Origin of the sequence: Pantoea sp. MBLJ3, from assembly GCF_000816655.1 — a bacterium.
GTDB lineage: Bacteria > Pseudomonadota > Gammaproteobacteria > Enterobacterales > Enterobacteriaceae > Pantoea > Pantoea eucalypti.
On record NZ_JSUT01000029.1, the window covers coordinates 287,399 to 402,001 of the forward strand.

Annotated in this window: 118 protein-coding genes, 2 pseudogenes and 1 riboswitch (1 of these 121 running past the window's edge); of the genes and pseudogenes, 40 read left to right on the forward strand and 80 right to left on the reverse strand. The window is 50.8% G+C overall.

Features of this window, described 5'->3' with window-relative positions:
* The 4 genes from NP77_RS20505 to NP77_RS20520 form a co-directional block, all read left to right on the forward strand.
* On the forward strand, positions 1 to 260 hold the end of the coding sequence (locus NP77_RS20505) for a GlxA family transcriptional regulator (RefSeq protein WP_033742853.1). 742 nt of this gene lie to the left of the window's left edge; only the last 260 of its 1,002 coding nucleotides appear in the window; its start codon lies off the left edge, out of view; it ends in the stop codon at positions 258 to 260.
* A 470-nt stretch (positions 261 to 730) separates the two neighbouring features.
* Entirely contained in the window at positions 731 to 2,341 is a 1,611-nt protein-coding gene (locus NP77_RS20510) for an EAL domain-containing protein (RefSeq protein WP_039661458.1), read from the forward strand.
* A gap of 83 nt (positions 2,342 to 2,424) precedes the next feature.
* Positions 2,425 to 4,044, forward strand: coding sequence for a methyl-accepting chemotaxis protein (locus NP77_RS20515; RefSeq protein ID WP_008924621.1), 1,620 nt, complete (start codon positions 2,425 to 2,427; stop codon positions 4,042 to 4,044).
* Positions 4,045 to 4,729: 685 nt separating this feature from the next.
* The gene (locus NP77_RS20520) at positions 4,730 to 5,077 is read left to right on the forward strand and encodes a hypothetical protein (RefSeq protein WP_003855026.1); all 348 of its coding nucleotides are present in this window, start codon (positions 4,730 to 4,732) and stop codon (positions 5,075 to 5,077) included.
* 161 nt (positions 5,078 to 5,238) lie between these two features.
* On the opposite strand, the gene NP77_RS20525 is transcribed toward NP77_RS20520, so the two are convergent.
* The 4 genes from NP77_RS20525 to NP77_RS20540 form a co-directional block, all read right to left on the reverse strand.
* The gene (locus NP77_RS20525) at positions 5,239 to 6,162 is read right to left on the reverse strand and encodes a substrate-binding domain-containing protein (protein ID WP_008924620.1); all 924 of its coding nucleotides are present in this window, start codon (positions 6,160 to 6,162) and stop codon (positions 5,239 to 5,241) included.
* Positions 6,163 to 6,248: 86 nt separating this feature from the next.
* Entirely contained in the window at positions 6,249 to 7,028 is a 780-nt protein-coding gene (locus NP77_RS20530) for a TIM barrel protein (RefSeq protein WP_039661459.1), read from the reverse strand.
* Positions 7,028 to 8,041: a Gfo/Idh/MocA family oxidoreductase gene (locus tag NP77_RS20535; protein WP_039661460.1), complete on the reverse strand. Its 1,014-nt coding sequence runs from the start codon at positions 8,039 to 8,041 to the stop codon at positions 7,028 to 7,030. The genes NP77_RS20530 and NP77_RS20535 overlap by 1 nt, the downstream gene beginning before the upstream one ends.
* 12 nt (positions 8,042 to 8,053) lie before the next feature.
* Positions 8,054 to 9,502 carry a sugar porter family MFS transporter gene (locus tag NP77_RS20540; RefSeq protein WP_039661461.1) on the reverse strand — a complete coding sequence of 483 codons (1,449 nt, stop codon included), beginning with the start codon at positions 9,500 to 9,502 and terminating at the stop codon, positions 8,054 to 8,056.
* Between the two features lie 186 nt (positions 9,503 to 9,688).
* On the opposite strand from NP77_RS20540, the gene NP77_RS20545 reads away from it, so the two are divergent.
* Entirely contained in the window at positions 9,689 to 11,650 is a 1,962-nt protein-coding gene (locus tag NP77_RS20545; protein WP_039661462.1) for a sigma-54-dependent Fis family transcriptional regulator, read from the forward strand.
* Here the strand turns inward: NP77_RS20545 and NP77_RS20550 are convergent.
* The gene (locus tag NP77_RS20550; protein WP_039661463.1) at positions 11,631 to 12,017 is read right to left on the reverse strand and encodes a YkvA family protein; all 387 of its coding nucleotides are present in this window, start codon (positions 12,015 to 12,017) and stop codon (positions 11,631 to 11,633) included. The genes NP77_RS20545 and NP77_RS20550 overlap by 20 nt on opposite strands.
* A gap of 115 nt (positions 12,018 to 12,132) precedes the next feature.
* Positions 12,133 to 12,750 carry a TetR/AcrR family transcriptional regulator gene (locus NP77_RS20555; RefSeq protein ID WP_039661464.1) on the reverse strand — a complete coding sequence of 206 codons (618 nt, stop codon included), beginning with the start codon at positions 12,748 to 12,750 and terminating at the stop codon, positions 12,133 to 12,135.
* Positions 12,751 to 12,927: 177 nt separating this feature from the next.
* Here NP77_RS20555 and NP77_RS20560 point away from each other — a divergent pair, with 177 nt between their 5' ends.
* Positions 12,928 to 14,136 carry an MFS transporter gene (locus NP77_RS20560; RefSeq protein WP_039661465.1) on the forward strand — a complete coding sequence of 403 codons (1,209 nt, stop codon included), beginning with the start codon at positions 12,928 to 12,930 and terminating at the stop codon, positions 14,134 to 14,136.
* Between the two features lie 110 nt (positions 14,137 to 14,246).
* On the opposite strand, the gene NP77_RS20565 is transcribed toward NP77_RS20560, so the two are convergent.
* Positions 14,247 to 15,224, reverse strand: a complete 978-nt coding sequence (locus NP77_RS20565) for an MBL fold metallo-hydrolase (RefSeq protein ID WP_039661466.1) — start codon at positions 15,222 to 15,224, stop codon at positions 14,247 to 14,249.
* An 81-nt stretch (positions 15,225 to 15,305) separates the two neighbouring features.
* Between NP77_RS20565 and NP77_RS20570 the strand changes: the two genes are divergently transcribed.
* A complete protein-coding gene (locus NP77_RS20570; protein ID WP_033763314.1) occupies positions 15,306 to 16,232 on the forward strand; it encodes a LysR family transcriptional regulator in 927 nt (308 codons plus the stop codon).
* Between the two features lie 107 nt (positions 16,233 to 16,339).
* A pseudogene (locus NP77_RS20575) lies at positions 16,340 to 16,757 on the forward strand (GNAT family N-acetyltransferase).
* Between the two features lie 171 nt (positions 16,758 to 16,928).
* On the opposite strand, the gene NP77_RS20580 reads toward NP77_RS20575, so the two are convergent.
* From NP77_RS20580 to NP77_RS20625, 10 genes and pseudogenes are all read right to left on the reverse strand, one after another.
* Complete coding sequence (locus tag NP77_RS20580) at positions 16,929 to 18,353, reverse strand: trehalose-6-phosphate synthase (protein WP_039661467.1); 1,425 nt, start codon at positions 18,351 to 18,353, stop codon at positions 16,929 to 16,931.
* 115 nt (positions 18,354 to 18,468) lie between these two features.
* Positions 18,469 to 19,017: a GNAT family N-acetyltransferase gene (locus NP77_RS20585; protein ID WP_008924609.1), complete on the reverse strand. Its 549-nt coding sequence runs from the start codon at positions 19,015 to 19,017 to the stop codon at positions 18,469 to 18,471.
* Positions 19,018 to 19,311: 294 nt separating this feature from the next.
* Positions 19,312 to 19,824: a GNAT family N-acetyltransferase gene (locus NP77_RS20590; RefSeq protein WP_231572350.1), complete on the reverse strand. Its 513-nt coding sequence runs from the start codon at positions 19,822 to 19,824 to the stop codon at positions 19,312 to 19,314.
* A gap of 40 nt (positions 19,825 to 19,864) precedes the next feature.
* Positions 19,865 to 20,542, reverse strand: coding sequence for an anti-sigma factor domain-containing protein (locus NP77_RS20595; RefSeq protein ID WP_003854997.1), 678 nt, complete (start codon positions 20,540 to 20,542; stop codon positions 19,865 to 19,867).
* Entirely contained in the window at positions 20,539 to 21,087 is a 549-nt protein-coding gene (locus NP77_RS20600) for a sigma-70 family RNA polymerase sigma factor (RefSeq protein ID WP_039661468.1), read from the reverse strand. The genes NP77_RS20595 and NP77_RS20600 overlap by 4 nt, the downstream gene beginning before the upstream one ends.
* Before the next feature lie 61 nt (positions 21,088 to 21,148).
* Positions 21,149 to 21,709, reverse strand: coding sequence for a fasciclin domain-containing protein (locus NP77_RS20605; protein WP_003854991.1), 561 nt, complete (start codon positions 21,707 to 21,709; stop codon positions 21,149 to 21,151).
* 193 nt (positions 21,710 to 21,902) lie between these two features.
* A pseudogene (locus NP77_RS20610) lies at positions 21,903 to 22,271 on the reverse strand (methyl-accepting chemotaxis protein); the annotation flags it as partial.
* Between the two features lie 350 nt (positions 22,272 to 22,621).
* Positions 22,622 to 23,149 (reverse strand): rhodanese family protein, encoded by a 528-nt coding sequence (locus NP77_RS20615; RefSeq protein ID WP_008924603.1) that lies wholly within the window; start codon positions 23,147 to 23,149, stop codon positions 22,622 to 22,624.
* Positions 23,146 to 23,463 (reverse strand): helix-turn-helix transcriptional regulator, encoded by a 318-nt coding sequence (locus NP77_RS20620; RefSeq protein WP_003854984.1) that lies wholly within the window; start codon positions 23,461 to 23,463, stop codon positions 23,146 to 23,148. The genes NP77_RS20615 and NP77_RS20620 overlap by 4 nt, the downstream gene beginning before the upstream one ends.
* A 185-nt stretch (positions 23,464 to 23,648) precedes the next feature.
* Positions 23,649 to 24,620, reverse strand: coding sequence for a D-2-hydroxyacid dehydrogenase family protein (locus tag NP77_RS20625; RefSeq protein ID WP_039661469.1), 972 nt, complete (start codon positions 24,618 to 24,620; stop codon positions 23,649 to 23,651).
* Between the two features lie 609 nt (positions 24,621 to 25,229).
* Here NP77_RS20625 and NP77_RS20630 point away from each other — a divergent pair.
* Both NP77_RS20630 and NP77_RS20635 read left to right on the forward strand, forming a co-directional pair.
* Entirely contained in the window at positions 25,230 to 26,402 is a 1,173-nt protein-coding gene (locus tag NP77_RS20630; RefSeq protein WP_039661470.1) for an EAL domain-containing protein, read from the forward strand.
* 261 nt (positions 26,403 to 26,663) lie between these two features.
* Positions 26,664 to 27,179 (forward strand): GrpB family protein, encoded by a 516-nt coding sequence (locus NP77_RS20635; RefSeq protein ID WP_039661471.1) that lies wholly within the window; start codon positions 26,664 to 26,666, stop codon positions 27,177 to 27,179.
* Between the two features lie 39 nt (positions 27,180 to 27,218).
* Here NP77_RS20635 and NP77_RS20640 read toward each other — a convergent pair whose 3' ends face one another.
* The gene (locus NP77_RS20640; RefSeq protein WP_039661832.1) at positions 27,219 to 27,740 is read right to left on the reverse strand and encodes a GNAT family N-acetyltransferase; all 522 of its coding nucleotides are present in this window, start codon (positions 27,738 to 27,740) and stop codon (positions 27,219 to 27,221) included.
* Between the two features lie 576 nt (positions 27,741 to 28,316).
* Between NP77_RS20640 and NP77_RS20645 the strand changes: the two genes are divergently transcribed.
* Both NP77_RS20645 and NP77_RS20650 read left to right on the forward strand, forming a co-directional pair.
* Positions 28,317 to 28,565, forward strand: coding sequence for a hypothetical protein (locus NP77_RS20645; protein ID WP_003854978.1), 249 nt, complete (start codon positions 28,317 to 28,319; stop codon positions 28,563 to 28,565).
* A 362-nt stretch (positions 28,566 to 28,927) separates the two neighbouring features.
* Complete coding sequence (locus tag NP77_RS20650) at positions 28,928 to 29,419, forward strand: hypothetical protein (protein ID WP_231572351.1); 492 nt, start codon at positions 28,928 to 28,930, stop codon at positions 29,417 to 29,419.
* 109 nt (positions 29,420 to 29,528) lie between these two features.
* Here the strand turns inward: NP77_RS20650 and NP77_RS20655 are convergent, their stop codons facing one another.
* Positions 29,529 to 29,948 (reverse strand): cell envelope integrity TolA C-terminal domain-containing protein, encoded by a 420-nt coding sequence (locus NP77_RS20655; RefSeq protein WP_231572352.1) that lies wholly within the window; start codon positions 29,946 to 29,948, stop codon positions 29,529 to 29,531.
* Positions 29,949 to 30,170: 222 nt separating this feature from the next.
* Here NP77_RS20655 and NP77_RS20660 point away from each other — a divergent pair, with 222 nt between their 5' ends.
* Together NP77_RS20660 and map are read left to right on the forward strand one after the other, a co-directional pair.
* Positions 30,171 to 30,416 carry a ParD-like family protein gene (locus tag NP77_RS20660; protein ID WP_003854973.1) on the forward strand — a complete coding sequence of 82 codons (246 nt, stop codon included), beginning with the start codon at positions 30,171 to 30,173 and terminating at the stop codon, positions 30,414 to 30,416.
* Complete coding sequence (map, locus tag NP77_RS20665; RefSeq protein WP_039661473.1) at positions 30,413 to 31,198, forward strand: type I methionyl aminopeptidase; 786 nt, start codon at positions 30,413 to 30,415, stop codon at positions 31,196 to 31,198. Before NP77_RS20660 ends, map begins: the two co-directional genes overlap by 4 nt.
* A 36-nt stretch (positions 31,199 to 31,234) precedes the next feature.
* Here map and NP77_RS20670 read toward each other — a convergent pair whose 3' ends face one another.
* Positions 31,235 to 32,329 carry a diguanylate cyclase gene (locus NP77_RS20670; RefSeq protein ID WP_008924597.1) on the reverse strand — a complete coding sequence of 365 codons (1,095 nt, stop codon included), beginning with the start codon at positions 32,327 to 32,329 and terminating at the stop codon, positions 31,235 to 31,237.
* 188 nt (positions 32,330 to 32,517) lie between these two features.
* Positions 32,518 to 32,826, reverse strand: coding sequence for a hypothetical protein (locus NP77_RS20675; RefSeq protein ID WP_003854970.1), 309 nt, complete (start codon positions 32,824 to 32,826; stop codon positions 32,518 to 32,520).
* 229 nt (positions 32,827 to 33,055) lie between these two features.
* Between NP77_RS20675 and NP77_RS20680 the strand changes: the two genes are divergently transcribed.
* On the forward strand, positions 33,056 to 33,280 hold the full coding sequence (locus tag NP77_RS20680) for a hypothetical protein (RefSeq protein ID WP_039661474.1): 225 nt from the start codon (positions 33,056 to 33,058) through the stop codon (positions 33,278 to 33,280).
* 337 nt (positions 33,281 to 33,617) lie between these two features.
* The gene (locus NP77_RS20685; RefSeq protein ID WP_039661475.1) at positions 33,618 to 34,304 is read left to right on the forward strand and encodes a hypothetical protein; all 687 of its coding nucleotides are present in this window, start codon (positions 33,618 to 33,620) and stop codon (positions 34,302 to 34,304) included.
* A 225-nt stretch (positions 34,305 to 34,529) separates the two neighbouring features.
* Here the strand turns inward: NP77_RS20685 and NP77_RS20690 are convergent, their stop codons facing one another.
* A complete protein-coding gene (locus NP77_RS20690; RefSeq protein WP_039661476.1) occupies positions 34,530 to 35,579 on the reverse strand; it encodes an NAD(P)-dependent alcohol dehydrogenase in 1,050 nt (349 codons plus the stop codon).
* 110 nt (positions 35,580 to 35,689) lie between these two features.
* Between NP77_RS20690 and NP77_RS20695 the strand changes: the two genes are divergently transcribed.
* On the forward strand, positions 35,690 to 36,094 hold the full coding sequence (locus tag NP77_RS20695) for a helix-turn-helix domain-containing protein (protein WP_003854965.1): 405 nt from the start codon (positions 35,690 to 35,692) through the stop codon (positions 36,092 to 36,094).
* A 13-nt stretch (positions 36,095 to 36,107) separates the two neighbouring features.
* Here NP77_RS20695 and NP77_RS20700 read toward each other — a convergent pair whose 3' ends face one another.
* Positions 36,108 to 36,929 (reverse strand): Cof-type HAD-IIB family hydrolase, encoded by an 822-nt coding sequence (locus NP77_RS20700; protein WP_140034045.1) that lies wholly within the window; start codon positions 36,927 to 36,929, stop codon positions 36,108 to 36,110.
* A gap of 254 nt (positions 36,930 to 37,183) precedes the next feature.
* Between NP77_RS20700 and NP77_RS20705 the strand changes: the two genes are divergently transcribed.
* Complete coding sequence (locus tag NP77_RS20705; protein WP_039661478.1) at positions 37,184 to 38,449, forward strand: DUF1479 domain-containing protein; 1,266 nt, start codon at positions 37,184 to 37,186, stop codon at positions 38,447 to 38,449.
* 76 nt (positions 38,450 to 38,525) lie between these two features.
* Positions 38,526 to 39,275 carry a DNA-binding transcriptional regulator YciT gene (locus tag NP77_RS20710; RefSeq protein WP_039661479.1) on the forward strand — a complete coding sequence of 250 codons (750 nt, stop codon included), beginning with the start codon at positions 38,526 to 38,528 and terminating at the stop codon, positions 39,273 to 39,275.
* On the opposite strand, the gene NP77_RS20715 is transcribed toward NP77_RS20710, so the two are convergent.
* Positions 39,272 to 40,288, reverse strand: coding sequence for a LacI family DNA-binding transcriptional regulator (locus NP77_RS20715; protein WP_003854958.1), 1,017 nt, complete (start codon positions 40,286 to 40,288; stop codon positions 39,272 to 39,274). The two genes, NP77_RS20710 and NP77_RS20715, sit on opposite strands and share 4 nt — an antisense overlap.
* A gap of 257 nt (positions 40,289 to 40,545) precedes the next feature.
* On the opposite strand from NP77_RS20715, the gene ascF reads away from it, so the two are divergent.
* The 6 genes from ascF (at position 40,546) to NP77_RS20745 (ending at position 46,886) form a co-directional block, all read left to right on the forward strand.
* Positions 40,546 to 41,994 (forward strand): PTS cellobiose/arbutin/salicin transporter subunit IIBC, encoded by a 1,449-nt coding sequence (gene ascF / locus NP77_RS20720; RefSeq protein WP_003854956.1) that lies wholly within the window; start codon positions 40,546 to 40,548, stop codon positions 41,992 to 41,994.
* 35 nt (positions 41,995 to 42,029) lie between these two features.
* Positions 42,030 to 43,460 (forward strand): 6-phospho-beta-glucosidase, encoded by a 1,431-nt coding sequence (locus tag NP77_RS20725; protein ID WP_039661482.1) that lies wholly within the window; start codon positions 42,030 to 42,032, stop codon positions 43,458 to 43,460.
* A 105-nt stretch (positions 43,461 to 43,565) separates the two neighbouring features.
* Positions 43,566 to 43,668, forward strand: a riboswitch (TPP riboswitch).
* 68 nt (positions 43,669 to 43,736) lie between these two features.
* A complete protein-coding gene (gene tenA, locus NP77_RS20730) occupies positions 43,737 to 44,438 on the forward strand; it encodes a thiaminase II (protein ID WP_003854952.1) in 702 nt (233 codons plus the stop codon).
* Positions 44,435 to 45,175: an ABC transporter ATP-binding protein gene (locus NP77_RS20735; protein ID WP_003854950.1), complete on the forward strand. Its 741-nt coding sequence runs from the start codon at positions 44,435 to 44,437 to the stop codon at positions 45,173 to 45,175. Before tenA ends, NP77_RS20735 begins: the two co-directional genes overlap by 4 nt.
* Positions 45,172 to 45,927 carry an ABC transporter permease gene (locus tag NP77_RS20740; RefSeq protein WP_039661484.1) on the forward strand — a complete coding sequence of 252 codons (756 nt, stop codon included), beginning with the start codon at positions 45,172 to 45,174 and terminating at the stop codon, positions 45,925 to 45,927. The genes NP77_RS20735 and NP77_RS20740 overlap by 4 nt, the downstream gene beginning before the upstream one ends.
* 23 nt (positions 45,928 to 45,950) lie before the next feature.
* A complete protein-coding gene (locus tag NP77_RS20745) occupies positions 45,951 to 46,886 on the forward strand; it encodes an ABC transporter substrate-binding protein (RefSeq protein ID WP_003854946.1) in 936 nt (311 codons plus the stop codon).
* A gap of 33 nt (positions 46,887 to 46,919) precedes the next feature.
* Here NP77_RS20745 and NP77_RS20750 read toward each other — a convergent pair whose 3' ends face one another.
* Together NP77_RS20750 and NP77_RS20755 are read right to left on the reverse strand one after the other, a co-directional pair.
* Positions 46,920 to 48,692, reverse strand: a complete 1,773-nt coding sequence (locus NP77_RS20750) for an EAL domain-containing protein (RefSeq protein ID WP_003854944.1) — start codon at positions 48,690 to 48,692, stop codon at positions 46,920 to 46,922.
* 151 nt (positions 48,693 to 48,843) lie between these two features.
* Entirely contained in the window at positions 48,844 to 50,070 is a 1,227-nt protein-coding gene (locus NP77_RS20755; protein WP_039661486.1) for an FAD-dependent oxidoreductase, read from the reverse strand.
* A gap of 163 nt (positions 50,071 to 50,233) precedes the next feature.
* Between NP77_RS20755 and NP77_RS20760 the strand changes: the two genes are divergently transcribed.
* A complete protein-coding gene (locus NP77_RS20760) occupies positions 50,234 to 50,542 on the forward strand; it encodes a YicS family protein (RefSeq protein ID WP_003854940.1) in 309 nt (102 codons plus the stop codon).
* Positions 50,543 to 50,635: 93 nt separating this feature from the next.
* Positions 50,636 to 52,027 (forward strand): H(+)/Cl(-) exchange transporter ClcA, encoded by a 1,392-nt coding sequence (gene clcA / locus NP77_RS20765; protein ID WP_039661488.1) that lies wholly within the window; start codon positions 50,636 to 50,638, stop codon positions 52,025 to 52,027.
* A gap of 17 nt (positions 52,028 to 52,044) precedes the next feature.
* On the opposite strand, the gene NP77_RS20770 is transcribed toward clcA, so the two are convergent.
* Positions 52,045 to 52,569 (reverse strand): phenolic acid decarboxylase, encoded by a 525-nt coding sequence (locus NP77_RS20770; RefSeq protein ID WP_003854933.1) that lies wholly within the window; start codon positions 52,567 to 52,569, stop codon positions 52,045 to 52,047.
* A gap of 1,129 nt (positions 52,570 to 53,698) precedes the next feature.
* The gene (locus NP77_RS20775; protein WP_008924585.1) at positions 53,699 to 54,379 is read right to left on the reverse strand and encodes a type 1 glutamine amidotransferase domain-containing protein; all 681 of its coding nucleotides are present in this window, start codon (positions 54,377 to 54,379) and stop codon (positions 53,699 to 53,701) included.
* A gap of 160 nt (positions 54,380 to 54,539) precedes the next feature.
* Between NP77_RS20775 and NP77_RS20780 the strand changes: the two genes are divergently transcribed.
* Both NP77_RS20780 and NP77_RS23560 read left to right on the forward strand, forming a co-directional pair.
* Entirely contained in the window at positions 54,540 to 55,457 is a 918-nt protein-coding gene (locus NP77_RS20780; RefSeq protein WP_039661489.1) for a LysR substrate-binding domain-containing protein, read from the forward strand.
* 519 nt (positions 55,458 to 55,976) lie between these two features.
* Positions 55,977 to 56,255, forward strand: coding sequence for a hypothetical protein (locus NP77_RS23560; RefSeq protein WP_156137314.1), 279 nt, complete (start codon positions 55,977 to 55,979; stop codon positions 56,253 to 56,255).
* On the opposite strand, the gene NP77_RS20785 is transcribed toward NP77_RS23560, so the two are convergent.
* From NP77_RS20785 to NP77_RS20800, 4 genes are all read right to left on the reverse strand, one after another.
* On the reverse strand, positions 56,236 to 57,258 hold the full coding sequence (locus tag NP77_RS20785; RefSeq protein ID WP_039661490.1) for an NADP-dependent oxidoreductase: 1,023 nt from the start codon (positions 57,256 to 57,258) through the stop codon (positions 56,236 to 56,238). The genes NP77_RS23560 and NP77_RS20785 overlap by 20 nt on opposite strands.
* Entirely contained in the window at positions 57,259 to 58,077 is an 819-nt protein-coding gene (locus NP77_RS20790) for an oxidoreductase (RefSeq protein ID WP_039661836.1), read from the reverse strand.
* Positions 58,078 to 58,209: 132 nt separating this feature from the next.
* Positions 58,210 to 58,992, reverse strand: coding sequence for an SDR family oxidoreductase (locus NP77_RS20795; RefSeq protein WP_039661492.1), 783 nt, complete (start codon positions 58,990 to 58,992; stop codon positions 58,210 to 58,212).
* A gap of 74 nt (positions 58,993 to 59,066) precedes the next feature.
* Complete coding sequence (locus NP77_RS20800) at positions 59,067 to 60,158, reverse strand: alkene reductase (RefSeq protein ID WP_039661494.1); 1,092 nt, start codon at positions 60,156 to 60,158, stop codon at positions 59,067 to 59,069.
* Between the two features lie 133 nt (positions 60,159 to 60,291).
* Between NP77_RS20800 and NP77_RS20805 the strand changes: the two genes are divergently transcribed.
* Complete coding sequence (locus NP77_RS20805; RefSeq protein ID WP_039661496.1) at positions 60,292 to 60,840, forward strand: TetR/AcrR family transcriptional regulator; 549 nt, start codon at positions 60,292 to 60,294, stop codon at positions 60,838 to 60,840.
* Positions 60,841 to 61,298: 458 nt separating this feature from the next.
* On the opposite strand, the gene NP77_RS20810 is transcribed toward NP77_RS20805, so the two are convergent.
* From NP77_RS20810 to NP77_RS20820, 3 genes are read right to left on the reverse strand one after another with little or no spacing between them, the layout of a single operon-like run.
* A complete protein-coding gene (locus tag NP77_RS20810; RefSeq protein ID WP_072040377.1) occupies positions 61,299 to 62,828 on the reverse strand; it encodes an FAD-binding domain-containing protein in 1,530 nt (509 codons plus the stop codon).
* A 27-nt stretch (positions 62,829 to 62,855) separates the two neighbouring features.
* Positions 62,856 to 63,521, reverse strand: a complete 666-nt coding sequence (gene nth, locus NP77_RS20815) for an endonuclease III (protein ID WP_039661498.1) — start codon at positions 63,519 to 63,521, stop codon at positions 62,856 to 62,858.
* Between the two features lie 53 nt (positions 63,522 to 63,574).
* Positions 63,575 to 64,690: an alcohol dehydrogenase catalytic domain-containing protein gene (locus tag NP77_RS20820; RefSeq protein ID WP_082040867.1), complete on the reverse strand. Its 1,116-nt coding sequence runs from the start codon at positions 64,688 to 64,690 to the stop codon at positions 63,575 to 63,577.
* Positions 64,691 to 64,997: 307 nt separating this feature from the next.
* Here NP77_RS20820 and NP77_RS22650 point away from each other — a divergent pair, with 307 nt between their 5' ends.
* Both NP77_RS22650 and NP77_RS20830 read left to right on the forward strand, forming a co-directional pair.
* Positions 64,998 to 65,849 (forward strand): helix-turn-helix domain-containing protein, encoded by an 852-nt coding sequence (locus NP77_RS22650; protein WP_052250680.1) that lies wholly within the window; start codon positions 64,998 to 65,000, stop codon positions 65,847 to 65,849.
* Between the two features lie 76 nt (positions 65,850 to 65,925).
* A complete protein-coding gene (locus NP77_RS20830; protein WP_197066377.1) occupies positions 65,926 to 66,561 on the forward strand; it encodes a TetR/AcrR family transcriptional regulator in 636 nt (211 codons plus the stop codon).
* A gap of 20 nt (positions 66,562 to 66,581) precedes the next feature.
* Here the strand turns inward: NP77_RS20830 and NP77_RS20835 are convergent, their stop codons facing one another.
* Positions 66,582 to 67,655 (reverse strand): alkene reductase, encoded by a 1,074-nt coding sequence (locus NP77_RS20835; RefSeq protein ID WP_039661501.1) that lies wholly within the window; start codon positions 67,653 to 67,655, stop codon positions 66,582 to 66,584.
* A gap of 566 nt (positions 67,656 to 68,221) precedes the next feature.
* The gene (locus NP77_RS20840) at positions 68,222 to 69,097 is read right to left on the reverse strand and encodes a LysR family transcriptional regulator (protein ID WP_039661503.1); all 876 of its coding nucleotides are present in this window, start codon (positions 69,095 to 69,097) and stop codon (positions 68,222 to 68,224) included.
* A 254-nt stretch (positions 69,098 to 69,351) separates the two neighbouring features.
* Here NP77_RS20840 and NP77_RS20845 point away from each other — a divergent pair, with 254 nt between their 5' ends.
* Entirely contained in the window at positions 69,352 to 70,860 is a 1,509-nt protein-coding gene (locus NP77_RS20845) for a UbiD family decarboxylase (protein ID WP_039661504.1), read from the forward strand.
* A gap of 272 nt (positions 70,861 to 71,132) precedes the next feature.
* Entirely contained in the window at positions 71,133 to 71,738 is a 606-nt protein-coding gene (locus NP77_RS23125) for an Ail/Lom family outer membrane beta-barrel protein (RefSeq protein ID WP_197066378.1), read from the forward strand.
* 36 nt (positions 71,739 to 71,774) lie between these two features.
* Here the strand turns inward: NP77_RS23125 and NP77_RS22655 are convergent, their stop codons facing one another.
* From NP77_RS22655 to NP77_RS23130, 11 genes are all read right to left on the reverse strand, one after another.
* Positions 71,775 to 72,200, reverse strand: a complete 426-nt coding sequence (locus NP77_RS22655; protein WP_052250681.1) for a tail assembly chaperone — start codon at positions 72,198 to 72,200, stop codon at positions 71,775 to 71,777.
* Between the two features lie 2 nt (positions 72,201 to 72,202).
* Positions 72,203 to 73,618 carry a hypothetical protein gene (locus NP77_RS22660; RefSeq protein WP_052250682.1) on the reverse strand — a complete coding sequence of 472 codons (1,416 nt, stop codon included), beginning with the start codon at positions 73,616 to 73,618 and terminating at the stop codon, positions 72,203 to 72,205.
* 67 nt (positions 73,619 to 73,685) lie between these two features.
* Positions 73,686 to 74,348 carry a hypothetical protein gene (locus NP77_RS20865; RefSeq protein WP_039661508.1) on the reverse strand — a complete coding sequence of 221 codons (663 nt, stop codon included), beginning with the start codon at positions 74,346 to 74,348 and terminating at the stop codon, positions 73,686 to 73,688.
* Complete coding sequence (locus tag NP77_RS20870) at positions 74,349 to 75,476, reverse strand: baseplate J/gp47 family protein (protein ID WP_039661509.1); 1,128 nt, start codon at positions 75,474 to 75,476, stop codon at positions 74,349 to 74,351.
* Positions 75,477 to 75,479: 3 nt separating this feature from the next.
* Positions 75,480 to 75,845, reverse strand: a complete 366-nt coding sequence (locus tag NP77_RS20875) for a phage tail protein (protein ID WP_039661511.1) — start codon at positions 75,843 to 75,845, stop codon at positions 75,480 to 75,482.
* Between the two features lie 3 nt (positions 75,846 to 75,848).
* Positions 75,849 to 76,460 (reverse strand): phage baseplate assembly protein V, encoded by a 612-nt coding sequence (locus tag NP77_RS20880; RefSeq protein WP_039661513.1) that lies wholly within the window; start codon positions 76,458 to 76,460, stop codon positions 75,849 to 75,851.
* Positions 76,457 to 77,572 (reverse strand): phage late control D family protein, encoded by a 1,116-nt coding sequence (locus NP77_RS20885; RefSeq protein ID WP_039661516.1) that lies wholly within the window; start codon positions 77,570 to 77,572, stop codon positions 76,457 to 76,459. The genes NP77_RS20880 and NP77_RS20885 overlap by 4 nt, the downstream gene beginning before the upstream one ends.
* Positions 77,573 to 77,574: 2 nt before the next feature.
* A complete protein-coding gene (locus NP77_RS20890; RefSeq protein WP_039661517.1) occupies positions 77,575 to 78,564 on the reverse strand; it encodes a hypothetical protein in 990 nt (329 codons plus the stop codon).
* A gap of 146 nt (positions 78,565 to 78,710) precedes the next feature.
* On the reverse strand, positions 78,711 to 79,394 hold the full coding sequence (locus tag NP77_RS20895; protein WP_197066379.1) for a thioredoxin domain-containing protein: 684 nt from the start codon (positions 79,392 to 79,394) through the stop codon (positions 78,711 to 78,713).
* 184 nt (positions 79,395 to 79,578) lie between these two features.
* Entirely contained in the window at positions 79,579 to 81,855 is a 2,277-nt protein-coding gene (locus NP77_RS20900; protein ID WP_039661522.1) for a hypothetical protein, read from the reverse strand.
* Between the two features lie 142 nt (positions 81,856 to 81,997).
* Positions 81,998 to 82,270, reverse strand: coding sequence for a zinc ribbon domain-containing protein (locus NP77_RS23130; RefSeq protein WP_072040379.1), 273 nt, complete (start codon positions 82,268 to 82,270; stop codon positions 81,998 to 82,000).
* Positions 82,271 to 82,859: 589 nt separating this feature from the next.
* Between NP77_RS23130 and NP77_RS20910 the strand changes: the two genes are divergently transcribed.
* Entirely contained in the window at positions 82,860 to 83,120 is a 261-nt protein-coding gene (locus NP77_RS20910) for a hypothetical protein (RefSeq protein WP_156137315.1), read from the forward strand.
* 74 nt (positions 83,121 to 83,194) lie between these two features.
* Positions 83,195 to 83,386, forward strand: a complete 192-nt coding sequence (locus NP77_RS20915) for a hypothetical protein (protein WP_039661529.1) — start codon at positions 83,195 to 83,197, stop codon at positions 83,384 to 83,386.
* 163 nt (positions 83,387 to 83,549) lie between these two features.
* Here NP77_RS20915 and NP77_RS23135 read toward each other — a convergent pair whose 3' ends face one another.
* The 14 genes from NP77_RS23135 to NP77_RS20980 all read right to left on the reverse strand — a co-directional run bounded on the left by NP77_RS23135 (position 83,550) and on the right by NP77_RS20980 (position 95,522).
* Positions 83,550 to 83,987 carry a type II toxin-antitoxin system YafO family toxin gene (locus NP77_RS23135; protein WP_072040380.1) on the reverse strand — a complete coding sequence of 146 codons (438 nt, stop codon included), beginning with the start codon at positions 83,985 to 83,987 and terminating at the stop codon, positions 83,550 to 83,552.
* Between the two features lie 12 nt (positions 83,988 to 83,999).
* Entirely contained in the window at positions 84,000 to 84,542 is a 543-nt protein-coding gene (locus NP77_RS20920) for a hypothetical protein (protein WP_039661853.1), read from the reverse strand.
* A gap of 558 nt (positions 84,543 to 85,100) precedes the next feature.
* Complete coding sequence (locus tag NP77_RS20925) at positions 85,101 to 85,538, reverse strand: hypothetical protein (protein ID WP_039661532.1); 438 nt, start codon at positions 85,536 to 85,538, stop codon at positions 85,101 to 85,103.
* 181 nt (positions 85,539 to 85,719) lie between these two features.
* Entirely contained in the window at positions 85,720 to 86,091 is a 372-nt protein-coding gene (locus tag NP77_RS20930) for a hypothetical protein (RefSeq protein ID WP_039661534.1), read from the reverse strand.
* A 10-nt stretch (positions 86,092 to 86,101) separates the two neighbouring features.
* Complete coding sequence (locus NP77_RS20935; protein WP_033780351.1) at positions 86,102 to 86,533, reverse strand: hypothetical protein; 432 nt, start codon at positions 86,531 to 86,533, stop codon at positions 86,102 to 86,104.
* 33 nt (positions 86,534 to 86,566) lie between these two features.
* Entirely contained in the window at positions 86,567 to 88,120 is a 1,554-nt protein-coding gene (locus NP77_RS20940; RefSeq protein WP_039661537.1) for a tail protein, read from the reverse strand.
* A gap of 69 nt (positions 88,121 to 88,189) precedes the next feature.
* Positions 88,190 to 88,999, reverse strand: a complete 810-nt coding sequence (locus NP77_RS20945; RefSeq protein WP_039661538.1) for a hypothetical protein — start codon at positions 88,997 to 88,999, stop codon at positions 88,190 to 88,192.
* A 1-nt stretch (position 89,000) separates the two neighbouring features.
* Complete coding sequence (locus NP77_RS20950) at positions 89,001 to 89,642, reverse strand: hypothetical protein (protein WP_039661539.1); 642 nt, start codon at positions 89,640 to 89,642, stop codon at positions 89,001 to 89,003.
* Between the two features lies 1 nt (position 89,643).
* Complete coding sequence (locus tag NP77_RS20955) at positions 89,644 to 90,036, reverse strand: hypothetical protein (RefSeq protein WP_039661540.1); 393 nt, start codon at positions 90,034 to 90,036, stop codon at positions 89,644 to 89,646.
* A 31-nt stretch (positions 90,037 to 90,067) separates the two neighbouring features.
* Positions 90,068 to 91,204 (reverse strand): P22 phage major capsid protein family protein, encoded by a 1,137-nt coding sequence (locus tag NP77_RS20960; RefSeq protein WP_039661541.1) that lies wholly within the window; start codon positions 91,202 to 91,204, stop codon positions 90,068 to 90,070.
* Positions 91,205 to 91,217: 13 nt separating this feature from the next.
* Positions 91,218 to 91,970 carry a DUF6651 domain-containing protein gene (locus NP77_RS20965; RefSeq protein WP_039661854.1) on the reverse strand — a complete coding sequence of 251 codons (753 nt, stop codon included), beginning with the start codon at positions 91,968 to 91,970 and terminating at the stop codon, positions 91,218 to 91,220.
* A gap of 104 nt (positions 91,971 to 92,074) precedes the next feature.
* Positions 92,075 to 93,478: a DUF4055 domain-containing protein gene (locus NP77_RS20970; RefSeq protein WP_231572355.1), complete on the reverse strand. Its 1,404-nt coding sequence runs from the start codon at positions 93,476 to 93,478 to the stop codon at positions 92,075 to 92,077.
* Positions 93,479 to 93,490: 12 nt separating this feature from the next.
* The gene (locus tag NP77_RS20975; protein WP_039661542.1) at positions 93,491 to 94,963 is read right to left on the reverse strand and encodes a phage DNA Packaging protein; all 1,473 of its coding nucleotides are present in this window, start codon (positions 94,961 to 94,963) and stop codon (positions 93,491 to 93,493) included.
* A complete protein-coding gene (locus NP77_RS20980; protein WP_039661545.1) occupies positions 94,950 to 95,522 on the reverse strand; it encodes a terminase small subunit in 573 nt (190 codons plus the stop codon). The genes NP77_RS20975 and NP77_RS20980 overlap by 14 nt, the downstream gene beginning before the upstream one ends.
* A 20-nt stretch (positions 95,523 to 95,542) precedes the next feature.
* On the opposite strand from NP77_RS20980, the gene NP77_RS23140 reads away from it, so the two are divergent.
* Positions 95,543 to 95,989, forward strand: coding sequence for a hypothetical protein (locus tag NP77_RS23140; protein ID WP_072040381.1), 447 nt, complete (start codon positions 95,543 to 95,545; stop codon positions 95,987 to 95,989).
* Here NP77_RS23140 and NP77_RS20985 read toward each other — a convergent pair.
* The 4 genes from NP77_RS20985 to NP77_RS20995 all read right to left on the reverse strand — a co-directional run bounded on the left by NP77_RS20985 (position 95,955) and on the right by NP77_RS20995 (position 97,201).
* Entirely contained in the window at positions 95,955 to 96,140 is a 186-nt protein-coding gene (locus NP77_RS20985; RefSeq protein WP_039661547.1) for a hypothetical protein, read from the reverse strand. The genes NP77_RS23140 and NP77_RS20985 overlap by 35 nt on opposite strands.
* Before the next feature lie 33 nt (positions 96,141 to 96,173).
* Positions 96,174 to 96,536, reverse strand: coding sequence for a hypothetical protein (locus NP77_RS20990; protein WP_039661549.1), 363 nt, complete (start codon positions 96,534 to 96,536; stop codon positions 96,174 to 96,176).
* 76 nt (positions 96,537 to 96,612) lie between these two features.
* Positions 96,613 to 96,726 (reverse strand): lysis system i-spanin subunit Rz, encoded by a 114-nt coding sequence (locus tag NP77_RS23565; protein ID WP_072040391.1) that lies wholly within the window; start codon positions 96,724 to 96,726, stop codon positions 96,613 to 96,615.
* A gap of 91 nt (positions 96,727 to 96,817) precedes the next feature.
* A complete protein-coding gene (locus NP77_RS20995; protein WP_156137316.1) occupies positions 96,818 to 97,201 on the reverse strand; it encodes a hypothetical protein in 384 nt (127 codons plus the stop codon).
* Positions 97,202 to 97,242: 41 nt separating this feature from the next.
* Here NP77_RS20995 and NP77_RS23570 point away from each other — a divergent pair, with 41 nt between their 5' ends.
* The gene (locus NP77_RS23570) at positions 97,243 to 97,380 is read left to right on the forward strand and encodes a hypothetical protein (protein ID WP_156137317.1); all 138 of its coding nucleotides are present in this window, start codon (positions 97,243 to 97,245) and stop codon (positions 97,378 to 97,380) included.
* 52 nt (positions 97,381 to 97,432) lie between these two features.
* Here the strand turns inward: NP77_RS23570 and NP77_RS23575 are convergent, their stop codons facing one another.
* The 8 genes from NP77_RS23575 to NP77_RS21040 all read right to left on the reverse strand — a co-directional run bounded on the left by NP77_RS23575 (position 97,433) and on the right by NP77_RS21040 (position 105,397).
* Positions 97,433 to 97,834: a hypothetical protein gene (locus NP77_RS23575; RefSeq protein WP_052250683.1), complete on the reverse strand. Its 402-nt coding sequence runs from the start codon at positions 97,832 to 97,834 to the stop codon at positions 97,433 to 97,435.
* Entirely contained in the window at positions 97,815 to 98,327 is a 513-nt protein-coding gene (locus NP77_RS21005; RefSeq protein ID WP_039661553.1) for a lysozyme, read from the reverse strand. The genes NP77_RS23575 and NP77_RS21005 overlap by 20 nt, the downstream gene beginning before the upstream one ends.
* Before the next feature lie 3 nt (positions 98,328 to 98,330).
* The gene (locus NP77_RS21010) at positions 98,331 to 98,552 is read right to left on the reverse strand and encodes a phage holin (RefSeq protein WP_039661556.1); all 222 of its coding nucleotides are present in this window, start codon (positions 98,550 to 98,552) and stop codon (positions 98,331 to 98,333) included.
* 218 nt (positions 98,553 to 98,770) lie between these two features.
* Positions 98,771 to 99,472: an antitermination protein gene (locus NP77_RS21015; RefSeq protein WP_039661557.1), complete on the reverse strand. Its 702-nt coding sequence runs from the start codon at positions 99,470 to 99,472 to the stop codon at positions 98,771 to 98,773.
* A 356-nt stretch (positions 99,473 to 99,828) separates the two neighbouring features.
* Positions 99,829 to 100,425, reverse strand: a complete 597-nt coding sequence (locus NP77_RS21025; protein WP_039661560.1) for a LuxR C-terminal-related transcriptional regulator — start codon at positions 100,423 to 100,425, stop codon at positions 99,829 to 99,831.
* A 494-nt stretch (positions 100,426 to 100,919) separates the two neighbouring features.
* Entirely contained in the window at positions 100,920 to 102,263 is a 1,344-nt protein-coding gene (locus tag NP77_RS21030) for a TolC family protein (RefSeq protein WP_039661562.1), read from the reverse strand.
* A gap of 3 nt (positions 102,264 to 102,266) precedes the next feature.
* On the reverse strand, positions 102,267 to 104,213 hold the full coding sequence (locus tag NP77_RS21035) for a MacB family efflux pump subunit (RefSeq protein ID WP_039661565.1): 1,947 nt from the start codon (positions 104,211 to 104,213) through the stop codon (positions 102,267 to 102,269).
* Positions 104,210 to 105,397 (reverse strand): efflux RND transporter periplasmic adaptor subunit, encoded by a 1,188-nt coding sequence (locus NP77_RS21040; protein ID WP_052250684.1) that lies wholly within the window; start codon positions 105,395 to 105,397, stop codon positions 104,210 to 104,212. Before NP77_RS21040 ends, NP77_RS21035 begins: the two co-directional genes overlap by 4 nt.
* A gap of 913 nt (positions 105,398 to 106,310) precedes the next feature.
* Between NP77_RS21040 and NP77_RS21045 the strand changes: the two genes are divergently transcribed.
* A complete protein-coding gene (locus tag NP77_RS21045; RefSeq protein ID WP_072040383.1) occupies positions 106,311 to 106,733 on the forward strand; it encodes a hypothetical protein in 423 nt (140 codons plus the stop codon).
* Between the two features lie 167 nt (positions 106,734 to 106,900).
* On the opposite strand, the gene NP77_RS21050 is transcribed toward NP77_RS21045, so the two are convergent.
* Positions 106,901 to 107,929: a P63C domain-containing protein gene (locus NP77_RS21050; protein ID WP_039661567.1), complete on the reverse strand. Its 1,029-nt coding sequence runs from the start codon at positions 107,927 to 107,929 to the stop codon at positions 106,901 to 106,903.
* A gap of 592 nt (positions 107,930 to 108,521) precedes the next feature.
* Here NP77_RS21050 and NP77_RS21055 point away from each other — a divergent pair.
* Complete coding sequence (locus tag NP77_RS21055) at positions 108,522 to 109,085, forward strand: mobilome CxxCx(11)CxxC protein (RefSeq protein WP_039661569.1); 564 nt, start codon at positions 108,522 to 108,524, stop codon at positions 109,083 to 109,085.
* A 412-nt stretch (positions 109,086 to 109,497) separates the two neighbouring features.
* Here NP77_RS21055 and NP77_RS21060 read toward each other — a convergent pair whose 3' ends face one another.
* The 5 genes from NP77_RS21060 to NP77_RS21080 form a co-directional block, all read right to left on the reverse strand.
* A complete protein-coding gene (locus tag NP77_RS21060) occupies positions 109,498 to 110,148 on the reverse strand; it encodes a hypothetical protein (RefSeq protein WP_039661571.1) in 651 nt (216 codons plus the stop codon).
* 806 nt (positions 110,149 to 110,954) lie between these two features.
* Entirely contained in the window at positions 110,955 to 111,512 is a 558-nt protein-coding gene (locus NP77_RS21065) for a hypothetical protein (protein WP_039661573.1), read from the reverse strand.
* A gap of 63 nt (positions 111,513 to 111,575) precedes the next feature.
* Positions 111,576 to 111,860, reverse strand: coding sequence for a YkgJ family cysteine cluster protein (locus NP77_RS21070; RefSeq protein WP_039661575.1), 285 nt, complete (start codon positions 111,858 to 111,860; stop codon positions 111,576 to 111,578).
* A complete protein-coding gene (locus tag NP77_RS21075) occupies positions 111,857 to 113,434 on the reverse strand; it encodes an ATP--cob(I)alamin adenosyltransferase (protein WP_039661577.1) in 1,578 nt (525 codons plus the stop codon). The genes NP77_RS21070 and NP77_RS21075 overlap by 4 nt, the downstream gene beginning before the upstream one ends.
* A 13-nt stretch (positions 113,435 to 113,447) precedes the next feature.
* Positions 113,448 to 114,533 carry a hypothetical protein gene (locus NP77_RS21080; RefSeq protein WP_039661580.1) on the reverse strand — a complete coding sequence of 362 codons (1,086 nt, stop codon included), beginning with the start codon at positions 114,531 to 114,533 and terminating at the stop codon, positions 113,448 to 113,450.
* Positions 114,534 to 114,603 lie beyond the last annotated feature (70 nt).

Below are 114,603 nucleotides of genomic sequence, written 5' to 3' on the forward strand. Positions count from 1 at the left end.
CACTTAATACCACTGAACGCACGCTGCAACGAAAACTTAAAGCGCTCACGCAGGAAAAGCCTAAAGAATTCATCACCCGCATAAGAATAGAATCTGCCTGTGTCATGCTCGCGAATCCTACGATTAGCATACGACAGGTGGTGACAGAGTGTGGCTATTCAGAAGAGACAGCCTTCAGAAAAGCATTCACACAGATAATGGGAATGGCGCCAGCACGTTACCGCCAATGGCTTGCCGACAAAGCCTCACCGCAGGGCTAAAACATACCGGCATTTACAGATGGGATGCTGGATGAACTCGCAGCAGGTTATTATGAAGTGATGATCACTCAGCGTTATCAATATTAATATTGGGTAACCCCCTTTCTGCAGGCCGTAATCAGTTAAACTGATTACGGCTCCTGCACTCGTTCACTTTATTTGAACTATATTTTCCTGTTACATTGCCGATATAACGACATGTTTATTTTTCCGAGCATTAACGTTTACCGTTATTACCTGGCGTCACACTGATAATTTACGCTAACCCGATCATCTTGACATAAAATTGATGATTAGATTACAGTGTATTAGCTGTTGCGCTACACAATCTATTTTAGAAAAAAAGGTGATATTACGTCATTCATTATTTATATGATTGACCGAAATCCTTCAGACAAAAATTTAGCCATTGACCCAGTGTTTTTTGGGAAAAATTAATTTCTTTTAAACCACATAACACCAGGGGAGAAATGATGAAGGCAAGGCACGCAACTATAATTTCAGAAGCCTTTCAACACCCTGAGCGTGCGGATAAAAAGAAATTATGGGCGTCATTGATCATTTCATCAATTCTGGTCGCTTTGTCAGCGATCTTTTTTTACTGCATTAATTCATCCTCTGACGACAAACAAAGAACCCGGACACTGGAGAACCTGGTAATAAAAATCGACGGAATTCTGGCGGACGCGATCGAAAGTGCCACCGCACTAATAAAAACGGGGACAGACTGCACAAGCCAGCAACTGCAGTCAATAAAAAAAACCGTTCAGACAAACGGCTATATTCGATCGCTGACTCTGTTTGATGCCTCCGGGAATATTTACTGCTCCTCATCGACAGGTCAGACCTTCATTCCAAACGAAAGGGTTAACCTGAACATCAGGCACGATATCAGAAAACGCATCGAAAAAAATGAAAAAGGAATTTCAATAAAACTCATATCCGGCTCCAATCGCGTGCCAGATAAAAATGCAATGGTGATTTTAATACCTTTCAATAATGGCATAATGACACTTGCAATAGATGCCGGATATTTTACGACACCACTCAGCACAATCCATCTGGTAAGCAACAAAATTTATACACTTGAAGCAGATGGAATGCGACTCTCCTGGCATGGTTTAACAGCATCTTCTTCGGTGGAAGAAAATGGTTATTTAAAAAAATCCACCCTGTTTCCGTACAAAATAATAGAGACCTCATCAGAAAATACCGATGGCATTGACCATACTATAATCTCTGCTGGTTTTTTTTCTTCCCTGTTTCTGGCATTTTTCCTTACCTCACGCTGGACACTCAACCGATTCTACTCCAGAAAGCGTTACATCATTAACGCCCTTAGAGACAAGGCTTTCTCTTTTGACATACAACCGGTATTCAGCCTGAACGAAAAACGCCTTATGGGAGGCGAGGTTTTGATACGCTGGAGAGTGAGCCCGTCCATAATGATATCGCCCCACCTTTTTATTCCTGTTGCTGAAAAACATAATATCGTGAACAAACTGGCAGAGTTTCTTTTAACCGATATTGCTGACAGAATCTTAGCAGGAAGTCTGATACTTCCGCCTTCGTTCAGGCTTAACTTTAATGTTCATTCCTCTCACTTTGAACAGGAATCTCTTATCATTGCCTGTCAGTACTTTCTGAATGCCACGGCAGCCTGCAAAATAAAACTGGTGCTGGAATTAACTGAACGCCAGGAACTGGCGCAGCAGATGAGCGTAAAGACAACTCTCAGCGTTTTAATCGCAGCGGGTGTTGAGATGGCCGTGGATGATTTCGGAACCGGCAGTTCAGGGCTTCGCTATCTTTACAACAGCAACTTCAGGTGCATAAAAATTGATAAAAGCCTGACTGAAGAAGCCATTTCTAACCCACTTGCCTGCACAGTAATGGAGTCCAGTATTCAACTGGCCCAGAAACTGGGTAAAGTCATTGTCGTAGAGGGAATTGAAACACAACAGCAGTTAGAACTTATCAGCCGAATGGATCTGAAAAATGAAGTTCTGATACAGGGATATCTGTGGTCGCGCCCACTCTGCCCACAACAATTTGGTTATTTCATAAATCATAATGCATGAATGAACACATTAATGCTTAGGGTAACCATTGCGGCATTACCCCCATTTTCATTTTCACCACACACTCACCAGGAACGTTAATAATGAACAGAGTTAAGCAGGTTTTTGAAAATCTAAAGATCAGATCAAAGCTTGGAATTTCTTATTTCGCACTGATTTCTTTTCTGCTTGTCAGCGTCCTTATCGGACTCAACGCGCTGGGAATGGCCAGAACAAGTATCACCGGTATGATTAACGACGACTATCCAACGATATCTTTAGGCAATGACCTTATTCAGAATATAAATCAGGGTGTCCAGCTACAGCTGATGCTGATAAATGCCGAAGATCCCGTTTCCAAAGTGACCATTGAGCGTGAGATGCTGGAAAAAACAAAGAATATCAGCACCACGTTTGGCGAACTGCGGCGTCTTGCAGACGACAGTGACTCACAGAGGATCCTTGATGATATTGAGGTCAAACGCCGCGAATTCCTGAGTTCGCGCCAGGATTTCCTGTCGCGCCTGGCCGTAAATAAAGCGGAGGCAAACTCGTTTTATCTCAACTCAACAGTGAAACTACAGGATGCGTATGTTAAGCAAGTATCGAATTTCATCGGGTTACAGGAAGCCCAGATGAAAAGCTCCTATGAAAGTTTCACTACGCGATATAACAGCGTACGCAAGGAGATTATTTTCATCTCTCTGTTCAGCATCCTGACAGCCATTACGCTGGCACTGTTTATTACCCGATCGATTACTGCCCCGCTTTATGACGTTATCGCCCGGGTACAGCGAGTCGCTGAAGGGCACCTCACTAACAGTATCAGCACGCAACGTCGGGATGAGACAGGACTTCTCATGAACGCCATTGGCGCCATGCAAACTAATCTCAGTGTGATGGTCCGTCAGATACGCGAAGGTGCAGAAAATATCGCTACCGGGGCCCATCAGATACTCGCCGGCACCCGTAATTTATCGGAACGAACGGAAGAGCAGGCCAGCTCGGTAGAGGAAACGGCTGCCTCTGTTGAGCAGTTTACCGCCACCATTGCCCACACCCGCAGCAATACGCGCTTTGCCTCCACGCTCTCAGCGCAGGCTGAGAATGCCGTCAGTCAAAACGGTGAAATGATGCAGGCCGTGACGGTTAAGATGAATGAAATCGAAGCCTCCTCACGTCAGATGGCGGAAATACTGACCTTGATTGACTCGATTGCGTTCCAGACCAATATTCTGGCGCTCAATGCGGCGGTTGAAGCAGCGCGTGCCGGTGAGCATGGCCGGGGATTTGCGGTAGTGGCGCAGGAGGTTCGTTCCCTGTCACAGAAGACGGCCACTTCATCCAGCGAGATAAAAGCGTTGATTGAAAAGTCTTCATCCCAGACACGAGACGGACAAAGAATGGCAACGGACGCAAACCAGTTGATGGGCGGCATGATCAGCAACGTTTCTGAGATGAAAACAATCCTGAGCCAAATCGATCAGGCTGCCGTCGAACAGGCGGACGGTATTGCTCAGATTAATATTGCCATTACGCAGATCGACACCACCACCCAGCAGAACGCCGCTCTTGTAGAGGAATCGCTTGCTGCTTCCGCCATGCTGAATGATCAGGCCGTTATCATGATGCGTACGGTAAGCGCATTCAGGACTGAGGACGCCCCGTCAGAGAATGTTCAGGGATTGAGCAATCACAAAGAAATAACTTACGCCACGGCGTGATGAACCTGATTAACTCAGGTTTCAGGTAGCCATTCTCTCACGCCACACGCAGATTATCGTGCAGGCAAAGCCATCCTCTGTGGTGGCTTTTCTCGCTTTCGTATTTTGAAATTTGGTTGATCAGGCAGTAACCGCCAGCGTGTCGCCCGCATATGTGAACAAACCTGCATAATTCCGGGACGTCTTATCCGCCGCCAAATCCGCTTCACGCCGTACTACTCACCTGAGTTGCGAAACCCCATCAGGATGTTGACCCACCAGAATATCCCGCTGAACCGCAGAAACAAATCAGACTGAGTGTTGAGCCAGGTTAAGTCATTACTCCAGTCAGCCTGGGGAATTTGAGATTTAAGAGAGCGATAAATCTTAAACTTAACCTGAGGTTCATTGTGTAAAATAGCGAAAACCTGTAGCTGAATGCGCTACTTACATCTGTAAATACACTGCTCACTGGAACGATTAGCATGCCCGATGTGAGTCCTTCTTTAAGTCAAATCCGCCTCCCATCGCCAGAATCTGTTAACGTCTCGCTTATTATTAGTGCCAGTCTAAATAAGAGTTAAAATGACACACGTTATCGTCACCTTTTGACTCTATATTTTTCATTCAAAAACAGTAACTTCTACTCTGATTGTAGTTCGCCTATGCTGGCTGCTTACTACGTTTTACGTCAGAGGGATTTGCTATGTTTAATGTGTCCGCAACCTACAGTGCAGAGGCTGTTGAATGCCTTTATGAAGTCATCGACATTCTTAACCTCAAGGGGGCACGCTGCCACGTGATCTTTGATAGTCAGGCATCCCGTGCCGCGGTCATTGAAGCCGATACAATAGAAGAACTCGGCGAAATGCGTCACCCTGTACTGGCCGTTCTGGAACTGGAGCGCGTGACCAGCATCAACACCATTTTGCGGATTAAATCGTTCTGGACTGATCCGGAGGGCGTCAGGCCTGACGTTGAGCCTGGCAGCCTGGCTAAAGCACTCTATAAAGCGCTGACTATCAAGAAACAGATTACGCTGGTCGGTTTGTAAGAGACGGTTGAAAATCATTCACTGGCAATATGCGCGCGTGTTCAATTCCCCCTTTCACCGTTCACGGTCCAGAATACGCGCGCATGTTCATCATTGTTCAGGCACCCCGATTGATCATTTTCACCTGAAAGAGATGTTCGTAAATAACCCTGAACGTGGGACTACTTTGAATTCTCAGCAACAAAGTTCAGATAATTTTCAGGTGTAATCAGCTTGTAAGGCACCCAGTTAAGCGTCTCAACCTTTTGTTTGTTCAGCAGGGCTTTGGTCACCTGAACTGCGCCGGTAGCCTGTCCTTTTGCATCCTGAAAAATAGTGAGCACCATCCTGCCGTTTTTAATGAACTGCTGACCATCGGGTGTTCCATCAATTCCCGCCACAAGGATTTTATCGTTCTTCGCCTGGTTTAAAGCCATAATCGCGCCAATCGCCATCTCATCGTTGTTTGCAGCAATGGCGTCAATGGGACGCTGATTTAGCAGCCAGCCAGAAACCACATCAACCGCTTCATTGCGTTGCCATTTCGCTGTCTGCTTCTCAATAACTTTCATGTCTTTATATTTACTGATAACCGCTTCCACAGCACGGGTACGCTCACGGGCCTCTTCATTCGACAGCGCGCCCATCAGTATCGCTACATTACCTTTGTAGTTCATTTTCTTTGCCAGCGCCTCCATCTGCATTTCGCCACCCAGCGCCGAATCAGAACCAACATATGCCATATCTGCTGGCAGTTTCACTTCCGGTTTACGATTTACGAAAACCAGCGGAATACCGGCATTTTTGGCGGCCGTGATCATCGGTAAAACACCCTGGGTATCAACCGGATTGAGAATAATGGCGTCAACGCCCTGGTTGATAAAGTCATCAACCTGCTGCACCTGCAGCGCGACATCGCCTTTGGCATCAACAAACTGGCTCTTGAGTTCACTGGCGTTAAGCTCTTTCTGCATCTGAGTGCGAAGGATGGAGACAAAGTTAAGGTCGAAGTTAGCCAGCGCGACGCCAACGGTAAACGTTTTGGCGCTGATTCCCACACTAAACAGCAAGGAGCAAAGACAAAGCAGAAGGTTTCTGATGTTCATAGTCAATTCCTGTAGGTTGAGGTTGTTATTGTTTTCATTAACATTATTGTGCGTCGGGTAACAGGCAAATACCCGACGCATGCTGCTTACAACGTAAAGTGATCGCGGAACTGCTGGACAGCCGCTGTGCTATCACCGCTGGCCCAGCCCTCCATGGCGACGGTGCCGCTGTAACCTATCTCCTGCAGCGTCCGTGCAATAGCCCGGTAATTGATCTCGCCGGTGCCCGGCTGCTGGCGGCCTGGTACATCGGCAACCTGGATTTCCCCTATCGCAGAACCGCAGCGCCGTACCAGTTCAATCAGATTGCCCTCGCCAATTTGTGCATGGTAGAGATCCAGATTCATCTTCAGCGCCGGGCTGTTGACCGCTTCGACCAGCGCCAGCGTTTCAGAGGCCAGGGCGAAGGGTGTGCCCGGATGATCGATCGGCAGATTAAGGTTTTCGAGGGTGAAAACGCGTCCGGCTCGTTCACCAAGTTGTGCAACCTGGCGCAGCGTATCGGCGGCCTTGAGCCACATAGCGCCCGTTACCGTTGTCACGGGTTTTACCGGCAGTCCGCGGTCGTCAAGTCCGGTGCCATGCAGATTCAGTACAGGACAACTGAGACGTTCGGCCACAGCCAGTGAGGCTTCAGCACTCTGCAGTAACTGCGCTATCTCTGTTTCATCGGTAAGATTACCGCTCAGATAACCGGTCATAGAGGTAAAGCGCGCACCGGTCGCCACCAGCGCATCAATATCCTTGTTGGCCCATCCCCAGATTTCGACGCCGAAACCCAGCTCATGAATGCGTTTTACGCGCTCTGTAAATGGCAGCTCCAGAAATACCATTTCAGCGCAGACGGAAAGTTGATAATCAGCCATCAGCCCGCCCCCAGCTTAACCGGCAAGTTGCTCTGTACAGATTCGATACAGGCCAGCGCAATTTCCAGCGCGTTGCGCGCATCTTCGCCCGTGGCGCGAGGCGTTTCACCACTTCGGATACAGCGGGCAAACTCGGTCATTTCTGCCACATAGGCCTCTCGCAGCAGATCTGAATCCAGTCGCGACGTATCGACGGCTATTCCGCTGGCGGTGTAACGCACGCAGTGGTTGGCATTGATGTGGCCCGCCTGCAGCATGCCTTTACTGCCAAAAACCTCACCGCGCACGTCATAGCCATAGACCGCCTGAAAGTTTGCCTCAGCTATAGCAATAGCGCCGTTGTCGAAGCGAATAGTCACAACCGAGGTATCCAACAGCCCTTTATCCTTAAAATCTGGCCGCACCAGCGCATCGGCCAGCGCATAGACTTCTACCGGCTTTGCGCCATGATTGAAGTGCAGTAGCGTGTCAAAATCGTGAATCAGCGTTTCAAGGAAGATGGTCCATTGCGGAATCGGCGCTGGATCGTTCAGGCCTGGGTCACGGGTCACAGAGCGACTAAGCTGGGTCGTGCCATTCTCACCGTTTTTTACCGCTGCAATTGCTGCCGCAAAACCGGAATCAAAGCGGCGATTAAAGCCCACCTGTAACACGACGCCTGCCTTTTTTGCCGCCGCGATGGCGCGATCGGCCTCATCCAGCGTGACAGCCATAGGCTTTTCGCAAAACACATGTTTGCCGGCTCTGGCCGCGGCAATCACCCACTCCGCATGCGTCCGTGCTGGCGCGGCAATCGCAACGGCGTCGATTTCATCATCCTGAAGCAGCGCATGCAGATCGCTATACGATTTGCTCACCCCAAGCCGGCTGGCGAGCTTCTCTGCTGCGCCAGGGAACGGATCCGCCACTGCCGCAAGGGTGGCACCAGGCACACGCCAGGCCAGATTTTCCGCATGGAAGCTGCCCATGCGGCCTGCGCCGATTAAACCCACGCGCATTGTTTGATGGTTCATAAAAACTCCTTATTATTTTGCTTTTGCCCAGGCGGGCGATGAAGGGTGTTGTTCAGATCGCTTCACCTCAGCAGCGAAACGACGGGATTTGGAGAGCATCAGCGGTTCAATGTGCTCCAGCGACACGCCCCGGGTTTCCGGTAAAAAACGACGGACAAACCAGAACGCGATGAGCGATCCCACCGCGCATAACATCAGCGGGAAGGCACCATGAAAGTGTTCCATCAGCACCTGGCTGCGGTTCATCATCGGGAAGCTTTGGGTAACGATAAAATTAGCGACGTACATCGAGGCGAACGCAAAGCCCATCGCCACGGCGCGAATCCGATTAGGAAAGATTTCTGAGATCAGCAGCCAGGCACCCAGGCTCCATGAGAGGCCAAATATCAGCACGAAGGCCAGCAGTCCAATCACTGGCAGCAGGCCACCTGCATCGGCGATAAATGCCAGGGCGGTGAAGATCATAGAGAGCGCGCATCCCAGTGCCCCCCAGCGCAGCAGCACTGTCCTGCCCAGACGATCAATGGTACTCAGACAAACGGCCACGCCAGTCAGCAGCGCAAGACCAATGAAAATGCTGTGAAACAGGGAAGACTGGGTACTGCCGGTGATGTTTTGTAAGAGTGACGGCGCGTAATAGAGCAGGATGTTGATACCGGAGATCTGCTGCAAAATAGCAATGGCACAACCCACCAGCAGGATATAGCGTGCCCGCGCATCCCGCAGGATGCCGCGCTGACGGGTCAGGATGTTGTCATCCCGATTTGACGTCAGGATTTCCTGTAACAGTCGCTGGGCGTGTCGGGCATTTGAAAGACGCGTCAGCACCTCAAGGGCCCGCTCTTTTTTGCCGTTCAGCGCCAGCCAGCGCGGTGACTCTGGCATAAACGGCACCAGCAGCAAAAATAGCACGCAAGGCACCACGCCCGAAGCGAGCATCCAGCGCCAGCCTTCACTGACAATCCACTGATGCGGCATGCCGCGTGCAATCAGGTAATTCACGATATAGACGGTAACCTGTCCGCCCACCATCAGCATCTGCTGCAGGCCGAGCATCCGTCCGCGCCAGTCTTTGGGTGAAACTTCAGCGATGTAAAGCGGCGTAATCGCAGAGGCCATCCCGACCGCCAGCCCGCCAGTCAGTCGCCAGATAACGAAATCGGTCAGCGATCCCGCCAGCGCAGCGCCCACTGCGGAGAGCAAAAAGAGTAGAGCGGTAACGATTAGGGTCGTTTTGCGACCGATACGATCAGAAATGAAGCCAACACTCCATGCGCCGACGATGCAGCCGAGAATGACGTTGGACACCGCCCAGCCACTTTCCCATGGCGTTAAATTCAGATGTTCTGTCAGCGGGTCGATAACGCCAGAGATTACAGAAGCGTCATAACCGAGAATCACGCCACTTAGTGAAGCAATGGCACAGATAAACAGAATCAGCCGTAAATTGTGTTTGCGCATAACAACTTATTTCCCTTCGCATGATTGATCCAGGTGATTGCATCAACCTTTGCAAAGGTGGTGCCAACCAAAATCCGGGAAATTTTGTGAGCGCTGACACAACGTCACACCTCAAACTGGCAACAAAGTTTACATGTCAACTTAACATGTCCATAAAATGGACATTTAATCCCACTGGAGTGGCGTGTGAATCAGCAATTGTTATTACGAGATGAGAGCGAGGCGATCTTCAGCCTGCCCGACAGGGAGGCCGCCGACAGTTGGGACGCGCTGTTATGGCGAAGCTGGGAGAGCTTTACCCAGGGCGAACCGCCGCCAGCGCTTCGTGAAACTATTCTGCACTCCTGGCAACGCTCGCAGCAGTACGCTATCGATCCAGATCGATTTATCTATACCGCGCCCCCAGCCAGCGAACTGACTGCGATTCTTGAAAACAATGCAGAACTCATTCTTGTTGCACGCAGCATTATGGAAAATTTGCTCGCCTATAATCCGGACGGGCACATTAACCTCACCGATGCGCAGGGTGTAACGCTCCATTTTTGCGGTGCCGACCTGACACCGATCGGCAGTATTCTGCGTGAAGAGGTATTGGGTACTAACTGTACCGCGCGCTGCCTGATTGAACAGCGACTGGTCTATGTGTTGAGCGGTGAAAACTGGAAGTTTGATTTGCGAAAACGCCGCCGGCAGTGCGCTGCGGCCCCCGTCCGTAATGAAAACGGACAATTGATAGGTGTGCTCACACTGACCGCCACGCCTGATAATTTCAACGTCCACACACTTGGCACGGTCCAGGCGGCGGCAGAAGCAGTCGGACAGCAACTGATGCTACGACGCCTGCTGGCTGAACAGCAGTCCATTCTTGAGACGCTGAATGAAGGTGTGATTGTCTGTGATAAACAGGGACGCATTAAAACCCTTAACCGCTATGCGCGCCAGATTTTCAGCGGGCTGAATCCAGGCAATATCCCGATTGATGAACTGCTACAGCCACAAGGCGGATCGCTGCTGACCATGCCTTTTTGTAATGACATCGAGTTGCAGTTCAGGCCAGCCGGCCTGGCCCCCCTCTCCTGCCTGATATCATTGATGCCCGCGCCGGATGGCGGACGCGTGCTGTCGCTGCGTGAAAATCAGCGTATCCGTGCCATTACACGACGTGTCATGGGCGTGAATGCCAGTTACACCTTTGACATGATTCGCGGCCGCTCGTCGCGTCTGCAGCAGGCAATTCATAAGGCCCGGGTCAGCAGCCGAACCGACAGCACAGTGCTGCTCAGCGGTGAAAGTGGCACCGGCAAAGAGTTGTTTGCGCAGGCCATTCATAATGCCAGCCCACGTCAGCAGGAAGCGTTTATCGCTCTTAACTGCGGCGCACTGCCACGCGATCTGGTGCAAAGCGAGCTGTTTGGCTATGCGGATGGCGCCTTCACCGGTTCACGGCGTGGCGGTTCGGCGGGCAAGTTTGAACTGGCTGACGGCGGAACCCTTTTCCTGGATGAGATTGGTGAGATGCCGCTCGAAGCGCAAACCAGCTTGCTACGCGTACTGCAGGAGAGTGAAGTGCTGCGTATCGGCGCGGCTCAGCCCGTGAAAGTGAATGTCCGCATTATCGTGGCAACGCACTGCAACCTGCTGGATGCCGTGGAGAAAAATGCCTTTCGGCGCGATCTCTATTACCGTCTGAATGTAATTTCATTAGAAATTCCTCCGCTGCGTGACCGTCGTGAAGACATACCGGAGTTGGTGAATATTTTCATTCAGGCGCTCTGCACACGTCTGAAGCGTATTCCGCCTGTGGTCGCGCCGGACGCAATGACCTGTCTGCAAGCCTGGGATTGGCCGGGAAACGTACGTGAACTGGAAAATGTGATTGAGCGTGTCGTCAACCTGAGTGAAGGGTTAGAAATAACCCGCGCCGATTTGCCCGAATCCCTGCAGCAAGTCTCAGCCAGTGATGCGCCCGGAGAGATTCAACCCTCACTGCAAAATCTGGAGCGGATGCATATTTTACAAATTGTCAGTGAACAACAGGGGAATCTGCGTCAGTCGGCGCAACTGCTGGGGATCTCACGAACGGCGTTATATAACAAGCTCAATGCATGGAAAATCGACTACCGTGCTTTCAGGAAAAATGATGCCTGAACGCTGCGACGATTTGGCTGAACAGCACAGTGGCACCAACAATCCATATCGCGATAAAGATCCCTGCCGTTACGCGACTGACAGGACGTTTACTGGCTTGCGCTGCAGTTTCACGATGTTCGCGCATCACCTCGGGGGGAATAAGACGTACCACCAGCATGATCCCCAGCGGTACAATGATCAGGTCGTCGAGATAGCCGATAACGGGAATGAAGTCGGGGATCAGATCGATGGGTGAAACCGCATAGGCCGCGACAATCATCGCCAGCACTTTAGCCACTAACGGTGTACGGGGATCGCGGGCGGCGAGCCATACCGCATGCACATCCCGTTTGATGTTTCGTGCCCACGTTTTGATGTCAGTCATAAGCTTACTTTTCACGAAACGTCTTTTCCTTATTGAGGACAACGGTTATTACGCTTTCGTACAACGCTCCTCACAAAGACTCACGCGCCGTGTTGAGTCCGGGCGCCATTTTCTGTCAATCAACACTACGGCAATCGGCATCCCAGGTCTTCATGGCAGTTGATACCGCCGCATCAAGTTCTTTACCGGTTGCGCCATCGCGGGCTTCGGTCGACAGGCCGATTTCAAAACTGTGAAAAAACCTGGCCAGTGCCTGCACATCTGTACCGGAAACCAGAAGCCCCGCCTCTCTCGCTCTGGTGACACATCGCAAAAACCCCGCTCTGGTTCGATCGCGTTGCGCTGCCAGAAGCTCACGAATGTGCGCGTTTGCAGGTGAACAGGTATTAACGGATAGCGCGATCAGGCAACCACTGGGATGTCCCTGATCTGTCTGCATCTTTGCGGAGCGACGCAAGGCGAGTTCGATAGCCTGTCGGGGTTCAAGCGAATCGTCCCATAGACAATCGTTCACCTGACCATAAGTCGTCATATAGCATTCGACAACCTCTTCGAACAGCGCCTCTTTAGAACCAAATGCGGCGTAAAAACTGGGGGCAGTGATACCGTTACCGAGATTCGACTTGAGCATGGCAAGCGAAGTGGACTCGTAACCGTGTTGCCAGAAAAGTGTCATCGCCTGACGAATTGCTTCGTCACGGTCAAATGTTCGTGGACGTCCCATCTGAGCCATATCCGTTCCTTTTTGACTTGCCAGACATAAATACTAATCGATACATATATTCTTGACAAGTTGCGCGGGGGCTTATAGTTTCGAATATATATACCGATCGATATTTATATCAGCCAGCCTGTTATCACGCGGGTTTTCGCAATATTTAAGCGTTACAAACTTAAAAAAGGACTCAACGTGCACGTCAATACCGCATTCAGTGAAACCACAACACAACGAGGCCTGCCTCTGGCTTCCCTGCTGGCATTTGCCATGACTGGCTTTATCGCCATTCTGACCGAGACCCTTCCGGCGGGTCTGCTTCCGGAGATCGGAAAAGGTCTGGGTGTTTCTCAGGTAATGGCAGGCCAGCTGGTCAGTATCTATGCGCTGGGATCGCTGCTGGCGGCGATTCCTTTAACGGTTCTGACCAGTGGATGGCGACGTAAAAAAGTGCTGCTGCTTGCCGTCGGGACTTTCCTGATTTTCAACACCGTTACCACCCTTTCATCCAGCTACTGGCTGACGATGGGGGCTCGCTTCATGTCCGGTGTGGCTGCCGGACTTGCATGGGGAATCCTGGCGGGCTATGCGCGCCGCCTCGTTCCTGCTGAATTACAGGGCCGCGCGCTGGCTATTGCGATGGTTGGAATACCGGTTGCCCTGTCGCTGGGAACCCCGGCAGGCGCATGGCTGGGCAGTATGATGGGATGGAGAGTCCCCTTTGGGATCATGGCAGCACTGGCCATTATTCTCTTTATCTGGACATGGGTGGCGGTTCCTGACCTGCCGGGCCAGCAGGCTGACCGTCGACTGCCGGTATGGCAGGTTTTCCGTATGCCCGGCGTCAGGCCCGTTCTGGCGGTTATCTTTCTGTGGATGACGGCTCACAACATTCTTTATACGTTCATCGGACCATTCCTGCAGTTGTCGGGACTGACCGGAAACGTCGGACTTATCCTGCTGATTTTTGGCATCGCGGCATTGGTCGGCATCTGGATCACCGGAATGTTGGTAGATCGTCATTTGCGACATCTGGTTCTGCTCAGCCTTGCAGCACTGGCGGCGGTTTCTGTGGTGCTGGTCGCAGGCATGCGGGAACAGATTGTGGTCTATGTGGCTGTCATCGTATGGGGTTGGTCGTTTGGTGGTGCATCAACCCAGATGCAAACGGCCGCCGCTGATTCGGCTGGCAATCATGTCGACGTTGTTCAGGCGATGGTGACAACCGCATGGAATCTGGCTATCGCCAGCGGCGGCGTTACTGGAGGACTGCTTCTCAATAATGCCGGTGCGGTCTCTTTTCCCTGGGCGCTACTCACCTTTATGGCGGTTGCGTTGATCATCGCCTGGCGGGCGAAAAAGCATGCTTTCAGGCCGGGTGCCAGAGGAGGCCCAGTGAAATAGTGATGTTGAAAGGCGTCCGCAATGGACGCCCGATAAATATCCAATCTGCTTTGCTTTGAGCTTGTGACCGGTAAATCTGTCTGAACGCGTTTTGCCAAACCCATTATGTGTTAATTGTTGGCCTCGTCAGAAACTGACTGCCCGAGCTGGGTGGTGTAATTAGCGGGCACCCAGCGATAAGCATTACCCTCGTGCTGAACATGACCCAGACCCGGGAAAGCGATATGCGCCGCAGCCACCCAGTAGCCCTGATCGGCAGCCTGTTTCAGTACCCTTTCACGTGTATTAATAGCCTGTTTCTGATCGACATCAAAATGGATGGCCACTTCGGGGTCTGGCATTTGCACCGCTTTGGCATGGATGATGTCTCCCCATAACACCAGCGTCTGCCCCTGGCTTTCCACGCGATAAAGTACGCTGCCCGGCGTATGGCCAGCGGTCGACTCAGCACGGATTCCTCCCGGTAATGTAGCGGGTGCCATAAATGTTTTAAGCAGGCCAGCATTCATGACCGGGCGAAGCGTTCGTTCAGAATCCGCAAAGGTGTGAGCCTGACTGGCTTCCACTTTGCTGGCGTTGGCCGGATTAAGCCAGAAATCGACATCCTGTTTATCCACATACACTTCAGCTTCAGGAAAAGCCGGCTTGCCTGCACGCGAGACACCGCCTGAATGATCGGCATGAACATGAGTCAGAAGCACAGCATCGATCGATTCAGCCGGATAGCCAGCAGCGGCCAGGTTGGTCAGCAGATGTCCGCCATCGTGGCCAAAAAGCTCACCGGCGCCAGTATCGACTAAGATGCGCTTTTTGCCATCATCGATAACAAAGGCGTTAATCGACGTTTCAGCCTGCGGCGTCATCGCCTCTCTGGCCATTCCCTTGCTGAGTTTATCCGGTGAAATGTTTGTCAGTAATGTATTAAGGGGAATGGTCACCGTGCCGTCGGAAACGGCGGTAATGCGCAATTTACCTAACATCATCCGGTAATAACCCGGAGCCTGTTGATCCCGTGCAGACGGCTGTTCGGCTGCATAGGCCGGACTGAATGCCATAAGTGACGCCACCAGCATCAGTAAAATTTTCATCAATTATTCTCCAGAATGTTTCATCACAACGTGGTGGGCAGTATCCTCAGACAATCCATATCACTCAAATTGATTAAACTGATGCTCACTATCAGAGAAAATGATTTTCATCGTATCGACCTGAATTTACTGACGGTGCTGTTAGTTCTGAAACGGGAAGGCAGCGTCTCTCGTGCAGCAGAAAAGCTGCATCTGGGCCAGCCTGCGGTCAGTAATGCACTGGCCCGGTTGCGGGTGATGTTCAGCGATCCGCTCTTTGTGCGTACAGCAAGAGGAATGGAGCCTACCCCGCGAGCCGAGGCGCTGATAGCTGAGCTGGGGCCTCTGATGGCGCAGATGCAGAATGTCCTTTTTCAGCCAGCATCCTTCACGCCTTCTGAGGTGACGCATGTTTTTCGGCTGGGGATGAGCGACTGGGTTGAGCGCTCAATCATGCCGGCACTGTATGCGCGCATCACGCGCACCGCGCCGGGCGTGACGCTTCAGGTCACGGCCAGCGATCCCTTCAGGGATGTGGAACTGGTCGCACGTGGCGAGATCGATCTTGCCATATCGGTGGGCGATAACACGCCCGCCACGCTGCAGCGCGAGAAAATCGTTTCACATAGCTTTTGTACGTTGTGGCATCCGGAGCAGCTTTCGTTATCTGCGCCGCTGACGCTGGAGGATTACGTGGCGCATGATCATCTGCTGGTTTCCTATCGTGGATCAACCTGGAGCGCCATTGATGACCAGCTTGCGACCCTTGGAAAGGCACGTTCGATTCGCTACGTGACGCCGCATTTTTCCTCTCTGCCGCCGCTACTGGTGCGCACGCCCGCGTTAGCTACCGTCCCCGCCGGGCTGGCGGATGACTGGATAACCCATTACGGTTTATGCTCCAGCCCTGTACCGGTGGCGACTCCCGAAATCGCTCTTTCGCTGCTCTGGCATAAACGCTGTGATAACGATATGCCGCTGAGCTGGCTCAGGGAGGAACTGCGTGGGGTAATGACAGAGCGAATCTGAGTAGCTGCTCTTGTGGGATGCTAAAACCTGCTTTGCAGATTACCCGCCCTGAACAACGTCGAAAACCAGACTTTGCAGAAAATGGATGCTGAGAAGAGGATAAAAATTTGTCTGACTACCAGCTTGCTGGAACTGTTCAATCTGTAGAGAATTTTTGCCGCTTACGTATTATCTCAGGACTGACGCCACGTCCCGCCGAAGCTGCCCGCCTGGGACGTCCTGACAGCTGTTATGGTGTTCATATCCTTTATAGGGAAATCGTCATCGGAATGGGGCGTATCGTCGGCGACGGCGCGCTGAATATGGATATTGTCGATGTCGCTGTAGATCCCACGCATCAGGGAAAAGGTCTGGGCCGCATGATAATGAAAACGCTGACAAAGTGGCTCGATAAAAATGCCTGTGATGTGCTTATGTCACATTGATGCTAGATGTTCGGGGCTGTACGAAAAATTTGGTTTTACGCGCGTCAGCCCTGTGAGTGAAGGTATGGCAAGGATCTGGAAAAATACCAAAACGTCATGAAATAGTGATGCTCCCGTTTAATGCAGACCGTAACATCACATCATTAAGTACTGATCCAAATAACACATTAATGAGCAGGTAGATAGAACGTTACCTGCTCTGCTCTCTATCAGCGTGAACCTGTTAACTTCCACACCTTCACTTTATAAAGCACCGTTTACGTTCTGAAGCTCAGTATCTCGCCCGGCTACTGCTTAATCGCGGAAAAAATGCCGGTGGCGGCAGAGCCTGAGGCGCCGCCGGCTCAGCGTTCAGCATGCTTAAGAACGCCCCGGCCCAGTGATGATTGTTGTGCATATGCAGGCCTTTCATCAGACGTGCATGCAGACTTCGCCGTTCGTGTAACGGCATCTGCAGGGCGCGATGCACCGCACTGGCCATGGCGTCAGGATCATAAGGATTGACGATGATGGCTCCCTCCATCTGCTCGGCTGCACCGGCAAACTGAGAGAGGATAAGCACACCGGGATTTTTCGGGTCCTGCAGGGCGACATACATTTTTGCCATCAGACTCATACCCGCCATTAATGGCGTTACCAGCGCAACGCGTGAGGCACGATAGATACCAGCCTGCTCTTCCCGGCTATAAGCATGGGTGAGATAGTTCACCGGATACCAGTTCATTGTGCCATGTACGCCATTCAGCTCGCCGCACAGTGCTTCCAGCGCATGACCGAGTTCAGACGCATCATGCGCGTGTCCGGCTGCCGGAGGTGCCAGCTGCAATAGCGTGATATTTTTCTGATAGCAATCATGTCTTCTTAACAGTACCTCCAGGGTACTGATGCGGTAAGGCAGCCCCGAACTCTCATCAAGATGGCCGCCGCTAAGCACGGTATTTTCTGGCAGACTTTCGCGGCACTGCATTTCCATGTAAGCACAGCTGTTGCTCTCGCGCAGACATTGCACATCATCAAGATCAATCCCGACCGGAAATACACCCACTCTTATTATCCGGCCATTAATCCGAAAACGTTGTGCCTCCAGTCGATCCAGTCTGAATTCGCTCTCCAGCCAGACCAGGAAGTTATTCATATCCTGTACCGTCTGGAAGCCAATCAGGTCACAACACAGTAATGAGTCAGTGAACCAGCGCCATTCGGGAATCGTTTCAAACATCCTGCCAGCCGGGAAAGGCTGATGCAGAAAAATACCCACTGAGTTGGTCAGCCCTTCTTCACGAATATAGGAAGCACAGCCAAGCAGATGATAATCCTGAATCCAGATAACATCGTCGGGTGTGGCATTTTCGCAAATGGCGCGCGCATAGGCTTTATTAATATTTTTATATTCCTGATAGCCACTGGTGGAAAATCGGGCCATGTCAGGGCGCTGGTGAAAAACAGGCCAGAGTCCTTTGTGAATATAGTTGTGGTAACCCTCATTAAGCTCGCCCGGCGTATAGGAGAAGGTCACGGTTTCATACTGGCCAGTCTGCTGCACTAAGTAGGATCTTGACGCGTCGCTGGGTATCACTTTGCTCTCACCATCCCAGCTAATCCACAGCCCTCCCTGACGGGAAAGTATGCCTTCATAAACGGCAGTAAGCGTCGAACGTTGACATTGATTATGAGAAACAAGGATAAGGCCTGACATGGTGTGTTCCTTAAGAACCCGCTGCGAGAAAGCAACATTGCCTGGCAGTGAGCCGCTATTAATCGGAGGTCGGATAATAAACTGGAGAAAACCGCTCATTTGCGTGCGCCCGGGCTTAGTGCCCGCTGGCGCTTTTGGCGCAAATCGGGTCGTATCCCCCTTCGTGCAGCGTCGTCACGTAGACACCGGGCAGCGAGGGAAAAGAGATAAATCCGTTACGCTCGAAGAAATCCGGTACAGGCTCACCCATTGCAATGATGCTCCGGCAGCCCCTGGCGCCAGGATGAGACAGACAGCAGTGCAGCAGCCATGAGCCGAGCCCGATAAAACGATATTCCGGCGAGATGAACAGGTTCCGGATTACCCAGGTCTCCGCCATATCGGTCACGACGCGGGCAAAACCGATTTGTCGGCCATTGCGGTAAAGTCCAAAACAGAGGCTATTGTTCAGCGCCAGAGTCAGAGAGCGGGTGTCCGGTATCGATTCACCCAGCCACTGAGAGATCAGGCGATAGTTCAGCAGTGCCGGATCGGTACTGGCCTCGATGGCATCTCTGAACCATTTGCGGGGCGAAACAAGGCGAAGGCGCTGTTGCTCAGCAAGTTCAGCGACAGCAGCATCGCTGCACCCCGGTATGGACCAGGGTTTGTTAATGCATTTCATCCACGGCTTCCTTGAACATAGGCGCATCAGCGCCCGGTGCCGTTAATTAAACCGATCGGCCTGTAAAAAAGGCGTAAAAAGAGGCAGATGAAACGTAAAAACGCTGCAAAACATCCGCCGCCCTGGCATCGCCGGACGGGGAAGGTGCAATAAGTCAGCGAGTTGAATACAGAGAATGTACGCAGTGATAAGTCAAGAAGAGTGGCCTGCCCGGGTCCACTCGCTCCCAAAGCGGGTTTACTAAACGCGTGGCAGGGCCATATTTACTGCAGAAATGAAGAAATCTCTTTTAAATCAGAACCGAGCCATCATTGTCTGGAATGATACGCCGTTGAAAAACTTAACCTCTCCCACTCTCTTAAATCCCAGTTTTTCATAGAAGGGAACGGCGAAGAGTGAGGACCGTACACTGATTTCTGATCGCAGCATGGGCGCTACCTGCTGCCAGAGTGCCCTTGCCACCCCTTGACGGTGAAACTTTGGATGCACAAAAAAGTATTTCACTAGATTGCCTTCGAAAAGGGTGAGTACGCCTGTTACCTCACCTCTTTCCACGGCAATCAGCCAGAGATAGTCATCTGCAACGATCAACGGTTTAAGCACATCGGGTTTTATGCTCTCGATAAACCAGTGCGGACAGGGCTCTACCTCTGAAAAGTTACACTTTATCGACACACTGTGTATCAGCTCACTGATGCCTGTCGCATCAGACTCAATGGCCGCTCTGATTTCCATTCTTTTGTCCTCCCCCTGATGTTGTGAATGTAAAGAAATGGCGGTTTGCCATTCGGATTGCCACCCACTCACCCTATCTCCTGAATTCCGGCTGAACCTGCACCATTGACTATCAGAGCAACGTCACTTTGCCCTGGAAAATCACCGGCCCGGACGGCCCGCTGAGTTTAGAACCCCCAACAGGCTCCAGACTCACCGCCAGCACTGTCTGATTGTTTAACTCGCCTGGTGCTAATCGGAAAGCGTTACTGTCGGTGTGATTGATCAGTCCCAACGATTGTGGCGCAGCACTGCCTCTGATCAGCCAGAGTTGCAGGGCTTTATTCTCTGGCAGCGTGATGTTTAGCGCCGAGACCTGAATGCGTGACGCTGACTTATCCAGACTCACTACAAACTGTGCGTTGGGCTGCGCGCCACTGAGTACCGCAATGGGCTGCAGGGAATGCGGGGTATCCGGCTTAATCACCTGGGTGTAAATGAGGAGGCCCGCCATTGCCGCCGCCAGACTCCAGCCGAGCCAGAAGCCAGGTTGCCTGCGGACTGATATCGTGCCAGAGGCGCCAGCGTTCCGGTTAAGGTCCTGCCTGATCAGCGGCCAGACCGTAGCGGGAGGAATAACGTCGTGGGTGAGCAAATCGATGCCGTTAAACGCTTTCTGCCAGCGCAGCACCTCTGCAGCAAAGTGTGAATCGTCATTGAGGCGTTTATCAAGCCGATGGCGTGTCACATCGTCGGTAAGACCCAGCACATATTCCGCCGCAGTGAGATCATTGTGTTCCTGAGCAGTCATAGGCCTATACACTCCCGAAGATGGATTAACGCGCGACGGATCCAGCTTTTAACCGTACCCTCAGGCTGACTCATGGAGAGCGCAATCTCACTCTGCGACAGGCCACGATAATAAGCGAGCGAAATACTTTGTCGCTGTTCTGAAGGTAAGTGCGCCATACAATGTTGAAGACGACGCGCCTCTGCAGGACTGTCATCCGCGGGAAGTAACGCCTGAAAACCCGCTTCCGCTTCGCTGATTTCTTCCAGTGAACAGCATCGGTTCTCATGTTTTCGCAGGAAATCAATCGCCCGATTTCTGGCTATGTGGCTAAGCCAGATGTGCGGCTCACTGCGCGCATCATCGTAATAGTTTGCCGACTGCCAGATGTGGATAAACGTGTCGTGCAGGATCTCTTCTGCCCAGTCCCGGCGCCTGACCATCCGCAGGATGATCCCATAAAGTCGGGGCGACAGGACGCGGTAAAGCTGCTCAAGAGCAGCTTTATCACCGCCGGCTATCTGGTTCATTAAGTCGGCCTGAATGTGGGGCACATTTTTTGTCATCGGCTTCCCTGTAAAAGGTGTGGCCACGCAATCAGTGGCCACACACAGTATAGGTAACGCTTTATGGCATCAGTACAGTATCGATAACGTCGATGACACCGTTACTCTGGTTCACATCATAGGTGGTGATATTAGCAATATTGCCCTGAGCATCTTTAAGCTGAATGTTATGTGGGCCGTTGGACATCACCCAGAGTGATTCGCCATTGACTGTTTTCAGCTCGGCTTTACCGCCACCGGCTTTGATTTTTTTCTCCAGCGCTTTCATGTCCATTTTTCCTGCGACCACGTGATAGGTCAGCACGCTGGTCAGTTTTTGTTTATTTTCGGGCTTCAGCAGGGAGTCGACGGTACCCTTCGGCAATTTTTCAAACGCCGCATTAGTCGGTGCAAATACGGTAAAAGGCCCCTTGCCTTCAAGCGTCGGAACCAGCCCGGCGGCTTTGACGGCGGCCACCAGCGTGGTGTGATCTTTGGAGTTAATTGCGTTCTCAACAATATTTTTTGACGGGTACATGGCCGCTCCACCGACCATCACCGTGTCGCTGTCCATACTCGCCGCGAAAGTGGCGCCGCTGAAGACTAATGCAGATAAAAGCAGAGTTGGCAGGAATGGCTTCATTTTCACTTCCCTCATTCAGTTTGCGGACAGGGCCGAAGTGCCCTTATCTGTTAATACGAATGAGGGAGAGAAACGGATGCAAAAAATTTTACTTTTTTTGAGCTGCCTGTTCAGGCCCTGCTGCCGGGGCCTGAACAGATGTCACTCACTGTTTGTCATAAGTCCATTCGGACCTGAGTAGTTACCTGTCTGCTCAGATGCGGAAGGCGTTAACGGCTTCACGTAAAGAGTGCGCCTGAACTGAGAGAGACTGCGATGCAGAAGAGGATTCTTCCACCAGCGCCGCATTATTCTGCGTCACACCATCCATCTGGTTTACCGCAATGCTGACCTGAGAAATACCCTGCATCTGTTCAGCCGAGGCGAGCGAGATGTTATCCATTGCCACAGCCAGTTTTCCGACCATAGCGTTGATATCCAGAATACTCTTGCCGGTTCCGGTTGCAACGACAACACCACTTTCGACCTGCGCCACAGCCTCTTCAATCAGATGTTTAATATCCCGGGCAGCCGTCGCGCTGCGCTGCGCCAGCGTCCTGACTTCACCGGCGACCACAGCGAACCAACAAAGCATTTATATATGGTGAAAAAGGCTACATTGAAATACCCGACTATTGGAAAGCCAGACGGGCGACCGTGCATTATTCCAGCGGCGAAACAGAAGAGCTGCATTTTCCCTGCGATTTTGAGCTTGTTTATGAAGTTCAGCATATACATGCGTGCCTGGACAGTAACAGGCTGACCAGTCCGGTCATGCGTGCTGACATTACAATAGATACAGTCTCTATGCTGGAATCGATACATAAAGAGTGGTCTTAATGACATAAAATATCGCTGTGGTTTTATACGATGAAAACAGTACGCATCTGCCTCACATTGATGAAAGCTGAGAATTAAGATGCGTCCTGGAATCTATTTCGCCGTTCTGTTCCAGGGCATTTTTTGCAACAACGTTGCCATCCCGCAAAAACCCGTCACGCCAGAGAAAATTAAACCGGCACCTATCACTCCTGAGAGCAAAAATAATCGGCTATCGAGGGTATATCCAGACACCACACCCAGCAGAACCAGTGAACCCGCCGTAATATGAACCTGTCTTATGACAGGCAACGGTTGTTTTTTATCTTCGACTGTCGGGAACGTGGCACTTTTCCACGCATTAATGCCTCCGGACATCAGGAAGACGTTTTCAGAGGTTGCCGCTTTTATAAGTGCATCAGCGTTACTGGTGGTTCTCATCCCTGCCTGACAGTGAAAAATCACAGGACGGGAGCCTGCGTTATCGACGCATTTACCCGCGGTGATGTCGGAAAGTGGCAGTGAGACCGCCTCCGGAATGTGTTCTCTGAGATAATCTGCACGTTCACGGATATCAATCAGCACGGCTCCTTGCGCAATCATCTCACTGGCTTGCAACGGCGATATCGATTCAGACTTCATTTTAAATCCTCCGGGCAATAGATATCTTTTAGTGTGGAGACAACTTTTTTAACCGCATCGTCTTTTATGAAATAGTTCACCCGCTGAGCCACCTTTGAAGACTCAATCAGACCATCTTCTTTCATTTTCGCCAGGTGCTGAGAGGTGGCAGAAGGTGTCAGCCCACTTTGCTGGGCCAACTCCCCTGACGAGGTGCCGGGTTTTTCAATAAGGATGCAGAGGATTAAAAGGCGATTGCTGTTACTCATCGACTTCAGCAACGTTGTCGCCAGCGAAGCGCTTTCCTGCAACCGAACAAGCTGACTGTTTTTCATGTTTACTATTTTAGGGTTCTCTAAATTAAGTAAATACTAAAATACAAGCAGGCGGGATGCAATGACTAATTTTTGCCGATGACTGTTGAAGAGGCCTGACGGTAAGCACACAGCCTGCAACTGAATCGTCCGGCATCAGAAATGCACGGTCAGAAAAAGCCTTTACCGCCAGATCACGGGTAAATTTATCGTTCTGATACCCCAGCATTAATCACATGTGATCTATCACCACTAAAGTAACGTACGACATTATCAAAGGCCGTTTTGAAGTAGAGCGCATAGCTGACCTTCTCGACATAGCCCAGATGTGGCGTGCACAGCACATTTGGCATCTGCAGGTAAGGATGTTGCGCGTCGTACAACGGTTCATCGTCGTAAACATCCAGTGCCGCAAATCCGGGGCGCCCCAGTTTCAGGGCGTTTAACAATGCGCCTTTCGAAACGAGTTCAGCACGGCTGGTATTCACAAATAACGCATCCGTTTTCATCAGTGCAAGATCGGCCGCCGTGATATTACCTTCCGTCGACGCGACCAACCTTTGATGTACGGTTACCACATCGCTGGTGGCGAAAAACTGCGCCCGACTCTCCGGCACTATCCATCCGTCAGTACGGGCTTCTTCCTGTGCGCGAAGACTTCCCCATACCTGCACTCTCATCCCAAAAACGGCTGCAAAGGAAGCGAGACGTTTTCCTATTTTCCCATAGCCAAGAATGCCGATGAGCTGATTATTGACTGCAGAGCCTATTTCTGTTTGCCATCGTCCTTCGGCCATTGCATTCACCGAAGAGACTAATTTTCTGCGTGATGCCATGATCAGCAGCCAGGTTAATTCTGCAGGCGCGACCGGGGAACCGGTCCCTTCTACAATTGCCACACCCGCCATTGTACAGGCCTCAACATCGACATTCCTCGCCAGCTTACCCGTCTGGCTGATTAATTTAAGACGCGGTGTGCGTCGCAGAAAGGCTGCATCAACCACTGTTCTTTCCCTGATGAGTATCAATGCCTCTGCTGCAGAGAGATGGTGATCAGCCATTGAATCTTTAGTGAGGTCTCGCAGAGCCGAGCAGAGGTATTTGTCGTTGTGCTGAAGAAAGTCACACTGCTGAGTAGCGAGCTGATAATCGTCTGGAATCACTATATGAATGGCCATCAATCATCCTCTTTGTGGAGTATTTTCGAAGAGCATTAACTTTAATCAAATAACGTTATGTCATACTAACGGCTTCCAGACTTTGTGCCATAGCGGATATTTAATTACATGATATGTGAGTTATTTCTGCAGGCAAGCAGATCCGTTTACCCTCATCGCGGGGCTTCCCGCATACCCTCTCAGGAACATTTCAGAACACTCGCTTTTCGAATCCGCGAGGGTTCAATGTTGTGTCCAGAGCTTATTGCATGTGGAGACGAGATTCCGTCAATGGAAGCGAAGTCATTACAGGATGTAAAGGAGGGATTGCGTCAACATCTTACAATCAGAAGGTAATGAAAATTGAGGCCTAGCCGATAATGACAGGCATCTGGAACGTGAACTTACGTCGTCAGTTATAATTTGAAAATGATAACATCAGAATATCAACCCGTTAATAATGTTAAGCAGGATTGAACATACAACTCTTATTAAACATACATTGTTTGATGTGATCAGGCTGATAATTTAAAAGTTGAAATGGGATGCTCTCATTTTTGTTCAATTTTCATTGTTTAGAATGTATATAGTTTTTTAACCGGCTGAAAATTATGGATTTACAGGAATAAAATGAAACCTGTTGTGAAAAATGACGAGCCGCGTGAAGTTTTGCTACGGCGTATTAACAGCGGTGAGTTTCACCCGTTTTTTCAGCCTATCGTCTCACTGGAAGACCTGCGCGTGATGGGTTTTGAAATGCTCGCACGCCACATTTCCCCGCAAGGAACCGTTACGCCACCAGCAGACTTCATTCCTGCCATGGAACAAAACGGTCTGCTGGACGAGCTGATGCTCAGCCTGATAGCGCAAGGTTTCAAAACGGCAGCTGCATGGCCGGAACATCAATTTCTGTCGATGAATGTGTCACCCTCTCAGCTCAATGGCAGAGACCTGGCTGAAATGATCAGTCAAACTGCTAATCGATTTCAGTTTGATCTGACAAGATTAAAGATTGAGATAACCGAAACTGCCCTGTTAGATGACATCATAACAGCCCGTGCAGAAGTTGAAGCATTGTCTGATATGGGCTGTACGATTGCGATGGATGACTTTGGGACAGGCTATTCCAGTCTTTCCTGGTTAATTCAATTACCCGTCAATACTCTTAAAATTGATAGCAGCTTTATTCGCTCCATGCTGGAAAAAAAGGATAGCCGAAAAATTATCTCCAGCGTAGTTGGGCTAGGCCAAAGCCTTGATATGGATGTGATCGCCGAAGGGGTTGAAACGGATGAACAGGCTGAAATGTTACGTGGAATTGGATGCCTGTATGCGCAGGGCTATCTGTTCGGCAAGCCGGTGACCGCGGCAGAAAGCCACCTGATGCTCGCCAGGGCGCCCGAAAAAGGTTTTCTTCGCCGGGTTGTGCGTCTTTCTCTTGACCAGCGGGCGCATCAGATATCATCAATGTACGCAGTTCCTGGTACCTCCATCTGCTTTCTTAACCCGGAGTTGATGATTGTTGATGCAAGCGACACCTTTGCTGAAAGGCTTGGCTGGGCCCCACAGGATGTTATTCACAAATACATTTATGAGGTGATACCCTCTCAGGCGGACAAGTTGCTCTGGCTGCAGGAATTCCGAATAAAAGGGCTACCCTACCCGCCATATGAAGTCGTACTGCCCGACGGTTCATCCGATCTTGTCATGGTTACGCGTGTTGAAGATGAAGCAAAGGACCTGTTAGGCTTCTGCGTTTTCGGTGTCAAACTAACGGGTCGTCACGGCAATGAAGCAAAATAGATTGCTGTCAGGATTACGAATCAGACAGCACTCATCACCTTATTTCACCCTACTGCACTGCAATACAGCATATATGGATGTCCCTGGCTGTATCCGCCTCTAATCTTGCCGTTGAACATTTTTTCCACCAGACACTGACTTCACGTTCAACAAAACTGTAGCCTGACTGTTCGTTCCTGGAACTGACGTTGTTCCTTCCCGCCAGTTTCAGGTAAGTACTTTAACCGCCAGAAAGAAATTTCAGGTCAAAGGAGGCCGGGATTGACGCGGACCATTTCAGTGGTGCCTTATGATGAAAAATGGCCTGAAGCATTCGAGGCTGAGCGTCTGGTGATACAGGCCTTATTAGGGGAAGTTGCAGTGAATATTCATCACATTGGCAGCACTTCTGTTTCGGGTCTGGCAGCAAAGCCAGTGATCGACATACTGCTGGAAGTCTCTGATATTAACCAGCTGGATGAGTGTACCTCTGCCATGAGCAGCATCGGGTACAGTGCCAGAGGTGAAAACGGCATTCCGGGACGCCGATATTTCACTAAAGGTGTCCATCTGCGTAGCCATCAGGTGCATGCATTTTCAACCGGGGATGAGCAAATACGTCGTCACCTGGCTTTTCGGGATTATCTCAGAAAAAACAGTGACATTGCTAAAGCCTATGCGGAGATTAAGTCTACTGCCGTATTGCTCTGCAATAATAATGCGCAACGATATAGCGCGCTCAAAGCCGGGTTTATTGAGCATCATCTGCAACTCGCGCTGATTGACCACACTCGTTAAGTTCAGGATTCAGTGGAGTGTCATCATGGCTGAATCTTTTCAGGGGCGTGTAAAATTCCAGTCATCCCGGCTCAGGGTAAAAAGCATGCTTGCCGCCGCATCTGGCACATCATAGACATCGCGAATATGCCGAAGTCCGGCGTTAATCAAAACCTTTTGTGACGCCAGATGGTTTGCTCTCACCACTGCAGAGATTTCCGTGAGTTTTAACTCACTAAACCCATATCTGACTGCATATCGGGCAAACTCTGTCGCCAGCCCTTTTCCCCAGGATTCCGGCGAGAACCGATACCCCAGATTATTGATCGTGATATCGGCGAAGTTTCGGATGCTCAGCCCTCCGAAGCCGATGATTCTGTCAGGATCATCCCGAAGCGAAATAGCCCAATTGCCGAAACCCTGTGTTTCCCAGTGGCTTATTGATCGAGACAAGACATCCCGTGCATGTTCAATATTCGGGTAAGGACCGGCTGGATTAAACACGTTCGTCGCAGGGTCACCATAAATCCTGAAAAGGTCGCCTGCATCTGCTTCGCTGACTGGACGAAGGGCTAACCGCATGACGTCTGGCTGCAAAAGAACCTCCTGTGTTCGTTAAAGAAACGGGCACAACTGATAATAAACACAGTAAAAGGTGCCGGTCATCCAGTCAATACGTCACCTGAACAACGTTGTGATAACGTGATAGCCGTTATTTCATCGTGCTTACGTCCCGGTAAGTCAAATTAACAGACGCCGCTACTGTTCACTATTAATCCTCTTTTTACCATCCGGACTTGTTTTAAGATCGCCGGCGATTAATGACTTAACTCAATCTAAAAAATATGACTAATCGGGCTGAAGATATCGTGATTTTTGTCGAAAACATAATGAGAAAATAAAAACATAAAGGGAGGAGTAATAGAAGATATTACTCCTGCATGTTCATCACGCTCTCTGGCAAGCCAGCCGGGCTTAACGCTCCTGCCTGTTTCCCAGAGCAATGCACTTTAAGTAGTCTGGCAGCACTGGAACAACGATGAACCGATATATTTCAGGAAGCAGAGACGTCCGGAACGTGACCTATAGCATGATGAAGAGCCCACAAAGACGTGACGTCCCGACGGCGTCTGTTTTCACTACTGCGGGAAATGAAAAATGAGCATCGTTTATATACCTGCCCTCATTCCCTTACTGATGAAAAAAGAGAATGAGAAAGGAAGCCCACTGACAGAGGATGAAGTCCGCCACGTCCGGGATAACGCCACGTTTATTGAAGTGCCGCGTGATGTTGCTTTCACGATGGCCGAATGCCGGGGCTATTTTGATATCAATCCTGAGCATTGCTGGTCACAATGGTGCTCCTATCGGCGTGAGAATCTGTTGCCTGCTGCTGGCAACGTGTAACTGCATCGCAGTTCGACATCTGCTTACCGCTTTTAGCAGTCGGTCTCTGGCCGCATAGCGTAATCGTTCAACAGAATGACGCATCCGTCCGAGGCGGACCTGGGCCTCGACCGCCAGGCTTTCAGGTTGCTCTCGGTTTCACCCCCCTCGCAAAGGCTTTCCCGTGCAGCGGTCTGGCTGATCAGTCGTAAACTGAGTGTTGAACACAAGGCGACTTTCGCGTCTGATTCATCAGATGGGCTGCAAGCTGAGAGGGTATAACGTTGTAGTCGTCCTTAAAAGATCAGGCTCATCCGACATACCCTTGTGATATTCTCTGCACTCTGGCGAAACCTGTCCTGTATATTATTCGCTGCGGAGGCATGATGACAGACTCAGATTCCATCAAATTAGCTATGCTGTTTCTTATTGCCTTCTGGATATATTACCTGAAAATTACACGCAGCTTTTCAGGACGATTTATCTATTTTGATAAAAGAAAAAAAGATGTCTCATTACGCCTGTCAGTTTTTGGCACACCAGGAGACACGTCCGATCTTAGCGACGTTATTATTTCACTTAAAAAGTGTTTACAGGATCTTGAAAATAAAAATTATCACAGCGTGATATTTGAATCGCATCTCATTACTGCAGAGATGATAGAATCTATTCAGCGCTTTACACAGGAACAGGGTTATTCATTTCAGAACGTCATGTTCTGCTACACCTCAAAATGGCAACGCGTTGTCATTCCACTTAAAACGGCCCTCTGCCGTTTCAACCTGAAATTTGCTAATCCGACAACCACAACATTCACTGTCGTACTTGATCGAAGCCCAGCTTCCGGCTTTGATAATATTTATATCGGTAAGTGACATTATTCCTGATACAGCATGTGAGAGCGTAGTCTGGGTTTCAGAAGCGTAACACGTAAACAGATCAGCATTGAATCCAGTGCGTTACACTCCGGATAGCTCTCATCCTTTACTGCGGAGCAAAATGGATTGTCATACTGTCCTTCTGGAATGGGCGGCCCACGGGGAAAGTATTGTTATCTACTGCCTGATTAATGGCTTCAGTAGCCGCAACGCACAGATCCGGATCGCCGCCCACAACATTTATCTTTACCGAATGATCACGTTGCGCCAGCTTAATTCTTACGTCACATGTTTTACCGCGATAAGTATCTGCATCGAAGAAGCGATGCTGTATTGATGTTGAGGCCTGGCATATCCAAAGCATCGCCTCGCGTTGTTGCGTTTGCTGAGGTGTCTGAGCTTCACACTGTGATTTAATCTCTGATGCGTCTGGAGACTTAATTCCCTTATGATTGATAGGGTTTGTTCGTGTATGGCATCCGGAAAGGACCAGTGCGAATGTTAAAACAACAATTTTTTTCATCATGGCTTCCCTGTCGATTTTCCTGATTTGTAGCATGAATAGTGCAATTGAGTAGCCACCGCCAATAGACTCTCTTCAAAGCAAATACCACGATCTCCACACCGGCAACCCGACAAAGTCTATAAAACTTGTACGGAAATTCATACAGCCATTCACGCCCTCTTTGCAAATCACATCCGCTACCGTTACTCTATACGAAACGTATACACTTCATATAAGGCTTGTATGGGTATCGTAAAAATTTCCGACCTGATGCATGAGAATCTCCGCATCGCCAGCCAGGCGATGAGCCGCTCGATCAATGCCCAGGCAGAACACTGGCTTAAGCTTGGCATGCTGGCTGAACTCTATCCGCAGCAGACTCAACACCAACTGGCGCAAATGCTGATCCGGCTTGAACTGGAAGGCAGCGCTGATATTCGCAGTATGCTCCCAAAAGAGAGCCTCATCCCACAAGGAGACGTGTCATGAACACCGTTAAAATACATACCGCAGCGGAAATTGAAATGGCGCGCGCAGCCGGACAGGCTGCTGCTCAGGTACTGGCGATGATCACGCCTCATGTGCGTCCCGGCATCACCACGGAAGAACTGGATGATATCTGCCACGACTTCATTGTGAATGAACTTAAGGTGACACCCGCGAACATTGGCTATCACGGCTATACCCGCACCACCTGCACATCGGTTAATCATGTGGTATGCCACGGTATTCCGGCCAGTAAAAAGCTTAAGGATGGCGATATTGTGAATATCGATGTGGCGATCATCAAAGATGGCTGGTACGGCGATACCAGCCGCATGTACTTTGTCGGCACCCCATCAGTCCGGGCCAAACGTCTGGTTGAGATCACCTATCAGTCGATGGTTGCGGGTATTAAAACAGTTCGTCCTGGCGCGACGCTAGGTGATGTGGGTGCAGCAATTCAGCGTGTTGCGGAAGCCGCAGGTTTCTCGGTGGTGCGTGAATATTGCGGTCACGGCGTCGGGGAGATTTACCACACCGATCCGCAGGTGCTGCACTACGGCACACCCGGTGAAGGGATGCCATTGAAAGCTGGCATGATTTTCACCATTGAACCGATGATCAACGCCGGTAAAGCAGGCACCAGCGTGCTGTCAGATGGATGGACGGTGGTCACGAAAGATCGCTCGCTTTCCGCGCAATGGGAACACACCGTCGCAGTGACTGAAGAAGGTTTTGATCTGCTGACGCCGTGGCCTGAAGGCACCGGCGACTATCCCGCAATTTAATCCCCCTGCCTGAGACACTGTCTCAGGCAGTGTTCTCTATCTGCTTCTGACTTCATCCAGCGTTTCCAGCGTGCCCGAATGCCAGACCTGTATGTTATTGCGACCGGCGCGCTTAACCTGATAAAGCGCTTCATCAGCGCATCTCAGCCATTGATGGATTGATTCCGCATCACTTGCCGGTGCAATTCCAATACTCACCGAGCACTGAAAAGTGGGAGACGCTGGCAGCCGCAGCAGCGCAATGCCCTGTTTAATCTGCTCTGCCAGCAGCGTAATGCTGGCTTCGTCTGCATCCCGCACAATGACGCATAACTCATCACCCCCGAAACGGGCAGGAATATCTTTCAGTCCGACGCTATTACGAAGCAGTGCCGAGATTTCTGCCAGTAGAAAGTCACCAGCCTCATGCCCAAAGGTGTCATTCACCTGCTTGAAATGATCAACGTCCAGCAGCATTAGCCAGGCTTTACCCTCACCTCGCTGGGTGCGCAAAAACTCACTTTCCAGACGCTGCTCAAACAGACGTCGATTTGGGATTTTCAGCCCGGGATCCATCAGTGCAATACGTTCCAGCTCGCGGTTCTTTTTGCGCAGACTCAGGGTCAGATTATGTGACACCACGCTGAGTGCCAGCAGATATCCGCTGGCCAGCGGCAAGGTCAGCCAGACGGTACGGGTACTGAAATTAAGCAGAATGGGCGCCTTTTCCACCAGCCAGGCCAGCATGAAGGTAAACAGAAAAGCCTTTATTGCGGATTTCAGCTGAACCCAGCCCCCAGCCGAATAGCGATCGGAGATCAGCACCGCCATGATAATAATTGAGGGCAACGGGCTGAGCGCCATGTTTGCAACCCAGAATCCGCCAAAGGCGGCATCCAGCGTTAAACTTTTGCGTTCAAATCCAGTGGGGTCGCGGGATCGCAACGCCAGTCGGTACGCTGCATAAGGCCAGACAAACGCATTAGTAAACAATAAGGCGCAGAGCTGCGGGCACATTCCCATCTCCATCAGGACAGAAAGAATGGGCAGAAAACAGAGAAAGGTACCAAGCTGGCGCATCATAAACATTCGCCGGACAAATCGCGTCGAACGTCGCTTCAGTTGTACATCATCGGGGGTGTAATAATTCATACGCGCACTGAAGCAGTTACAGGTCAGGTAAGTTTATCGGTAAATGAAGAAAAATTGTGAATTATTTGCAGATTATTCTTATTGCCTGTACGCGAGTTAATTAAAAGGTGTAATTAACTTACGGGACTGGAAACAGCGGTGAGAGATTGCCACGCGTCGTGAATAACGCGCGGCATTTCTGATGCAGATTATCTGCGGCCTTTAACGATTGAGGCAGACCAGTTGAAATCGCTGACTTCACTGGCGGTCAATGAAGAGGGCTTCTTTTTACGAAGCGGCTTTTTCTGCGCTTTTAGCGCCAGCGCTTTTTCCTTCTCCAGTTTACTGGTCATGACGATCTGACGTGCTTCACTATTAAATTCTTTTTCTTTCTTACTATCAGGCTCTTTACCGGTTCGTTGACGGTACTTCTCTGCCAGTCCGTTGTAGGTTTGCTCGACGGCCAGACGTTCATCAGCGTTGAACTGATCAATGGAAATCATCTTCTTATCGTTCATAGCGGCATGTCCTGTGGCGAGTTATTCAGGCAAGTGTACCGCATTTGCCGTTCGTTAATGCAGGGAATGGCATTAATCCGTCGACGTGATAGTTTCATGAGCCTTCCGGCAGGACAAATACGCCTGATCCTATTCGTAAGCCTGACTCAATCAGGTTTCTTTCTTAATATTAAACTAATGTTCATCAGGTTTAATGGTAGTGACCACGCACCGCCAGAGAGCAGAACCAATGATAAGAGAGACCGATCGCCTGTCACAGGCATTATTACGGCGGCATGGGATTGGCATTAAACAGAAACGCATACACTTCAGAGGCAGAGATCTGCTGTTTCAGTTGCACAACGCCCGCTATGATGTTTTCAATGGTGACCGCTGTATTGCGACTGTAGAAACTAACAATATCAACGAAGCCATTAAGCAGTTTAAAGCGCTGGATAACCCTGATGAGAAATAACCCTGCCTGATCATGACCTGTTTCAGAGGGATCACGCCGTCAGAACCGTCTGCGTTGTGGTGCAGGATAATCAGGATGCTCGAAGTTTCGAGGGTCTGTAAGAAGGTATATGGCGTGCAGCACCCGATAACGCCATTGCAGCCCTGCTGCACGATCAGCCGATGCGGCTTGAAAATGAATGCCGCACAATCGTTTGCAACGAAATCAATGGAAAGCAGCCTGTTGCGTCTGTCTAACCGGTAAGCCGGAGAGTGTTCATCCGGTTCAACGCCAAATTTAGTGTTAATTCAACCGGTGCTGATTAGAATAAAGCAAACTCCCCGAATACAGGTTTCTGATGAAAATCACCATTCACAAAGAAGATGAGCTGTTTATGCAAAACTTCTTTGATGCACCCTGCCACACTCTCGAAACAGAATCGCCGCAGGCTCAAAAAATTCAGCAATCTCTTCAGCTGGCTATTCAGCAAAAAGGTGCAGAGGCCGATGGCGACTGGAAACGTAGCCTGACATTTCTGCTGCTGTTTCTCTTTCTGTATGCTGCGCTGGGTGCTTCACTGACGCTTGATCTCAGCGCCCCGGGCACGGGCCATAAAAGTATTGCCTATGCGCTGGAAGCGATTCCGGTACTCATCGCCTTCTCCGGTTTCTTCATCTCTATTCTTTATCTTTTCATGACTCGCGCCAGTGCGCGTAAACAGCGTAATTGGGAAAAGACGATTCTGGTGCTGGAGAAATACGCCATCGGAAACCTGTTCAAGGTGACACACACCCAGGGTGGCGGAACCAGCAATTACTCCGTGCCTAACCTCTCCATTTCGCTGGCGATGTTTATCTGTGTAACCTGGCTGGTGATTTATAACTATCTTACATTCACCACCAGCGGTGTATTCGGTAGTGTGATTTCGCTGTTCATCAGCACCATGGTGTATGTGATTCTGGATATTCAGTTGCTTAAGCCTTTCATCCATGTGATGGATAAAGAGGAATCAGAAAAGCGTGACGCGGATAAAGAACAGGATTAACGAAGATCATCGGCGGTATCAGGATACCCGGCCACTGTGAGCCGGGTATTTTTTTGTCACAATCTGGCCATTGTTACTGACAGGCCCATTTTTGCAGTGAATTCAATGAAAGGCGAAACGAACACAACCTTGGTATGTTGTAACTATATGACGGCCTTATTATACCCCACTTAGCGCTGACGAATCTCCGCCAGAAAGCCCGCTTTGATAGCGGGCCTGCCGTCATTACCAGTGAGTTTTCTGCATATCGATAACGAAACGGTATTTCACGTCACCAATCAGCATACGTTCAAAGGCTTTTTCAACGTCGTCACCGGTGATCATCTCAACGTCAGCCGTGATGTTGTGCTGACCGCAGAAGTCGAGCATCTGCTGCGTCTCCTTAATGCTGCCAATTGAGGTGCCGCTAATACTCAGGCGGCGAAACACCATTGGGGTGACATTCGGTGACTTATGCGGTTGATCGGGGATGCCGACCAGCACCAGCTGACCATTAGTTTTCAGCGCATTGAGGTAAGGATCGAGATCATGAGCCGCAGCCACACAGTCCAGAATGATATCCAGGGAGGCCTGACACGCTGCCATTTGTGCCGCGTCTCGCGAGATGACCACGTTTTTAGCACCCAGACGGCGCGCATCCGCCCCTTTTGCAGGAGAAGTGGTAAACAGAGTGACTTCTGCACCCAATGCGCTGGCGAGCTTAACCGCCATGTGTCCCAGTCCGCCAAGGCCGATAACACCTACGCGGTCGCCTGCTTTAACATTAAAATGCTGCAACGGTGACCAGACAGTCACACCTGCACACAACAGCGGTGCCACAGCGCTCAGCGCCAGATTGTTGGGTACCGTCACCACAAAATGCTGGTTGACAATGACATGCTGCGCATACCCGCCAAAGGTGGTATTGCCAGTGTATTTGTCGGTGCCGTTATAGGTTGGTGTGAAGCCCGCTTCACAATATTGCTCTTCCTGCTGCTGGCAAAAATGGCATTCACGGCATGAATCGACCATAACACCCACGCCTACGGTATCTCCGACAGAAAAGCGTGTGACATTGTCACCTTTATCCACCACGCGTCCTACAATCTCATGACCGGGAACCAGTGGATAGCGGCTCACGCCCCATTCATTCCGTGCCATATGAAGGTCAGAATGACAGACGCCACAATACAGGATTTCGATTTTGACATCGTCAGCCTGCACGTCACGTAACTCAATCTGACCCGCCTTTAACGGTTGATCTGACTGGGTGGCTACCAGCGCGTTAATTTTCATCTGTTGCCTCTTCTCATCTGATGGTCGTAAAGAAAGCGGCCCACTATAGACATGCAGGAACCTGTTTGGTAGTAGTTACCTTTTGGTTACCATGAATGTGAGGAGAGACTGTGCCGGTCTGGGTTGAAGGAAAACTTTATTTTTATGCGGACTCACCACCACGTCGCCTGCTTGAGCTCTTTTCCGTGAAATGGAGCACGATGGTGCTGCATGCGCTTTATCACTGGCCGGAAAATCGGGCGCGCACAGGGGAACTGGAGCGCAGCCTGCAGGGAATTTCAAAGAAGATGCTGATTCAGACGCTGCGCGAGCTTGAGCAGCGCGGGCTGGTGTCGCGTCATGTCTGGCAGGTTGTCCCGCCGAAAGTGGAGTACAGCCTTACACCACTCGGCCATACCTTTGCAGAACCGATTGAGCAGATGTATGAATGGGGTCTGGAGAATCAGGCTGCGCTGGATGAAATGGAAAATCATGCGCGCAGCCATCAGGAGAGTGGCGGAGATGACCGCCAGTGATGCACGTTACGGATTAATCGAACGGGAATTCGCGCGCCAGCACGCGCGCAATCACATTTAGCGCGCCTTCGTCGTTGTTGCTCTGTGTCTGATAGTGCGCCACGGCGGCGACAGCCTCAGCAGCATTTGCCATCGAGAAGCTATAGCAGGCCTGACGCAGCATCTCAATGTCATTGGCGCTGTCACCAATCGCCAGCACTTCACAGTCACTGATGCCCCACTTTTCCTGTAGTAGCGCAATGCCGTGTGCTTTATGGCAACCCGGAATGATGAGATCGATAAAGCCAAAGCCGCTGGAGACCGGATGCATGATGTTTTCCAGCTCGCCAAGTGTGGCGTGCAGTCTTTGCAGCAGTGCATTTACGCCTTCGTGCTCCAGCTTCAGCGAGAACTTGAAAATGGTGTCGTCGATGGCATAAAGGTCATCACGTTTTTCGAGTCGGTGATAATGGTTTGCCAGTTGCGCCATCATCTCGTCTGAAGCGGATGCATGCACATACGCACCATTACGTCCGCAGACCACAACCGCGATGTCGGGTTCATGCGCCAGGATATCGAGGATCTTATGCACTTTCTCCTGCGCTAACTCGCCGCAGAAAATCTCTTCATTGCAGTCCGAAACCCACGCACCATTTTCTGCCACAAACGCGATTTCATCTTTAATGTCGGGAAAATAGCGCTGGAGCTGGTAGTACTGATTCCCGCTCGCCACCACAAAACGAATGCCCTTCTGCTTCAGCAGCGCATACTGACGTGAAAACCGCTGGACGTTGTACTGCTTATTATCGTCCAGAAAGGTGCCGTCCATATCCACCGCAATCATCTTAACCGCCATTTCGCCTGCCCCTTTACGTTCGCCGTTCTGTCCTTTCGGCTGATTGATTTGATTCATAAAGCTTACTCGCTGTGTGGATTAATGAGAATGCAAATAGTGACATTGCTAACGGATTTCAGAGCGTTCCGGTTCATCAGTTGTGTTAGCGCGCACGGTTTATGTCGTTAAAAGAATGTTAAGCTCAACGACAAATTACGAATGAAGATTATTTAAATTACATTCGAAACTCAACCATGACGATAAAGGAGCAGAATATGATCCGTGATGAAACCCTGGCTACCCCATTACCTGACGACGTCAAAACCGCTATCCGCAAAATGAAACAGCAGTTACGTCAACAAATCGGCGATGTTGATGCTCTGTTCAAACAGGTCTGCGACAACATCACCACTGCCATTGCGCAGGCAAAAACAGAGGAAGCGCAAACCGGCACGGCCTGGCCGGTCGTGCCAATGCAGGACATTACTGAAGGAAAGGTTTCAGATGAAACCCGGTTGCTGATTAAACGTCGCGGTTGTGTGGTGATTAAGCAGCATTTTGCACGAAATCAGGCTCTGGCCTGGGATAAGTCGATGCTCGACTATCTGGATCACAATCATTTTGATGAACAGTATCGTGGGCCCGGTGATGACTTTTTTGGCACCCTGGCTGCCTCCCGTCCTGAAATCTATCCCATCTACTGGTCGCAGGCGCAAATGCAGGCGCGGCAGAGCCCGGCAATGGCAGAGGCACAATCTTTTCTTAACCGGCTATGGACGTTTAATTCCCAGGGCAAGCAGTGGTTTGATCCGGATGTCAGCGTTATCTATCCCGACCGCATCCGTCGTCGCTTGCCGGGTACAACCTCTAAAGGCCTGGGTGCCCACACCGATTCAGGAGCACTTGAACGCTGGTTGCTGCCCGCTTATCAGCAGGTTTTCAGTAAGCTGTTCCACGGTGAATTTGCCGCATACGATCCCTGGGACGCGGCTCACCGTACCGACGTAAACGAATATGATCTGCCAGGCACCACCAAATGTTCTGTGTTTCGCACCTTTCAGGGCTGGACCGCGCTCTCCGATATGATCCCCGGCCAGGGCCTGTTGCATGTGGTGCCGGTGCCGCAGGCGATGGCTTACGTTTTGCTGCGTCCGCTGCTTTCGGATGTGCCTGAAGATGAGTTGTGCGGTGTGGCGCCGGGTCGGGTATTGCCCGTGAATGAACAGTGGCATCCTCACCTGATTGCCGGGCTCTGTTCAATACCGGCTCTTGAGGCGGGTGATTCCGTGTGGTGGCACTGTGATGTGATTCACGCTGTTGCACCGGTTGAGAACCAACAAGGCTGGGGCAACGTGATGTATATCCCCGCAGCACCGATGTGTGAGAAAAACCGCGCTTATGCCCGTCGTGTTGCAGAGGCGCTGGAGCAGGGACGTTCACCGGCCGATTTCCCGCCTGAAGACTATGAAGCAGAATGGGAGCAACGTTTCATGCCGGAAGATCTCAACCTCAATGGCCGACGGTCTCTGAATTTAGCCTGACGCAACCCCGCGTCGCGCACCGGCGCGGGATAATCCCTGTTACACTGCCTCTTTTATTTAACGGCGAAGCGCGATTATGAACCCGCGACATCATCAGATCATTCAATTAGTTAATGACAGGGGCAGCGTAACTGTCAGTGAACTGGCGCAGCATACCGGAGTTTCGGAAGTGACGGTGCGCCAGGATCTGACACTGCTGGAACGTGATCGGCTACTTCGCCGGGTTCATGGCTCTGCGCTGGCACTGGATAGCGATAACGTCGGCACCCGCATGAATACCCGTTATTCTACCAAGCAGGCGCTGGCACGACATGCGGCCAGCCTGGTGCAGGCGGGTGAGTCGGTTTTCATCGAAGGGGGCAGTACCAATGCGCTGCTGGCGCGGGCGCTGGCCGACCGTGCGGACCTTACGCTGATTACCGTCAGCCACTACATTGCCCAGCTTCTGCGTGAGGCTGCCTGTGAAGTGATTGTGCTTGGCGGATTATTGCAGAAAAGCAGTGAATCCGTTGTGGGTCCGCTGACGCGTTATTCCATTCAGCAGGTCCATTTTCACAAAGCGTTTGTTGGTGTGGATGGCTGGCATCCGGAGACGGGTTTCACCGGCCGCAATATGCTGCGCTGTGATGTGGTAGATGCAGTGCTGGCGAAAGGCGCTGAAAGCTATGCACTGACTGACGCGTCTAAATTTGGTCAGATTCACCCCTATCCGCTCTCATCCGGCTTTCAGGTCGGGCAGGTAATTACTGATGAGACACTGGATTCCGCGACGGTCGTGCAACTCAGCAAACAGGGGATCGAGGTGATACAGATCGCGACAGGTTAAGCCGACCAGGGGCCTTTAGTCACGGAGTCCCGCATCATCAGGCTGGCCGTGAAAGGCGCCTGAGTCTGCCAGTCACCCCCGTCCAGCATGGTTACCAGGCGGTTGATCGTCTCGTCGATCATTTCTGTGACCGGTAGCTTCATACTCGATAATGACGGCGTGATATAGGGTGCCAGCGGGATATCATCAAAGCCTATTACCGAGACCTGATCGGGCACTGCAATGTTGCACTCGGTCAGGCGTTTGATTGCACCAATCGCCATCTCATCATTACTCGCCACCAGCGCAGTAAATGACACGTTGCGCTCAAGGAGCGTGTCGACGGCAGCCATACCGCTCTGCGCCGTCCATTTACCCGCCACAATATGGCGGTCGTCAGCGTTAAGGCCCTTTGCCGCCAGCGCAGCACGATAACCGTTAAGGCGCTCAACACCGGTAGGGGAATCCTGCGAACCGGTAATAAATGCGATATCGCGGTGTCCCTGGTTCAGCAGATAGCCCACGGCCGTGGCACTGCTGGCGTGCTGATCGCTGTAAATGCAGTAGCTGTGGTTGACGCGCAGCCGCCGGTTAATAACCAGAATGGGCTGTTTGTGGCTGGAGATAATCGCATCCAGCGCGTCAATGCTGAGGAAGCGCGGATAGATGATGATGCCGTCACAGCGTAGATCGAGCAGAAACTGAATGGCCGCCTCTTCCTGCCTGGCGGTGTGCTTGCCGTCCGCCAGAATCAGCTGACGGCCCTGCTGCTCCATCATGCGTGCGGAGTGGGCCATTAACTCAGTAAAGTAGCTGCCGCTGTAAAGCGTGTTGGTGATGACCAGTCCGATTGTCTGAGACGTTTTTGTCGCCAGATTGCGGGCCAGCAAATTAGGCCGATACCCGGTTTCTGCAATCGCCTTCAACACCCTTTCACGTTTTTCCTGTCCGACGTAGCCATTACCGGAGAGCACACGTGACACTGTCGCTTTTGAAACGCCCGCCTTAATTGCTACTTCCTGAATCGTTGTCATGGTGATGCTCCTTTGCTACGTCGTCCTGCAGTCTACCTAAGCCTCTCAATATTGGAAATATTTACCCGGTATGTATACGCACATCATCACATTTAGCAGGTGATGCACTTCACAAAATAGAAATCTGCCCGATTTATACTCTTGTCGCCGAACGTAAAGACCTTCATGATTTTGTGAAACCGGTTTCCTATTTGTTTGCTTGCAGGCATTAAAAACATAAAAATTTTGACCGATTTACCCTACAGAGAAGAGCGATCATGCCCATGAACTATGCCGAGGTGTCACGCGCCATTGTCGATGCGCTTGGCGGCCTCACCAATATCGAAGCCGTCACTCACTGCATGACCCGCCTGCGTTTTGTCCTGAAGGATCAAACACAGGTCGACTATCCACGTCTTAAAGCCATCACAGGTGTCATGGGCGTGGTACACAACGATACCCAGTACCAGGTGATCATCGGGAATAACGTATCGCAGGCTTACCAGGCGGTGCTGGAACTGGGATCGCCCGGCGCAGCTTCGACTGTGCCGGTGAAACGCAAAATTACCCTGAGAAGTATTGGCGCAGGCATTCTGGATGCGCTGGTGGGCACCATGTCGCCATTGATCCCAGCCATTATTGGTGGGTCCATGGTGAAACTGCTGGCGATGATTCTTGATATGGCGGGCGTGTTTGAAAAAGGTTCATCAACGCTGGTGATCCTCAACGTCATTGGCGACGGGGCATTCTTCTTCCTGCCGATCATGGTTGCCGCCTCAGCGGCGCTGAAGTTCAAAACTAATATGTCGCTGGCGATTGCCATTGCCGGCGTTCTGGTCCATCCCAATTTTGTTGAGCTGATGGCAAAAGCGGCGCAGGGTCAGCCGGTCGAGTTCGCTTTCATACCTGTCACCGCGGTGAAATACACCTATACGGTGATCCCGGCGCTGGTGATGACGTGGATCCTGTCACACATTGAACGAGGCGTGGATCGCATCACCCCTGCGGTCACTAAAAACTTCCTGAAACCGATGCTGATTGTGCTGATTGCGGCACCCATTGCGATTGTGCTGATTGGCCCGATTGGTATCTGGATCGGCAGCGGCATCTCCGCGCTGGTCTACACCGTCCATGGCTACCTTGGCTGGCTTTCGGTTGCGATTATGGGCGCTCTCTGGCCGCTGCTGGTGATGACCGGTATGCACCGGGTTTTCACACCAACCATTATCCAGACCATTGCCGAAACCGGCAAAGAAGGCATGGTGATGCCGTCAGAGATCGGCGCCAACCTGTCGCTGGGCGGATCGTCGCTGGCGGTGGCGTTCCGCACTAAAAACCGTGAACTGCGCCAGACCGCACTGGCAGCTGCGGCATCAGCCATTATCGCAGGGATTTCAGAACCGGCGCTGTATGGCGTTGCAGTGCGCCTGAAACGCCCACTGATCGCCTGTCTGATCAGTGGTTTTATCTGTGGCGCGGTTGCGGGCATTGGCGGGCTGGCCAGCCACTCGATGGCCTCACCCGGCCTCTTTACCAGCGTACAGTTCTTCGATCCCACCAATCCCATGAGTATTGTCTGGGTCGGTGCGGTCATGGTGCTCTCGGTGGTGTTGTCATTCGTGCTGACGCTACTGTTAGGCTTCGAGGATATTCCTGAGACAGAACCCGAAAGCGCTGCGCAACCTGCGCCTGCTACCGAACGCGCTAACGCGATCAATAGCCATTAGGAAAAGGGTCAGGCTGACCCAAAAAAGAGGATTGCATGTCTGATTCAAGGTTCCCGCAAGGGTTTTTATGGGGCGGCGCGCTGGCCGCTAACCAGAGTGAAGGTGGTTTTCGTGAGGGCGGAAAGGGCTTAACCACCGTCGATATGATCCCGCATGGCCCAAACCGGATGCCGGTTAAACTGGGTCTGGAAAAACGTTTTGCCCTGCGTGACGACGAGTTCTACCCCAGTCATGACGCTATCGATTTCTATCACCGCTATCCGGAAGATATTGCGCTGATGGCCGAAATGGGGTTCAGCGTGTTCCGCACCTCAATTGCCTGGAGCCGGCTCTATCCTAACGGTGACGAACTGACGCCTAATCCGGAAGGCATTGCGTTTTATCGTGCGGTCTTCGAAGAGTGCCGGAAATACAATATCGAACCGCTGGTCACGCTTTGCCATTTTGATGTCCCGATGCATCTGGTCACGGAATATGGCTCATGGCGCAATCGCAAAATGGTCGATTTTTTTGCCCGTTACGCACGAAGCTGTTTCGAGGCGTTTGATGGACTGGTGAAATACTGGCTGACCTTCAACGAGATCAATATCCTGCTGCACAGTCCGTTTTCCGGGGCTGGCTTGGTCTTTGAACCCGGCGAGAATAGAGACCAGGTAAAATATCAGGCGGCACATCATGAACTGGTTGCCAGCGCGCTGGTTACGCGAATCGCGCATGAAGTGAATCCGGTCAATCAGGTCGGCTGCATGCTGGCCGGCGGCAATTTCTATCCCTGGTCGAGCAAACCGGAAGATGTCTGGGCTGCACTGGAGAAAGACCGCGAAAACCTCTTTTTTATAGATGTGCAGGCGCGCGGTGCCTATCCGGCTTACGCTGCCCGCGTGTTCCGTGAAAAAGGGGTGACGCTGGAGATCGCTGACGGTGATGCCTACATTCTGAAAAACAGCGTCGATTTTGTCTCATTCAGTTACTACGCTTCGCGCTGCGCGTCGGCAGAAATGAACGAGCAGAACAGTAGCGCCGCCAACGTGGTGAAATCCCTGACTAATCCCCATGTGCCACGCAGTGACTGGGGCTGGGGCATCGATCCGCTGGGGTTACGTATCACGATGAACATGATGTATGACCGCTATCAGAAGCCTCTCTTCCTGGTGGAGAATGGCCTGGGCGCACGCGATGAAGTCGACGCGAATGGCGAGATTAATGACGATTACCGCATCAGCTATCTGCGTGAACATATCCGCGCGATGGGCGACGCCATTGAAGATGGCGTGCCGGTGATGGGTTATACCAGCTGGGGCTGTATCGATCTGGTTGCCGCCTCGACCGGCGAAATGAGCAAGCGCTACGGTTTCGTCTACGTAGACCGCGACGATTTGGGTAACGGCACGCTGGCGCGTACGCGAAAAAAATCATTCTGGTGGTATAAGAAAGTGATTGCCAGTAATGGCGCAGATCTTGAGTGACACTGTCACTTAAAAAGCACATCTGAATGCACTGTCGCGTAGCAAACGTGCCTGAGCATAACACTGACGCATCCGTTGTGCTCAGGCACTAATTATCGTATAACGAATGTCTCCGAGGGGTGTCCTGTCATGGGCTGAGATGGCGAAAGCCGAACCCTTTGAACCTGATCTGGGTCATGCCAGCGAAGGGACGGGTCGGCAGATTTTCTGTCTCATTTCCTGCACTATCCCCTGTTCCAGACCGTATGCCCGGATCTCCCTTTTAATGGAGATCCCATGTCACATCCGCTTTTCGAGACCGGTTTCTATGGTCGTCTGCGCCAGCAGGCGGGCACGCAATGGCACGCCTATGTAAGGCACGATTTTGTGCAGCAACTCGGTCAGGGTACGCTGCCTCCTGCCGCCTTCCGTCACTATCTCACCCAGGATTATCTGTTCCTGCTCCACTTCGCCCGTGCCTGGGGTCTGCTGATCAGCAAACTCTCTGAGCCTGACGCTCTACGACGCGCTACGGCATCACTTAACGCGATTATCGGTGAACTGCCGCTGCACCTCGCTTACTGCCAGCAATGGGGCATCAGCGAGGCAACAATGGCACGCGAACCCGAAGCAGCGGAAACGCTCAATTACACCCGTTATGTGCTGGATGCCGGTCACACCGGCGATGCACTGGAGCTCATAACGGCGCTGATGCCCTGTGTTGCCGGTTACGCTGAAATCGGCCTGACTTTGCTGGATGATCCTGCGACGCGCATTGAGGGCAACCCTTACGCCGAATGGATTGAAAATTACGGCGATGAAGCCTATCTGGCCGGGGTAGGCTCGTCACTGATACTTTTTGAAACGCTGGCTCAGCAGCGCGCCGGAGAACAACGTTTTGATCGGCTGGCGGAGATTTTCACCACTGCGACCCGGCTGGAAGCGGCATTCTGGCAAATGGGGATAGATCACGCTGCCGATCTTCGGGTCAGACCATGAGCCAGCTGTGCAATGCCACACCGCCAGGTATTTCAGTTCGCCAGCTCAGCCTTACGCTGGGTCAGCAACAACTTTTCAGTCAGCTTGATCTGGAGATCGCCGGGGGTAAATTTACGGCGTTACTGGGTGCCAGCGGTGCAGGCAAAAGCAGCCTGATGCGTGTCATTGCCGGTCTTACGCCACCCAGTTCGGGACAGATTAGCGGCAGCGATGGCCTTCCGCTGACCGGACGCATCGCCTGGATGGGGCAACAGGATTTGCTCTATCCGTGGCTGACGATTGAGCAAAATGTCTGCCTGGCCAGTCGGCTGAAAGGCGAGAAAGCCGATCGCGACTGGGCGCAGTATCTGCTGGCAAGGGTTGGGCTGAGCCAGAGCGCCCGCGCGCGCCCCGCTACACTCTCCGGCGGGATGCGTCAGCGCGCTGCGCTGGCCCGCACTCTCTACACGCGTCAGCCTGTTGTGTTAATGGATGAGCCATTCTCCGCGCTGGATGCATTGACCCGTCATGAGATTCAGATGCTGGCGGCGGAGGTGCTGGTCGGTCACACGGTGCTGCTGATCACCCACGATGCCGCCGAAGCCTGTCGTCTCAGTCATCACCTGCTGGTGATCGGTGCGGCGGGAATCGAAGCCTCTCCACCACTACAGGGCCTGCCGCCAAGGGCAGCCGATGACGCCGGCTTAATACGAAGTCAGGCCGCACTGTTGAAACAGCTAAGCGGAATAGCCAGATGAGCACACGTTTCGTCCGTTTGCGTCGTGGAATTACGCTGTTTGCCGGTCTGATTGCAGCATGGTGGCTGGCCACGCTGACCTGCATTCCCGCCTTTCTGCTGCCCTCGCCCGCTGCAGTCGCTATTGCGCTGTGGCAGAACGCTGACTATCTCAGCTATCACACTCTGATTACCCTGACCGAGATCCTCAGCGGCATGGCGCTCGGCGTGCTGCTGGGTGGTGTGCTGGCGCTGGGCATGACCTATTCACCGTGGTTACAGCGCTGGATGATGCCGCTGGTGATCACCAGCCAGGCGATTCCGGTATTTGCGCTGGCTCCGCTGCTGGTTCTCTGGTTTGGCTTTGGCATGAGCGCCAAAGTCGCGATGGCCGTGCTGGTGATCTTCTTCCCGGTAACCTCCAGCTTTTTTGATGGCCTGCGCCGCGTTACGCCCGGCTACCTTGACCTGGCTCGCACTATGGGCGCTTTTCCTTCAGCACAACTGCGCCATGTCAGGCTGCCAGCGGCGCTGCCTGCGCTGGGTTCAGGGTTACGGATGGCGGCGGCCGTCGCGCCGATAGGGGCAATTATCGGCGAATGGGTCGGCTCAGCGGAAGGGCTGGGTTTCGTGATGCTGAATGCCAATGCCCGGATGCAGAGCGACCTCTGTTTCGCTGCCCTGTTCATTCTGGTGCTGATGACCCTCGCCCTGTGGCTGACTATCGATCGCCTGCTGCGCCGCCTGATTAGCTGGGCTCCTGAGACAATTTGATGACCCTTAAAATGAGAAATCCCATGACTAAACTGCCCCTGTTAACCCTGCTCTTCAGCGCCACCTTAACCACTCAGGTTCAGGCGATGGAAAAACTGACGCTGGTACTCGACTGGTATATCAATCCCGATCACGCGCCCATTATGGTGGCGCAGCAGACCGGCGCGTTTGCCGCTGAAGGACTGGAGGTAAATATCGTGCCGCCTTCCGATCCGGCCCTGCCGCCACGTCTGGTCGCGGCAAAGCAGGCGGACTTAGCCATTACCTATCAGCCTCAGCTGCATTTCTTCGCCGATCAGGGATTGCCACTGATGCGGGTGGGCACGTTGATTGACACGCCATTGAACACACTGATGACGTTAGACAAAACGGTGAAAAAACCGGCGGATTTAAAAGGTAAACGCATCGGCTATTCAGTGAGTGGCATTGAGCAGGCGACGCTGGCGACCATGCTGGCCCATGACGGCGTCAAAGCCGATCAGGTCAAATTGATTAACGTTAATTTTCAGCTCACCAGCGCCCTGATGACCGGCCAGGTAGATGCGGTTATCGGCGGCTATCGCAATATTGAAGCGCTGGAGTTGAAACTTGCCGGCAAAGAACCCGTGGTGCTTAACGTCGAGGATTATGGTGTTCCCGCTTATGACGAGCTGATTATCGTCGCCAACCGTGACGAGGCGCACTCGGAGAAGATTCAGAAGTTTCTGCGGGCATTGAAGAAGGGAAATGCGGAGCTGCAGGCGCATCCTGAGGAGAACTGGCTGATCTTTGCCCGCGAGCATCCTGAGCTGAATACACCGCTAAACCATCAGGCATGGCGTGCCACGCTGCCGCTGTTCGCCGCCGATCCGGCAAAACTGGATCGTGCACGCTATCAGGCTTATGAGCAATTTCTGTTTGATAACAAGCTGATTAAAGGCATCACGCCGGTTCAGCGCTACGCTATCGGCAGTGAGTGATAAGCGCCCGCAGCGAGCGCTGCGGGCAGGTTATTAATGAGACTTCTGAAACAACCAGTGTTCAATGTCACTGGCGGGCAGCGGTTTTGAGAAGAAGTAACCCTGAATTTGATCGCAACCGTAGGTTTTCAGTAATCCCAGCGTCGCTTCCGTTTCGACGCCTTCAGCCAGCACGGTATAATTCAGCTCTTTCAGCATCTGGATAATGCATCTGACGATGATTTTCGATGCGTCATCCTCACCCATACGCGAGATCAGTGACCGGTCAATTTTAATCACATCCAGCGGGATATCCTGCAAATAGCTAATGTTGCTGTAACCGGTGCCGAAATCATCCAGTGAGATCACAAAACCGTGAGATTTCAGCGCTTCCAGCCCTTTTATCGCCACATCACTTTTGGTGATCAGTTCATTCTCCAGACACTCAATGCCCAGGATAGCGTTAGGCAACTGAGCGGCCGCGAGTTTAGCCACCAGCTCATCGGCAAAATCGGGCCTGGCGAAATCGCGCTCACTGACGTTGATTGAGACCGGAATCAGATCATATTCGCGATTCCAGCGCGCCAGTTGTTCAACGGTGTGATCGATAACCCAGTTGGTCAGATCGGAAATCAGGTTGGTTTTACCCGCTAACGGAATAAATTCGGATGGAAAGAGCTCACCTCGCTCAGGATGATTCCAGCGAATCAGCGCCTCCAGCCCGACCGTCTTACCAGTTCTGAGGCACACTTTAGGCTGCCAGGCCAGATAGAGCTCTTCATCTTTATTCAGCGCCTGAGCCAGATCGTTCATGATCATAAAATCATCGGTGCGCCGCGAGTCGTAACTCTCGTCAAACGACATTGCATTGATGTTTTCATCAATGGCCTCATGCAGCGCGCTCACGGCCTGACGTATGGTTTCATTCGCATTCATCTGGCCCGGAACAAACTCTGTTTCGCCAGTAAAGACATTCAGATCGAGCGTAATGTTTTCCGCCAGGTCGGCCTTCATGCCTTTAAACAGGTCGGGCATATTGTGTGCTGTAAACCGATCCGAATAGGGCTGAACGATGGCGAAACGGCCAGGTGCAAACGAATAGAGTGTTTCATTCTCCGGCAGTTTGAGCCGGTTTGCGACATCCTGCGCCATCTGCTTCAGGAGTTTTTCCATCGGCGCAACGCCTACCGCGCGCGTAAGTTCATAAGCGCGAATGATATCGAGACAGTCGATAAGAATCAGGCGAAAACGGCTATGAGGCGCGGTCAGGGTCAGCTGATGAATATCACGAATCAGGCGGGGACGATTCGGCAGATGCGTAATAACGTCGGCAAAACCCGCGTTATTCCAGGCATCCAGAAAAGAGGAAACCAGCGTAGCCAGTGAGCGCAGCGTGACGAGTTTGTCATCCGCAAAGGGATGTGGCTGCGTATCAGTTACACAGAGTGTGCCCAGCACGGCACCGTCGAGGTTCTGCAGCGAAACGCCGGCATAAAAGCGAATATGCGGGTCGCCTTTAACAAACGGGTGAGTAACAAAGCGCTCATCCAGTAAGGTGTCATACACGACCAGGTGCCCTTCACCATCAATAACATGGCGGCAGAGAGACTCATCACGGGTCGATTGCTTAAGATCAAAGTTACGAGACGCTTTAATATACTGATTGTGGTCGTCAACAATCGAAATAAAACTGCCTGAAATACCCAGCACCTGGCTGGCGAGATTAACAAATCTCTCCAGCACTTTGTCCCGTGCTTCATCTGGTGACAAAAGTGCCTTAATTGCACTAAGACGTTTTACGTCGCTGCCGTTTTGCTCGTTATGCACTGAAACCTCTCTTATGCAGGCGCAAAAATCGAAATAATTTAGCTTACAAATGCTCAATTAACGCCCAATTATCAGATAAATAACGGCTCAATCTGACAGTACTTTCACAGCGAAACAGTGTCGCACGATATATGATCGCTGTCGAAACCATTTAACGCTCTTCTTTCACGCGCGCAACCTGTGGCGACTCCGGCCTGAAGCCAAGACCAATAAGGCGTCCCAGCACGAAACGCAAGAATGGCAGGCGACGGATAATCGCAGGAATCTTGCTACTGCCCGAGGGTTTTCTTTTTGCTTTGTTGCGACTCATTTTAATCTGAAGAAACTGCGTGGCGACGGTAGGGAACTGACGTCGTTTCTGCACATTTTCCAGATCGCGCAGTTGCAGTTCACCCCGCTTCAGGGATTCCGTCAGGAGGTTGGCCGTCGCAACTGCATCCTGAATCGCCAGATTTACACCCACCCCGCCAATTGGCGACATGGCATGAGCCGCATCACCAATACAGAGCACGCCGGGTCTGGCCCACTTATCCAGCCGGTCAATACGTATCGACAGCAGCTTAAACGCCTCCCAGCTCTCGATTTCTGCCATGCGCGTCGCTTCAAAAGGTGATAGTGCCACAACCTCTGCTTTAAACGCGTCGAGTCCGGCAGCCTGTTTCGCTTCAAACTCTCCTTTCGGAATAGTCAGCCCGCACTGCCAGTAATCACCGCGATCGATAACGATAAAGTTCTGACGGGGTCCTTTATGTCCCATCCCAATGTCGGGATCCTGTGGCTGCTTACTTAAGCGGAACCATATAACATCGCGCGCTGCGCCAAATTCCTGTCCCGTCAGCCCGGCCGCTTCGCGCACACGGGAATGGCGGCCATCGGCACCGACCACCAGTTTACATGTGATATGCAGCTGCTGATTCCCACGAGAAGCCGTCACGCCACTGACCGTGCCATTCTCATATTTCAGCGACTCAAACGACGTTGATTGCAGCAGACTGAAGCCGGGATAGCGGATGCTCTGTTCTGCCATGTAGTTCAGGAAATCCCACTGAGGCATAAAGGCAATAAAGCGACACTGAACCGGCAAACGTGAGAAATCAGCCATTGTAATGCTCTGTCCTGCTATCTCCGCCTCCAGCTTTTCAGCACGCTGATGCGGTAGCCTCAGGAAAGCGTCCAGGAGTTCGAGCTGATGCATAATTTCCAGCGTCGAGGGGTGGATGGTATCACCACGAAAATCGTGCAGAAAATCGGCGTGCTTTTCGATCACTATGACACGCAGTCCCGCGCGGGCAAAAAGATAGCCCAGCATTAATCCCGCAGGACCACCACCCACAATACAGCAGTCAGTGGTGAGAATTTCAGTGGAATGTGGCTGCATATCAGCTCCCTGTTGCGCCAGTATTGCTATGATTATTGCGTCAGCCGTGGCGATATGACCGCCACCGGTTGATGGTGCTGTGCTCAGACTAATCACTCAATGCGATTTATTCCAATCGAAGCTGCTGAACGGCCATTATTGATTCAGCAGTGAGGAGATCATCATGAACGTGATCCGCAATACGCTTTTTATTCTGCCGCTGTTAAGCCCACTGGTTGTGGTCGCCGCGCCGTATGACACCCTGAAGTTTGCTCTGCGGCAGCAGCAAATAACGGATGATCTGCGCCAGAAGTGTCAGATATTGCCCGCCGTATCTGATGAAAAATTGCGGCAGACGTTTATCAACGATAAACAGAACATGGAACAGAATCAGGCAACATTAAAAGCAGCGGTGCAGGCCCTGAAAAATCATGACAATCCAGCCTATCGCGAACGCGTGGCACAAGTGGTTTGTCCACCACAAACCGAGTAACACTTTTCCTCAGGCGAAATTGATCCTGGCGTTTGTTTTCACTTTACCACTCAGTAAACTGGCACGCTGGTTTGTTTAAACAAGAATGTCTTAATGAACGAAGAATCACCGCAGCCGGTTTATGTTCCTCGCTCCATTGCAGCGCGTAGCCGGATGTTCCGCGCCCTTCTCTATCGTGATAAAACGCCGCTGGCGATGCTGTTTTGTGCTGCGCTGGTCGGTTCGCTGGTTGGCCTGGCAGGCGTGGCATTTGCACGCGCCGTTGAAACCATCCAGCAGTGGCGTGCCGACACGCTGACTTCAGGGCAGTTACAAGGCTGGATACTCTACGCTACTGCCTTTGCCATCTCGGCTCTGCTGGCGATGGTCGGCTATTTTCTCGTCAGACGTTATGCTCCCGAAGCGGGTGGCTCGGGCATTCCTGAAATTGAAGGGGCGCTTGAAGAGCTAAGACCTGTGCGGTGGTGGCGGGTCATTCCCGTGAAATTCTTTGGCGGCATGGGCACGCTGGGTGCCGGAATGGTGCTGGGCCGGGAAGGCCCAACGGTACAGCTGGGCGGGAACATAGGACGCATGGTCATTGATATTCTGGGAATGCGCAGTAATGAAGCCCGACATACGCTGCTGGCTACCGGTGCGGCCGCCGGTCTGGCTGCTGCTTTCAATGCACCGCTGGCGGGCATCCTGTTTATCATCGAGGAGATGCGCCCGCAGTTTCGTTATAACCTGATTTCGATTAAAGCTGTGTTTACCGGCGTCATTATGGCGAGCATCGTGTTTCGCTATTTCAACGGCGAACAGGCAGTCATCTCCGTTGGCAAGCTGGCTGATGCGCCAGTGCAGACGCTGTGGCTCTATCTGATACTGGGTATGGTTATCGGTATGGTCGGCGTCTTATTTAACCGTCTGATATTCATCACGCAGGATCTTTTTGCCCGCTTTTACGCGGGTAAAACGGCACGTGTGGTACTGGCAGGCGCATTGCTGGGCGGGGGTTGCGGCATTCTGGCTCTTATGTTCGCTCCAGGCGCAGGCGGCGGTTCTGAACTGATTCCCCAGGCGGTTCATGGTCTCTTCCCGTTCACCCTGCTGTTGGTTATCTTCCTGGTCAGGCTGATAACGACTCTGCTCTGTTTTGGGTCAGGTGCACCCGGCGGTATCTTTGCCCCGATGCTGGCATTAGGGACACTACTCGGTACAGCATTTGGGGTGGCAATGACGGATCTGTTTCCGTTTTACCATCTTGATGCGGGTACTTTTGCTATCGCAGGGATGGGCGCACTGTTCGCGGCTTCGGTAAGAGCACCACTCACCGGCATTGTGCTGGTACTGGAAATGACAGATAACTATCAGCTGATATTGCCGATGATCATTACCTGTCTGGGCGCTACGCTACTGGCACAGTTCCTGGGAGGAAAACCACTCTACTCATCTATTCTGGCCCGCACGCTGGCGCGTCAGGCAGACGCTACCCGCTCGCAGTGAGCGGGTAGACGGCTTAGTTACTTATTATCAAAATAATCAGACGGCATCTGTCCAGGTGCCTGATTGATTACGCTATCGTTATCAGGCCCTTCGTTTTTCATGTAAGTCACTTTCGCAAACTCAGGAATAATTACGTACGGATAGGCCGGACCTTCATCGCGGAAGCGGTGCATATCATCGATAAAGTCATTCTGATAGCAGATGGTTTTCTCCGGATGCTGGCCTTCCCCCGCAATCCATTGTGGGAAGAAGATCGTTCCATGAAGCAGAGTGCGATTCAAATCAAACAACAGACTGACGCAGGTGCCGGTAGGTTCATGCCAGTCAACTTTGTAGATGCCTGGCGCAAATTGCACCGCGTGCATTTTCTGGTTGGTTACCCACCGACCACCTACCAATCCCTGATGGATACGGTAGTCACAGGTAGTTTCATTGCGAGCATACCACTCATATTTCCAGCCATTATCATAGGTATAAACAAAATGCGTGCCAATGAACTCAGACAGATCGCTGGCGATATTCTCTGGAGATTCTCCTGACATGTTAACCTCTGTTAAAAAAGCGCATTTGAAATGCACGGATGAATGTCAAAAACAGGCTTTAGCACAATAGGTCAGTGAATTTAGACTATGGCGCAGATTCTTTTTTTTGCCATATGCTGCCAGAAATATTTCTGATAAATAAAAAATCGGGGACCGTTTTTTATTTATTTGATAAAACCGCAAGTGAATTGAATTCATCCAGACATAAAGCAGAGCCTCTCAAACCGGTCATACATTGTTGAAGATAAATGAATTGACGGGTCGTCGTCATTAGTCTGAAAGACTGTATACATCTGAGTCTTAAAATCGGGGGCTGATATCAGAGGCACTAAATGATAAAAGCCCTGACTGAAATAGCCAGGGCTTTTAAGGTACGACAGATTTAACGTTTACCATTAACTAACTTAATTGAAAGGTACTGCTTCGATACTACTATTTATGAACAGATCCTGCGGATAATAATGATCACGAAAGAAAAATGTCATTACCATTAGCGGTTTTCACCACCTGATAGTCTTTCAGGAGACAAAGACAGGTCAGGCCCGTATAAATCTGTACACCCCCATCGCGATATATACTCTTTGATGCGTTGCCTTACTTTCATTACGACGTTTAAACCGCAATCGTATCCTGTCGTAACGTAACGTTCAGAACTACGAGGCCTTACATCATCGCGACGCGATACTGCAAACTACATATTACAACACCTTAAAACTTACTTCGACTCCATTTAACAGGGTTATCATTAACTAATGTTTAGTTTCAAAGAACAATGTTTAACAGAACCGCCGACGATGCTAAACCAATATTCGTCGACACCTTTTACGCTTAACACCGCAGGTTTCTGGTGTATCAGGGCTGCTTCATGCCGCTGATGAGTTCTACTTTACGCATATAAAAAACGATGTCAACACTGTTATTAAAGACATGTTTATATCTGCAGTAGAAGGGTTTACTAATTATTTAATCTCTGCACAAGCCCGCAGATTTCCTCTAAAGGTTAAGAATAATTGAAGCCTAATCTATTCGATATAAATAATTCAGCAGGTCACTATTTATTTTCCACGCACGGCGGTAATAAAAAAGGCGCCCGCAGGCGCCCCTCAACCAGTGTATGCCAAAACCTGCTTTATTTTTTCAGGTTTGCCAGCAACACTTTTGCGGTCTCAGCCGATGAACCCGGATTCTGACCAGTAATCAGAAGGCCATCCTGAACCGTGTAGGACTGCCAGTCATCGCCACGTGAGTAGATACCGCCATTCTGTTTTAATGCATCTTCTACCAGGAACGGTACTACGTCCGTCAGGCCAACGCCCTCTTCTTCACTGTTTGTGAAGCCAGTAACTTTTTTGCCTTTAACCAGAGGCGTGCCATCCGCATTTTTCACATCACGCAGGACACCGGGAGCATGACAAACCAGTGCAACCGGTTTGCCAGCCTGCAGCGTTTGTTCGATCAATGAAATGGAGTGTTTGTCATTTGCCAGATCCCACAACGGTCCATGACCGCCAGGATAGAAGACGGCATCAAATGCATCCTGGTTCACCGTATCAAGTCTGACAGTCGAAGCCAGCGCAGCCTGAGCAGCAGAATCAGCATGGAAGCGACGGGTCTCATCGGTCTGAGAATCGGGCTCATCACTTTTTGGATCAAGTGGCGGCTGTCCGCCTTTTGGCGACGCCAGCGTAATGTCAGCACCCGCATCAAGAAAGGCATAGTAAGGCGCGGCAAGTTCTTCCAGCCAGAAACCGGTCTTCTTGCCAGTGGTACCCAACTCATCATGCGAGGTCAAAACCATTAAAATTTTCATTTACGCTCCATATAACAGTCAGTCGGTTTCAGGTGTAAGAATATTCAAAATCTGCGTGTAAGCCGCCAGTCACGGCGTGACCCATTAATCATGGCGGGCTTAAGAATATTTATGAAATTTATCTCTTCAATTTCAGCTATTCACATAGCATTATAGCTCAATGAAATACGATTTGAATTTACTGCCAGTTTTGCTGGTCATGATGGAAGAGCGTAACGTTACTCGCGCAGCAGAACGACTGGGTATCACCCAGCCGGCGCTATCTAATGCACTGAACCGGCTTCGTGAGACACTCAACGACCCGCTATTTATTCGTGAACGTTATGGGATGCGCCCGACACCAAAAGCCGAACAGCTGGCTCAGGTGGTTGGATCGGCGTTGTCATCCATCGATAAAATGATTCTGGGCCAGCAGGATTTTGATCCCCTGCATGCCACACGGCTATTTACTCTCGCACCGAATAGCTACGTTGAATTCATCATGATGCCTGCCATTGTGGCTCGCCTGCGGACTTCAGCACCTAATGTCAGGCTTCGCCTCACCCCTTTTGGCAATGACGTCACCGAAACCGGCGTCATTTCCGGCAACACCGATATGGTGCTGGGTCGAATCGTTGATCCTCCCGATAATCTGGTGGTGCAGCACCTGATGAATGAGAGTCTGGCCTGTGTATTACGCGCAGATCATCCGTTTGCAGGCGATAGCTTCAGTGCCGAACAGTATGAGCAGCTTAAACACGTCAATGTTCTGCCACCTGGCCGTATGCGTGCAGGATTGTATCAGGCGCTTGAACAGCGCGGTCTGCGTCGTCAGGTTGCCGTATCCGTGACACATTTTCTCGCCGTGCCAGAAATGATTGCAGTCACAGACTATTGCGCCACCCTGCCACGTCTGATCTGTCAGCACCTTTCCCGGGATCCGCGACTCAAAATTGTTCCCGCACCTGTCGATCTCGGCACGTTTCCTGTGGAAATGGGCTGGCATACACGTTATCGCAGCGATCCAGCCCATCGCTGGTTCAGGACGTTAATCATGGAAACGGCACGGGAGCTTTCTGACTCACAGACAAACAATTAGCATGATCACCATTGCCGCACTAATAGTTAATAACTATATGATAACCTGAGTTAGTATTATTCCCATCGGAGGCAGACAACCTCCCCATTCATCACTCAGGAATATGACAGCAAGATTAAATAACTACTTTTGTTTCATTATGTTATGAAATTATTTTCGAGGTCGCAATTTAATTCTGTACACGTATATGTACGCATTTAAAATATTTGGCCACTTATCCAAATCATGGAAGAAGCCCATCAAATTCATATATAGCTACTATGGTGGCTTAGATCTGCCCCGCCCAATAGTGGCGTCTAAACCTTACTTGATGAGCGTCTGAACATCTTGGTTAAGAATCTTTGCGATGAAAAATTCGTCAATTTCTGGCTAGCCACCGTGCTGAAACAATATCGTCTGACATAGGTGTCGATGAGCTGTCAACTAGTAAGAATCAGTTCATCTTTAAAGTGCTTATTTATTTGCTGGAATAGGCATCAAAACGCCGTTAAGGCAAACCGGGACCTTTTTAATGTCCTTATGGCCAAACGTTCTCTCGCTTCGCTATTTCATCATTCGACACTATCTATCGCACTGGAACGCTATACGGAGTGCAAACCAGCCTTAACTGGTGTTGGTGTTGGTGTTGGTGCAGAGCGAATCAGACCTGCTGATGTCCGCTTTGAGCAAGAAGCAGACGTTCACTGGTATGAGTATCGCTATCGGAATGGCCTTGAAATTACTGTCACATTTGTAGAGTTTTTTTCTAAAGATTTAATTAAAGAATTTAACTCAATCATTATGACTCGTGAATCTTAACGACGACTTTGCCCTTCGCATGGCCATTCCGCAGATAGGTCAGAGCTTCCTTTGTTTCTGCAAAAGTAAATACCTTGTCGATCACGGGCTTGATTTGTTCATTTTCCATGAGCATACAGATCTGATTAAGCTGATTGCCATCAGGGCGGACAAAAAGAAATGAATAGGTCAGGCCTCGCTTTTTAGTCAGGCGCATAATCTTGTGGCTCATCAGGCTGAACACTAAACGCATGAGGATATTTAGTTCCCGGGTCCGTGCGAAAGCAGTATCTAACGGGCCGATAAGAGAAACAATTTTTCCACCCGACTTAAGAATCTGGGTAGACTTTTCAATTAATGCGCCTCTGATAGTACCGAGAACAATATCGTAGCCACTCAGCTCGTTTTCAAATTCTTGTTTTTTATAATCGATCACTTCATCTGCGCCAAGATGACTCACCCATTCGAGGTTTCCTGTACTGGTCGTCGTGGCCACCTGTGCGCCAAGGTACTTCGCCAGCTGGATGGCAAAACTGCCAATCCCCCCTGAACCTGCCGGGATGAAAACCTTTTGGCCAGGCTGCAACCCGGCTCGCTCGGTCAGCGCCTGCCAGGATGTGAGGCTCACCATCGGGAGCGAAGCCGCCTGCACGAAATCCAGGTTTGCGGGTTTCATGGCCGCAGCGGCTTCAGGCACTACAGCAAATTCGGCCAGAGAACCCGTTCCCCTGTCGAAAATGCTGGCGAAAATTTCGTCGCCTGGCTTGAAGCGAGACACGCGACTCCCCGCAGCCATGACAACCCCGGCTAAGTCGCTGCCCAATGTGGCGGGGAGTTTATAATGCAAAACCGGCTTGAATATTCCGGTCGGGATCATGTTATCAATCGGGTTCAGACCCACAGCGTAAACTTTAACCAGGATTTCATCAGCTGCGGGGGCTGGAAAATCGATGTTATCGAACCCCAGCTCAGGAGATTTACCGTAACGCTTAAACGTAAATGCTTTCATCGTCTTATTCATCATTTATTCTTTCGCATCAAGCTGAAGACTTTTGCGCACCACCCTGTCCAGGAATGATGCAGGGGTGAATCTGAGAATAAAATTCAACTGACCTGCCAGCTTTCCCGCCGTATAGCGAATCTTTGGACGTGAAGTCTGAGCCGCGTTAACCACCACGTCAGCCACCACCTCCGGACTTTCCGCCTCAGCCATTGCCTTGCTCACCACTTTCGTCAGCTTAGCCCGGATCTGGTCATACTCTTCGAGTCTGGCATCCGGCTCGATATTATTGGCTTCAAACTGTGTTTTCATGTAAGCGGGTTCGATGACAGAAACTCTGATGCCCTGAGTGCGCAGTTCATGATCAAGTGCACCCGAATACCCTTCCACCGCATGCTTACTGGCCGCATAAAGTGCCACATACGGCAAAGGAACGATGCCGAGTATCGAACCAATATTGATGATGCGCCCGCTGCCTTGGCGGCGCATATGAGGGATCACTGCCCGGCTCAACCTGACGATACCCAGAAAGTTGGTGTCGAAAATATGTTTGGCCTGTTCGACAGAACTTTCTTCCGCCGCCGCCGGAGCGACCCCAAACCCCGCATTGTTCACCAGAACATCGATCCGCCCCTCCAGACGCAGCAACTCCTCAATGGCAGCTACGACAGAAGCGTCGTCCGTCACATCCAGCGCCAGTATTGGAAACGGATGCTTTCCCGCCTGAGCGCCACGCCGGCTCGTACCATATACAGTAAATCCAGCGGCTAATAGTTTCCGGGCAGATGCTTCGCCGATACCCGAGGACGCACCGGTAACCAGTGCTACACGTTTTTTTGTCATGCTGAATAAGGCCTTCATGATGTGTCTGAGGTTTCTCATCGCTGATGAAACGACAGGCCGTAAAGCATTTATGTTGATTTTACCGCTGTGCAGAACAGCCGGAAGACCGCTCTGTATAGTGCACATCATTGATTAAATTGCTTTATATCGTCCGGCAGCTTCATCCTGTCTGATATCTGAAAGCAGATCCTGACGCGAAGCATCGAGGGTGTCCCAGCGGTCAGCATTATGTAAAGGCGGGATGGTGACCAGTTCACGGCGGTCAAACCCCACCAGTGCGGCATCCACTAACTCGCCCACTTCCATAAATTTTGCCGAGTTACTGATGTCGATACCCGCACGGTCCCAGATTTCCGTGTAAGTGCCGGCAGGGAGTACTGCCTGGATATAAATGCCTTTAGATGACAGCTCGACATTCATTCCCTGAGACAGGAAAAGCACAAAAGCTTTGGTTGCACCGTAAACCGTCATGGCAAATTCCGGGGCGAGTCCGACGATGGAACTGATATTGACGATCGACCCCTCACCCGCTTGCACAAGTCGTGGTGCCACGGCACTGGCAAGTCTGGTCAGGGCGGTGACGTTAAGCGCGATAAGGCTTTCTATCGAACCAGATGTCTGATCTGTAAAACTGCCGGACTGCGCGATACCCGCATTATTGATAAGAATGCCAATCCGAGTGTCCTCACGCAGACGGGCTTCGACCAGAGCTAAATCACTTGTTTGGGTGAGATCTGCGGACAAAACGTCAACAGAAATGTCATTTTCCTGTCGCAGACGATTGGCAAGTGCCTCTAACTTTGCTTTATCGCGGGCGACCAGAACCAGGTCGTGACCCCGGCGGGCGAACCGTTCAGCGTAAACAGCACCAATACCCGTGGATGCGCCTGTAATGAGAACTGAAGCTTTAGTCATAAGTTGATCTTCTTTATTAAAATGTAAACAGGATTCGCCATGTGCGATGCAGGCAGAACCGTAAATCGGCTGCTTTACTTGCGGCCCTCATTAAGCGACGGGTAGTCGATGTATCCCGCTGCGCCACCGCCATACAGTGTTTCAGGATTGAGTGAGGCGAGAGGCGCGCCCGTCTTCAGCCTTTCGACCAGATCCGGGTTCGAGATGAACGGACGACCGAACGCGAAAAGATCGGCTTTGCCTTCCGCAAGCTGAGCAGATGCCAGTTCCAGGTCATAGCCATTGTTACCAATGTAGGTGTTTTTAAAATGCCGGCGCAGGGAGTCGTAATCAAACGGTGATACATCTCGCGGGCCGCCCGTCGCACCTTCAACCACGTGGAGATACACGATGCCCAATGCATCGAGTTGTTCAGCGACGTAGTCATATTGTGGCTGCGGATCACTGCATGAAATCGCATTGGCCGGTGAAACCGGTGAAATGCGAACGCCGGTGCGTTCTGCGCCGATCTCATCTCTTACAGCTGCCGTGACTTCCAGCAGCAGGCGCGCACGATTCCTGACAGAGCCACCGTATTCATCAGTTCGCTGATTTGCGCCATCTTTGAGGAACTGCTCCAGCAGATAACCATTCGCACCGTGGATCTCTACGCCGTCAAATCCGGCGGTAATGGCATTGGCCGATGCCTTTCTGAAATCGTCGATAATCCCCGGTATTTCCTTCAGCTCCAGCGCACGTGGCTCAGAAACATCAGCAAAACCATTGTTCACAAAGGTTTTCGTCCCGGCGCGAATGGCAGACGGCGCGACCGGTGCAGCGCCATCCGGCTGTAAATCGACATGTGAAATCCGTCCTGTGTGCCATAGCTGAACAAATATGCGCCCGCCTTTGGCATGCACCGCGTCAGTCACTTTGCGCCAGCCATCGATCTGAGCCTGCGTATAGATACCCGGCGTATCCTGATAGCCCTGCGCCTGTGCTGAGATCTGCGTGGCTTCGGTAATCAGCAATCCTGCGGAGGCACGCTGGGCGTAGTAAGTCGCCGCCAGTTCGCCCGGCACCAGCCCTGATCCGGCCCGGTTACGTGTCAGCGGTGCCATCACAACGTGGTTGGCCAGTGTTAATGAACCCAGTTCATAGGGTTGAAATAATGTCTGTTTCGTCATGTTTTTTCGCCTGCTAATGGTGGGTCAAGGTGTCAACATAATGATGATGATCATCATCTATAAAGTCAACTGGTTTGATTATGGTCATCATCAATGTATACTTGAACCCTATTTTTAAGAGGGGCAGCAAAGCATGAAAGTGTCGAAAGAGCAGGTTCGGGAAAACCGGACACGCATTGTTGAAACGGCCTCAGAACTCTTTCGTGAACGCGGTTACGATGGCGTGGGCGTGGCAGAACTGATGTCAGCGGCAGGCTTAACCCATGGCGGGTTTTACAAGCACTTTGGTTCAAAGGCAGACCTGATGGCAGAAGCGATGAGCTGCGGTTTTACGCGTTCTGCAGAAAGCACGGCAGGTGTGGACCGGGAGAAATTTATTGAATACTACCTCTCCCGACAACATCGCGATGATATGGGAAAAGGGTGTGTGATGTCGGCACTGGGCACAGATACAGCCCGTCAGTCTGAGGCAATTAAGGCGACATTTGCCGCCGGCCTTGAACACCAACTGGCAGTTTTAGGAACTGAAAGTGGAACGCGTGCTGATTTGATAGATACCCTGGCGCATCTTGTTGGTGCCCTGGTGCTCTCTCGTGCCTGTCCTGATGATTCAGCGCTGGCTGATGAGATTCTGATGATATGCCGCAAACGGCTTCTCAATCAGAATGGTTATATCGACTGATATGTTCTTAGCTGCGAATATTATTTTCTGAGCTGTGCAAACAAATGTAGCACCAGCGTACCTGATGGTCTGCGTCCAAATCTTTTGGCGGCAATGAGCATAAAGATGACGTTTCCAGTCCACTGTGAATGACTGACGTTGTTTGGTGCATACTAAAAGATGGCGTGTGGGCAATGATTCGATCCGCTTCAGATTGTCTGGCATGCGGGCCGCTACACCCCTAAAACTTAGTTATTGCTCTCCGGCCCATCGTGACGACTTCGCCAGCGCCGTCGCTGGCCCCAGACTTTTCCCATTACCAGGGTTGACCTTCAGCTTACAGTACACCTGAGCAGGCTTAACTGAGGCCTGAGCAGGCGTCTGTTATCAGTGCTACCTGATTTCTGAGTAATAAAAGTTCAGGTTGTCCTGCCTGTACTCTGACTGATCGTTTTTATCCCGAATAAACGATTAGAGCATCAGAACAGGTCCAGCTGTTGCGCATTCTTCTTCTTTTTGACGCCGGTTTCTTTCCGTTTTGCCGGGCGCCTGATGTGCTGTCCGTCTTGTTTCTCACGAAACCCCGGCGCGGCAGTCAGCCCGTGTCGCAACCTGAGTGATGTGACCGCCGCCTTTGCTTCGCGATGTGCGATGGAGAAATCAACCAGCGGCAGAGATACGGGAATGCCGCTCAGCTGTTCTGCCTTCTTTTGCAGGCGGGACGGCATTTTCCAGGGTTCAAATATCCAGGCATCACTGACGCCGCGAAGTTCAGGTACCCAGGTCCTGACAAAACGGCCATCCGGATCGAGCGAATGAGCCTGCACTACCGGATTGTAGATGCGCAATACACCGTTAGCCGCCATTCCGCTTTGCATCTGAATTTGCGGATAGTGAATACCGGGATCGTAATCGACAAACAATTGTGCAAGCCAGGCCGCCACCGGACCTGAGGGAAGAGAGAGCGACCAGCAAGCCACTGATACCAGCATGGCCCGCATGCGAAAGTTGATCCAGCCATGGTGATGCAGATACCTCATACATGCATCCACCATCGGCCAGCCGGTACGTCCGTCCTTCCACGCGTTGAATCTTTCCTGGCTGAACGGCCTCTCTAAAAGCCCCATCTGGGGAACCAGAGGCACTTCCTCCATTTCCGGCCGGTTTTCAAGCGTTTGTATAAAGTAACAGTGCCACCACAGTCGCGTATGAAAGGCACTGAGGCTCTTCTTCCACTGTGCTGAAAGCGTCTGTTCACGTGAGTGTGAGATGCGCTGGGCTATTTCGCGGAGGCTCAGCGTACCGTTGGCGATGTGAGGACTGAGCCGTGAACAGCCGGACTCAGCTGTAACAGGAGAGCTGATAGCGCCGCTGTACATTTTTCCGCGATGGTGCAGGAAGTCATTCAGGACCGTAAGGCCCGCGTCGCGCCCTCCGGCCTGCCGGCCCGGACATGCCAATGGGTCCTGACACGCGCTTTGAGGCAAAGTTGCCGTTACCAGTCCGTCTGGTACGTTAAGAAAGTTCGCCTGCTCCGGCACGCAGAAAAGGGGGCGGGCCGACCAGGCGTCCCAGTGAGCCTTGAAACGGTCGTGGCGTCGAGAAACGGGGCGGCATACGCCATTCTGAGCATACTCAATCCACTCAAAACCCTGTTCCCGGCACCACGCCGAAACATTTTTATCCCGACTATAGGTCCACAGATTTCCGGTTTCTTCGTGACTATGCAGAACAAATCTTCCGGCATACCGGTGCAAATCTGACAACGCACCCGTTACTGTTCCTTCCAGTATCGTCAGGTCGCCTCCGATGCTGCGCAGCTGCGTGGACAGGTCATCCAGGGATTCCCGGATGAACTGCCATTGTCGATCACTGGTATCTTTCAGCGCCCAGTACTCCGGTTCGAATACATAGATACACAGTACCGGGCCGGCAGCACTGGCGCGAAAAAAGGCTTCGTTATCGTATGTGCGCAGATCGCGCTTGAACCAGACTACCTGAAGCATCATCTACCCCTCTTTTTACGTTATGAGTGCTCAGGCAGCCCTCTCCTGATAATAGTCACAGTAAGGCGATACGGGACACTCTTTGCAGCGTGGATTCCTAGGTTTGCAAATGTTCATGCCAACGGCAATCAGCCACTCGTGGGCATGCTTTTTGAACTCTTCTGGCGTTATTACATTAAGCTGTTCCGCTGACTTTTCGTGCGTTTTTGCCTTCACAATGCCGAGCCGGTTTATGACGCGGTGGATATGCGTGTCTACTGCGACTACCGGCTTATCGTGTTTGTAATTCAGCATCAGATTTGCACACTTCTGGCCGATACCAGGCAGCCTGAGCAAATCTTCCTTTGTATCCGGGATCGTGTTGCCGAACTCTTCAATGATCATGTTGCACATTCGCTGAAGGCTTTTCGCCTTGCGGTTGTAGTGCGCAACCGGCTTTATCAGTTCAATGAGCCTCTCTTCAGGCATCCGGCGGATGTCGTCAAAATTTTCAACTTCTGCATAGAGTGCATCGCAGGCTCTGACAGTTCGCCGGGTCGTGGTTACAGTGGAGAGTGCTGAGGATACCAAGTGCTTGAATGGGGTTTCCGAGAGGCCGTGCGTCATCCACTCGTCATCCGTTTCTTCAAAAGTGGGCTGCGTGTCCCTGAGGATGCAGTAAATTTTATTTATCCGGCTGATTGTCGCTGCGCGCATAAAGTTCTGCCTGAAAGTGCGTCTCTTCCATCACATGAAAGAGACGGATTGCATTAAGGATTTACGATGATGTTGGTGAATCCGCCATGACGGTCCTCAGTATCGCTGACAGCCTCGTTAATGTTGTCCAGCGAATAAGGCTGATCGTCATAAAACGTCAGGTCAAGGACTCCGGCCTCAGCCAGGTCTGCCATCTCCTGTCCCTGCTCAGCAGAAAACCAGGAGGAACCGATAAAGCTGATGTTGTTGGACATCATCCAGAACACGTCCAGCGGCACTTCCTCATTCACGGAACCGACATCAACAATACATCCCCCGCGATTCAGGCTTTGTATTGCATCCTGCATAGGCTTACCTGGCGCGCCGGGACTCAAGGCATCAATCACTACATCCACACCCCTGCCGCCGGTGATGCGCTGGCTCCACTCCTTAACAGATTCAGTTCCTGATTTAAGAATTTCGATTCTGCCCGGTTCTCCCAGCGCCGTAACCCGCTCAAAAAGCGATTCGTCCCGGGCGGTTCCGAGTATCTGACGAGCCCCAAGCGCGAGCGCGAGCGCCACCGCGCCAAGCCCCAGCGTGCCGGTTACACCATTGATGAGTACGGTTTTACCAGGGCCAACATTTCCACGCTTCAGCGCGCGATAAGCGGTGCCAAGATAGCCAAAACGCGCAGCTGTATTAAAGTTCAGGTTGTCAGGTATTCGCACAAGGCTGTTCTGCGGTGCAGGCATATATTCAGCGTAGCCGCCGTACCGGTAGTCTTCGAACAGCGCCTTACTCTCTGGCCGTATCCCAAAATAACCGTTCAGAATCATCCTGTCACAGTCAAGGCTGTGACCATTCCTGCAGGCACTGCAGGAGCCACAAAAGCGAAGCGGGTTAACGTATACACGATCGCCGGGACTGAAGTCCTGCACGCGCTCGCCCACGGTTTCTACCACGCCTGAAACGTCCAGACCAAAAATCGCAGGCATTTCCGGCAGAGGCAGATCCGGAGCAATTTCATCCCATTTTTGCAATACGTTTTGCAGGTTGGGTACGATTCCGCAGGCCTTAACACGGATCAATACTTCTGTGGGCCTCACATCAGGAATGTCGATTTGATCAATGATCAGCGACTTTCCTTTCTCATGCATTCTTGCAGCTCGCATCTTTTTTTTATTCATCAGTAGCTTCTCTTTATTAATCAGCGCAGCGCGCCAGGTTGTTTTCATTAGTGCGAAAATTATAGCAATTTAATTCTTTTTTTTATTAATTTCGCTTTCTACTTGAATATTTATAAAGTCATGCGCAAACAAATAATAATCAATACTATCAATTACTTTAAGCCATTAATTGGACTAAACTGTATTATTATTGAAACAATAATTTTCATTTTATTTTCCAGTTTAAAGAGATTCATGATTTGCATAAAAAAATGCAGTAAAATAATGATGCATCCCGGATAAGGGCTGTCTTACCAGGAACATAACTATGAAAAGTTTTACCCGGGATCTGATTGTCTGGATTGAGAAAAATCTCGATAAAAAAGTTATGCTGGATGACGTGGCAGGGAAGTCCGGTTACAGCAAATGGCACCTTCAGAGGCTTTTCAGACATGAGACGGGGATGAGGCTGGCGACATATATTCGGGAACGGAGGCTGACTGAATCGGCTTTATTGCTCAAAATGTCAGGCTTACCGGTTATCAGTGCGGCCGAACAATTTGGATTTACCAATCAACAGGCATTCACCCGGACCTTTACACGACACTTTCGCCTGCCACCGGCGCGCTACCGGCAGACAGAGGACTGGCATTTTCACGGGCTGCAGCCCAGCCTGGTGTCAGTCGTGCATGCAGTATCGGAGCCGGAGCCGGTATGGTTCAGCCCCCCCGCGCTTTCTGACGTGACCTTCAGCTATCTGTGCGATCGGGAAAACCTGAGCTGCACAAATTTTCACACAGTGCAGCGCGAGCAGGGCCTGAAAAAGGCTGCACGTCTCCTACACGGAGTAACACCGGATCGATTTGCGGAACGTTTTGAAGCGGCAGGCACCTGCGGCACCATCCGCTTTATATTAACTTTTGGCTATTCCGGAAACGAATGTGTCGCTTCCAGGCATTGCGGCTCAACCCCTGGCAGGTTTCTGCGCTTTTCATTTGAAGGCAGTCCGGCCGATCTGACCGAACTGCAGGTAGCGGCATATCGTCACATCCTGCCATACAGAGCTGAAGCCAGGCGAAACGAAAACGACCTGTTCATTATCAGATCTGTAAACGATGAAAACCTTCTGTCATCCTTGTTCCGTGGCGATTATTATCTGCCAGTAACCGACAACTTTTAACGACCGGTGATGCCGGGCTAAATGACACTGCTGTCCCCTCTTTTCATAAGTGACTACATGGAGTTTTCCTGAGAAGGTGAAGATAAAAACTCAGAAACCGGCACCGCGCGCCCGTGGCCGCCCGCGGGCAGAAGATGCCGGCCAGGTTGATTTACTCATTCTTAATGCCGCCACCTCGCTTTTTCTGAAGCAGGGCTTTGCCCGCACGACGATGGATCAGGTGGCGGCTGCATCTGGCACCGGCAAATCCTCACTTTATGCCCGCTACACAACCAAGCAGGCTCTGTTTGGAGCGGTAGTACAGCGTTCAATTGAAATGATGTTTGGTGACCTTACTGTCCTGCCCAACGGAGCTGATCCTGCCGCACGATTGCACCATACCGGGCTGGAGCTTCTCTGCAACCTGCTCCATCCGCGCTGTATCGCCCTGATGAGAATGACGGCCGCTGAGGCGGAAAACTTCCCCGAACTGGCAGCAATGGCCTATCAGGTCAGCCTGGAAGGATCGGTACGCTGCCTCAGTGATGCTCTTTCATCCTGCGAAATTTTGTTGTCAGATATTCAGGCAAAGCGATTTGTAGAGCTGGTCCTTCAGCCCGCTGCCTTTAAGGCGCTCTACGGAGCGGATGCGCAGACGTTGATTAAGCGGTGTCAAAACGATATCAGCGACGCCATCAAATTGCTGTTTCCTGACGGTCTCCCGGGCACCTGAAGTATAGGGAGACTGGTCTGTCAGATAGCGGGATAATCTGTGTACCCTTTTTCGCCAGCGGAATACCATGTCGAGGCATTGCTCTCCGCAGGTGTTTTCCCCTGGCGGAATACGTCTGGCAGATCAGGATTGCTGATGAAGTCTCTGCCAAACGAAACTGCATCCGCTTCTCCTTCAGCCAGTGCTCGCATGGCACGGGCATAGCTGAATTCATTGTTCATAATGAACGTACCGGAAAATGATTTGCGGATTTCCGGGTAAACTGGCAGCTGATCGGAACCCAGCATCCCGGTACCGTCTGGTGACTCGCGTACCTCAAGATAAGCAATGCCGATTTCATCCAGCCTTCGGGCTGCCGCAGTAAACAGCGCAACCGGATCAGTGTCGTTAACGCCCAAAATTTCCCCATTCGGTGAGATGCGAACGCTCGTCTGTTCAGCTCCGACCGCAGACACCACTTCGCTGACTACCTCAGAAAGAAACCTGATGCGATTTTCAACAGTACCACCGTACTGATCTCGCCGAAAATTTGAATACTCGCGCAGAAACTGGTCAATCAGATATCCATTCGCCGCATGAACCTGTACGCCGTCAAAGCCTGCTTCCATTGCATTTCGTGCGGCCACACCGTACTGGTGAACAGTTTCGGCGATTTCCTCAACCGTCAGGGCACGGGCAGTCTCATATTCCTGATTGCCGAAGTACGTATGAGCATGTCCGGGCGAAGTGGTGGCCGAAGCAGAGACCGGTTTTTCACCGTTCAGGAACGATGGGTGTACAACCCTTCCCATGTGCCATAGCTGCAGGACTATCTTTCCGCCTTCGGCATGCACAGCGCGGGTCACTTTCTTCCAGCCTGCGATCTGCTCTGGATTCCATATACCAGGCGCAAAGGGCACGCCCAGCCCCTGCTGACAGATACCGGTAGCCTCACTGATGATGAGGCCTGCGGTTGCGCGCTGACGGTAGTACTCAGCCATGAGATCATTTGGAATGTGGCTATGTGATGCTCTGCCGCGCGTCAGCGGTGCCATCAAAATACGATTACGGCATTGAATGCTGCCGAGGCGTATTGGGTCAAAAAGTGTGGGCATAAATTTTCCTCTGGTTTGGAATGAATCAGTATTGTCAGATTAAACAGCGCAGGTTCGTTCTTTAAAGAAAATGAATTCACCTGCAAGCTTAAAACAATACAACATCGTCCATTTTTTGCCAGTAAGTGGCTCAACAAGAAGCTGAACACCAGTTTTAAACCCATATTTCGGATCAATGCAGCCCGTTTACATCTGCATAATCAGTCGGGTCAGGGGAGCATCCCATTTCTTATGGCTTGCTGTATCACGTAAGCGACTTAGAAATCAGGGGGTATTAGACCGATAGAAGAGTATTTCTCGCAGAGTAATGACAAATTGCAATCCGTAGTGCTGGCGCCTCTCATCCAGAAGATCTTGCTGGATACGCGAAACAAAATTTGCGATGTCGCTTCTGGCACAGAGCGGACATTCGAACAGCATATAAAAATGAATGCTCCTAATGAGAACCATGCAGAATTTTTTAGGCACCATTAGCCCTGATAGCCTCATGACATCAGCCAGATCAGGTTGGCGTTTTGAAAGCGGCAGAATCATGCTGGCTAAAACCTAATTACACGTAACCCATTTTACGATATCAGCCCCGTGAAGCGCCTTAGGTCGCAGCTCTTATGCCCTTTCTTCCAGCATAAAAACAGAGACGTTTCAGGTTGAGCGTCACAAATATCCAGGGCTCTAACATCCCTACGTAAAGCATTTAGCTGTGTTGCCGGAATGAAAGTTATCCCCGCGCCTAAAGCAACCAGATCCACTGCGGTACTCACATCCCTTACACGTTTAATATGGGGCGGGATGATACCGAACTCTGCATAGAGCTTTAGTACGCTTCCCCCTAACCCAACTCCCTCAGGATCATCCAGGATAATCAACGTTTCGTGCGCGAGATGTTCCATTCTTACCGCTGGCTGAATGTGGAACGCGTGATTGTCTGCTGCCACCAGCTTAAGAGGTTGCTGCTGTATGATGCGATGAGTTATGAGCCGATTAGCGGGCATCGGCCCGCGAATAACGCCAATATCCAGCTCACCGCATTGCAATAAACTGAATTGCTCACGTACGCTTAGTTCTTGTGCCTCAAGGAGTACGTCCGGAAAGGTAAACCTGAACGTTCTTATGGCGCTCACGATCATAGATTCGAGCACAGAAGTTCCGACGTATCCCAGTCTCAATACCGTACTTCCCCCACCTGCAATATGTCTTACCGTGACAGATAACCGATTCAGTTGCTCAACGGTACGTTCCACTTCGGCGATGACCATCTTTCCCGCAGCAGTCAGGCTGACGTGGCGTTTATCTCTTTCAAACAACCTGACTCCCCAGCTTTGCTCAAGTGACTGAATATGCTGGCTCAGAGCAGGCTGAGTGATGTTGACCTGAGACGCTGCTTTCACGAAATGCAGCGTACGCGCAAGTGCTAAAAATGACTCAAGTTTTCTCTTATCCATATCCGTCTGATAACAAAACCTTATTAATAATTAAAGTTTATCGATTAGAGACTTATTAACGATGAGTTTACATTCTGGTTTTCGGAATGGATAGCAGGATGGTCTTTTACGATTGACTGGACAACGTAAGAGCGTAAGGCATCACATCATAGTGTGAATTTCAGGGAGCAAAGGTACGACGCGCCAGAAATATTCCAGCCAGTTAGCGGAACGATATCTCACGAATTTTTAAATTACCCTTAGCAGGAGAAATTATGTCAGACACTAAGCAGAACCAACAGGGCAGTCAGGTTTTCGATCTACGAACTGCCCTGGACCTTCTCAGGCATTATGAGAATGAATACATTGAGACCAGCGAGCCGGTTGACCCGGCTGCTGAGCTATGTGGCGTTTATCGCTATGTGGGTGCAGGTGGCACAGTCATGCGACCCACCCAAACCGGGCCAGCGATGGTTTTTAACAAAGTTAAAGGCTATGAAAATTTTCGTGTTTTAATCGGTCTGCTGGCCTCACGTCAGCGTGTTGCACGTCTTTTTGGGGTGCCGAAAGAAAACCTTGCACAGTTACTTCGTGAGTCAGTGCACTCAGCGATAGCGCCTGTCGTTATTCCGGCAGAACAGGCGGTGTGTCAGGAAATTGTCCATCTTGCTTCGGATGAAAACTTTGATATTCGCACGCTGCTTCCCGCACCGACCAATACACCAGAAGATGCCGGTCCTTATTTTACAATGGGAATGTGTTATGCAGCAGATCCGGAAACAGGCGAACATGACGTAACGATTCATAGGCTATGCATGCAGGGTAAAGACGAAATCTCAATGTATTTTGTGCCAGGCCGTCATCTCGATCAGTTTCGTATCAAAGCAGAGCAGGCTGGACAGCCACTTCCCATAACCATAAGCATTGGTGTAGATCCGGCAATTGAAATCGGTGCCTGTTTCGAACCACCCACCACACCACTGGGCTTTGATGAATTAGCCATCGCCGGAGGTCTGCGGGGACGCGCGGTCGAACTGGTCCAGGGTGTTGCTGTAAATGCCAGGGCAATTGCCAATGCAGAAATTGTGATAGAAGGCGAGCTGATACCTGATTACCGGGTTCAGGAAGATCAACATACTCACAGCGGAAAAGCGATGCCTGAGTTCCCTGGTTACACCGGGGAAGCGCAGGCTGCAGTTCCGGTCATTAAGGTTAAGGCAGTAACGTACCGTAAAAACCCTATACTCCAGACCTGTATTGGACCAAGCGACGAACATACTAATCTCGCCGGAATACCAACCGAAGCAAGTATTCTGGATATGGTGGAGAGAGCACTTCCCGGCCTGGTTACGAATGTGCATTGCCCGTCGCCGGGAACCGGTAAATACATGGCAGTTCTGCAGATTAAGAAGCGTGGGCCACAGGATGAAGGACGCCAGCGACAGGCTGCCTTACTTGCATTTTCAGCTTTTTCAGAGCTTAAACATGTTTTCATTGTCGATGAGGACATTGATATTTTTGATCTGAGCGATGTTATCTGGGCGATGACGACCCGATATCAGGGAGATGTGGATACAATTTTCATACCTGGCGTACGATGTCACCCACTTGACCCTTCTCAGGATCCCGCGTTCAGTCATTCAATCCGGGCACCGGGTATTACCTGTAAAACCATTTATGACTGTACAGTTCCCTATGAACTTAAATCAAAATTTAAGCGCTCAGCTTTTATGGAAGTGGATGTGAATCGTTTCGTATCAGGTTTTCTTCCTGGCTGTGGATGAATGTTAACAGCCGGAGCATTTATTGAGACTCATTATGAGTAAAACTGGCCCTGAGCGCTCATCCAAATAAACTTTCATGCTGACACAGAAATTAATGAACACTCCCGAACTTACTGCCTTAACAATATAAAAAAACAATCTTTCAAGCACACTGAATTAACATCATGAAAAAAACTTAATTTTCACTTTTATGAACTGCTAATGGATAAGAATGAGTATTCCGAGCGGATATGCACGTTGAATATACGCATCCCATTGAAACAGGAGTTCAGATGTTATTCAGAAAAACGTTATCAGTATTATTAACCGCTACTGCTATGTGTTCTGCCGCGATGGCAGATGAGCCCCATGAAACACCAACCATGTCTATGGGCTACCAGCGTGGACATATCAGTGATTTTGGTGATATTCAGGGTGGGAACTTCAAATTCCAGTATGATACATCCTCACCATGGGGCTTCATGGGCTCCCTTTCAGCTATGAAGAAGGAGTGGCGGGATGCAGATACCTTGTGCAAAAGGATGGATAAAAAATGCCATGATAACTACAATGCAAAACATCGGTTAGACAGAAACGCAGAATATTACTCTGCTCTGATCGGTCCGACCTATCGCATCTCAGATAAACTCAGTGTTTTTGCCCTGGGCGGGATTTCGCATACGAAAGTGGATAATCCATTAATATTTAAAACTGTTAATAATCTTCGTTTCAAAAACGGGTCGGAATCATCTAACCAGTTTGCATACAGCACAGGTCTGACATTTGTTGTGACCAGAAATCTGGCCTTAACCGCGGGTTTTGAAGGCTCCAAAGCCGCTTTTGCATCAAAAAGACATAATATGATGAGCGTGTTTGCCAATATCGGGTATCACTTTTAAGTGTTAACATAATGGCTCGTTTCGGCCGGGCCATTTTTACCCTTTGTCGGGCGCATCAGGCCAGTTCACCTTCTCTTCTACTCCCGTGCTCACCCTGTAAACTTCAGCTAAGTGTTTTTTCCAGTCATTGAGTTTTTGCTTTTCTTCTTCATTTAGACCGTAAACATCCTGCACTACAGTCAGCATGCGTATTTCTGTATCAGCCCTTTCTAACAGCGCATTCTTTATCGACTGGTTTTCCTCAATGGTTCTGCCTTCCTGTTCAGGGATATCAACCCAGGCTGGCAAGCCATCTTTTCCTGGCCCGCGTTGTTTACCTTCCGGAGGTTGACTGATAAATTTGAGCCACATTTCATCTGAAACTGGTATAATATCTTCCCGCCACGTGCCAGACTTCTTGTAGGCCGTCTCCTCATCCAGTAAATAAAAGGCATCAACTTGAGCACTGTAACCAAATCGCATGATTAACACCCCATAGCCAGCCAGTAGAATGAAGATTCACCTTTCCCTGCGTTTAATGTAAATTGAAATCTATCAACGTTATCAACATACGTATTATCTTTACTCATTCCGTGCTTGCCGGCTTGCGTTATTAAAACAATCAAACACCGGGAAGGGAAAGTAATATAATATTTTACAATACCGTCTTTTGGGCGACTGGTATGCCCACCTTGAATCATAAATTTGCTTTCCGGGTCTTTCCAGACTAAACGCGAACGATGTTCACCAACAAATCCAGCTGAACGTTTAATTATCCATTCTTGTAAACTTCCTTCCCAGGTCTTGCCATAAATGCCGCCTTCAGTCGTAATTTCTGCATCTCCAATCTTGAATACACTGTCCGTACTCAGCGAGCCTTCAATTTTAAGTGGCCCTTTTACTTTGCCACCGCTGACAGGGATGTAGCGACGATCCAGCTCATCCCAGTCATTTTTCTGCTGGCTATTACACAGGATCCACGCATTCAGGGCCGCGTTCCACTCGATTTCATTTTGCTGGCAGACGCTGAGGCTGCCCTTATCGAGTTCTTTGGGTGTATGGTCATAGATTGGGTATGAAGGAAGATCGCCGACACGAAGTTCGCAGGTCCCGGTGTTCGTTGAGGGTGTGCGGAAAAAAAGACGCATACCATCTGTCAGTTTTGTGACCGGTGGCTGACAGACCAGATGATAGTTATCGCCCTGACTTTCAGCTTTGCCCCTGTTAAGATGCCCCTGCTGTACAGCTGCGATAAAGCCATCCTCAGGCAGAAAAGGCGCACCCGGCATCATGAAAATACTGGCCTTCGTAATGGTTTTCATGCCCGCCGTCACCGTTATTACCCAGGCTGCAACATAGCCTGCATCCGGCGTAGGCGTGATCTGTGAACCTGTCAGTGAAGCCTCCCCGGCTTTCAATTCCAGGCGACAGACGCCTGATCGTTTACCCGGCTGAGCCATGCCTGAGTTACCTAGCCCGCTGAACGCCTCCGCGGGGTTTGCCGCGTTGTAGTAAGGCATGATGATTTCTTCAGCGTCTACATCCTCATACTTTACCTGTACCAGATAATTTATGCTTTGCCCTGCTGTTGCAGGGGCACTCAGTCTGAAAGACGTTGATGTGCAGATCAGCCCTTGTTTAAGGATAAGCTGTGACGTGTCAGCCGGAAGTGATGAATAAGGTGTGTTATCCGGATGCTCTAAACTGTAAATCTGACCTGGCCCGACAATAACGCTCAGGGATGCCGGGCTGTCGGGTGTGCAGCTCAGACCATACAGGCAGGTCTCTGAACCCAGTACCGCCATGGCAAGCCTGGCCAGGCCTGTCATGGCGAATTTATTGGTGTTGAGAAGGTCGGTTTCGAGTGGAATGGCACCCGGATAAACAATCTGACGATCCATATATTTCTCCATAAAAAAGGCCACCCGCAGGGTAGCCAGAGTGTGACCGAAATCAGGGGTTCGGCAGTCAGTGAATGCGGACCCAGACAATCGTACCTTCCATTTTCACGGCCGCGACTGCTGCATAAATCTGTTTATCCGTCACGCGGCGTGCAGACATGTTTGCAGAAACATACTCTTCGTCCGGAGCAGTGCTGTATACGGATGTGGGGACATCGCTGTCAGTCATCCGTGCATTATCCTTGCCTTTAGGACGACGGACCTCCACAAAGGCCTGATAAGGCAGATTAAAAGATCCATATCTCCCGGCAGCGCCATAGCCGATTGCCGGTCCGCCATAAGCCCCCGTATCTGCAGGGCGCAGGGTCTCAAAAACAACCGGTCTATTCCCGGTCAGAGCTTCAAGAATGTCGATGATCCCCTGTCGGGTGCCCCGTTCCCGAAGCAGACAGGTTCTGATCTGAATCCTCAACTGCTCGTCCGACATCCCAGCTGGCCTGATAAGGTTGTTACCAAAGAAGTCATACGCGGCAATGTCCAGCCAGCCACGGGTGGCTGTTGCGAGACGTGTCTGAGAACGTGCATAGAGATAGAGTGTGTAGCACCAGGCCAGTGATTTCGCGCATGCTGTCAGCGCGCCGTGCAGAACCGGACTTTCGTCAGCAAACCAGCCAGCAGGAAGGAGGGTATGAAGCCGGGTGTAAAAATCATGTTGATCGCCTATGGCCATTCAGCTCACCACGACGTTTTGGGGACGAATTACCTCTTTATGAGATGCAGCCATATCGGCGGTGCCGCCATTCAGTGTCAGGGATGAAACATTGGTCACCAGCTGACTGACGCCGTATGCCACTTTAATCAACTGGGTATAAGACAGCAGTTGTCCCAGAACAAGGCTGTCGATGTACTGCTTAATAGCCGTTCTGACCTGCATGACGATTTGGTCATGATCAGCCATATCATCAGTGGTGATCACCATAATGACATCAGCCTGGATCACCACTGGGCGAAAGACACCAAAAGAAATGGTAAATCCCCTTACTTCATCAATAGCCGCATAGGCTCGCTGGAGAAACTCTGAGCTTGGGGTGCTGCTGCCGTCATCCACCACGGCATAAAAGTAGCCCGGCTGTTTCGGGCCATTCCATGAGAAATTTTCTGTCAGGGTGTAACTCACGCCATTCTGAAGATTGCTGATGGCAAAGCCGATGGCCGCTCGTGTGGCTTTAGACAGGGAGGCGATCCACAACACAAATCTCGCCCGGTAGCCGTCATCCCCCTCTGCATTCTTGCCGTTAACAAACGCGGTATTGTTGGTTACAGTGTCCACGTAAAGGATTGCGCCTGAAATGATCGTAACCGTGCCCGGCTGTGCGTTACCTGCTGCGCCTGCCCTTTTCGCCTGCACCGGAACCACCAGGGAAATTGCGCCCGCCGCGATGACATACCCTGACTGAACAGGGTCCCAGGCACTCATGGTCTTATCTTCAATAACGGCGTAATGCTGGGTACCGTCAGTTGTGGTGACCTGCGCCCCAAGCGGGATGAGCGCCTGACTCGTTGCAGTAAATCGACTGAAAGTGACCTGCCCGACCGCCTGGACTGCTGAGAGACGCGGAAAGCTGAAGTCGGCCATCCAGCTGTCAAGATCTTCGCCGGAGCATGTTGCAGCACGGGTCGTCACCAGCAGCTTCACAATCAGCTGCTGAATCCACATGGCCACTCCCGCATTCGACTCCGCCAGCGATCGGAGAATACTGCCGATAGAAAAATCCACCAGCTTCAGTGCCCTGGCCTGAATAGCGGTGACCTGCTCGCTCACAAGTTCACTAAATGATTTGATATTGAGGGATGCCATTGCTTACCTCGTGACATCGAAATGGAGGGTTTCCGGGGAGCGGGTCATTGCATCCGTGTAGGACACTGAAACACTGATGCCCCCCTCAATACGCGTCAGTTTCACAACGGGCGGCGGATGGCTGGAGACAGCCTCTTCCAGCAGCATCTGGCCGCTGATGAGGGATTTCCATTCACCCGGCCTGACGGCTTCACCAATTTTCTTTCCCAGCCCGGCACCGTATTCCGGATGAAAAACGTAGTCGCCAGGATTGGTCAATAGCCGCCGCAGAATACGTTGTTTCACGCGATCGCTTGCGGATGCTGTGCGTAAGTCGCCAGTGGAAGAGGCGTCGAGGTCTCCGCCGGTGAAGTGATAGAGGTCGTGCATGATTTAATCCTGCAGCGTGGCTGTGAATTGCTGTTGCGGTGGGTTGGTAAAGTTGCCCTGACCTTTTTCGAGATGCGTGTGACCGCTATAAACAGTACGGATACGATGAACCGGACCGTAGCGGCCATTGTGGTCGCTGATATCTTTCGCGACAGTGAGATTCTCATCGATGCACACGTCACCACCGGTAAAATGGTGTGCAGGCGCGTTGTAAGTGAGTTTTTCCTTCGCCGACAGGAGGACTTCCCCGTTGTTGAGAAACTTCAGCAGCGTACCGCTCTGATGCACCAGCCAGAATTCGCCGGAGGGTGGCCCCGGACAGCGGTCAGCGTCGTTGTAAAACTGCCCTTCAGACATCCCTGCGCCAGGCAGGCCGGAATCAAATCCTACCTCCGCCACAGCGCCGATCATCGGTCCTGCAGCCAGTCCCCAGCCGTTACCCGCCCAGGGCGTACTGAGGGGGATCCACCCCGTTTCCTCTCCGGTTGGCTGGAGCTGAACTTTTACCGCATAGCTAACCGGATCGTAGGCTGTAATAATGCCCTGACGGATGCTGTTTTTGCCGGCCAGGCTCTGACGGGCCGTCGCCGCCATACTGTTAATAAGTACCTTCACCGTGTAACTTCCAGAGCGGAACTGTGGTTTTTGCCGGATATCATCATTCTGTAACCTGAATCCGTACTTAGCGTGCGACGCACCCGATCGCAGAAATAGTGCTGATCAAAGAGGCTCTGAGTGCCCTCGATGCGCACTGACGTTTCAGGCATAAGCAGGTTGTCACCTGCCAATGAGCAGCTGAACGTCATCTCATGCTGAATGATCTGCCGGTAAAGTGACTGAGCCAGGGCGCGTGCAGCATCGGGTGTCAGTCCGTTACGGATCACCCGATAGACCTGCCTGTCCGGTGTGGATTTACCGGGTCCGGTCCCCCCGGCCCGGGCCGGGTAGGTGGCAGTAAACTGTCTGTTTTTAAGCTTTGCATTCCAGCTCAGCACTTCCACCGTAACGCCTTTTGAAATCGTCAGCGCCCGTGCAAAAGTCAGGTCGCTGGAGACATTGCACCGGGGAAAGGCCTGCTCACCGGGCGGCTCCCAGCGGATTACATAGTCATTCCCACAGGCAGAGGCGCGTCCGTGGCCGAAATGAAGGCTGCCACCCTCCACATAAACCGAAAAGTTTTCGATGGCCGCCAGGCTTGTGATCAGATCCCATTCCGTCTGTTCACCGGTCAGATGCGCGGTGTCAATCTGGTAGTATTCGCCGACGCGCTGTGTCGTTGCAGTGACAACCGGTGTCAGGCCGTGACGCTGCGCCAGCATGGTGGCGATCTGTGAACTGGTGAGATTTTTAAAGCTTTCACCCGTCGTCTTCGCGTCAATCAGCTTTGCGGTGAAATCACGTCCCTCTGCTGAAATCTCAAAACGCCCCGGTTCGTATTGCCAGGTATCGATATTGCCTGTGATGTGCTTCTTTTCGTGAACCCCTGCCTGAGTCATAACTGCAATGAACAGCTCGACCGTGATGGTGGTCTGTACCGCCCACCAGTTAAGCAACTGCATGCCAGGAGGAAGCGCTGAAATCGCCAGCGTAAGCTCAAATGTTCCGGCACCGCGAAAGGCATTATTCTCAACGCTGAACGAGACAAAAGGCACTTCTGAACCGTTTAAAAGACAACGCCCGCTGACGTGGCGGGCGCTGGATTCTGTGAGGGGGTTGATGACGTCCATCGTTAACTCGCCGGGCTGGTGGGTATTTTCAGGGTATGAATGCCCCGAAGCTGCGGATCGGTCAGATCATTTGCATCGGCAATGCTTGTCCATAAGGAGGCATCGCCATACTGTTCTGACGCCACCTGATACAGATTGCCTCCGGACAACGTTACCGCCTTCACGCCACTGGCAGCCTGCCCTGCATTAACATTTTTGTTCAGCCTGCCCAGCACTTCCTGAAGGCGATACAGGGCCGGAATGCGGGTCGCATGGTCTGACTGAGTGAGCAGATTACTGACAGTTTTTGAAATGGGGTTATCGGGAACCAATCCGCCCAGAGTAGTGATCTCAACGGCTGCGGCTTCCAGCAGTGCGAGCTCATGCTGAATGATGTTGCGGGCAGCAATAATGGGCCTGACAACAGCCTGAATCTGAACGACGGTAGCATGCGCAAAGTCCGTTACCTGTCTGACCGCCTGATGCAGATTTCTGACGGCCTGCGTGACGGCATCAACGTTGATGATATTGGCTAAGCCCAGCGCACGGCCCAGGTCACTGTCTATCAATCTCCGCAGGGCACCGGTCAGGACATCCACCTTCTCCGGCGAGCCCTCATTACAGATAACTGCCACTTCAATGGAATAGGGACGACGCCAGATGAATTCATACACCGGACTAAAAGCCGTAATCACCACAGTGAAACGGTAATTATCCAGCGTAAGCACAACCGGATGCCCGGCATCCCGCATACGCTCCAGCGCACTGACGCGGTCGCCAGCCTGTGGACCCGTGATAATGCCCGACCAGTTCAGAGGCTCGTATTCCGTGCCCAGCACGTCGATAATACGCCGACCACCAATCATCTGGTGCTGTACTGTTTTTTGCCTGCCGCGGATGGATACCTGTTCAGGGACTTCAAACTCCATGAATTCGAAGTCGCCTAACATCAGGCGCGTAACAGTCGGTTCGATACCCTGCGCGAACTGCGCCAGTGAATTGAGAAATGACATACAGGATGAGCCTGTTTCAGAGGGGGACTTACGGTAATGAGGAAGCTACTGACGGGTATTTGCGAAAATCGATGCCATAGACAGGCGGGTCAGCAGACTGATAAAAAAAGATACCCGGGCCTCCAATTCATTGCAAAGTGATGGGCCTACTCCTGAGCCTGCTCAGCCTGAGATTTCTTCTTTTTCAGAACAGCCAGCTGTTTCTCGTCCTTTGCCGCGGCCTGGGCCTTGTTGACGGCATCTTCAAGCGCTTCATAACTTACTTCACCCGGCAATACCCTGTTCCCGATGATGGTCGTCGGCGTACCTGTATAATGAAGCCTTCTCATCAATTCTTTATTCACCTCGATAATATTCTGTGTATTGAGCGGATACGTGCTGGCTGAAATTCCGGCAGCATGCAGGGCTGAATAGATACGCAATCCATCATCCAGACCGCTGTATGACATCAGTGCGTGATGAAAAGCATGGAATTTTTCAGGATGCTCTATCCAGACGGCAAGCGCCATGCGTGTGACAGCGGTTGACGCTTCCGGGCCGTATGAAATCAGTTTGTAGGTGATGGCTGTCTGAGGATAGGCCTTTAAAAGCCTCTCCAGGTTGGTGTCCAGACGTCTGCAGTGAATACAGTCGTAATTCACAAAAGTGACAATTTTCAGTACTGGCTGCTCTGAACCGACGACAGGAGAAAGCGGATCGTTAAGCAATTTTATGCGGGTAATCGCATCGATCTGCGACAATGGCTGAGTCTGTTCTGACGTAATGTAAGTGCTGACCTGATGATGCGTGACCGCTGCTGGTGCAGGCCATGCGCCGATGAGCATCAGCATGAACAGGTATTCATTGAGCATATCGGGACTCCACGGGCAATTTCACAGAAACCGCGGATAGCGGCAGTGAATGAGGTCTTCAGTGAACTCAGCATGCCGGGAATGGCTTTCAGAATTCTGAAAACTGGAACTTCTGAAAATATTTATTGAGACAGAGTCAAACAGTCACTGCTGGTAGCCAGACTTATGAGAGGTTGCCTGCCTGACCGGGATAAACCATCAGCATCGACGGGTCAAAAGCGCTGGTTGAGGCTGGCGCTCTGGCTACCTGCTTACTGATGCCACTCATGACGGTGGCCACCAGCACCTGCCGGCCTTCATGTGTCATCATAAGATTGACGGGCTGACCGGCATGGCTCTGGGGCACTGGCGGTATCGGTGGATAGCGACCGGTTTTACGGTAAGCCTGTTCCCGCACATGCTGCCTGTCGAAATCTGACTGTGACGGCATCCAGGGCTTATAGGCAACACCGTTGTCACGCGCATTCTGACGGGCAAGTCTGTCACGCTCTGCCATTTCCCGGCTGTGCGATACTGTGCTTCCCGGATACAGGGCCGCCAGCGTTACGGCAGAGATAATACCCGGCAGACCGGTAAGCGCGGCAGTGAGCCCGGTCAGACCCGTGGTGGCACTTCTTCCAATCAGCAGGTCAATGCCCCACCCCGCCAGTTTAAGCGGTGTCAGCAATGCGCCCGCTGCATGTTTAATCAACCAGAATCCCCCGCTGATACCAGCAAGGCTGGTGACAGCCAGTGCAGCCTTTCCGGCAAACTTCGCCATCTCCGGATGCCGGTGCGCAATGTCTGCCATCTGCTGGAGAGAATGCGTCAGACTGTCCAGTCCCTGCGTGAAGGTGTCCAGCAGGCCGCCATCCCTGCCCATCACCAGCTGTAGGTTCTGCCATTTCTTATGGAAGTCGATTTTCTTGCCGTTATAGGTGCTGCCAACCGCGCCATAGGCGTCATCAAGCCCGCGCGCGATGCCATAGGCGTCGATACGGTGATGGATGGTCTCAAGCTGTTTGTCGATGAGGTTAAACATCTTGCCGCCGGTCCGCCCGAATATCAGGGCATTCTCACGCTGCTTCTGTTCTTCAGTGTAATGATTACGGCGATAGATAGGCAGGATGGCATTTTCATAGTATTCAACCGGCGACTGGCTGAAGAGCTGAGCGTTGATAAGTGGATTGCCCCGGAAACGCTTCACGCCCCCCAGGCTGTTAAGCTCAATTTTGCTGGCATCCCATATGCCCATTTTTATGAGGTCATGCGTGACCTGATTCGGCAGTCTGATAATGCCGTTTAACCGGTTGTAAGCGGTCATCAGCGCATCACCCGCTGAGCTGCCCTTAAGCTCGCCGATAATCGGCTCAAGCTCGGCAAACAACGCTTTATTGCTCAGGCCGAACGCAGCAGTGCCGGCTTTGGCCATAAACTGACGGTACTGGGTGAAATCGACATTGCCCCCGGAGGACTGGATTGCGCGGAAGGCAGCGTCCATCAGTTGATTAAACCGCTCAGGGCTTTTCAGGCCGCCCGCGGTCTCGGTAAAGCGCAGCATATCCATCTGCTTCGCAACCGTGGCTTCACGCTGGTGCTCATCCAGTCCGCGGGAGGCGAAGGTGATACGCGCCAGCACGGGGGCTGCCAGTTTCGCCGCGCGCAGCTGCTCCTCCACAGACTTCATGCCGGACTCGCTGAATACCCCCTGCGCCTCGACCAGATACTTCAGCATGTCAGTGGCTGATGAACCACGGACCCGCGTGGTTTCGGCGAAACGCTGTGCCTCCTCTGTTGCAGCCTGACTCATACCGAACTGTCTGAACTTCTCAGTCATGGTCTGGTACCTGGCAGCCTCGTCAACAAATCCCTTCAGCATCCTGAAGCCCAGATAGCCGGTGGCCAGATTGGTCATACCGTCTGAATATGAGCCTCCGCCTGGTGGCCGGCCATTACCACCGCCGTGGCCAGAGCCGCCATCACCCCATCCACCAGGAGGGACGCCGTTATTCCAGCCATGCCACCAGCGACTGTTTCCTGCTGGAGGAGGCAGCGCAGGTCCTCCGCCATTGTTCCCATATCCACCGCTGCCGCCTGCAGCCGCGGCACCCACAGCCAGAACGGGCAGCGTCATTGCTGCACCGAAGCTGCCCGCCAGCAGTGGCACATTACGGGAGGCCCGGTTGATGCGCTGTGTCTGGTCAGCAATCTCGCGGATGGCACCGGCATACTCACTCGCGCCTCGTGACGCACCAGAGAACTCATTATTGAGGGAGCGATTGAGTGCCCGCAGCGCAGATGTCGCCTCACGGGCCGCACGGGTCAGCGCTTTAATGTTCCTGGTGATGGTGACGAACTTCTTATTCAGTTCAATCGCATCACGGCTCACCTGCAGCAGGTTGCGCGTAATCTGGTCATCCAGCGCCAGCCGCACGGCTACGCGGTAAGCCTGAACATCCATGGGATCCTCGTTTTAGGGATGTAAAAAAACCCAGCCAAGGCTGGGTTTAATTTAGGATAAAATAATCATAAAAGAGTAAATGATTACATTAGATTCAGTACGTTATGGCTTTATCAGATGTGCCAGCATCTAAGCAACCGTATTAAGTAGCTAAATTAATATCGCTGCCGCAGTGCTTACATTTTATGGCTTCTGGTTTAATCATCTCAGCACAATAGGGACATTTAACTAAACCTTCACTTATCTGATCCATTTCGATTAACTTATGGTCTTTTCGAATGCAGAGCGAATGAATTAACGCAATTATAAAAAACAAAGCGCCATACAGCCACCAGCCAAAGAATGACCGCCCTTTACTGCTTGCTATAGCAGCAGGAATACAGCCTATCAATGCACACAAAATCAGCAATTCCATATCCCTATCCCCATTAAAAGTATTCAGATAAATCCTAAAGGCAATCTGATATAAAGGGAAGCAAATCTACCACTCTGTGAAACAGGGATCGTCCTCTATCGACTAAGCTCTTCCCTGGTAAATGTGATCAAACCTTTGTTGTAATCCAGATTATGTATACAGGTTTTTAAGTCATGGCTAATCATGTCATTCTTCCTTACCAAGTCTGCCGGCTCAGACTCATCAAACATCTTCATAAGGGCTGAGGAAGTATCATTAACACAATTGAGCTGTTGCTTAGCATAAAAGGCATTGTGGAACGTTAGTCCCATCATAGAAGTCGGAATATAAACTCCTGTAACTACAGTTATGAACATCAGAACTAATCTTAGTTTAATCGGTATCATCACATCCTCCCTTTCTATAAGAGAGAACGGTCACAATACTGATAAATTTAGCTAGATTACAATTATTTACGTTATGGAAGGCTATGTGCCAGAAACATGCCTAAGCGACCCCTTTCAAGGATCGAAATATGCATAGCAATGCTGAATTTTAACCTTAAACTGACGATAACTGGCTTCAGAGTCGACCTCAGGAACATATGGCTATGGATAAGCTCTCCCGGTTATTTGAAAAATCCCGAGATGTTCAGTCGTTTTATAAGCGAACTACTGACGCTCAACTCAATTTTATCGCTGCAAGATGCAATCGAGACGAAGTTGCGGCTATCCACATCAGGCTGAAGCAATTCCGCTCTAAACTAGCAGTTTGCCCGGAATGGGACGGTGACACTCAAGACCAGATATGGGATGCGATCGAGACACATAAACGTCTGCTTGTGCAGATTGATTTGCTAAAGAAGCCATAAACAGTGCTCATTCACACTGAATAATTAAGGCTGAGTGCCGATACTAAAGGCATGCAAGTCAAGGAGAACGCTCAATGGAACAACCAAACCCTCTCGCAGCACTGTCCTTAATCATCTGGTTTTTTATGTTTATACCCTGCTTTCGCATGGCTCAGAAAGCTGGGTTTGGCTGGAAAATGGCGTTACTGCTCTCCTGTCCGGGCATACATTTCGTCATGCTCTACGTCTTCGCTTACAAGAAGTGGCCTAATGCGCCGTATCGATAAGCACTGATCGTTTTTTTGGTTTCCGGTTGAGTGCCGTTCAGAAAGAAAAACCCGCTGGAGCGGGTTATTTGAGTTCATTATTTATGATTTTAAAGTGCTCATAAAATATGCATTATCAATTCAAGAAGCGGATCTTAATTTTCAGAGATTTAAAGACTACTCTTTAATTATTGTCTCTAAATTCTTGGGCAACACGAGAAAGATAGCTCATAACATCATGTTGGCGGGCCATCTCGTGCGCATTTGGATGCATTATCGCGATTAAAGAATATCGGTCTTCATAAAGCTCGCCCTGAACATAGACTAAACATGCATCCTGTTCAGGATGATCACGTTTACAAACCCTGTCATTTTGGGGGCGATTTTTTGGAAACGAGTTTGGGGGAAGACACAAGTGAATGTGCATAAGACCTGAACGGAATGCACTATGAGGCTGAGTGTAAGCTACATCTCTGCCAAAATAGTTAGGCAATTCACCAGTGGCCTTATACCTTTTAAAATCCTGTAATATTGAAGTCTCTAACTCAGGGAACCTTAAAAAAACTTCTGAGAAGAAATTTTCTTTAGTATTTGGATTTATTGAGACTTCAATATGATTCACGTGTTTTTAGCCTTAATGAAAATTAATTTCTTTCATTTTGGCTGTAGTTAGAGATGCTAACTCTTTAATCGCCATAAGATCAGTTCCAGATTGGAACTCTACAGCATCCCGCATTAAATTCTTCGAGAAACTGTTTAAACGCGTAGCAGAAGAGCGAGCTTTAGCAATATGACGCCAATATACTTTCAATTCCGTAGCCACAAACTTAGGCAACTCGTTGGAGGCTATAGTTTTTTTTATGTCTTCTTCAAAAGCTCTTAAAAACATCTCACAAGCCTCGGTAGTCTCCAGACCGTTTTCCAAAACGTACTGTTTTGCAGATTCTGAATCCAATTCGACAAGCCGGATGTAATAATCGTCCATTGTGTTGGTAAGCTGACTAAGCGCCTTCTTACCTTCTTCTACGCTACGCGCGTAATCATCAAGCGAAGGGACGCCATTAACTGAGTCAGCCATGATAGGTGCGGGATGGGCTATAAAATCCTGAGCCATAGCAGCAGGTTGAGCCAATGGCCCACACAAAGCAGCGAATGTAATGGCATTAAAGGGATTCATAACAACCTCAATAGACATCTAAAAATTACTGATAACTTGTGTTATCGGTACGAAGTCTAATACCTTTACTCATATTTGAGCAATCTTAAAACCAACATGATCGAAGCACGTTCGCCGAAGTTTTAAAAGGTCAAAATGCACGTTTGCCGAAGTTAGCAGCAGATTGCTTATATAGTAATTAACGATGTCGTCATGATCGAGTTGCATGTATCTTTATCACACAATGTTAAAGGCCGGATGAATAGCACTTTTTGTTACGGACTTGGTTAAAAAGAGAGTGAATTCATTCAAATGTACGCGTACTATCCGCCGCCACTCATATTACATCACACAAACCAACATTACCCACCTAAAAAATCACTGAAAAAACATTGATATACAGAAAACACATAAAATTGGATTTTATAGAGTTCAAACACAGTACAGCAGAGTTCAGAAGTAAGTGATTGAGCCCTTGAATGCCCATTTAGAGAAGGGTGCAAGATGCAAGGACGTCATGGAAACAGTTACTAAGCACTTCATGCCTTCACAAGGATAGACTCTAAGCTTTTCAGTTCATTAATAAGCCTTAAAGCTTTGTGATATGGCCATCCCAACTGACTCCATCAGCGGGTCAATCTTCCTCAAATATGCTGGTCCAATGAAAGGCCGCGGCGGTATGTGTTCAGTGCCGACCTCCTGCCATAGCCCGATTTCACTTTTGGTCCCAACGATGGCTGCCAGACCCACTACCTCACTTTGGATGGAATCTCTGAGCTCGCCTGAGCGCAGCAGCGGCTCGTCTTCGGAGTAACCCTGACGTATACGGTCGGCTTTGGTGGATTCGGCCAGCGGTGCCCAAGGCTCAAAGGGCCCGTAAGCGGGCTGGTACACGCCGATTTCTTCCTTCGCTGTTTCCTCAATCTCTTTAACGATGACGCGGAAACCCGACTCCAGCCCGGTAGATATACTGGCTGATGCAGATGACATCTCTCGCGCAAATTGCTCAAGGTCCACTAATTACCTTCCTCCCACCTTCGTGTGTGCCAGTTATAAGAGCCGCCCTCAAGCTCTCCGATGACGACACACATGGCAATTCGCTCATGGGGCATCAGCTCTGTAAGGTCAGGGAAAATCACGCTGAACGGAACCCCGGCTTTCATCAGCCAGCACTGGTTTATAAACCCGGGGTTCTGCGCTAGTTTTTTGCTGCGGTCTCCGTGGCCTCATCTTCGTCGTCTTTCGACCTTGCACGAAGGAAGGCACTCACCGCTTTAAGCCCGTTTTTGCCCAGGATGGCAAGCATGCTTTCAATCTGTTTCGGGTTCTGCGGTAGCGGGTATTCCTCGCCATCAATATCAGCTACGGCCGCAGCCGGGAAGGCATACATGTTCATGTACATCACGTTGATGGCCATTTCCGGGCCCACCGCAACCGTCAGCCGGGATTCCTGCACCGGATCGAGCTCACGCAGGGTAATAATGCGACCACTGGCATCCCGGACCTGGTCTGATCTCACTGGCGATTTCGCTACTGCGGGCGGCGTTTCATGCACTCTGACCTGCACCATTGATTACTCCTTAGTTCACTTTTTTACGGCGGTTCGCCGTCCATGACAGGGTCTGGTTCACTGTCTTTTCCCCCTGCTTGTTGCCGGCATCGGTGAGGTGAAACGACACGCCCTCATACCGATACACACTGACAGTGCCGTTGGCTTCGGTAATGGTTTCAGTAATGGTGCCGCGGGGCTGATCGATGCCGTTGTAATAGTTGTCTTCCCATTTCGCCCAGAAATCATCGAGAGTGGCATCCATTCGCTCTGCAGCGATGGTGCCGTTCCAGCCGACGGGGATCTGCAGCTCGTCGGTAATGCCATTGAGCGGTGTGATTTTATGGGTTGAGACCTGCGGCTTTGAGTCAAAACTCATGATTTTGGGAATGCGCAGTTTCCCCGTGGGAGTATTGATATCGACAGCAATATCACGCCCGACGGTGTAGCCCAGGGTTGGCATGGTTCATCTCCGGAATGAGTAATGAGGCAGGATTCAGCGCGACAGGCTGTCCGAAACGGAGATGGACACGCTGCCACCTCCTTCCAGGTTAACCAGGAAATAGCGGACCACGTTTAGGTACTTCACCTGCACATCGGCTGTCATATAGCCAAGTGCGACACGGTCATCCGGATTGTTGCCGGCATCAACTCGCACAGCAAAGGCTGGTCCGCCATTCGGATCGCCAATCATCTTCAGCATCTCAAGATTCGACAGGAAAGCTTCCAGGGTGCTTTTAGTCTCCCGGCGCAGCTCCGTGGTCTGGTTGTCACCCACTACGCTGCCGAAGCTCGCCGCAATGGTCAGCGACAGGAAGTTGGTCATGCGGGTGTAGGTGTCATCGTTCTGGGTCGGATTTGATGACGTATTACGCCCGGAGCGCATGCCAAAGTAATTGCCGCCCGGACAGGGATTGGTGATGACATCAAGACGTGCTGAGTTGATGGCACCGATTTCCGCTACCGAGTAAGGTCGCCCGGCCAGCTGGCGCTCGGTTGCGATGATGCCAGGGATGCGTTTGTTCAGGGTGGAGATATGAGGTGATCGGGCTGCAATATTCGCCGCTTCGAACGTGGCGGGCGCAATCATGCGGTTGATACCGTTTGCGGTATCCTTCCAGAATGGCCAGTCACCGACAATCAGCTTAAAATGCCAGTCATCCACACCTGAACTGTTGAGAGTCTCTGACACCGCTTTATATCCGGCTGAAGCCGGACCCTGCGCGATGACATACGCGCCTTCGGAGCGGGCAAACGCTGCCATGGCAGGCCAGCAATCTTTCTTGGTGAGATCAACCAGGTTGATGACCTGTGAATTAGTGCCACGCAGAGCGTACATGCCTTTACGGGTTCCCTCGATGCTATCCGTACCGAGAAGAACTGTATCAGTGATCTCAGTAGCGCCATCGGTACCACCATTAAGAGTGACTTCTGTTGCCGCAGCCTGCGCAGCGGATTCAGGCGTAGTTACAGTCGCGTGAACAAGCTGGCTCGGCCCCCGGATGTTCAGCTGGCCGTGATTCACTGCATCTGCCATCGCCTTCCAGAGCGTATCCCCTCCGCCCTGCAGGTTGTCAAAGACTTCAGCACTCACACCCGGCAGACTGATGGTCAGCTTTTTTGAGTTAGCTGCGGTACCGCTGCCGATACCTGCAATAATCTGGTTTCCCCGCGTCCCGCTGTATAGCGCCGTAAGCAGCAGTGCTGATTTGCCGCCATTTTCAAAGAGTTTTCCACTGGCGGTCTTGTCCTCACCGTTTGTCACACGCACACAGTTCAGGTTTGATGCCCCGAGCTGAAGTGAAATGGCAGCCGCCGTTGCAAGATCGTATTTTCGGTCTTTTGGCGCGCCCAGAAAGAACGCTAAATCGTTATCCGAACTGATACGAAAGGCGCTGTTAACCGGCCCCCAGCCTGCAACACCCACCAGCCCCAGCCCATCGGTGGGAACGCCATTGATGTAGCGCGCTCGGGGTGGCACAACCTGGACATACAAATCCGGAGCGGTTAATGCAGACGTGTTTAGGTCGCCGGCTGGATATATCGGCATGACAAGTAACTCCCTGAGGATGTGGTGAGCAGAACGGAACAGCCAGCAGGCGGGGTATGACCGCGCCCGTCAGTTTCTCTGATGAAGGTGGCTGCCGTTCAGGTTGACAGCAGTGCTGATAACTTCAGGTGCGCTGATAACCTGCGTGGTAGCGTAGTTAACACTGAAAATCAGGTCCCGCCGGTAGACATGCCAGTTTTCTGACCTGTCTGAATCGAATTGCCGGGCATAGAGAAGCTGTGCGGGTGCGCCATCGTTCAGGTCAATGTGACACTGCTCAGAGAGCGCGGCATCAATGGCACTGCCAATGCGCTCTCTGAGGCCGGGCGCGGGTGCCCAGACAGTAATCTGGAAATCTTTTATCTGCCTGCGCAGCTCTTTTACAGCTGTGCCCGCGGTTGTGACGGAAACACTGAGACGTTCCGCCATCAGGATGCAGACACTGCTGAGCACAGTGAATGACTTTGGGAGTGCTGCAGAAAGCTCAGAAATTGCCTGTTCCGTGGTGGTGCCCTTCGGGAAATGGAAGGTAAACGCTTTTCCATTAAGACTTACCTGCACATTAGTCAGGGCAGAAGCCATACCGGCAACACTGATGCTGCTGCCGTTCACTGTAAACTGCAGAGTAGGTTTACCTTTCGCGATGACGCGACAGAGCCTCCCGAGCGCAGTGTTGATTTTACGCTCTGCCGGTAGTGGCCAGACGGAGATGTGCACACCGCCGTTATCGATATCCTGCTGTAGGTCGCCAGGCACGGGCCAGCCGGGGTAGATTTTCACTGCTGCATTGACGATACCGGGTAACCGGCTGCCGCCAGGATACACCACCTCAGCGACCCGCCTGGCCAGAAAACGTGCGACATCATCGAGGCTGGCCATGTTATACCGTCACCTGAAGTGCCGTCAGCCTCCAGCCCATTTCAGTCAGCTCCGTGCCGCTGATAACAAAACGATGCCCGGCCTCATCTGTTATGAAATCCCCAGCATGAAGAGATACGCCACTGAACGCGGGCAGCAGAATGTTATGCCATGCACTTCGGGTCTCGCCCGGTAACTTCAGCGGGCTGTGCTCACCGCCACGATTCAGCAGAACACTCGCTGGCCAGCCGGACATGATGAGCCTCTCATTTGCTACAGTGGTGCCACCGTAATCCTGAAGCCCGGCATCATTACCCGCCTGAGCAGTACGCCGGATACTGACAAGCCGCTCAGCTCTGACGCAGAGGATGGGCTGTAAGAGCGGCATGGCAGCCACATAAAAGGTACCCTCATCTGACACCAGCATATCGCCCGCCCCGAACCCTTCAGCATCAAAGATGCCAATACGGATGGCCTGTCCGAACCGGGCTGCCCGCATGTAACCATAATCGGTAACGAAGGAGGCAGAAATCTGCCGCAGTGGTTGTGCTTCAAGCGGATTGAAAGGTGATGTTGCCCGGTAATGTCGCGCTATAACTCCCAGGCGTTTCGCGGCCTTTCCGTTACCCTGACTGACCTTTGCGGCCAGCTGATGTGCGTCCATGTCAGCACCGGGTCACAGTCGATGTGCCATTGCCCAGCGACGGTCCCGGTGGAATGCCGAGCAGTCCACATAACTGACGCCGCCACTGATTGTAGAGACGCGTACGGTCTGACACCTCTGAGCGATTGCGCTGCCACACGGCCGCCTTATCTGTGTCGAGGTTTTCGGCTGCGTGGGTAATGCCAATTTCAAGACCAGCCAGAGTAATGAGGTAACTCACTACAGTAGCTTCCTCCTCAGCCCGCAGCGTAGTCAGCCGGTGAGCCAGCGTCTGGTACCGGCCAGACGTCACCTGCGCATAGGCCGCATCGGAGCGGTCATCAGGCGACGTGTCACCCAGTAGTGGGTAGCCCATAAAGCGGCGTGCATCGACCAGCTGTTGAGGGGTCAGCATGGATAGCTCCATAGAGAGTGTTATTCCGGGTTCAGATTTTCCCCATCAGTACCGCGGTATGTTCGGGTTTGATGTTCTGGCATCCCCAGGCTGCGGCGATTTCATAGCGCACGCGGCGGTACTGTTTGTACATGGAGACCTCGAAAGACATGTTGGTGCGCGGGTCGGTGATCATAATGCGGTCATCCGCCATATCGCCTTCTTCAGGCAGCGCCGGGGCACGGGTGGCCAGAATGACAGCTGAGCGGCTGAAGGCAAAGTTAGCCGTAAATTTGCTGATAATCTTAACTTCACTGCCTTTCTGAAGCTTCTCACGCAGGCCCGGCGCGAGGATGGTAAAGCCTCCACCGCTCGGAACACTCTCAATGAGATATTTATGATTGCCAGCGACGAGGACATCTCCCGGACTGGCTACCTTTTGAGGCGTTTTAATACTCAGCACGGTTTCGCCCGGCACCAGATCGTTTTCAAGCGTAAGCTTTTCGACTGCTGCACTGTCTGAAGCATGCATCGCTACCCCTGCTGACTCTCGCAGAGTAAAGCCGTGCAGTTCCAGCAGTGTGCCCTGCGCACGAAGTGCCGTGGTTCCGGCTTCGTTTGCTTTGGTCAGCTGCGCCATGGTGCGCAGTGCCGCGCCTGCAGTTGTGTCAATGACACACTGCAGATCGCTGAGTGGTGCGCCGTTGTCGGTGAGGATTTTGCGTAACTGCGCAGTGTCCGTAAGCGTATGTTCAAACGGTACTTTATCCGTTGCCCCTGTAGCTCGTGAGGCACGGCGAAACAGCTGCCCCAGGTCGACTTCGATTTCGTTAACCAGCGTACGCATTGCCTGGGTCACCTGGTCGCGACGAATGCCGCGGTATCCCGGACCCGACTTGATGCCTTTCTGTTGCTCACCTTCCCAGCGGAACGGCACCATGCGGGATTTCGTGATAGCCAGCGGCACATTACCAATGTCCTGGTCACCGTCATCAGGCGGGAGCTGACCGGGTTTGACGTCTTCAGCATCTGATGCAGGCGTAACAGGAATGCGAATGGGCTGATTCAGCGCTGCGCGTTCAGCCGAGGCATCCAGCGTAATGGATGGAATGAAGCCGCACAGTTCACGGGACACGATGTCCAGTGACTCATACAGGTCGGGAATGAGTTGATTAAGGTTGTTAGCCATTCAGGGTTTCCTGTTAATCGGAGATCTGCACCCCTGCCCGTGCCCTGTCACTCTGCTCCTGAGGGCTGAGTGACTCGAACTGTTGTCGGGTAAGCGTGTTAGGTTTTGTGTTGCCATTTCCGCCACCTGAACCGCCGCCTGATGCACCGGTGCCTTTGAGGATCTGGTCTTTATATGGGTAGTGCTCAACGAGAATGCTCAGTGCTTCATCGAAGCCGGCAGATTCACCGGGTTTCACCGCACTGAAGATTTTGTTGCCTTCACGGTCGAATGCTGTGACGGCGTCACCGACCACCTGGAAGTTACTGCCAAAGCGGGCTTCCACAAGGTCTGCGGGGATACTCATCTTTTCGGCGATGAATTTTGAACGGGCGAAGCTGCCGCCAATTTTCTCCGCCGTAAGCTTCTGGCTCAGGTCGTCGCGCTCTTTCACGATCGGCGCATATTTCTCTTCCAGGGCACGCACGGCTTCCGTGCGAACCTTTTCAACTTCACCGGCATCCACCAGCGTTTTGTCTTCCAGGTTCTTCACGGTTTCCAGCGCAGTAAGCGCCGCAGCCGGATCATCAATTCCTTCGAAGGTCTTAAGCAGCATTTCCGCGCTCTCTGCGCGCTCACGGTGTGATTTCGCTTCGCCATTCAGTCGTGAAATGGCCTGCAGTGTGCCGGGGGCATCAAATGCAAATTCTTTGCCGTCATCCTGCACGTATACAGGTTTGCCATCGTTTACGACCACCTGGCCGTTCTCGTCGAGTTTCAGTTTCATAAGGTCATCCAACCGGGTAAGAGCCATCCGGCTCATGGCGCCGCGCTGCATCCGCAGCGGCTGGCAATAAAAAAGGCCCTGCGTATGCACGGGCCTGAAAAAAATTAATCCGGGATTGTTGCCACCGGCCTTTCTGTAGTGGGAGGAGGCATGGCGCGGATGCGCAACTGCTCATCTGCCCAGCGGAGTTCACTGTTAATGAGACCGCGACGCTGTATCTCGTTGAAAAGAGTCTCGTCAGACAGCGCACGCGTTTCATACATGCTGATGAGGAAGTCAGTTGATGCTTCAGCCAGCGTGGTGGCCCCGAAGTCACTAAAGATCATCACGTGACCACCCTCAGCTTCGCCTGTCCATTCGGCCATATATTGCAGTGCCAGACGGGCAGCATCAGTGAGGTCGCACACCATACGCTGCAGGGCACTGGTACTCGCCTCATTGTCGGTCAGTGTCTGAACTACGGTACGGTGGCCGGGTTTAATTACCAGCAGCTCCGCCCCGATTTGACGCATTTTTTCTTCCAGATCGATGATGTCTGTACGACCGGCTTCGATGGCTTTACCACTGTGCTCAACGTAACGCAGGTCTGCTTCATCTTCTTCCGACAGGATGGCCGACGCGGCACCTACCGAGATGGGGCCATCCCCCAGCTTTTTGCCAAACAGAACCGGTACGCGGGCGACATGCAGAATGGTCTGCTGGTCGCTGCGCGACTGCCAGTGTTCGACGTTAAGCCAGGCCAGCTCGGCCAGAGGGGCCCTGCCGTTCATGAACCCGCGCTTGTCGCCATATACCGGAACAAAGGTGATTTTGTTCAGGCTGGTGGTGCCCTCTTCGTGCAGCTGCCATTCAAGGACGCCGCTGGTTTCGTTCAGCTTTTCGCGGTAAATCCGCCAGCGGCCAGGATTCAGCACCCTGACCTGTTCGATGTTTTTCACAACGAATTCATTCAGGGGGTCTCGCTCACTGACTGTCTCAATAAAGCGCAGCATGGTGAACGTTTCCTGCCCGTTCACACGCTCAGAGTCGTAATCCAGCAGACTGTTAGCATTGACCTTAACGAAATAGGGTCGCAGCCCGCGCTGACGCTCTTCGGCCAGGGAAAGTTGTTGATCGGCTGGCGGATGCTCGACCAGAATGCCGCAAAGACCATAGGCCATAGCCTCTTCAAAGATGTCAGCCAGGAATGAATGGAGATTGGTACCCTGCAGGTCCACATCTCCGAACATTTTCAGAATACGTGCAGGGATGTCTTTCTCATCCCATGTCACTGGTCTGGAAAAGGGTTTGCCGCTAAGCACCTCGACCGTTCGGGAAAAGGCCGGGAAAAGCGTGGCCGTTGCCAGCCGGTTTTTATAAAACGCCTCTTCTTCATTGGGCCATTTAGGCAGGTACGTTTTACCCGCCTGCCGCATGACTGACGTGCCGCCCAGCAGTGCGGTGATCATTGGCCAGCATCCGGCCATCGACTCAATTTTCGGCGATCGCTTACGGACGTCGTTGCTCATAAAGATGTTCTGTCAGGCAGTGAATGGTCGGACTGTGGTGCCTTTCGGCTGGAACAGCTCGGTTATGGCCCAGACCAGAGCGTCGAGGCGGTCCGGTGATTTTTTTGCGCTGGCAGGTACGTATTCCAGCAGCTGGTTCTCAAGCTGGTAGAGATTTCCGCGATGTGCCACCCGCCCCTGTTCATACAGCGCTGAAATCGGTTCTGCGCGGGCAAACTTACCTTTACTGGCGTGCACACGAATGATGCGACCGCGGAAGCCGGCATTACGCAGGGTGTCCTCCGCCATGTCACCTCCCTGGTTAGTTTCAATAACAATGGCTTCAGCATGGTGCTCTTCATAGGCTCTGATGGCGCGCTTCGCCCAGCCATTCGGCGAGTACTTACCGGAGTAATCTGCGTCAGCAGAAAACAGCCGGTCATTACCGCGCCCGTAACTGCTAGCCACGACAATACCGGTTTCATCACTCTCTTCGCTGTTGGTCGCCTGCGGGTCAATGGCGACGACCGTCCGCGACGGCTGCAGAGTGATATCCAGCGCGCGTGCACCGGACACCATCGCTTCGGTCCAGAGTGCACCGTCGGCATTAAACCGGCGGGGCCGCTGCATATACTGTGCTTCAGTTGTGCGCCGGTGTGAAAACAGCGAAACACGATGCGACTCGTTGTGCTTGTAGGGCCACAGCCAGCCGTCGGGCAGACCATGTTCAATGGATATTGCGTGCGAGTTTTCCGGATAGAGCGCTGAATACTGTTCGCTGTTATCAATCAGCACCGGCAGGTTAAGGTGATGCCACTGTTCCCCACTGCCACCGCGCAGCAAGTATCCGCTCAGGTCGTGGTAGTGAATGCGCTGCATGATGACCACGATGGGCGTGGTTTCAATGGCAAGTCGGGAGCGAATGGTTTCGTTGAAGCGGGTGTTGACACCTTTGCGTATCGTTTCGCTGTAGGCATCGTCAGGTTTAACCGGATCATCAATTATAAGACTTCCCTGCCAGCCCGGCTCCATGTGTCCGGCACGAAAGCCGGTAACCTGCCCTGCAGCGGATGAGGCATACACCCCGCCGCCGTATTCGGTCCACCACATCGCTTTACTGTCGGCATCATCGCGCAGCGCCATTGGCCACATGGCCTGAAAGGCTGAGGATTTTACAATGCTGCGCGTGGTTGATGAATTCAGTAATGCCAGATTGTGGGAATAGGACAGGTGCATGAAGCGGGCGCGGCGGTTCAGCGCCAGCCCGCGGCCCATCATGTTGATGGTGGCCAGTTCCGTCTTGGTGTAGCCAGGCGGAACATTGATGATGAGTCGCTGGATATCGCCATCAATAACCCGGTCCAGCGTCCGCTGTATCACCTGATGATGAGGCGCGACGATCATTCTGCTACCGGTGCGCTGCTTAAAGAAGTACCGGGTGAAATAGAGTCCGTCCTCTTCACACTCTATACGGCGTGCAGCGTTCTTAAAGTCAGCAGTCGTCATCCTCCAGCATTTCCTGGCGAGCCTGTCGGTATTCCTCGCGTGTGAGTAGCGCAACCTCAAGCGGGCCGCCGTCTTTCCCTGTCAGTGAAGTCGTAGCCTGTTCGCGGAAGGCCTGCACTGAAATGTGTTTGCCAAGCAGCTCGAGGTTTCTGACTTTGTCAGGCCACTTAATCTTCTTGAGGATGCCAACCATCTCTCGATCTTCACCGCGACCTTCAAACATCTCAGCAAGGTCGAATCCGCTAAGGTAGCGACGCCATGAGGCTGGCCACTGCGACACGGGCTTAATGCTCATTTCATCGCTTAAGATGTCGAGCACGTCCATTTCGTCAATTTCAACCAGGCGGCGCAACACATAGTCTGAATTTACCTCTACCCTTTCATTGCGCTCTGATTTAAGGTCAATGATGCGTTGCGCAACATCAGGTTTTGACAGGTTTTCAGATCCAGTTCGGTTTGCAGTCTTTTCACTGTACCCCGCCCTAATGGCCGCTTGCGTGGCGTTCAAATCGATGAGGTACTCGCGACAGAACATTTCTTGTTTGTCGGTGAGTGCCATTTTAATTCCAGGAAATGAATATGTCAGAAGTTACTAAGCGCACCGCCAAGAATGCCGGTGATGCAGGAGAATATTACGTTGCCTATATGCTTTCTCGCCTTGGCATAAGCGCAGCTTTAACAACGAGCGGTTCAAGCAGGGTCGATATCATTGCGACAATCGACGGTTCTAAAAGCATAAGCATTCAGGTAAAAGGCTCTTGGGCTAGATCTTCCCCTAGGCAATGGACTGTTGGCAATCACAGACCAATAGTGTCACCTGACTTGTTTTATGTCTTCTGTAATATGTCTGAGGATATGAACAATACTTCCGTCCCTGTAGTATATGTTGTTCCCAGCTGCGACGTAGATGCTTTATCGACATGGCATCATCAGGTGCCTCTCTTTAAAATATCTAAATCAGACGACGATAATTATCTTAATCGTTGGGACTTTATTCAGCTTGCTCTGGCACGTACTCCATCTTGAGCACGTCATCACGCGCCAGATATACCCAGCCAACATCTTCGCGTGCGATGCCGATGAAGCCGTTAACCACTTCAGGCTGTGAACGGTTCACCAGACCCTCATGAGTCTCACCGGATTTGGTGGTGACTGTGATGCAGTCGGTTTCTGGCATACTGGCTCCAATAAAAAACCCCCATCCGGAGGTTTAATTTTTTTGCTTGCGTCTTAGCTTCAATGTTAGTGCTTTGGCATCAAAATCTATTTGTTCATAGTCTTTAAATAAAGCGATTAAAAAGCCTGCACCTAAAAAACAGACTGCTGCTAATGCAGCAATCTCAATGCCCGTCATTGCAGCAATCGGCATCAAAGCAAAAGATGATAGCCCTCCAGTAGCAGGCATGGCTGCAACTGATACTCCCACCAAAGCAATTGTTGCGGCGCTAGCATGAGCTATCGTTTTGCCTTTCATAACTTTTTTGGCAAGCTCACCTTCAACAATAATCAGGTCAATATTATTTTCTTTCGCCTGCTTAAGTTCGCCTTTTGTCCTTACAACAACTCCCTGCATGCGATTCACCTCCATAATAATTGTTTACATGGTATCGGCGAATTAGCACAAAAGTTGAATAATTTTCGCAATCACACTACTTCAAATACTGCTCTCTGATGTACGGCTGCAAAGCGACTATCTGCTTTCCGGCAACTTCGATTTGCTCTCTGAGGGTGTAATAATCCCGCTGAGCGGCGTTAGTAATCAGGCGCTGGCCGCATCATACGAAGTGGCGGTGCCGGTGCCGCATTGCTTCGCACAGGTGACGTGGAGCTACAGCCGACGCTAGTCGTGAAAAATTACTTTTTGCTGAGCTCAACACTGTCTGTGGTGCAATCCAGCATGCCAAAGTATTCGTCGGTTGCTGACTGACCGCTACGCTGAGTGAAAGGAACCAACCAGATATTGTTCCCGAATGTCATCTGGTCATAGTCGATTAGAATTCCGTTCTTTTCAGCTGCGTCCTGAACGTCAGAGAAATTTTTCCACTCGGCCTGGACTCCGGTTTTAGCCCGAATCACTTTAGCCATGATTGTCTGATTATCATAGTGCCGACACGCTTCAGCCTGGGCAGCATCAACTTTTGAAGGCCTGATTGATACTATTAAAAGAATCATCACAGCCAGTGCGAGCACTGCCAGAACTGTAATTGTGATGGCTAAAATTTTGACTAACCGTTTCATGTGCTCCTCATCCATAAAGCTCAGGATCAGGAGCATACCCGATGAGCCTTGTGCTGATCACGCTGCTTTGCCTTATGACAGCCGGATTACCTTCACTTTTGCCGTTCCCTTTCGATTTGCCGGATGGCGGCCTTATCGCGGTTACACTGTTCAACAACGCTAAGCAGTCGCTCATTTAACTCCAGACTCTCTCCCCAGGTAAGCGGCTCTGGAATAGGCGGCACTTCGCATTCAGCCAGTAGACTTGCCGGTATTGGCACTGGCGGAACCTGAACGTAATTTGTCGATGTGCTCGCGCAGCTGCTCAGCAGCATGATGAGGAACAGGCTCAGAGGCACAGCTGTTACCTTTGACCAGCTTTCGGATAACAACCACCCTGCCTTCGCTTTCTGCATGGCTTGCCTGTTTATCATTCTGGGTTGCCCGGGCAATGTCGTTGAAGAGTTTCGTCGTTTTGAGAACGTTATTCGTGATAGCTTCCGCTGAGGCTTTTTCCCTCTGTAACTGATTTTTCTGCTCGTTCAGACGAGCATTTGACGAGGACTGAAGCTTCACAGTGACACCAAGCCCTGTTGCCAGAACAAGCAATAGCAGGATGACGATGACATCCCACTTAATTCTGCTGAAGGTCATCGCCGTTCTCCGCCAGACATAGTGCACGCTCAGTTTCGCGGCGGTCCATCAGCCCTTTCCACTTCCTGCCCCCGGCAAAGACCCAGCGGCGAAGTTCATTACACGCACCGTTCGTGTCGCCTGCGTTGAGTTTTTTCAGAAGAGAAGAACGGGAAAAAGCGTCAGTACCGGTGTTATAGGCAAAGCTATAGAGCGCGGCCCGCCGGTATTCACTAAGAGAAACGGTAACGAGACTATCAACTTTTTCCTGAACGGGTATAAGGTCAGCACGCAGCAGAGTGTCACATTCCTGATCGGTATAGGTTTTGTTTCTGACGATATCTGTTCCCGTATGACCATCACACACCGTGAGAACGCCTGCCACATCCAGATACGGAACATAACGACGACCTTCCAGACCATCCGGTCCGCCCAGCAGCGTAATCGCCAGAGTCAGGGCACCCGTACCGGCAGCAGCGAGAAGTCTGTTACGCAGCGCAGCGGAGATAGCCATGATTCAGCGCGGCTCGTCCCTGCAGGTGCAGCGCAGCGCCCTGATCTCTGCCAGTGTTGTTTTGCGCCTGTAATACCAGTTGATCATGCAGGTAACGGTCGCAATGCTGATACCGACCAGCACGCCAACAGCACTCCACTCTTCGGGACTGAAGTAGGTAAGGACACCATGGAGTACAGATCCCGCTGATGCAGTATAAGCAACACCGGTTGTGAATTTGCTCATCTTGGTTTGCCGCGGAGAGTATGGAGGAATGAAACCTGTGCTGGAGGGTGGACGGGGTGCAGTGACGGCACATCCGGCCATAAAAAAAGCCCTGACAAAGATGACAGGGCTGAATAAAAATCTCTCGAGGGTCATTTACCCATCGTTGGAGTCAAAATAACACAAAAAATGGAAAAGTAAATAGCGCGCTATAACATCGCTATGTAAATTATCGCTCGCTATTTAGTGATGCGTAATAGCTGTTTTTCCGCCCATGCCTCTTCCCGGTGGAGTTCAGCCACAAGGAACTCAAGCAACTGCTTCACACTCTTGTTCCATGTATCCAGCGTGATAGCGTCCGTGACCTGACACATCGCCCTGAACACAACGGAGGAAGGAATACGTTCAAAACCTCGCCCGGAACACCGCTTACAGGGCTGATAAACAGGCACCCCCTGGAATTGTGTCATCACACGGTTAATGGATTCCCCGCGCCCTTTGCAGTCTTTACATGCCGCACGCACAACTCCCTTCCCGCCACATTTGCTGCAGCACTTTCCGTTCCGCAGGCCTGTGCCGTTACATGCATGACATGGCGCTTCGGTATCCGGGCTGCGCGCATAATCGAGAAAGGCGTAGCCTGCGATGACCGTGATGACGGCCATGCGCTCTTCTTCTGGCAGTTTTGTGAGGGCCGGATAACGTGAAGACACCCTCAGACCGGTTTTAGCCAACAAGCGTACGGCACGACCTTTGTCATGGTGACTGAGCTGCATTTTGCCGAAGAAGGCGGAATAACCGAGGGCGGCACGCTTCTGCATCATACCCAGCGCGGCCATTACATCGCTGCCGGTCATGGCATTAGGCGAACGGGAGGTCTGACGGATGAAGGGCGAAACGGAGCGTGGGCTGTGATACTTAACAACATTTTCAAGTTTCATCGTAGTGACTCTGTGCCAGTAAGAAAGTTACCGGCACTATGAGTAGGTTAAGATTCATTTTTCTGAATTACGGCAGAATCGTTCTGCAGAGTGAAAAATGAATTTCTGAATAAATTTTTCCTTTGGCAGTTCATGCCTGCCCTTCTCTGTCACACGACACCACAATTCAATGAGCGCTTCACCGGTGTGATGTCGGGGGCTGGCCCCTTTCTTCCACCCGATAAGTGTGGAGGCCACCACATCCAGTTCATCCGCGATGTCCTGCAGAGAGTAACCAAAACGGCTCAGGTCTGTGAGTATCCGGAACCAGTCGATTTTATGAATATTAATGACGGGCACGTGACTTCCCCCGGTGATCAAAGCCTGAGTAAATCTTTGAGATTTCTCACGCCAAGTTTGTTGGCGCAGTTTTTCCGGTGCTGATAAAGCGTTCTGGTTTCAATCCCCAGCTTTGAAGAGTGATCACCGGCATCAACACCGTTTAGAAAGCCATCAATAACGGCGAGTTCCCTTTGTGAAATTTTACAGATTTCATTCAGGGATCGCTTCCTGTTCAGATAGTGCTCAAGGACGAAAGAGATGTAGGTGACTGGCATTGATACATTCACGACATATTCCACATCACACACACGTTTCAGAAGGCTCATTTTCCGGCTGTTCAGCACAACATGGCTGTCGGTAAAGACCAGGACATTGCCATTGGTCTTTCGAAGTAACGTGAGAAATGAGCTGAACCAGCACGGAAAAAAATCATCACATCCCAGACACAGAACGGCGAGATGAAAGTATCCAGAATATCTGTTTGGTGTATGTATTCGAAATTGCTGAAAATCTTTGCACGATAATACAGATAAATGTCTTTTGCTGCATTCGGTGTCGATAAGACTGAACAAACCATAATGTAAAATATTATTGTCTCCGATGACGACAACCCGGCAATCTTTGCTTTTCATATCCTGCTTCCGTCTCTTGCAGCTCAGGCCAATGGTAACAAAACCCGCTTTCTGTAACGTGTATTATTACTACTAACATCCGGAAAGACATTCAATGCAATCGTTTGGCTGAACAGAAATGTAACCTGAGCGATCACCGACAACACTATGAATTTGATGGTTTAATATTTAAATAAGACTATTATTAGGACTAACTTTCAGACTCTGGTTAGCACCCATTCCTAACTGAAATAAAAGTCAGGAAGCCGGCAATAAAGCAGGGGTATTCTGTTTTCAATCAGACTAATCTACCCCACTTAATTCAGATAAAACATCACAGAGACAAGTGATAAATTTAATTAACTGAATGCATAGGTATATATGCCCGGAACCTTATATCGCCAATTCAAGAAACATAAAAAGGGAAATTCAATTAATTTAACTTATCCTGTGCGCCGTAAAGCCCCGTCTCTGAGGGCGGGGAGGATTTCAGGCGCAATTTGATAAGGTGAGATTCAGGGAAAAGTCGACGAGCCGCCAAATTCTACATAGATTTTTGCAAGATTTTTGAACTGATCATAGCGATTTTCATCCAGTGCTGACTCAGCCTCGCGTCGGACGCCCTGTGCATCAAGCCAGTCCGAAACAGGCACAGCACCCTGACGGTAACGCACTTCGTTTAGCCGTTCTGATTGCCGGGCCAGCGCAAGTTTTTCCCGGAGCCTGGTCTCCTGGGCGAGAAGCTGATTACGCCGGGAGAGTTCGTCTTCAATACTGCTCATCGCTTTATAGAGCGACTGTTTGAATTCCAGCAGTCGTTGCTCGTACTCTTTGCGGGCTATCTTCACCTCCACGCCCCGCTGTCGCCACTCCAGAAACGGCAGCGTCAGGCTGGCTGCAGGATTTTGGAGAAGTGCAAGTAACGAACCGCTGTAGGTAGCAAGCGAACTGGTCAGATTTAATGTGGGGTAATATTCGGTGCGCTTTATGTCAACGGTCGCGAGCGCCTGACGCAGCTTCCATTCTTGCGCGCTGATATCGGGGCGATGCCTTAACACGCTGGCCGGAATATTCGCTTTAACCTGCGGCATTGGCCCTTTCGGCAACGACGCCGGTTCAACCATCGGGCGGCCCGGTGCAGTACTGAGCAATACCGCCTGCTTATTAAGTGCCTGCATACGCTCATGTTGCAGACCGGTGAGTTGGTTTTCCTGCCCCAGCAGACTCTGTCGGGCACTCAGCACATCCAGTGATGAAACACTTCCCGCACGGTAGCGGACTTTCGCCAGTCGTAACGTCTCTTTTGCATTGCTGATGCTTTGCTGAAGGGCCGTTATCCGCTGGTTGATAAAACCGATACGCCAGTAGTTATTACTGGCTTCTGAGAGCAGTGTTAAGCGTGCAAGACGTAAATCATCCTCTGTAGCCTGAGTGGCCCACGCAGCAATATCACGATGACGGGCGATTTTTCCCCAGAGATCCAGTTCATAACTGGTACTGAGGCTGGCAGTAATGTTTTTTATCACATTCAGTTGTTTGCCGCTCATGCTCAGTGTACCTGTCAGCCCCGGAGCGCTGGCGATGTTATCCCTCCTCTCCTCAAGCCTGATCCGGTAGAGTTGCAGTATGGCTGAAGCCACATTGGTATTGCTTGCCATGACCTGACGCAGCCAGCTATCCAGTTGGGGATCGTTAAACGCTCTCCAGTCAAAAGGTGCCGGGTCTCCTGTGAAATCACCATTGAACCAACTGGCGGGATATTCCACCACGGGCGGGTGATACTCACTTTTCAGCTTATGCGTGCAACTGGTAGTGAGTGCAACAGCAAGACACAAAGCCAGAGAAGATATAATTTTCATCAGTTACTGGCTGGCCAGTGAAGCGACCGGATTCATCCTTGCCGCCTTGCGGGCAGGAAGGTAACCAAAAACCATGCCGATTAATGTTGAACATAAAAATGCAGCGGCAGCGGCCTGCCATGAATAAATAGCGGTATACATTTCGCCTGCCAGCAAGGTTAACAGCGGGTCAGCTAAATACGACAGCGCAATACCCAGAGCACCACCAACCAGGCACACCAGTAAGGCCTCAATCATAAACTGCTGCAGGATATCGTTACGACGCGCTCCCACCGCCATGCGCACGCCAATTTCATGGGTTCGCTCGGTAACAGAAACCAACATGATATTCATCACACCGATACTGCCGGTCAACAGTGAAATACAGGCAACCATCAGAATCAAAATGCTGAAAATCTTCGAAGTGTTTTCGATAGATTTTTTGAACTGCTCAGAGTTAAAGATCTGGAAGTCTTTTACGCCATGGCGTTGAGTCAATAGCTCGGCGATCGAACTGACCGCCGCCTCGTTTGCCACATCATCCATCAGGCGGACTCTGATGCTGTCAAGGACCGTTTTGCCTGCCATGCGGTACATCACCGTACTGTAGGGCATCCACACAGTAATACTATTCGGGTCATAGCCCCAGTTGTTGCTTTGAGCTATGCCTACCACTCTCGCAGGTACGGAGCCGAGGAAGACAATCTGTCCCAGCGCCTGTAAACCTTGCTCATCAAATAACGCCCTGCGGGCATTCTCATCGATGATAACTTCCTGCAGAGCGTTACGATCGTCTGTGAAAGTTGCACCCTGCAAAATCTGAATACCATTTACGTGGAAATAATCGCGTCCGACTCCTTTGACTGAAGCGGTTGCAGATTTGCCGAGAAAACGGATGTTATCTGAAACAGCGATCTCGGGACTCACGCTATCGATAAACCCCTGTTTCATCAGCGCATCAGCGTCTGCCAGAACCAAAGTATGACTACTTTCAATATTGTCGTCGAAGAGACCGCGCCCGGAATAAATATTTACTACATTAGTCCCAAGGTCCTTAATTTCATCCAGCGTCTTCTGCTTCGCGCCTTCGCCAAGCGCTACTACCGACACCACGGCAGCGATGCCAAAAATAATGCCTGTCATGGTTAATGTCGTGCGTAAACGATGTCCGTTCATCGCTTTAAGTGCCATACGTATCGATTCCAGCGTTCGGTCGAGCAGGTTATTCCAGCTGCCTGGTCGGGTTTCAATAGCGGGCGGGGACGGTAGCGTTTCGGTGGTAATTATGCGGCTGCCGCTGTCGGCAATAACTTTTCCATCACTCAGTTCAATAATGCGTCGGGCATGCTGCGCCACTTTAAGGTCGTGGGTAACGATTACTACGGTATGGCCGAGTTGATTTAACTCGGTCAGGATAGCCATTACTTCCTGTCCGGACCGGGAATCGAGTGCCCCTGTAGGTTCATCGGCAAGAATGACCTCACCGCCATTTATCAGCGCACGGGCGATACTTACGCGCTGCTGCTGACCACCTGATAGTTCGCCGGGCTTATGGTGCTCACGGCCTTTCAGTCCCAGTTTCTCCAGCAGTGTAGCTGCCAGTAGCCGGCGCTGGTCACGCCGGCTACTGGCATAAATCGCGGGGATTTCAACATTGTCCAGTGCACTCAGATCCGGCATCAGATGGTAGCGCTGGAAAATAAAACCGATGTGCTCCCTCCGGACTTTTGCGAGCTCATCCGGAGTCAACCGGGCGACATTTTGCCCGTTGATGAAATAATCTCCGCTGTCGGGCACATCAAGACACCCCATTATATTCAACAGTGTCGATTTACCAGATCCTGACGCACCGATTATCGCCACCATCTCGCCTGCTGCGATGTTCAGATTCACCGCTTTCAGGGCCGACAATACCTGACCACTGGTGCTGTAGGTCCGACTGATATTCTTCAGCTCAATGATATTTCTCATAGTGCTGGCTCCTCTCCGGACGCGTTATCTCCGGGTTGCGACAGCACCACAACGTCCCCGACATTTAACCCCTCAAGGATTTGAACTTCCACTCTGTTCGTTATTCCGGTTTTAACTACTCGGTTTTCCAGCTTGTGGTCCGCGGTCAATACCTGCACTTGATGTTTATTTTCATCTATAGAGTGCACAGCCTGTATTGGCACCAGCAGCGTATTTTTAGCTTCGGCGATCAGCAGCGATACCTGTGCGTTCATTGCAATACGCAGCCGGTTATCGGGATTGGGCACGTCAAGCAGTGCGTTGTAGTAAACGGAAGCATTACTGGAGCCAGAGCCTGAGGAGGAATTGCTGCCGGCAGGCGAGTCGTCTTTTATCAGCGTTTCTGGTGCCAGCTCAATGGTTCGTAGCGTAGCGTCATACTGCTTTCCGGGCTCTGAGAAAGTGGTGATAATCGCTTTTTGTCCGGGAGCGACCCCGGTGATATCCGTCTCAGAGATCTTCGCTTTGACCGTCATGACGTCCAGCTGTGCCAGTTTAATAATAGTAGGTGCACTCTGACTGGAGTTAACCGTCTGTCCCTGCAGTGTTACTACCGCGATAACCGTGCCATTCATCGGCGCGACAACACTGGTGTGACCTAGGTTGACCTTTTTGCTCTCCACATCAATCTGCGCTTTCAAGAGACGGGCATTCAGAGAGAGTAGCTCCGCGCGGGTGGTGGTAAGCGTCGCTTCAGCAGATTCAAACTCTTCATGAGAACTGGCACCTTCTCTCAACATTTGCTTCTGCCGTTTAAAACGCAGTTCGTCACGTTTGAGTTGAGCCTGCTTAGCCTGCAGAGCGGCCTTTTCCTCGTTAAGCGCAGCTTCGGCGTTACGCAAATCATTACGCTGCTGAACATCGTCAATGCTGGCAATCAACTGTCCTTTAAGGACGAAATCACCCTGCTTCACATTAAGTGACTTAACCTGGCCTGATACCTGAGCTCCGACATTCACGCGTCTGATGGCATCAATCTGCCCGGTAGCCAGTACTGAATTTTCAATATTACCTCTATGCACAGTGGCCGTAACATACTCAGGAGCCGGCGGATTACGCCGAAAAAAGAGTATCGCAATAACAAAAACGATGAGTAGCACCGCAGAAAAGATGATGCCGTGAGGTCGCAGGGATTTCGAAGACATTGAGCAGACTTTCCATAATGATAATGAACCGTGATCTCATTCATCATTATCTAGTGGAGAGCATTCAGTATTCTGAAATACGTTAAAATTTATAGCGATAATTTGGGTGACACGCATATGAACAAAAGGCTCTAACATCTCCTGTCAGCCGTACTGCCGGGTGCAGAAGCGCAGAACCAGCACTATATTCAGGTTTATGAAACATCTCTGAGGCAGATGCTGCGAGTGGGAATTTTGTGTTAGCTGAAAGTTCCAGCATTGAATGACACTCATTATCCTGCCCGCTTTTAGCTAAAAGCGGACAATGGCAGCATTAAGTCCATGCTCCCCTATGAACCCTTCAGGTATGGCATATTCCAACTCAGCCACCACAGTGAAGTATTCCTTCTTCCTGATACACTTTGCCGGAGGTTTTAATCCCCAACAGTTTTATGCCTCAGTGAGCCTGTAATAAGAGGAACAAGACTTGCCCCTTAATACCCGTCATATGTCCTTATAACGTGACGGCGAACTTTGTAACAATCCTGTCTGTTACTCATCATCAGCAGAACGGTAATGTCCCTGAAGGCAATAAACTCATGCTCAGCGTTGTTGCCCTGTGGACGAGGTTAATGCGGAGTCAACATGCCGATGCTGATAACCGTAACAGCAACGATTGCAGGAATCGCAACAAAGTTTCGCGCCATGCGCGATGCTGAGCAATCCATGTGCCGACAGGTACGGCTGTCAGGACCGCCACGCCCCTTCCCCTTCATAAAGATGAATATGCAATGCACCGGCTTCATTTACTCAGAAAACCGATATAGCCAGGCGGTACCATCGTGCTCGTAAATGGCAGAATTTGATAAATGAATAGCAGCCGCTGCCGTGACAGGGCTGTTCTTATATTCCTACACATTTGGCGATAACTGAAATGAAATACTCAAACTGGCTTGCCGGATTAATAATTGCGTCGACAGTCACTATGTCTGGCTGTACTTCCTGCAAAACCGTACAACTGCATCAGGAGAAACTGGGTGAACATTATACTTACTATAAATCTGATGCATTTCTTTACCGGGGCGATGTGGTAATTTATACGCTACAGGATGGCACTCATGAAAGGGTAACGGTTCAGCGCACAACCCCTCAGGGTATCATCACAAGCACTTCGCAATTCATCCCCTATCAGAAGATGGTCTCGCTTAAACGTAAAGAGCTTTCCATACCGAAAACGGCAGCCGCTGCAGGTGCAGGATCAGCCCTGGCAGCACTCGCAATTTTCGGGCTTGGTATGGGAGCAGGCTTTTGCGGCTTTTTGAAAGGAAGCGCTCGAGCCATAGTATCGGCACTCTGAAAACAGAAGCGTAGAAGTTCCGCTTTGTGCACTTCATTTGAGGCATTATTGACCCACTCCCCGCCCGGTTGGGGGAGGTTTTCAGGGGGCTATTTAATTACACATAGAATATCGGGTATGACGTATTGATTAACGTCTCAGATAAATTCGGTATTATTAATAAATACTTATTCTCGGGATGTATCGTTTAGTTCAAGCTCAAATGTGCCGCCCTTTCGCGGCATAACCTGGTCAACCATTTTCATGAAACGATTCCATCCATATCCGTTCGCAATAGCCAAACGCTGAATCATAATTAAAGAATGCAAATGCTGTGATAACATAGGATTTCCAACATCATCAGTAAGCCATTGATGCATTTTATTTTTTCGATGACCATTGGATTGTTTTGGCGTTTTTTTCTCAAGCTCCTGAAGAATAGAGTCGCCGAGACGCTCATAAACAAGGTCCCGGGTATAATGGGCAACCACACTAAATCGGTTTTTACTCATGCCACTCCATGGCCAGTTTCTCAACTTATAGATGTTTTCATAAAATTCATCTGGGAACTTTTTCGCCCACGCAGCGAGTTCTTTGCTAATGATTTTGTCCAGATAAGCTTGTAATGCATCTTTTGGACGGATTTCCTGATAGCCCGTAGCTTCATCGACAAGGGCAATGATCCCGACCTTGGCTAGTGAGCGAACCAGGATTTCAGCTTTTTGGGCAGTATCCATCTGGTTGGCTTTAAGTGCACCATCCTGACGAGCTTTCAGATATACATCACAGACTAAGGGCAAGATTGAAGCATCATATCCTTCAAGCGTTGTACCTGAATTATCGGTAAAACGCTCGCGTTTGATCGCCTCCATAAGGTCATGATTAAGATAAGGAAGTAGGTTCGCAGCATCCATAAAAGCAGGCAGTTTGATCTCGCCGTCAATCGTTGCTCTGACACCTCGACTTGGTCGGCCAAGAGCTTTGAAAACGGAGGACTGAGAGATGATGCGCTTGCCATTGTTAAGAACGGCCACTTCCAATTCAGTGTCATTGATTTTTAGTACACCTTCGAACTGAGCGGATGGAAGATTATTTTTGATTTTTTCCCAACGCTTATTGGCAGCATTTTGAGCGACAGCTTTTCGCTCATCAGGCGTCATTTTCTCCGCTCGGGCTTTTCCGCCTTTAGCCTGAGGTGATTCGTCTTTGATAGTCATATTGAATTCCGCGCTGATGTGATGAGGATATTGTCTTCATCATCGTATGCCTTAGCAAGCAAAAATTAAAAAATGCTTGCTAAGGCACTCAAAATGGAGGGTTCAAAATGGCAACTCTGACGATAATTATGGCTGAGTAAGCTCCTTCTCTTTGAACTGTGAAAGTTTTAGCTTCCACCGTTTGCACGTGTTCAGAAGCAAGAGTGCCAGTCCGCTTCGTGCCAAAAGCAGACTTTGTTGACTGGAATGACCCCGTTCCCGTGGCGATTCAGCGTTTTGAAAGAGCGGGAGCCGTGCCAGCTAACTGATTGCTGAACTGGCTGAACTAAGCAACACCGAAAGTGTCTCCTGGACGCTAAAGAGTACCTGAAGATAATATTTTCGCTATGTTGATTGCCAGATGCGCATTAATCAACAACATTTTTAAATTGCGGTGAAGGTGATCCTAATAAGATGATTGAAGGGATTTTAAAAACAAGTTCTGGACAAACATCATGAAATAGTTGATTTTAGAACACTAATGACCACACCTACTCTAAACCTAACTCGTAATAGTTAACTTTAAGACACTATCAAGCAAAGGAGTTGCTGAATGAATCAGCGGATTTTACAAATAAGAACAGATGCTTTAGTAGCAGAGTATCTTTATACGGATAAGTTAAAAAGTATTGGTTATCTATCTATTACCATAACCTGTTTGACATTATTAGTTCCTGTGCTTTTTTCTGCAGCAGCATTCTTGGCCAAAGGGACATCTCTTGAATCCTGGATGAACATCGTTTCAGTAATTTTGTCTGCCATTCTTGTTTCACTTTCAATATTTTCTTTGATTTTCAAAATCGATCAAAAGCGGGAGAGTTGCCTAATCGGTCGTCGAATGAACATTGATGTAAGTAGCGATGCTTTAGATTTATTACATAAAAATGACTTAGAACTTGAATGGTTCTATAAGTACATTGCTAAAATGGACTCAACAGATCAGGAGAATATAAGTGATACGTCAGATAAGAAAAGAAAACGCGCTTACATTTACTCGCTGAAAAAGCTTTTCCCCGGCCGTTCAGATACAGTATGTTCATTTTGCAATGCATCTCCCTTTAGTTTTAAAAAAGGTTCATGTCAAGTATGCGGCAATACACCAAAAGGAGTAGTTTAATGTCATGTATCAAAACTTTTGATTTGTGGTATGAAAATTTATCATTAGGAGATAAAAACAAAATCTTGGAACACATAATCAATAAAAAGTGCCAAGTCACATGTGAAGGTTTTCATGCAGGCCCCCATGGTACGATACAAAAGGGACTGTTTGTAGCTCCATCGGGGAGTTCGGCTCAAAAAAAATGTCCAGTTTGCGGAAAGTAAAATTTCCAGAACTCTAAAAGATATATTGTCATTGCATTGTTTTATGCGAAGCCGTATCGGTTAAAACTATAGATTCGCTTCTAGTTTAATTAGCTCCTCGACGCCAAAAGTGTGCACTCTTCAGACCAGAAGCGGATCTATTCTTTCAATTCAAGATACTTCTAACATTCCACTCTATGATTTATAAAGTAAAATTGTAAATTTTACTACGAAAACATGCTAGTGAGTTCATTTCCTTCACGGAAGTAGATGTTAAATCCATATGTTGAATGTGCGCCCGGAACCAGCTTAAGTAATGCGCTAGCAGCTTCGTGTGCCATCAGTCGCGGTGATTTTTTACCTTTTCTTTTCCTGAGGTTTTTGACATACAACTCGGCAAGCTTAGAAAAGAAAATCATATCTATAGCACTACCATCTACCCAGTCTACGCTTTCACGATAGCCAGCAACCCATTCCAGATGGGTTTTTTGACCATTACTGCCTGTTATTAATAAAAATTTGGCTACTTGAGCATTACCGGTAAGACATGTACCAAGAAATAGTCCCTTCAACTGGGAACCGGCATTAGCATTGATGAGAATATTCCTTACCTCTGTCCGGCTAATGGCATTCTTTGTGTTAGGGCCAATATTTTTAGCATCTCCATGTGTTGCCAAATAAACCACTTCAGTAGATTTATCCACGCCGCGCATATTGAGGACTGTCGATAGAGATGATCTATTCGTGAACATATCATAGTAATAGGCTGATGGATTACTGTAATGAATAGCAACTACAGCCTCAAATAAGGCTCGCACGCTGTGATTTCCATGCGACCACCAACGCGACTCAACGACTGCAAATGGGCTTGAACTCATAGACTTTCCTTAATTTGAGTCAAAAACGCTGTGGGACCAATCAAGATGGGAAATTGATCGTTTTCAAAAATATCTGTCTTAGCTTAGAAAAAAACAATGCATATATAATCGGATTTCTTGCCCTAAGTACATAAGGATTGACATGCTCCACAAGATTCAAGCCACCTCACTGTCAGTAAGTCTGCCGAACTTACTCTTATTGCTCACTGACTCATTCAAGCCTGATGTACCCCATCCTCATTCCCACTTTGGGCGAAAATTATCAGTCATCAGGTGAAATTTATCCTTATCTCTTAAGCCAGCTGAAGTGACCTGCTTTCTGCAAGTTAAAGTACCTCGATATAAGTATGCAGTCAAAACTTCCGCTTTTCGCTCATAGCGGACATTAACAGCTAACCAGGCAGTTGCCATCAGACCCCAGCCGCAGGCCCGAAACGCATACCCTGCCGGTTTGACCGAGCTTAGCGGCTTGAAGGTTAGCGTAGTCGGACTGACGCACTGGTTCACCGGTGAGCCTGCCCAAATGCATGATTTGCCACTCACCATCAGGCACCAAAGGGTATTATTGTTACTCGGCAGACATTTCTAACGTGATTGATTAGTTGCTGGAGGCGTAGCGTTGATGGATTGCTGGGATGAATGAGAGTCTTTTAGAGAAAGTGGAGAAAACTACATTCATCAAGTTAGCCTCATGTGACGCCGCATAAGGCTAAGAGAACTTTACATAACAAAGGGCATAAGAATAAAAGCCTTACGGAGCCTATTCTTGTCCGCTGTGTGCTATCCACCGGCTCTCTGTCAGGTATTTAAGAGGTGGGCAGCTCCATTGTTTGCTGAAAAACGTCATACATAGGCGAACTTTTCATTGGCTGTACCGCCCAGTGAAACCGCCCACCCCGACGATTCATAATCGCGCTGCGAATTTCGTCTATTGGCTCAAACACATGATTTGACCTCTGAAACTCCATTTGTTTATTCCGCAGTGGGGCTGCGCCGTAAGTGTCTCGAAACTCATGAATAAGCATTGCTTCAAATTCGGAGTAAACCTTTGAAGCATTTCTTGCCCGAGGGAAGCAATAGCCGATGAGAAATTCATGCTCGCCTTGGAGTTCCGCGAGATCCATAAGCCAGTTCTTATGCTGAGTAATGCGTTGTTCAAAATTTCCTTCGCCAATATAAACGGTGGGTGAAATGCCGCGCGGGTACTGAATGGCGAACAGCCCATTAAGCCTGATGACATAAACGCAGCGTTTAAGATCCTGCGGCTTTACCCCTCTGCTTTGCAATTCAGGCAGGACATCCTTTCCCCATGTCTGACGGCAGTTCCAGTGCAGCCAGTCCCACTTAATTTGTACTGTTGCCACTTCTAACTCCTTATATCATTCTTTAGCTTGCGGCGCCCGGCGTCACAATGGGATTTGTAAGCTCTACCTAGCCGGGTTAGCGGATATTTTTTCCAGTTCCAGACAGGCGATGCGGTTTGCATCGATAAATTCCTGCCAGCTGTATGCCTGCTGATAATTGAGCAGAAACTGCTTGTCGACCTGGCAAACCAGCGGGCGGGTCCCATAGATGGTACACAGCCGGTTCAGTTCATCGTAGTGACGGCAGGCACCGTCACCCCGGTCGAGAAACTGCGTTTCCGGCGCGAGTGAAACCAGGCGGCAGCAGGCGCCGCACTGGTTACAGGGAAACGCGGGAGAGAGCGTCATAATGAATTCAGCCAGCTTCTGACCGAATCCGTGTTGCCAGCCTCAAACGGCAGGACAATGTTGCGTCGTTCTATCTCATCACGCAGCAGCAGCCCGCGCTCTACTTCGCTGTTAACCGCCTCAAGCTGCAGCGAGAATGACGCCAGTTCGCCGTCGTTCATAGCAAACTCCAGCGAAGCCAGAGCGAGGATAAATTGGTCCAGCTCAGCGTTAACCTGGCGGTAGTAATCCAGGGCATGCTGATACTTTTCTTTGAACTTATCCAGAAACGTCCACAGCTTCTGCATCATTGGGCTGTATTCCAGGAAGTAATTCATCACCACCGTCAGCAGGCCTGTGGACAGTGCTCCGCAAAATGCCGCCAGTTCCGGCCCGAAGGGGAATACCATGATTTTGGCCAGCGATTCATTGATGATCACGCCTGCTGCAACCGCAACGCCTGCGGCAATCAGCTTGCTCACCGCTTTAGCCAGTTCTCCCGGTGCAAGGTTCTGCGGATTGAAAACCATAATTTTGAACGCCTGGGTGAGGTTGTTCCACATCTCACGGATCAGGCGCACCATCATCTTCTGGGTGGTGAACATGATATTGAAGAGCGTGGTGGTAACGCTCGAAAGAATGCCCCCAATCACTCCGTCCCTGAAAGTTTCAAGAAACGTTCTGAACTTCGCCTTAATGCGTGCCCAGATGACCTTCAGCACATCCCCCATGTCACTCAGCAGGTCACTGGCAACAAAGTTCTCCCTTTGACGGGCGATTATCTCCGGCAAGCGATCGCGAAATTCAAACCACACTTCAGCCAGCACCAGCCCTAACATCTGGCGGGTCCCCATCATCAGGCCATTGCTGGCAGATGCTAACGCCACGCTTTTGGCAAATTTACTGCTGGCATAGTAGGCATGATTCATAGTGTCTTCGTACTGCTTGCGCGCTTTTTCATCGGCTTCGCGCATGCGGTCGAAATCGGCACTGGATTTGTTCTCAAGCGAGGTAAGCCGCTTTTGTTCCTTATCCGTGAGTGAGGGCTGGCTTCGCAGCGCCGCAATTTCCAGCTGATTCGCCTGGTAGTCGGCACTCAACTTTTCCACGAAAGCATCCATCTTTTTGGCGCCTTTGGCTTTGTTGAGTGTCTCATTGGTATGGGTGAGGTTACTGGGATCATTCGCCAGATCAGGCCCGTTCAAATCTGCCAGCACGCGACCTGGATCGTCATGCACCTCTTTTGCGGACTTAATATGGTCAAGATTGGTCTTGGCGTTTTGAGCAAAGATCTCGCCGGTGTAGGTGTCCATCAGAGTGCCAGCTTCCCGCTTTGCTTTGCCTTCGCGGTTAATGGCAATGTAGTTCTCATGATGATGATATGCCGTCGAATCATAATCGCCGCGGTTCGCGAACTTCTCACGTTCTTTGTCAGTCGCGTATACCTGATGACGGGCATTATGGATAGTGTCGATGTCCCCGCCGACTTTGTCTTTGATAAGCAGAAAATCGAGCCCAAACGAGGTGGCGAAGCTCTTCACCACCGTCTGATGCAACTCCTCGCCCCAGTCGAACGTTTTGGTTACGGTTGTCATTCGCGAATCCGGATCAGGCAAATTTGCCGGAGAACTCGGCATCTGCATCATGCAGTGCTTTGTCCAGTGCAACGGCGTTCAGCACGTTGATGCCGTTTTCGTCGGTTTTAAGCTGGATTACACCTTCCTCAATGACCGCTTTGCTTTTGACATCGGTGACTGGCTCAAACAGCGGAGTGGTGATGATGCTGGTCATAATGGCAGCCAGCATATAGCCATTCTGAATGAGCGCTACACACTCATCGGTCTCTTGCTCGGTGATTTGTCCGGCATGACGTGCCATGACTCTGGCATGCATCGCTTTTAGCGGATCGAGATAGCGGGTGGTGAAGGTGCTATGCATACGCTCCAGTGACTGATAAATAGAGTCCACGTATTTATTGACGCGATTAAGGTGCGCTTCCGCCTTGTCCATTTTACCGACAGCATCGTTGATCTGGCGTGATACCTCTTGGGCATTTTCCAGTGCTTTTGTCGCATGAGAATTATATGCCCAGCCTGCAATCAGGATAAGTGGCGCCACAACTGCGCCGCCGAGCACCATCGCGCCACCGGCCATCCCCCAGCCGCCCGCTGCCAGTGAACCGCCGCCGATAGCTGCCATGGTGGCGTTGTATGCCGCCGCGCCAGAAAGCGCCGCTATAGGTGTACCGGTTGAGGCTGCCGCAAAGGCCATCACGCCGCTGTAAACGGCGAAGCCCGCTGCTGCACCGGAAGCTCCTGCACCAACCACAGTACTGAGGTATTCTGTTGCAGAAATGGCAAGACTCTCAATGCTGTTGAGCTTGTGTTCAGGGATCTTTAGCTCAATCTCCTGATGGTTGGCCTTCGAAATGGCTTTCAGCAACTCTTTGGCAAGGGTGTGAAATTCTTTAAATTCGCTACCTATTTGCAGCTCTTTTTTCCCAAGCTTCTCAAGCTTAAAGGAAGAAGCTTCGTTCGCTTTATCGAAACTCTCTTTGCGATTTTTGTAGCGACTTTCGGCGCGGTTATGGACATCTTCCGCTTCCGATTTTTTCTGATAGCCATCGTATGCTTTTTTGCCACCTAAAGCGGTGGCGATGGCCGCACCACCAAGAATGATTAACGGTATTGGCATATTAAATCCTCCTGATTTAAAGCGTGAATTTTGGTTCCCCGGCCCCTTTAAGGGCAGGCAATGTTGTGTG

Coding starts and splice junctions, on each gene's coding strand:
- NP77_RS20510 (WP_039661458.1), top strand. CDS start 731: ATGATGAAGGCAAGGCACGCAACTATAATTTCAGAAGCCTTTCAACAC.
- NP77_RS20515 (WP_008924621.1), top strand. CDS start 2,425: ATGAACAGAGTTAAGCAGGTTTTTGAAAATCTAAAGATCAGATCAAAG.
- NP77_RS20520 (WP_003855026.1), top strand. CDS start 4,730: ATGTTTAATGTGTCCGCAACCTACAGTGCAGAGGCTGTTGAATGCCTT.
- NP77_RS20525 (WP_008924620.1), bottom strand. CDS start 6,162: ATGAACATCAGAAACCTTCTGCTTTGTCTTTGCTCCTTGCTGTTTAGT.
- NP77_RS20530 (WP_039661459.1), bottom strand. CDS start 7,028: ATGGCTGATTATCAACTTTCCGTCTGCGCTGAAATGGTATTTCTGGAG.
- NP77_RS20535 (WP_039661460.1), bottom strand. CDS start 8,041: ATGAACCATCAAACAATGCGCGTGGGTTTAATCGGCGCAGGCCGCATG.
- NP77_RS20540 (WP_039661461.1), bottom strand. CDS start 9,502: ATGCGCAAACACAATTTACGGCTGATTCTGTTTATCTGTGCCATTGCT.
- NP77_RS20550 (WP_039661463.1), bottom strand. CDS start 12,017: ATGACTGACATCAAAACGTGGGCACGAAACATCAAACGGGATGTGCAT.
- NP77_RS20555 (WP_039661464.1), bottom strand. CDS start 12,750: ATGGCTCAGATGGGACGTCCACGAACATTTGACCGTGACGAAGCAATT.
- NP77_RS20565 (WP_039661466.1), bottom strand. CDS start 15,224: ATGAAAATTTTACTGATGCTGGTGGCGTCACTTATGGCATTCAGTCCG.
- NP77_RS20570 (WP_033763314.1), top strand. CDS start 15,306: ATGCTCACTATCAGAGAAAATGATTTTCATCGTATCGACCTGAATTTA.
- NP77_RS20580 (WP_039661467.1), bottom strand. CDS start 18,353: ATGTCAGGCCTTATCCTTGTTTCTCATAATCAATGTCAACGTTCGACG.
- NP77_RS20585 (WP_008924609.1), bottom strand. CDS start 19,017: ATGAAATGCATTAACAAACCCTGGTCCATACCGGGGTGCAGCGATGCT.
- NP77_RS20595 (WP_003854997.1), bottom strand. CDS start 20,542: ATGACTGCTCAGGAACACAATGATCTCACTGCGGCGGAATATGTGCTG.
- NP77_RS20600 (WP_039661468.1), bottom strand. CDS start 21,087: ATGACAAAAAATGTGCCCCACATTCAGGCCGACTTAATGAACCAGATA.
- NP77_RS20605 (WP_003854991.1), bottom strand. CDS start 21,709: ATGAAGCCATTCCTGCCAACTCTGCTTTTATCTGCATTAGTCTTCAGC.
- NP77_RS20615 (WP_008924603.1), bottom strand. CDS start 23,149: ATGAAGTCTGAATCGATATCGCCGTTGCAAGCCAGTGAGATGATTGCG.
- NP77_RS20620 (WP_003854984.1), bottom strand. CDS start 23,463: ATGAAAAACAGTCAGCTTGTTCGGTTGCAGGAAAGCGCTTCGCTGGCG.
- NP77_RS20625 (WP_039661469.1), bottom strand. CDS start 24,620: ATGGCCATTCATATAGTGATTCCAGACGATTATCAGCTCGCTACTCAG.
- NP77_RS20630 (WP_039661470.1), top strand. CDS start 25,230: ATGAAACCTGTTGTGAAAAATGACGAGCCGCGTGAAGTTTTGCTACGG.
- NP77_RS20640 (WP_039661832.1), bottom strand. CDS start 27,740: ATGCGGTTAGCCCTTCGTCCAGTCAGCGAAGCAGATGCAGGCGACCTT.
- NP77_RS20645 (WP_003854978.1), top strand. CDS start 28,317: ATGAGCATCGTTTATATACCTGCCCTCATTCCCTTACTGATGAAAAAA.
- NP77_RS20650 (WP_231572351.1), top strand. CDS start 28,928: ATGATGACAGACTCAGATTCCATCAAATTAGCTATGCTGTTTCTTATT.
- NP77_RS20655 (WP_231572352.1), bottom strand. CDS start 29,948: ATGATGAAAAAAATTGTTGTTTTAACATTCGCACTGGTCCTTTCCGGA.
- NP77_RS20660 (WP_003854973.1), top strand. CDS start 30,171: ATGGGTATCGTAAAAATTTCCGACCTGATGCATGAGAATCTCCGCATC.
- map (WP_039661473.1), top strand. CDS start 30,413: ATGAACACCGTTAAAATACATACCGCAGCGGAAATTGAAATGGCGCGC.
- NP77_RS20670 (WP_008924597.1), bottom strand. CDS start 32,329: ATGAATTATTACACCCCCGATGATGTACAACTGAAGCGACGTTCGACG.
- NP77_RS20675 (WP_003854970.1), bottom strand. CDS start 32,826: ATGAACGATAAGAAGATGATTTCCATTGATCAGTTCAACGCTGATGAA.
- NP77_RS20680 (WP_039661474.1), top strand. CDS start 33,056: ATGATAAGAGAGACCGATCGCCTGTCACAGGCATTATTACGGCGGCAT.
- NP77_RS20685 (WP_039661475.1), top strand. CDS start 33,618: ATGAAAATCACCATTCACAAAGAAGATGAGCTGTTTATGCAAAACTTC.
- NP77_RS20690 (WP_039661476.1), bottom strand. CDS start 35,579: ATGAAAATTAACGCGCTGGTAGCCACCCAGTCAGATCAACCGTTAAAG.
- NP77_RS20700 (WP_140034045.1), bottom strand. CDS start 36,929: ATGGCGGTTAAGATGATTGCGGTGGATATGGACGGCACCTTTCTGGAC.
- NP77_RS20705 (WP_039661478.1), top strand. CDS start 37,184: ATGATCCGTGATGAAACCCTGGCTACCCCATTACCTGACGACGTCAAA.
- NP77_RS20710 (WP_039661479.1), top strand. CDS start 38,526: ATGAACCCGCGACATCATCAGATCATTCAATTAGTTAATGACAGGGGC.
- NP77_RS20715 (WP_003854958.1), bottom strand. CDS start 40,288: ATGACAACGATTCAGGAAGTAGCAATTAAGGCGGGCGTTTCAAAAGCG.
- ascF (WP_003854956.1), top strand. CDS start 40,546: ATGCCCATGAACTATGCCGAGGTGTCACGCGCCATTGTCGATGCGCTT.
- NP77_RS20725 (WP_039661482.1), top strand. CDS start 42,030: ATGTCTGATTCAAGGTTCCCGCAAGGGTTTTTATGGGGCGGCGCGCTG.
- tenA (WP_003854952.1), top strand. CDS start 43,737: ATGTCACATCCGCTTTTCGAGACCGGTTTCTATGGTCGTCTGCGCCAG.
- NP77_RS20735 (WP_003854950.1), top strand. CDS start 44,435: ATGAGCCAGCTGTGCAATGCCACACCGCCAGGTATTTCAGTTCGCCAG.
- NP77_RS20740 (WP_039661484.1), top strand. CDS start 45,172: ATGAGCACACGTTTCGTCCGTTTGCGTCGTGGAATTACGCTGTTTGCC.
- NP77_RS20745 (WP_003854946.1), top strand. CDS start 45,951: ATGACTAAACTGCCCCTGTTAACCCTGCTCTTCAGCGCCACCTTAACC.
- NP77_RS20755 (WP_039661486.1), bottom strand. CDS start 50,070: ATGCAGCCACATTCCACTGAAATTCTCACCACTGACTGCTGTATTGTG.
- NP77_RS20760 (WP_003854940.1), top strand. CDS start 50,234: ATGAACGTGATCCGCAATACGCTTTTTATTCTGCCGCTGTTAAGCCCA.
- clcA (WP_039661488.1), top strand. CDS start 50,636: ATGAACGAAGAATCACCGCAGCCGGTTTATGTTCCTCGCTCCATTGCA.
- NP77_RS20770 (WP_003854933.1), bottom strand. CDS start 52,569: ATGTCAGGAGAATCTCCAGAGAATATCGCCAGCGATCTGTCTGAGTTC.
- NP77_RS20775 (WP_008924585.1), bottom strand. CDS start 54,379: ATGAAAATTTTAATGGTTTTGACCTCGCATGATGAGTTGGGTACCACT.
- NP77_RS20780 (WP_039661489.1), top strand. CDS start 54,540: ATGAAATACGATTTGAATTTACTGCCAGTTTTGCTGGTCATGATGGAA.
- NP77_RS23560 (WP_156137314.1), top strand. CDS start 55,977: ATGGCCAAACGTTCTCTCGCTTCGCTATTTCATCATTCGACACTATCT.
- NP77_RS20785 (WP_039661490.1), bottom strand. CDS start 57,258: ATGATGAATAAGACGATGAAAGCATTTACGTTTAAGCGTTACGGTAAA.
- NP77_RS20790 (WP_039661836.1), bottom strand. CDS start 58,077: ATGACAAAAAAACGTGTAGCACTGGTTACCGGTGCGTCCTCGGGTATC.
- NP77_RS20795 (WP_039661492.1), bottom strand. CDS start 58,992: ATGACTAAAGCTTCAGTTCTCATTACAGGCGCATCCACGGGTATTGGT.
- NP77_RS20800 (WP_039661494.1), bottom strand. CDS start 60,158: ATGACGAAACAGACATTATTTCAACCCTATGAACTGGGTTCATTAACA.
- NP77_RS20805 (WP_039661496.1), top strand. CDS start 60,292: ATGAAAGTGTCGAAAGAGCAGGTTCGGGAAAACCGGACACGCATTGTT.
- NP77_RS20810 (WP_072040377.1), bottom strand. CDS start 62,828: ATGATGCTTCAGGTAGTCTGGTTCAAGCGCGATCTGCGCACATACGAT.
- nth (WP_039661498.1), bottom strand. CDS start 63,521: ATGCGCGCAGCGACAATCAGCCGGATAAATAAAATTTACTGCATCCTC.
- NP77_RS20820 (WP_082040867.1), bottom strand. CDS start 64,690: ATGAATAAAAAAAAGATGCGAGCTGCAAGAATGCATGAGAAAGGAAAG.
- NP77_RS22650 (WP_052250680.1), top strand. CDS start 64,998: ATGAAAAGTTTTACCCGGGATCTGATTGTCTGGATTGAGAAAAATCTC.
- NP77_RS20835 (WP_039661501.1), bottom strand. CDS start 67,655: ATGCCCACACTTTTTGACCCAATACGCCTCGGCAGCATTCAATGCCGT.
- NP77_RS20840 (WP_039661503.1), bottom strand. CDS start 69,097: ATGGATAAGAGAAAACTTGAGTCATTTTTAGCACTTGCGCGTACGCTG.
- NP77_RS20845 (WP_039661504.1), top strand. CDS start 69,352: ATGTCAGACACTAAGCAGAACCAACAGGGCAGTCAGGTTTTCGATCTA.
- NP77_RS23125 (WP_197066378.1), top strand. CDS start 71,133: ATGTTATTCAGAAAAACGTTATCAGTATTATTAACCGCTACTGCTATG.
- NP77_RS22655 (WP_052250681.1), bottom strand. CDS start 72,200: ATGCGATTTGGTTACAGTGCTCAAGTTGATGCCTTTTATTTACTGGAT.
- NP77_RS22660 (WP_052250682.1), bottom strand. CDS start 73,618: ATGGATCGTCAGATTGTTTATCCGGGTGCCATTCCACTCGAAACCGAC.
- NP77_RS20865 (WP_039661508.1), bottom strand. CDS start 74,348: ATGGCCATAGGCGATCAACATGATTTTTACACCCGGCTTCATACCCTC.
- NP77_RS20870 (WP_039661509.1), bottom strand. CDS start 75,476: ATGGCATCCCTCAATATCAAATCATTTAGTGAACTTGTGAGCGAGCAG.
- NP77_RS20875 (WP_039661511.1), bottom strand. CDS start 75,845: ATGCACGACCTCTATCACTTCACCGGCGGAGACCTCGACGCCTCTTCC.
- NP77_RS20885 (WP_039661516.1), bottom strand. CDS start 77,572: ATGGACGTCATCAACCCCCTCACAGAATCCAGCGCCCGCCACGTCAGC.
- NP77_RS20890 (WP_039661517.1), bottom strand. CDS start 78,564: ATGTCATTTCTCAATTCACTGGCGCAGTTCGCGCAGGGTATCGAACCG.
- NP77_RS20895 (WP_197066379.1), bottom strand. CDS start 79,394: ATGCTGATGCTCATCGGCGCATGGCCTGCACCAGCAGCGGTCACGCAT.
- NP77_RS20900 (WP_039661522.1), bottom strand. CDS start 81,855: ATGGATGTTCAGGCTTACCGCGTAGCCGTGCGGCTGGCGCTGGATGAC.
- NP77_RS23130 (WP_072040379.1), bottom strand. CDS start 82,270: ATGGAATTGCTGATTTTGTGTGCATTGATAGGCTGTATTCCTGCTGCT.
- NP77_RS20910 (WP_156137315.1), top strand. CDS start 82,860: ATGGATAAGCTCTCCCGGTTATTTGAAAAATCCCGAGATGTTCAGTCG.
- NP77_RS20915 (WP_039661529.1), top strand. CDS start 83,195: ATGGAACAACCAAACCCTCTCGCAGCACTGTCCTTAATCATCTGGTTT.
- NP77_RS20920 (WP_039661853.1), bottom strand. CDS start 84,542: ATGAATCCCTTTAATGCCATTACATTCGCTGCTTTGTGTGGGCCATTG.
- NP77_RS20930 (WP_039661534.1), bottom strand. CDS start 86,091: ATGGTGCAGGTCAGAGTGCATGAAACGCCGCCCGCAGTAGCGAAATCG.
- NP77_RS20935 (WP_033780351.1), bottom strand. CDS start 86,533: ATGCCAACCCTGGGCTACACCGTCGGGCGTGATATTGCTGTCGATATC.
- NP77_RS20940 (WP_039661537.1), bottom strand. CDS start 88,120: ATGCCGATATATCCAGCCGGCGACCTAAACACGTCTGCATTAACCGCT.
- NP77_RS20945 (WP_039661538.1), bottom strand. CDS start 88,999: ATGGCCAGCCTCGATGATGTCGCACGTTTTCTGGCCAGGCGGGTCGCT.
- NP77_RS20950 (WP_039661539.1), bottom strand. CDS start 89,642: ATGGACGCACATCAGCTGGCCGCAAAGGTCAGTCAGGGTAACGGAAAG.
- NP77_RS20955 (WP_039661540.1), bottom strand. CDS start 90,036: ATGCTGACCCCTCAACAGCTGGTCGATGCACGCCGCTTTATGGGCTAC.
- NP77_RS20960 (WP_039661541.1), bottom strand. CDS start 91,204: ATGGCTAACAACCTTAATCAACTCATTCCCGACCTGTATGAGTCACTG.
- NP77_RS20965 (WP_039661854.1), bottom strand. CDS start 91,970: ATGAAACTGAAACTCGACGAGAACGGCCAGGTGGTCGTAAACGATGGC.
- NP77_RS20970 (WP_231572355.1), bottom strand. CDS start 93,478: ATGAGCAACGACGTCCGTAAGCGATCGCCGAAAATTGAGTCGATGGCC.
- NP77_RS20975 (WP_039661542.1), bottom strand. CDS start 94,963: ATGACGACTGCTGACTTTAAGAACGCTGCACGCCGTATAGAGTGTGAA.
- NP77_RS20980 (WP_039661545.1), bottom strand. CDS start 95,522: ATGGCACTCACCGACAAACAAGAAATGTTCTGTCGCGAGTACCTCATC.
- NP77_RS23140 (WP_072040381.1), top strand. CDS start 95,543: ATGTCAGAAGTTACTAAGCGCACCGCCAAGAATGCCGGTGATGCAGGA.
- NP77_RS20985 (WP_039661547.1), bottom strand. CDS start 96,140: ATGCCAGAAACCGACTGCATCACAGTCACCACCAAATCCGGTGAGACT.
- NP77_RS20990 (WP_039661549.1), bottom strand. CDS start 96,536: ATGCAGGGAGTTGTTGTAAGGACAAAAGGCGAACTTAAGCAGGCGAAA.
- NP77_RS20995 (WP_156137316.1), bottom strand. CDS start 97,201: ATGAAACGGTTAGTCAAAATTTTAGCCATCACAATTACAGTTCTGGCA.
- NP77_RS23570 (WP_156137317.1), top strand. CDS start 97,243: ATGAGCCTTGTGCTGATCACGCTGCTTTGCCTTATGACAGCCGGATTA.
- NP77_RS23575 (WP_052250683.1), bottom strand. CDS start 97,834: ATGACCTTCAGCAGAATTAAGTGGGATGTCATCGTCATCCTGCTATTG.
- NP77_RS21005 (WP_039661553.1), bottom strand. CDS start 98,327: ATGGCTATCTCCGCTGCGCTGCGTAACAGACTTCTCGCTGCTGCCGGT.
- NP77_RS21010 (WP_039661556.1), bottom strand. CDS start 98,552: ATGAGCAAATTCACAACCGGTGTTGCTTATACTGCATCAGCGGGATCT.
- NP77_RS21015 (WP_039661557.1), bottom strand. CDS start 99,472: ATGAAACTTGAAAATGTTGTTAAGTATCACAGCCCACGCTCCGTTTCG.
- NP77_RS21025 (WP_039661560.1), bottom strand. CDS start 100,425: ATGAAAAGCAAAGATTGCCGGGTTGTCGTCATCGGAGACAATAATATT.
- NP77_RS21030 (WP_039661562.1), bottom strand. CDS start 102,263: ATGAAAATTATATCTTCTCTGGCTTTGTGTCTTGCTGTTGCACTCACT.
- NP77_RS21035 (WP_039661565.1), bottom strand. CDS start 104,213: ATGAGAAATATCATTGAGCTGAAGAATATCAGTCGGACCTACAGCACC.
- NP77_RS21040 (WP_052250684.1), bottom strand. CDS start 105,397: ATGTCTTCGAAATCCCTGCGACCTCACGGCATCATCTTTTCTGCGGTG.
- NP77_RS21045 (WP_072040383.1), top strand. CDS start 106,311: ATGAAATACTCAAACTGGCTTGCCGGATTAATAATTGCGTCGACAGTC.
- NP77_RS21050 (WP_039661567.1), bottom strand. CDS start 107,929: ATGACTATCAAAGACGAATCACCTCAGGCTAAAGGCGGAAAAGCCCGA.
- NP77_RS21055 (WP_039661569.1), top strand. CDS start 108,522: ATGAATCAGCGGATTTTACAAATAAGAACAGATGCTTTAGTAGCAGAG.
- NP77_RS21060 (WP_039661571.1), bottom strand. CDS start 110,148: ATGAGTTCAAGCCCATTTGCAGTCGTTGAGTCGCGTTGGTGGTCGCAT.
- NP77_RS21070 (WP_039661575.1), bottom strand. CDS start 111,860: ATGACGCTCTCTCCCGCGTTTCCCTGTAACCAGTGCGGCGCCTGCTGC.
- NP77_RS21075 (WP_039661577.1), bottom strand. CDS start 113,434: ATGACAACCGTAACCAAAACGTTCGACTGGGGCGAGGAGTTGCATCAG.
- NP77_RS21080 (WP_039661580.1), bottom strand. CDS start 114,533: ATGCCAATACCGTTAATCATTCTTGGTGGTGCGGCCATCGCCACCGCT.